We start from the raw sequence: 115,343 nt of genomic DNA on the forward strand, positions 1-115,343 counted from the left end.
GATCTTCAAATAGATCAGCAAATTAAGTGTTTTTCAGTGATGACTATTTAGGTGGCCAAAATCACTATACCACTACACACGGGTAACATAACGAACGGGATAACGAAAATTCGCTACCCCGCAGGCCTACTCGGCTTGACATCGCTGGAGCGTCCATATATGTCTTTAATTTTTTTAGGGGGATGTCCTTAGTGTCATCTCAACTAAAACCAACTACTCCCTGTCCAACGGTTTCAATCGAACAGCAAACCATAAACCCTCACTAAGCCCTATCTTTTCTTGGCTACTCAGCACACTCCACGGTTTACCTATAAATTCTGATTTAAAAGCAATTGGATTCATGCCTATAACTATCGGTTTATCACACCTCATCTTATAGTTCGTAACCAGCTTACAAGTATTGCTAACCAGCTCTGAGCCAGCAAGATTATTCAAAACCACCTTAAACACGTCTTTGTCCTTATGACTAACCACTCCTTTTTTTGTAGTAACTAACGACCTCAGTGAGTCGCTAAGCCGAGCCTGAGTATCTTCTACCAATCCAAGATCCAACTGAATACGATCAACTGAATTACCCAAGGGCTGTGTTTCAATGAACTCAAACAAAAGGTGAAGAAGCTCTTCGTACTCAGTCATACGAAGGCTATTTCTTCCTTCAATCGCCAACTGATAATCACTCCTAACTTGGAGCAACCAACGATCATTAATTTTTTCTCGCTTGAAAATAATATTGTTTATAAATGTACCATTTCCAAGTTGAACATTTAGGGTGAAATAATAATCACCCGATTTACTTACCTGAACAGGTAACTCAGCAAAAGCTTCGCATTCCCATAAAAGCAATACAACGAAGAAACACATTTTCACTATATAATATTTCATATTATTTCAAGCCGCCAAATATCAATTACTCGCGGGTCTTGTAGGTAAAATCCAAGCTGATCCGCCTACACCTAGAACAGAATTGTTGTCACCATTATACCCAGACCGGATAACTGTTGCATGATCCTGAGATACAACTACTGCTACCTGACCAGCAGATAACGAACTACTTAAAGCACTAAACTGATCGTAAGTAATATTAGTATAGTCTGCCGCTCCCCAAGCATCGCCCAAGTAAACTTCTAATTGTCGTGCAGACAATATATACCGAAAACCATTATTGTCGCCTCCGAAATTTAGATTTGCTCCAGGAGCACCACGTGGAATAGCAGCTCCACTATGGTTAATGCCATGACTAACTCTTGTCGCACAAGAATTGGAATGAGGTCCATATCCATCACCTAAACTACCACCGACGGTGTCCCACACCTCTGCCGTGTCATAATCAGAGTAATTCAGATACTCGTCCCAAAAATCCTCTGAATATGGTCTCTTCTGCGCAAACTTCCCACCATCCTCAGCATTAAACCACCATTGCATGGCAGAAGTGACCGCACCATTGGCAAACTTACCACCTGTCAGTTCAGAGACAGTCCCACCAACAGCACCCGCAATCACCGTTCTTCTCACTGCATCAGCAAAAGTACCCGTTTGCGGTTTCATAAACCCTTTCATGCTGGCTGTCACCATAGAGCTGACAAAACCATGGCCAAATTTCCCCCCTTGCAGAACGGATGTGATCCCACCAACCATAGCATGAGAAGCCACATTGGCCACATTGACCAGTGATAACCCGGCCGCCGCATCAAATGGCAATGCACCGCCAATTACTATGGAGAAGCCTATGGTCATAGCCGAAATATTTGCGGACTTTAACGCGGCCCCAAAGTTGCCTGTGACTGCATAGGTTTTTAGCCCCTGATATAACGGCAATGCCCAGGGCGCATAGATCCCCAATGCAATACTAACGGCTGCATCCAGAATTGGGATCTTGGCAATGGCTTTAAACAGTGCACTTAGCCCCGTGATCTTCATTAACTTCTTCAGGAAGTAACCGCTCGGGTCGTTGTAAGTCAAAGGGTTATTCAGCACATAGCTGTAACGGTTATGGCTTTGCGTTAAATCCGGGAACTGAACAAACGGATCCGCCTGTAAGAAACGACCCAAATTAGCATCATAAATACGCCCGTTCATATGTATGATGTCGAGCTGTTCTACCTGCTCGTGCCCGGTAAAGGCGCGCATCTGTGTCAGTGATAACAGGCTGTGGCCCATTTCAGAAGCCGCATATACCTGCTGCTGCTTACCCCAGGGGTCGTAAATATACTGCGCAACCGCATTGCCACGGTTATTGGTCACCAGCACCGTTGAGCCCAGCATATCGCTGTGTGCTACCTGAGTTTTTTGTGCCAGCCCTTCAACCTGGCTGATAACCACACCACCGGCATACCAGCGATGCTCAATTTGCGATGGCAATGCACTACCACTGCTGTCTTTACCCCCTGACTGCTTGATCAGCTCATACACCTTACCGACGTAATACACCTGCTTAGTTTGCAAACTGCCATTCAACAGCTGTACGTCTTTGCGGTAATAGCGGCTGCCGGCTTCGTCGTACCTGAACTCAGTGTAGGTGTTACTGTCTTTGGTTATCTTATAGGGCTTATCAAACTGCGTATAATCGAAACTACGTTGGCCATCGTTAGTGATATTGCCATGGTTATCATAAGCCATACTATAGTTACGCTTACCACTTGCACCTGAGACAGAAGTCAACTGATACGGGTTGCTGGCATTCGTATAATGGTATGTCCCTACATTGGTGTTGGTCTTGATATTGCCGTATGCATCATAGCCAAAGGTTTGGTTTGCCAGCCGTAACGACACACCATACCGGGTGCTGGCATGGCTTACCGTACGAGTTTCCAGTCGTTGCAGGCCGTTATTTTCATAGCCAAACTCTTCTGTAAATTTGAACGAGTTCTTGCCGAAGCCCGGCTCATAATACTGACTGATACGATGGCGCGTTGTACCACGAATATCATGCTTATAGTTCACCCTATACAGCATCTGGGTAGCATTGGAAATAGAAATTGAGTCAATAAAGGCGCTGTCTTTTTCAAATGACTGAGTCCGGGAAACGCCACCAGCAAAGGTTTGCTGCGTCACCCGCCCCTGCGCATCTACGCTTTCTACTTTACTCAATAACTTATTGGTAGCCGCATCGTAGTTGCTACGTACCTGGCCATTGGTGTAATCCGACCTGATAAACATGCCATTAGGCAAAGCGACCTGGCTAACCTGGCCCAGGCTGTTATAGCTGGAAACCGTCTTAAACTCACCACCGGCATTTTTAGTTACGCTGGTTTCAGGGCGCCCAAGGTCATCAAAAGTGTAGTGCTTACTGATACTTGCCGTGTTATTGGCAATTAGGTTTTCACAACTTGCTGTTGAATCTGTCACGCGGAATTGATAGGAGTCAGTCAGCTTACCAATATTGCGGGCTGATTTGCTGTTACCATAGACATTACAACTGATCAAAGAACGGCCAGATTCGGTTTTATCCAGCTGAACGGTGCGTGCCACCTGACCAAGCGATGTATAGTAGGTCTCTTTGATTTCAGAGCGACCATTCTCTTCTTTGACAACGTTTCCAAAACCGTTGTAATACAACTGCCAGGTCCCTCGACTGGGGTCCTCCACTTTGATTTTTCTGCCATAGCGGTCGTAGTGCGTTGTGGTTGCGGTGTTTTTAAATGCCCTGGTCGTGGAGTCGTAAACCGCATTGGTCGTGCTGACGATATCACCAAAAGCGTTATAGTCAAATTTGACACGGTTCACAACACCCGGATTAGAACCCGTATAAGGGTCTGTCTTATACAGCGTTCTGCCCAGCACATCCTGCATTTCATCGCGTTTGTAGCTGGTTGCGCTGTAGCCATCATTACTGCCACCCACATCCGTGGTCCGAGTTAAATGACCCAAATACTGAATGCTTGTCGCTTTACCACTGGGAAGCGTCGTTTCTTCTAACCGGTTGTAACCATCAAAGTCGAAACGCGTCGTGTACTTAATCTCTCCTAGTTTATATGGCAGTGTCTTGGTGACCGGGTTGTTGTGCTTATCGTAGGTGATATCTTCATACGCCACACTGCCATCGACCAGTGCTTTGGTATTGCGCACATTACGGCCATATCTATCAAATACCTGATACTGCGCAGCCACGCCAGACTGAGTTGATTTAGTATAGTAGTGTCCGCTCACCGATGAGCACAGCGAGCTGCTGCCACAGGATAAGGTTTCACGCTTCTGATAAGTCCCATCCGCTAAGCGGGTCTCCACTACTTCTCCCCACTGGTTCAGCAACTGTGTTTTCGATACACCGTTGGGGCTTGTCTCTGTTACAGATACAATGCGCCCATCCGGGTTGCTAACGCCGTTGTATAAATACGTAACAGCCTGATTTAGTGCATTGGCTTTTCTGATAACCAACTCACCCGTACTGTCATACTGAGTGTAGCTGGAACGGGTCTCAGAGCCTGCGGTGATATCGGTTTGTTTGACATTACCAAACGCATCATAGTGCAGAGTTTTGGTGTACTGATTACTGGCATCGCAGTGATTAACATCATTGCGGCTAGCCGAACTGCCCGAGCACTCAGGAGCCACGGTTTCGCTTTTCAGCATTAAATTATCGTAGTAGGTAAACTCGGTTTGACGCGTCAATAAGGAATATGAAAGGCCTTGCTTAGCAAGCTGAGTTTGTCTTACAGAACTTGATTTTAAGCGTCCATATCTGAGGTAATCGGCGCCAGTGAAATAGGTATTGGCTGTATGGGTTGTATGAGCTGGCGTCCAGTTATCTTCACCCTGCTCTGGCATATGTGTTGTTGTAGTGCTGCTAGTCAGATTCCCCCACTTGTCGCTTAGCCCGGCGTCATAACTGTTGGTGGTCAAAACACGCTTGATAGGACGACGGGTACCATCTGAGCCAATTTGCCAACCTTTTTCGTCACTTTGGCGGAGATAGACAAATAACGAGCCAAGCTTATCGGTGTAGTTCCACCAAGTAGAAGTAGCGTGGGTGATCAACTGATCGCCGGCATAAGATTTGGTAAACTGAGGTTTACCCGTTAAAGGCCAGCTCTGATGATAGCGCGTCGTAGTTTTGATATTGGTCTGCGGATCGGTGGTTTCTATTTCATAAAAACCTTGCGGACCACGACCCAGTTTATCAATCTTAAACCCTGAATATTTATAATTAATACCCACTTGCTGAGTCGAAGAACCGCTGCCATTGGAATCTGAAGCAACATTGCTGACCAGCCACATGCCAAATTTCGGCGAGAAGAAATTCGCATTCACTTTACCTAAAGTATTAAACGCCGGTAAATGAGTGTACACCGCACTGTCAGATATTTTCTTGTAATTAATATCCGTTTCTACACCAAAGCCAGTGGTGATTTTAGTCAGCTTATGAGAAGCAACGCTGGCGCTCAGCATGGTATTACGATAGTGCGCAAAAGTTGCATTGGACGTTGCTGCCGTACTACTGCGTAGCACATCAACTAAGCCATCGCCGTCTATATCGCCGATTTTCAGCGTATGTCCAGTTCCCTTAAGACCGTTACCCAGTTTGGTTTCAGTATATGCAATACTGGAGGCGCTGGTTGTTTCTCCAGTCCAGACGGTGGTCTGCACCCCATCAGTATAGGTCGTGTTGACCCAGATATAACCCTCGTCACAGTTACGCCATGAAGAAGTGGTTGCCACTTCCTCTGCTAATGGCGGCACTTCCGGTTCAATACCATGGGGATGGCCATCCCCTACCCAGCGGCAATACCCCTCACGATTTACCACTCGAGTATGGTTAAGCGCAATAATGTCTGAGATGTTATCCTGATTTACATCAGCAAAGTGGACATTGCCTCGGTACTCTTCCGTACCCATCTTTGCTGAGAGTATCGACAAGCTTTTTGCCGCCTGTAATGGCGCAGCTGCATTGCCGGTAACCAGGCGGTATTGCCAGCCAGTGTTTTTGGCAAAAACCAGATCAGACAAGCCATCGCCGTTTAAGTCAGCAAATCGGATATCTTCAACGCCACTGAGGTCGTATTCGAACTTGCTATAATCGCCAGTTCCTTTACTCAGCAGCAATTTGTGCTTATAGGCGCTCGCGGAACACCCCGGTACTCCCTGAGACATTGGACTATAATCGGTCTTCAGTCTAACAATAAAGTCTGATACACCATCGGCGTTAATATCCGCACTTTTAGTGAATTTATGCTCTATTGAATGAGTAGAATGGCACCCCTGGCTACTGTGATCAGGCGAAAAGTCTCCACTGCTAAACTCATAGAGGCTATTGCCACTGCCATAGTCACGACCTAGTGCATTAGTCGACTCAATGTTCTTGCGATAGAACAATTTTCTACCAGAGCTGTACATCCAGTCAGACAATCCATCACCGTCAATATCAACGAGCATGTTGGAGGTTGAATACCCTGGTGAGAGTGCCACAGCTGAACTGAAGGAAAGTTTTTCTACGTACTCATTCGGGTAACAAATGCCTCTGCCGCGTGTTTGTTCGCGACTGACGCTAACAGCTTGTGAAAACGCCTCTGTATCTGCTGACCGTACCTCATTTAGGTTCTCAGTGTGCATCAAGTCTGCACTGTAAGGCTGCACACCATCATCGCAGATCATATCCGAAACGGTTTGAGTTACGGGCTGATAGGCCTTTGCATACCACTTAGTTGTAGAGCCCGACGTTTCCGCATAGATAATATCGGTATAACCGTCACCATTCACATCTGCCAGTTTAAAATCATTGACCGATTTTAAATTTGAGGTGATCACATCTGTATCCTGACCTGTGATCTTGACACTCAGCGTTTTGCCTGTGCTATTTGTATATAAGAAGTCTGAACGGCCATCACCGTTAAAGTCGGTCAGTAAGGTTGTGGTTCTGATCCCTGAACTCTGGTTCGCTGCCACAGCAAAGCCTACCTCACTGATGTCTTTGTTATAGTTAAATGTAATCGGGTACTTACAAGACTTATCCGCACTGAATGAGGTGCATTCCTGAATACTATTAATGTAGTCATGTTTAGTACCATCACCGTTGATATTGTAGTAACGGTATGCATCACCACCGCGCGTAACCTCAATACCTGAAATGCGTTTTACGTTAGCAACCTTGCCACCATAGGCATAACCATATTGACGGGTATTACGGTCGGTATAATCAAAGTTCACTTTCACCTTGCCGTACACAATACTATTGAGCAGATGATAGCCAAGGCTCGTATTGCTGGTGTAATGATAGGTAATTTTGTTGCCAAAAATATCGCTGATCTGCTTCAATGCCCAAGTGTGAGCGCCTTTCGCAGTGCTACCAGCGGGTTTAACAAAAGCATCACTATCGTTACTTAATGATGTATCGCCATAGTATTTTGTATCGCCATCTTTGGATTCGACAATAAAGCCTTTAGGACCGGTGTTGCTGCCATCCGTACCGATTGCTTTTATTGTCATAAAGTTGGACAGCTCAGTACGATAGGTACTATTTGCCGCGCCATAAGTGCCACTGACCAGCATAAGGCGGCTTCCATCTAAACAATAGCCGTCGCTCTTTTGCATTCGGACCGCCTGCTGTTTGCCATCTGTTGCAATATTTTTTATACAGCGTGTAATGGCTGAGCCAGCTGCAACATTCCAACCATAACCGGCGTTTCCAACACCCGCAGCAGAACTATATGAGATAGACACAGCAGGTTTTATGCCGCCCGGGCCAGCAGGTAAAGCAACCGGCACCGTATAAGTTGCCTGGCCGGTTTCATCAACTCTGAATTCACCCGCAGTGGTATCAACTTTGCTCGCCGGTTCAACAGCGCCCTGACCGGTATACAGAAATTGGCCGTTTGCTGATGCCAAGAACACGTCTGAGCCAGACTTAACATCCGGCCGATCGTCTCCATTGACATCCGTAAGCTGATAGTTATTGGCCAGGTTTGTGCCCGATGGCAATTTGAGGGCGCGGATTGCTCCAGTTTTGGTACTAACAGAGATCAGGCTTGCATCGTTATTAGAGGAAGCATCTGTGAAGAGTACATAATCTCTGATACCGTCACCATCTATATCTTGCCAGCGCAGACGCTCCGTTAGCTGTGCACTGGATTGTAGCTGAGATGTGACAGCGTTAAACTGCGCTTCAGATAAGACTTCACGGTGCCATTGCCCGTTGCTATAGCTCAGCTTTACCAGGCCCATCGGAGGGTACACATGTAACGGAATATTAATCTTGCCCGCAATCAAAACAAACTGCTTAGGTGACTGAATATAGATGTTTCCCGAGCTATCCTCATAGACACTCGGCGACTGTGCAACACTCGCCTGTGCTAGTGAGGAAAACAGAAACAATAGACTTATTATTTGTATTATTGTTTTCATATTTTCCAAATATCCCTGACTGGTTTTATTTGCCTTAGCGCAACAAAAGGCAATCTCTCTGAAACAAAATTCAGGGCAAGATTATAACTAAAATGGGAAAATGAACAAATAATTAATATGAGAAACAATATTGATATATTTCATCACTGAGAGACACGGCTCACTTTGACCACAACTGTAAAATCAAAGGAGCCAATTGTATTCAACTATGAACTTAGCACCATGCTCCAGCCTGGAGCGACAACCAGCATCAAACTTCCCTTCCACCTCATAGTGCCTGCCATCTTCCAATATAGCGTTATCCCTATCCGTCAAGTTGTAAAGCAAAATGGTTTCCAATTGCCGACCACTTCTCGCAGCATCTTCGCGATAATACAGGTATACAGGGTTTCTGCGCTGTGATCTCAATAGTAACCCTTTAACCTCAATAAGCTTTCCATCGTAACGTTCAGGGTCAACAATGACTTTAAGCAGTGACACCTGACTGGATTCAGACAATGCTGATAATGACCATGGAGCTGATAAAACCATGACATGAAAACCACTGAGAAAAAACCAGCTATCGATTAAGCCCTTGATAAAATATAAAACCTTCAATACCTGACGATTAATCTACTTTCCCTGAGAACGGGTTTGCATAATCCCATCATGATTGAACCACCCGTTGCTCAGAAGCCATACCACCTGCAACGAAACACACATTGGTATCAGATAGGCAACCGACTTTCCTATTTTCCACCAGCCAAGTCTATAAAAGTACCGGTGGCATAGCTTGCCTGCTCACTGAGCAACCAGGCGATGGCGCTGGCCACTTCTTCGGGTTTACCACCCCTTTGTAATGGCAGAAGTGAAGCGAGCCTGTCGACTCTGCCGGGCTCACCACCATCGGCATGAATATCGGTGTAAATGCAACCCGGGCGAACGCAATTAACCCGGATCCCCTCTGCTGCCAGCTCCAGAGACAAACCACGTGTAAAGCTGTCTATGGCGCCTTTTGCCGCGGCATAATCAACGTATTCATTGGCACCACCCAGATAAGAAGCTGCCGATGAAACATTTACTATGGCGCACCTGTCCATCTGATGATACGCACGGATCTGTTTAAGTACTTCTCTGGCACAGATAAAATAAGGAGTCACATTGGTGCACAACATCTGATTGATACGCTCTGCGGTCATATCCTCCACGCGCATTTGGCTGGCCAGTACTCCGGCATTATTGACCAGGTGTGAAATCGGCCCTAACTGTGCTTTGATGTCGGCGCACAATTTAACCACCTGTGCTTCTTCACTAATGTCAGCAGCAAAACTGTGTGCTATGCCACCTTGTGCGTGGATCTGAGCAACAACCTGCTCTGCTGCCAGGTGATTCGATTTATAATTAACTGCGACCAGATAACCCTGCTCTGCCAGCAAGTTAGCCGTTGCGGCACCTATCCCCCTGCTGGCACCTGTGATTAACACTACTTTCTTCATTGTTATTATTTTTTCCTGAAAAAAGGGGTGCCAAGCACCCCTTTTATATTGTTTATAAGCTTTGAATCTAACAGATTCAGTGCCTTTGTATCAAATACTTACTCAGCACTGATTACCGGCCAAACTCAGTTGGTGCTGGCGGCACCGTGAGCTGCTTCTTCGGATTTGCTTTCATCTCTTTAAGCAGCTCCTCAACAGCACGCTCCACAGATGGGTCTTTACCCGCGTGGATCAGCTCAGGACGATCAATCACCTCGATGTCCGGGCTGACACCCTCATCTTCAATGATCCAGTTACCGTCATTGTCCAGAATACGGAAAGTTGCAGCGATCACCTGACCGCCGTCAACCAGGCGTGGATTGCCCGAAATCCCGATCAAGCCACCCCAGGTACGGGTACCGATCAATTTACCAAGTCCTGCCTGACGGAAGTAGTAAGGTAGTGCGTCACCTCCAGAGCTGGAGTAACCGTTGATCAACATAGCCTTAGGGCCATCATGAGCAAACTGAGGGGTTTTCGTCGGCTCAACACCACGACGCTTCCAATAATTCAGAGGCTTACGTGCCAGCCAGGTGATCATGTGTTCAGGAATAAAGCCACCGCCATTGTATCGATCGTCGATGATCAGGGCATCTTTGGTTGTTTGTGGCATAAAGTGCTTAAACATGGCACGGTTACCTTCAAACAGCGTATTTGGCAAATGAACATAACCAATGCGACCACCCGATAGCTTATCCACATAGTCCATACGGGACTGGACCCACTCCAGATAACGCAGGCCACCTTCACTGGCGCTAGGCTTCACTGTTACCTTCCAGGCGCCGTCCAGGCTTGGTGTATTATTAAGGCGAAGTTCAACCTGAGTGCCCTGAGTATTTTCCAGCAGTTCGTAGAAGTTGCTCACGGTGTTCACTGCACGGCCATTGACCGATACTATATAGTCTCCCTTGCTGGCATTAACACCAGGCTCGCCTAATGGAGAGCGGAACTCTTCATGCCAGTTTTCACCCTGGTAGATTTTTTCGATACGTACAAACCCTGAGCTGTGCGCACTGATCTGGGCGCCGAGCAGGCCATGTTTCTTGCGTTTCGCTTTAGGCTCATCACCGGACTGAACATAGATGTGACCCGCGTTGATCTCACCGGCAATTTCGCTCAGGACATAATCCAGATCGTTGCGGTGTGCTACGGCATCAGCCATAGGCTGATAGCGCTTCAGGATAGCATCCCAGTCCTGACCATGATGGTTTTCATCATAGAACCAGTCTCTGAGCGTCCGCCAGCCTTCAACATACATTTGCTGCCATTCAACTTTGGGGTCGATCTTCAGCATCATGTTACCAAGATCAAGTTGCGTTGCTTTCAGGTCTTGCTTTGCTTTAGGCTTGATCACACTGTACTTGCCGCCTGCGCGAACAATCAGGTGCTCACCGCCAGCTGCCAACTTATAGTCCTGTACACCCTTGGCAACCGTTTGCACTTTGCCATCTTGTTTATTCGGGATCAGCTTCAATGTGCCTTCGGACAGCGCCAGTACGCCGTCTTTGACGCCATTTAAGTCTTCATAGTCACCCGCTTTCGCAGGCAGTGCCACAACCCGCGACATAAAGCCTTCTACCTGCAGCTGATTTTCAGTTGTACTGTCTTTGCTCTTATCGTCTTTCTGTTCGCTGACAATCGCCGCTTCATCGCTGTTAAACTGTGTCAGAGATGAAACCTTGTCATTCACTGCAACGGCGTAAAGACGAGTTGCATTGTTATACAAATAAGCAAACTCAAACGAGCTAAAGGTCAGGTTGAAATCACGCTCCGATGTAAAATACAGATACTGACCATCCGGTGAGAAAGCCGGATTCTGATCATTGGTCATGTCATCGGTCAGGCGGCTCAATGCTTTGCTTTGGGTATTGTAGTGCCATAAAGAGGCAAAGCGATTGGCATTGTTCTTTACAAAGATCAGATCTTCGCTGTTTGGCGACCAGGTGTACTGCGTGATGCCATCATCATCATATTTGCCGGTATCGATCTTATGCAGCTCTCCTGAGCTTACATCCAGCCACCACATAGTGTGGTTCTTATCGGCAAATAGCAGCTTAGAACTGTCGGCCGACCAGATAGGATCAAAGCGCCAGATAGTGCCGTTGCTGGTAAGTTGCTTAACTTCATTGTTATTGGCACGATCTTTAAGATAAATCTCATATTCACCTGTGGCGTCACTCATATACGCAATATAACGGCCGTTCGGTGACCAGCTTGCGGCAATTTCACGGCCCTCTGCCGTCATGCTCAAGTTACGCGTCGGACCCTGCTCAACCGGAACAGAGAACACTTCACCACGCGCCGTGAATAGAGCACGTTTTCCATCGTGAGAAACGTCCATTGAGTCGATGAACTTGCTGACATTTTTTGTATAAGGCATAGCATACTTGCGTACCCCGGGCACATTGATGGTCAGCTTTTCCGTAGCTTTGGTTGCTTCATCAAAGCGATACAAATAGCCGCCATTTTCATACACAATGGCATCTGGCCCGGCAGATGGCCACAGTACGTCGTACTCACTGTGGTTCGTCATCTTAACCGCTGCTTTGCCTTCACGATATTTATACAGATTTAGGGTATAGTCACGGTCAGAAACAAAGTAGATGCTGTCATTCACCCAGGTTGGTTGCTGATCGGTTGCTCTGTGTTCGGTCAGCTGTTTTGAGGTGTTATTTTCTAAATCATACACCCAGACATCCTGCGCACGACCGCCTCGGCTGCGTTTCCAGGTTCTGAATTCACGGTCTATCGGCGTATAAACAAACTGTTTGCCATCTGGCGACAGCATACCACCCCCGCTTTCAGGAATGGCCAGCGGCTGCTCTAGTCCACCATCTGCGGGGATCATATAAGGACGCCCCATACGTTTACCCCAAGGCGTGCGGTTGGCACGAAACACAATATGTTTGCCATCCGGTGTCCAGTCAAACACCCGGTAATCAAACCCACCACGTGGCGGCATCGGGCCCACATCATTGTAGTAAGTAAGCTGCTTCAGATTAGAGCCATCGGCATCGATCACATAAATTTGTCGGCTGCCATTGTACTCGGCCGCAAACGCAATACGTTTTCCATCTGGTGAAAATTTAGGGAAAGTTTCAAAGCCAACATGATCGGTCAGACGGGTGCTGTTACCCGACTTAGTATCCGCAATGTAGATATCACCGCCATATACAAAAGTCACTTTGTCCTGATGAATATCAGGAAAACGCAGTAGGCGCGTGTCCTGAGTTTGATATGCAGCCGCCAATGGCGCAGCTACAGCCGCAATGGCGGCAACTAGATGCTTGAGTTTCATAAGCCTCACAAATTAGTTTTGTTATTTTATCTCATTCATAATAACAAGTCTGTTCCTAATTACAGCTAACTTGCGGTCAAAAGCTTGTTACAAAATATGAAACCCGAATTACCTATCCATAAACTAGTAATCCGACCGGTGATCACTGAAAGTTGAGAACTTCCACACCTCTGTCTTCTTTTATGTGCTCTATCACCATATAAGTATGATTAGTCCCAACTCCCGGTATTTCAACAATCTGCCCCAGTACCTCGCGATACTGACGCATATCCTGCACCCGGATCTTCAACAGGTAATCAAATCCGCCAGCAACCATATCGCAGGCTACGACATTGGGGATCTCCAGTACGTGCTGCCTGAACGTTTCAAATACAGACTCTGTGGAGCTTTTTAGCGTGATTTCAACATGCGCAACCAGATGCTGTCCCAGCTTTGCAGCATTTAATTGGGCAGCATAACCCTCAATATACCCTTCTGCCTCCAGTTTTTTCACGCGGTCGAGGCATGGGCTGGGGCTCAGATTGACGGCTTTGGCCAGGTTTACATTGGAAATACGGGCATTTTTTTGCAGGATATCCAGAATTGCCATATCGATCCTGTCGAGCACCCGCGTTTTAATTGAAGTGGTCATTCAGCATAAAATTCTGTGCAGCTTCGCAATTACCCGCAAATTTACCGTAATCAAAAAAAATAAGACAGCATATTCTGCTGTCTTTTCGATAGAATGTCCCCGAAATTTGACGTAACCGCCACATTAAGATCGTATCCGTGGCAAACCATTTATTAGAACGCGAGACTGGCTAAAAGTTGAACACACTCTGAGGTGTGTTAAGGTTAGCACTATGACCGCATCATATTGTCGTAATTGAGACTTCTTGCAGGTGCCATTCAAATTTTACAGGCACATAAAGGCTAGCAAGCACTTACCAACCTTGTTGGCGTGCAACGCATTAAGTTGTTCAATTTACAATCATTTTTGACTCTTATTTTATGAGGCTGAGTTATGCTTTATAACGGCGATTTGACAACCACCTGTCCTATCAGACAGAAGATCCGCGATTTTTACCGCATCGATGAAAACGAAGTGATCGACCATATTCTGCCACTGGCCGAAGTCGGCGTAACGGCACGTAGCCGCGCCTGGGAAAGAGCCCGTCAGATGGTTTTAAATATTCGTCGCGATCAGGATGGCCAGAATGGTGTAGACGCACTGCTAAACGAATTCTCTCTGTCGTCAGAAGAAGGCGTGGTATTGATGTGCTTGGCAGAAGCACTGCTTCGCGTGCCAGATAAAGAAACTCAGGATGAACTTATCCGTGACAAACTGGCTAAAGGTGACTGGAGCTCGCATTTAGGTAGCAGTGATTCTCTGTTCGTCAACGCGTCTAGCTGGGGCCTGCTGGTTACCGGTAAAATGGTGAACTACAGCGATAAAAATCAGGAAGAGCAGTTTGGTGTTCTAAAGCGTACCATTGGCCGCCTGGGTGAGCCGGTTATCCGTAAGTCTGTCAACTTTGCTATGAAGATCATGGGTAAGCAGTTCGTAATGGGTGAGACCATTCAGGACGCCATTACCCGCGCTGCAGAAAAAGAACAAAAAGGCTATGTATATTCGTATGATATGCTGGGCGAAGGCGCACGTACAATGGCCGACGCTGAGCGCTACTTCCAGAGCTACATGAATGCCATCCATGCCATTGGTAAAGCCGCGGCGGGTCGTGGTCCAATCAAGAGCCCCGGCATTTCTGTTAAGCTTTCTGCTATCCACCCACGTTATGAATTTTCTCACAGCGACCGTGTAATGGATGAGCTGGTGCCAAAGCTGAAAGAACTGGCAGTTGCTGCGAAGCAGTACGATATTGGCTTTACCGTCGATGCCGAAGAAGCGGATAGACTGGATATCTCTCTGGACGTGATTGAAGCGGTATTCTCTGATCCTGAGCTGGACGGCTGGAATGGCTTTGGTCTGGCGGTACAGGCATACCAAAAACGTGCCATTTTCGTTGTTGAATGGGTTGCTGATCTGGCACGACGCGTTGGCCGCAAACTGATGGTCCGTCTGGTAAAAGGTGCCTACTGGGATACTGAAATTAAAACCACGCAGCAAGATGGTTTAGACCATTTCCCGGTATTTACCCGTAAAGCAACCACTGATGTGTCATATAAAGCCTGTGCCATCAAGCTGCTGGAAGCGCGTGATGTATTGTTCCCACAGTTTGCCACACACAACGCTTACACAGCCGCAACCATCCTTGAAGTTGCGAAAGGCGACAATACTGGATTCGAATTCCAGCGCCTGCATGGCATGGGTGAGTCACTGTTTGATCAAATCGTTGAAAGCGAAGGCATTCAGTGCCGTGTTTACGCACCGGTTGGCCACCATGAAGACTTGCTTGCCTACCTGGTACGTCGTCTGCTTGAAAACGGCGCTAACTCGTCGTTTGTAAACGCCATTGTCGACACCACTAAGCCAGTAGAGTCATTACTGCCAGATCCGGTTGAAACCCTGCAAGGCCTGCGCAATAAATACAATAAGCAGATCAGCCTGCCTATCGAGCTGTATGGTGCTGAGCGCCCTAACTCAAAAGGTATGGACCTGACTGATATCAACATACTGACGCCGTTCAAAGAGAACCTGGACAACTGGTTCAATGAACATCGTATCGAAGAAAGTAATGTGCCAGAAGGTCGCATGGCGGTACGTAACCCGGCCAATCATAAAGAAATTGTCGGTCATGTGCCTGTACACGACGATGCGTATATGCAAAGCATTCTAAGTAATGCCGAAAACGCCTTTGTCGACTGGTCACAAACACCAGTACAAGAGCGTGCTGACTTGCTGCGTCGCGTCGGTGACATTCTTGAACGTCATCACGATGAGCTGGTTGCTATCTGTATTAAAGAAGCCGGTAAGATCACTCAGGATGGCATCGATGAAGTCCGTGAAGCCGTCGACTTCTGTCGCTACTATGCTGCCCGTGCTGAAGAACTGGCTAAAGACGAGCGCTTTGAAGCCCGTGGTGTGATTTTATGTATCAGCCCATGGAACTTCCCGCTGGCCATCTTCCTTGGCCAGGTTGCCGCAGCCATAGTCACTGGTAATACAGTTATTGCGAAACCTGCTGAGCAAACCAGTATGATTGCGCTGCGTTGTATCGAATTGATGCGCACTGTAGGCTTGCCAGAGCACGTTGTACAGCCGGTCATTGCCCGTGGTAGCGAAGTGGGTAAACACATTGTACCGGATGAGCGTATTCAGGCTGTGATGTTCACCGGTTCAACTGAAACCGGTACCCTGATTTCACAGATCCTGGCTGAGCGCAACGACATTCAGGTACCTCTGATCGCTGAAACCGGTGGCCAGAACTGTATGGTGGTTGACTCAACCGCACTGCCAGAGCAGGTTGTGGATGATGTGATTTCATCTGGTTTCCAAAGTGCAGGTCAGCGCTGTTCTGCATTGCGTGTATTGTTCCTGCAAGAAGATGTAGCTGACGGCATTATCAAAATGCTTCAGGGTGCATTGCAAGAGCTGCATGTTGGTGACCCGGCAATGTTATCTACGGACGTAGGTCCGGTGATCGACGAAAAAGCATTGAATGCCTTAACCAAGCACGTTGACTTTATGAAGAGCAACGGCAAGCTATTGTTCGAAGCCAAGATCCCGGACAACAGCGAAAACGGCGCATATTTCTTTGCACCGCGTTTGTATGAAATCTCTGACTTGTCAGTACTTAAACGTGAAGTCTTTGGGCCGGTCGTCCATATTATCCGCTTCAAAGGCGAAGAGCTCGACAAGGTGATTGACCAGATCAATGGCACAGGGTACGGCCTGACCATGGGTGTTCACTCACGTATCGAAGCGCGTTGCGAGTACCTGGCTAAAATGTCTCGTGCGGGTAATGTTTACGTTAACCGAAATATGATTGGTGCCATCGTTGGTGTTCAACCGTTTGGTGGTCGTGGCCTGTCTGGTACTGGTCCTAAAGCGGGTGGTCCAAACTATTTGTTGCGCCTGGTCAAAGAGAAAGCTTCTCCGGATAACGTACAGATGACCAACCTGACTCCGGATGAGCTGGAAACTCACCACTTCCCGGGTGCAGTAGAGCAGGTTGAAGCGCTGATGCAGAACTCGCTACGCGACGAGAAGATCTGGCGTGCAACGCCACTGAATGACCGTGTTTCTGCGGTACGTCAGTTACTTGCTAAGGTAGCCACGGTTGAGATCATCGACGAGTTGGCTGATGACTTAGCCCTGACGCTGGCTGATGCCCGCGCCCAGTTGAACCGCCTGGAAAAACGTATGCGTTCACACATCGTATTGCCAGGGCCAACGGGTGAATCTAACACCCTGCACCTTGAGCCTCGCGGCTGTGTAGTATGTTATGCCGATAAGAGTACCTCATTTAACTTCTGGGCGCTGTCGGTCATTACCGCTCTGGCTGCCGGTAACACGGTAATTACGGTTGCATCTGAATTATTCTATGAAGAGGCGCAGGCGTTCCGCGATAAGTTTATCGCGACTGGTGTTGCCGAAGGGGTATTCCAGGTTGCTAAACCAAACCAGTTGCAGGCAATTCTGGCGCACCCTCACCTGTCGGGCGCAGTGGTTGCCGCACGCTCATCACGCCTGGGCTACTTCAGTCAGCAGCTGGCTGCGCGTAAGGGTGCTATTTTGCCAGTGATCAGTGCAGAGTACTACGATACGTTGATCAGCCGTCTGGTGACAGAGAAAACAATTAGTGTTGATACCACGGCATCGGGTGGTAATACCTCTCTGATGACACTGGTAGAAGATGACGAATAATAGCATTCGTTAAACCTTACTCTCACTTAAGCCGGCATTCGCCGGCTTTTTTTATATGTAATTTCAATAGCCTTAACACAGTTGTAATGCACAAATTACAAGCCTGTACCTTGATTTGTAGCAAAACTATTTCATTTTTTAGTTAACCGTTATATTGTGCCTGCTTCTCTCACAAAGTTAGGGGCTATGTGTGCAAAAGAACAAAACCATCGGCAGCATGTTAATTGTCGCCGGCACCACCATTGGAGCTGGCATGCTGGCGTTACCTATCGCTTCAGCAGGTCTGGGCTTCACCACTGCTTTACTCTTAATACTGGCAACCTGGCTACTAATGACTTATACCGCATTACTGATGTTAGAACTGCATCAGTACGCCAGTAAAGAAGCGACCTTAAACACATTGGCCAAGCGCATTCTAGGCAAGAAAGGTCAGTACGTTGCTAATTTCTCCATGGTCTTCCTATTTTATGCGTTGTGTGCGGCCTATATCGCGGGTGGAGGCGCTCAGCTACAAGAAAAACTCTCAGCCTTAACCAACATGGAGATAGCACCTCAGGCAGGCTCAGTATTGCTGGCCTTACTTGTTGCAACAATCGTCACTCTGGGCACCAGCACAGTTGATAAGCTCAACCGTGTTTTGTTTGCAATCAAGATAGTCGTTTTGGCCAGTTTGTTTTTTGTTCTGACCCCCTATGTGCGCGGACAGCACTTATTAGATATGCCGGTAGAACAAGGGCTGATCATCTCTGCACTCCCCGTTATCTTTACGTCATTTGGTTTTCATGGCTCTATTCCGTCCATCGTTAAATACGTTGGGCTGGATATACGTACTTTAAGAAAAGTGATGATAGTCGGGGCCTCATTGCCCTTAGTAATTTATATCGGCTGGCAGTTGCTCAGTCAGGGTGTAATGGCACAGAGCGCCTTACTCAACAGTGAAGGTCTGCCTGGGTTCGTTGCCAGTATTTCTAATATTGCCCATAGCCCGCAAGTGAGTACGTTTGTCACCCTGTTTGCTGATCTGGCGCTGGCAACCTCATTTCTGGGTGTCAGCCTGGGTCTGTTCGACTTTTTTGCAGACGCCTTTAAAAAACGCAATACCGTGTCTGAGCGAGTGATCACTGCATTGATTACCTTTTTGCCTCCTCTTGGCTTTGCACTGTTTTACCCGCAGGGATTTATCATGGCACTGGGCTATGCCGCTATCGCACTCGTTGTGCTCGCTATTTTCCTTCCCGTTACTATGGTGTGGCAACAGCGTAAAACGCATCAGACCGAAGGCAACAACCAGTCAGCTGACGGTTACCAGGTCGTTGGCGGCAATGTTGGACTGATTTGTGCTGGTCTATGTGGTGTGCTGATCATTTCTGCACAATGTCTGCAAATGCTGGGGGTGATCCCGGCGCTTTAACAAATAACCACACTTTTTGCCTCGATTTAACTGTGGCTGGCGATATAATGTCCGCACTAAGACATTCCCAGCCGTAGTTAAGAAGGACCGCATGAAACATCTCATCCCCCTCATTCTTCCAACCGTTTTGCTGATTGCCTGTGGCGGAGAAAACAGTGAGCCGTTAAAAGCCGCCCCAAATTCAACAAGTAACAATGGATCGTCGGATACAGGTTCCGCCGTACAAAGTTGCGGCAACGATTTTAGCGCGCAACGCTCGCTCAACGAATTTGAGCGCACCGCAGTTTTCTGGCAAATTGAAGGAGCAAGGTTGCAGTCAAAGCCGCAGCTACTCATGTATGCAGACAAGTTTTCATTAAATGCTTCTCACCAGCTCAGTTCAGATGAGACACTGTGCTTGCTGGCAGCCAACATATTTGGCTCAAGCAGTGCCCAGACGTGGATAGGTGAAGATAGTGGCTCGGTAAATCAGGGCGAATTATATTATTACAGCCCCGCCATTACATTTACTGGTGCTTTACCGGAGTTGGAATCTCTTGATGACTGGCGCAGTCAGGGCTCTCCTGCACAGACTACATTAACAACCCCCGCCAGCGACATCACTATCTGGTACCGTGATAGAGATGAAAACCGCTTTACGTTAGGCACGCCAGAAAGTAATCAGAACCCGGTAACAATGAACTGCACCCAAGATGGGTTTGCCCTGTCTTATTCCCTCTCACAGGTTGTACAAAGCCAGCTGGATACGTTAAACCCCAGCTTCTGTGAGACCCAGGGAACCGGAGATAATGCAACAACACACTGCTTAAGCGTGGCACTCACAACCACTGATAAACTAGAGTCATGCCAGTTTGGTACAACCAGCGTGGCGTTGCCTGATAGTTCGGGTAACAAAACAGCCGTAAAAGTCTCCGGCACACTCGCAATAGACAACGATGATGCCGAACTAAGCATCACTCAGATCGACATCAAATAGTGTGTTAATCGCTATCTGTATTAAAACATCTATCTAGAGCCTGTACTTTAGGGACAGGCTCTGACGTTATAATCTGGCATGTCTGAGATTAGATGCATCAGCAAACGTGTAATACCAATTTGCTTAATTAAGTGTTCTATTTTGAGGCGAGAAAATGGGGTCGATAGCAAGGCAAAAATTTTGCTATTTAGTTGTTCTAAATGAGAAATTTTTAACGCCGTTAGCGTCATATTTGCTCCTACAAATAGAACAGGTATTAAGTGAAATTGGTATAACTATGAGTCATGTTATCGCCAAGCTTCTTATGCCTTATAGCAGGTTTGTAATTGAGCAAATTGATATCAGAAATGGAATGAGTTACGGCCCAGTTATATTCAAAGGCGCATCAAGTATCAATATGAACTGTGGAGTGCTATGCAACACACAAGGGGCCCGACGAGCTCAGGGTTAGCTGGTTTCTTCGGTGACTTTGTTGGTTTTTCTGTTTTTACCTAACACATAGATAAGCGGCACAAAGCATAAGAATACCGTGGCGTAATTAACCAAAGGCAATATGGTCTTGTAAAGATACCCGGAGTAACTCAGGTCCATGAGTTGGCGGTCTACCAACCTGAACAACTGTAAGATAGGTGCAGGAATAACAATAAGCTGGCAAGCTATACTTTGCCACATGTACATTTTGTCTTTGAGTGCCCAATAAGCAACGATTGCAATAAAGACAATGTCATTCAAAGCCCAAAAGATATACCTGTATATCTTTTCATCATCGATACTGCGGATTGGCTCGGAAGTGAAATAACCTATGACGTAAAAGACCCAGCATAACAGCGCATAGCGAAGTGCATATTCATCTTTCAGAATGTAGAAGATAACAACAGCCAGACTCACCAATGCCGTTTGGGTATCAATGATATTATGCAGTATCGCATTAACACCTAAACTGTTTATAAATGAGTCTGACATAATTTTACACTGTTAGCTTGTTAACTACTTCGGCTTTTCATCTTCATCAGCCCCACCACCGTTACCTCCTGGCATATAAACGAATTTATCTTGCAACATTACGCTCTCCTTTTTAAATGAACTGATTAGATCGTCGGTTAGACTAGCCCAAGAATCGGTACCACGCAATACCTCTAGTTATTTTCTCGCACATTTATAGGGTCAGATTCTTTGGCTTTACCTTGCAAAATCGATATCTCTACACGACGGTTACGTCGCCTGTCTACGTCTGTTTCATTTGGAACCAGTGGCCGGGTGTCAGCATGCCCAACCACCACCATGCGGTTTTTGTCAAACCCGGGAACTGTTTGCATTTCAGTTGCTACCGCAACAGCTCTCGTCGCAGAAAGATCCCAGTTATTGCTGTAGAGTTCATTGGAAAACTGAAAGTCATCCGTATGCCCGGACACGGTTATTTCGCCAGGAACATCTTTCAGCAACTGAGCAATATCCTGGATCACAGGTTTAAATTTTGGTTGCAGGAATGCACTACCCGATGGAAATGAGCCGTTCTCCTGAATACGTATGATGATCTGTTGACCAAGTGATTCCAGTTCAATGGCACCATCCATGATTTGCTTTTCGAGCTGCTGCGCAATTTTTTTCACCAACTCATTTACCTGCTCTTGCTCTGCGGCGGCAATTGCCTGAGTCATGGACTGCTCTTGGGCTGTACTGGAAGATTCACCACCACGTTTATTACCCCTTTGTTCTTGTCGGCCGCCCGCTGAGCTTTCGTCACCCGCCTGAAACTCCAGCATTTGCTGAGTCATTTCAACGGTTTGCTGCTGAATCGTTTCAATGGGGGTGGGCTCAGGTTTACCTGGTGTGAACTCCATCGCAATCACGCTGGTGCCCTTGGGGATGTCTTTTACTTCAATCTTATTTTGCACACCAAATGCAAACTTCATCGAACCTGCTATTTGCTTAAACTTCAGCACGTCCATTTCTGAAAACGCCAGCAGTAGTACGAAAAAGCACATCAGCAGTGACATAAGATCGGCAAAGGTCCCCATCCAGGCAGGCAAGCCCGGGGGGGGACATTTGCATTCGTTCTCGTCTGACATAACTACTCCTCGGCCTCGCCACCTCGTTTAGACTCAGGCAGATAGTTTTTCAGAATACCTTCAATCACTTTCGGGTTTTGGCCATCCTGTATGCCCAAAATAGCATCCAGGATCAATCGTTGATTACGCTCTTCCTCGTCTTTACGCAGTTCCAGTTTTACCTGAATAGGAATGGCGACTACATTCGCCAGAAACGCACCGTATAAAGTGGTCAATAATGCAACGGCCATAGCTGGTCCGATTGCCTTGGGGTCATCCATGTTCGATAACATAGCGACCAGACCAATCAGGGTGCCAATCATACCCATGGCAGGGGCGATATCCGCTAAGGATTTAAACAACCCAGCGCCCATCTCGTGGCGAGTAGAGGTCAATGCAATGTCTTTTTGTAACGTCGCTCTGACAACATCAGCATCGTGGCCATCCACCAGCATATCCACGCCCTTGCGCATAAAAGAGTTGGGGATCTCCGCCTCTTCTAACGCCAGAAATCCACCTTTACGCGCTGAATCAGCCAGTTCAACTGCTTTTTCAATTAACTCTTCAGGTGTTTCCAGCTTGAACATAAAGGCCTTACCGGCCACCTTACCAATGCCAAAAAACTGGCTCATGGTAAAGTTAGACAGCACGATAAATATCGAGCCACCAAACACAATAACCACTGATGGAGTGTTGTAAAACATGGCAATCTGGCCATCACTACTAAGTACCATGGACATCACAATCAAGCCAATGGCCCCTAAGATCCCAATCACGGTTGCTAAATCCACACACCCTCCAAAGGAAATTACCCGTTATCTATCACGCAGTTATTATTATCGACAGAGTTATCGGCCAGTTTTGCAATAACTTAACTCAATTATATTAAATTGCCTTGAAAATGCGAATTCATATGCCATTGGCAATTCCCGAAGACTATATAACGCAAAAAGTCCGAGAGATCTTTGACCTCAATCTGTAATACTCATAAAATTAGGCGTTTTTTAATTTAGCTCAAAGTGAATATTGCACATGGCGACAAAAAAACCGGAAAACATGAGCTTTGAAGAAGCTGTTGGCGAGCTTGAAGGCATAGTACAGGACATGGAACGCGGCGAATTGACCCTCGAACAATCACTCAAACAGTTTGAGCGGGGCATCAAGTTAGCTAATGCTTCCTCACAAAAGCTGCAGCAGGCTGAACAGAAAGTCGCAATTTTACTGGGCAATGATGAACAAAGCCCACTGAACGAGTTTACAGACGAGCTGGAACAATAAACGGTGGATTTACAAGCACAACTTGCCCAAGCCAGAGCCCAGGTAGACAAAACCGTGGCCAGCTACTTTGCACAGGAACTGGACAGTGATGGCACCGCCATAGCAGCTACGCGCTACAGCATTAGTAATGGCGGTAAGCGATTACGCCCGTTTCTGGTTTACACGGCAGGCCAGATTTTTGGGGCTGCGCCTCGTGATCTGGATATTGCAGCTGCTGCGGTTGAATGTATTCATAGCTACTCACTGGTCCACGACGATTTACCTGCAATGGACGATGATGACTTACGTCGCGGCAAACCGACCTGCCACATCGCCTTTGATGAAGCACAGGCTATTTTGGCGGGTGATGCATTGCAGACGCTGGCATTTGAGTTGTTATCCGGACACGCGTTCTCAGTACCGGCAAAGAATCAGATTGCCATGATCCATACACTTGCCAAGGCTTCTGGCTTACAGGGTATGGTGGGAGGCCAGGCGCTGGATTTAGCCGCAACCGACAAATCAGTCAGCCTGGATGAACTTGAGCGTATCCACCGCTTAAAAACGGGTGCGCTACTCACTTGTGCCATTGAGCTCGGCGCGCTGTGTGCACCCGATGTGTCGCCACACACACTTGCCCGATTACGTGAATATGGCAAAAATATTGGTCTGGCATTTCAGGTTCAGGACGACATTCTGGATATAGAAGGCAATACAGAGGTGCTAGGCAAGCCGCAGGGGTCTGATCTGGAACACAATAAATCTACGTATCCTGCACTACTGGGTTTGTCAGGCGCAAAGCAAAAAGCACAAGTACTGGTTGATGAAGCAAAGCGGGCATTACAAGATATTGATGCAGACACACAAGCTCTGGCTTTGCTTGCAGATTATATCATCTCCAGAGACCACTAAAGGTTGGAAACAGACTAGCAATCGACTGATAAGTCGCTAAATTAATAACTAGTTAAGATATACTGTGGTGCATTGCAGCAAGTGCCTTGAAGACAAGGGCCATCAGTGGTCTGCCAGTTTGGCTGAGCACCAGGAACAAAATTTATAAATTTAATGGCAGACAAAGGTGACAGCTAAGTCAGCAAACTCTGCCCAGGATAACATAATCAATATGAGTCTTGATAACAGCAAGTATCCCCTTATGGCATTGATAGAGCAGCCAGAGCAGCTGCGCACTTTGCCACAACACAAACTGACCGAGTTCAGTAATGAACTGCGTGACTATCTGTTAAACTCGGTCTCGCAAAGTAGTGGTCACCTTGCCTCTGGTCTAGGTACAGTAGAGCTTACTGTAGCGCTGCACTATGTCTACAATACCCCCGAAGACCGTTTAGTCTGGGATGTTGGCCATCAGGCTTACCCGCATAAAATACTCACAGGTCGTCGTGACAAGATGCATACCATTCGTCAAAAAGACGGTCTGCACCCTTTCCCATTCCGTGAAGAGAGCGAGTACGACACCTTCAGTGTTGGCCACTCCAGTACCTCCATCTCGGCAGCGCTGGCCATGGCCATTGCCGCTGAAAAAGAGCAACAAGGCCGCAAAGTCGTTGCAGTGATTGGTGATGGTGCCATGACCGCAGGTATGGCATTTGAGGCGATGAACCACGCCGGTGATGTGAAATCAGATATGCTCGTGATCCTCAACGACAACGAGATGTCTATTTCTGAAAACGTGGGGGCATTAAATAATCACTTCGCACGCATTCTGTCAGGTAGTTTCTACACCAATATCCGCGAAGGCGGCAAAAAGCTACTCTCTGGAGTGCCTCCAGTAAAAGAGCTGGCCAGCAAGGTTGAAGAACACCTCAAGGGCATGGTGATACCGGGTACCTTCTTCGAAGAATTGGGCTTTAACTACATTGGCCCTATCGATGGCCATGATGTCAATATGCTGGTCGATACGCTCAGAAACATGCGTAACCTCAAAGGCCCTCAGCTGCTGCACGTAAAAACCCAAAAAGGGAAAGGCTATCAACCTGCGGAAGCCGACCCGATTGGCTACCATGGCGTGCCTAAGTTCGACCCTTCTGTGCACAGCTTACCTAAGTCCAAGCCAAGCGCGCCAACCTTCTCGAAAGTCTTTGGCGACTGGCTATGTGATATGGCAGAGCAAGACAGCAAGCTAATGGCTATTACCCCGGCTATGCGTGAAGGCTCTGGCATGGTGCGTTTTTCAAAAGAGCACCCTAGCCAATACTTTGATGTCGCGATTGCTGAGCAACATGCCGTAACCTTAGGCGCCGGTTTTGCCTGTGAAGGCTTAAACCCGGTGGTGGCCATTTACTCCAGCTTTTTACAACGGGGTTACGATCAGCTGATCCACGATGTCGCATTGCAAAACCTGCCGGTACTGTTTGCCATAGACCGCGCCGGGATTGTGGGTGCCGATGGCGAAACGCACCAGGGCGCTTACGATTTGAGCTTTATGCGCTGTATTCCCAATATGGTGATTATGGCCCCGAGCGACCTGAATGAATGCCGCCAGATGCTTTACACCGGTCACCGTCTGCAGCAACCAGCCGCGGTACGCTACCCAAGAGGTTCAGCTGGTGACGCAGAGATTGAAGCACAGATGACTGAGCTGGAGGTGGGCAAAGCTAACCTGCTGCGCACCGGCAAAAAAGTCGCCATTCTTAACTTTGGTACCTTGCTGCACAATGCAAAACCGGTCGCAGAGGCGCTGGATGCAACTTTAGTTGATATGCGCTTTGTGAAGCCACTTGATAGCGACATGGTTACTAAGCTGGCAGCTGAGCATGACCTGCTGGTGACATTGGAAGACAATGCCATTGCAGGCGGCGCAGGCAGTGCGGTCAGCGAGCATCTGGCCGCTGCGCAGATCCTCAAACCCATTTTGCACCTCGGTATTCCGGATGAATTCATCAAGCATGGTACGCAAGACCAGATGCATACCGAAATGGGCCTGGATGCAGACGGGATCCAAAAACGAATCGAAGCGGTATTGTAAAAAAACGCCGCCACCAAGGATTTTTAAAGCCGCTGTGTTCACAGTGGCTTTTTTATTTCACCCTCACTTGCTGGACAAACCCCGTTTTCAATACAACACTTTAACCAGAAACTTAAAGGCCAACCCGCTCTCATAATTGACAACTTCCAGGTTGGTAAACCGGATGGACCGCGATGTTGATAACTTTTCTAACTTTTTTATTCAGGACCAGTCATGGCTGATAGCTCTGCGCTTTTTGACTGGCAAAGCAGTGCATATATCGGTTTTGAGCAGCTGAAAAATTACTTTTTTAGCCTGCTTCCTCAACTTTTCGTTGCCGCCATTATACTCCTGCTCGGTTGGGCCTGTGCCTGGTTACTCAGCAAGCTGGCACTCACACTACTGCGAGTACTCAACAAGGCACTTACCAGTATCCAGCAAAAGACACAGCAACCCAGGCAGGTGCAGCTTTCTTCCCGACATATAAAGGTCATTTGTCGAAGTGTTTTTTGGCTGACATTGCTGTTTTTCGCCACTGCAGCTACCTCCAGCCTGGGCTTAAGTTTATTTACTGACTCTGCTGCTGCACTCTTTGCTTACTTGCCAAACCTGATCACCGGTATTCTGATCATGGTTGCCGGTTACTTGCTGGCGGGGCTTATCAGTTCAATGATTAAAGCCAGTGCGCATTCTATTGGCTTTGCCCACACAGAAGCAGCCACCCGCATTGCCCATTTTGTAATTCTTTTTACCGCCATAGTAATAGGGGTAGAGCAACTGGGGATCAATGTGCACTTTGTCACCAACCTGGTTATCGTCGTTACAGGCATGCTGTGTTTTGGCGTCGCGCTGGCATTTGGTCTCGGCAGTCAGGAAATAATTGCGAACACGGTTGCGGCCAGACAGGCACAGCGCCATTGCCGAATTAATGATGATATAGACATCGCCGGCGTGCGTGGCAGATTAACTGAAATCACGGCTACTATGCTGGTCATTGAATCCGATCAGGGACGTGTGCTGATCCCCGCCAGCGTGTTTCTCAAACACAATAGCCATATCACAACCACACAGACGACCGAACACAAATAATAAGGCTGAGTATGTCGACTTTACACCTCAAGCTCGCCCAGCATTTTATGCAACAAGAACCCCGCGCAGCAGCCCGGCGACTTGAGTTGCAAGCCCCTGAAGTGGTCACCAGTATTCTGTGCACTCTGAAAGATCACGAAGTGGGCGCAGTACTTAAGGCAATGCACCCAAGTTATACCGCTCAGCTCCTGCCTAACCTGGAGCAAGTGCAACAAGCCCGCTGGCTACAATTACTTAATCTGACAGACATTGCAGCGATCCTGCGCCATGTATCACAGCACTCGACTGACACATACCTGGCACTGCTGCCACTGAAAAAACAAACTATGTGCCGGATGCTGATCAGCTACCCCGACTACACCGTGGGTGCCTGGGTCGAAACCGATGTGCTGACGCTGGACGACAAAATGTCTGTAGAAGATGCCATGCTGCGTCTGAAAAAACGTGCCTATCGAGGCCCGGCGCGACTCTACGTGGTTAACTACCAACGTCAGATTGCCGGTCAGGTTTCTATATATGAACTCCTGTGTCGCTCTGGCGGGCAACCTGTTGCCGACTTTATGGATAAACAGGTGCCCTGCCTGAGCGGCTACACTGAGCTGGGCAGCGCCTTGTCTGCCAGCGTCTGGGAGCGACAAGATCAGGTTGCGGTGGTCAACCGCAAACAAGGGTTTATCGGCACATTACAACACTACCGCGTGCGCCGCGCTCTGAAGCACCATGAGGTGGAGCAAATTGCCCCTCTGGTGAGCAGTGACTTGCTCGATGCCTATGCCAGCTCGTTTGCCAATGTGCTCGACTTATTGGTCCCAGAAAAACCCTGAAGGAAAGTGTTTATGCATGCCAGCAATGAACAATTCGACGCCGCCATTGAGAAACTGGGTACCGCCTTTTTAAATGCCTACCCTCGCAAAGGCGCTCAATTGATAAGCCAGCTGACCCCCGAGGAAGCTGCCCGCCTGTTGCATGAGCAGCCCTTGTATATTGTCGTTAAACTCTGGAAGTATATTCCGCCGGGCAGCGCCAATTCACTTTTCAAGGTCATGGCGCTGCCACTGAGTATAAACCTGCTGCGCCAGCTAGATGCCAATGTTGCAGTCAGCATGCTTGCAACGCTCGATGATAGCAAGCGCTCAGTACTGCTCGGCGAGCTCGAAACGCAACACCCAGACTTGGCCAGCGAACTCAAGGAACTGCTGATCTACCCTCCAAACACCGCCGCCAGAATGATGGACCGTTCAATTCAGGCGTTTTATGCCGATACCAGCGTGCATGAGACCCTGAGCCAGTTGAAAAAGCTCAAAAGCAAGATTGCCGATGTACTTTATGTGCTCGGCCCGGACCAGGCTCTGATCGGTGAGCTCACGCTCAATCAGTTACTTGCCAGCTCTGGAAATCAAACGCTTGGAACGCTGGCAGCCCCAATAAAGGGCAAGCTGGATGTGATGGACCATAAGGACACTGTCGTGGAATTGTTTGAAGGTCTGCGGGCCCGGGCCTTACCAGTATTAGATGCACAAAAGCAGCTGGTTGGTCAGATCCGCTTTTTTGATGTGTACCAGTCTACCAAAGAAGAGCTCGTCAGCGATATGCAAACCATGGTAGGTGCCAGTAAAGATGAAAAGGCCCTCTCCAGCAGCTGGTTTGCAGTCAAAAAACGCCTACCCTGGTTACAAATAAATTTGCTCACTGCCTTTGCTGCGGCGGCGGTAGTTGGTGCGTTTGAAGGGCTTATCGCCCAGGTGACCGCGCTCGCGATTTTGCTGCCAGTTGCCGCCGGACAATCGGGCAATGCCGGTGCCCAGGCGCTGGCTGTCACTATGCGTGGTTTAACGCTTAGAGAAATCTCCACAAGACAGTGGTATCAGGTGATGCTCAAAGAGATGCTGACCGGATTACTCAACGGCCTGGCCATTGCGCTGACCTGCGCCATTGGGGTTTATATCTGGAGTCAGTCGGTTGGGTTAGCCCTGGTGATTGCGCTGGCCTTGATCTGCTCTTTGGTGATCGCAGGCAGTGCCGGTGCCATTGTGCCCATAGCGTTGAAGAAGTTTGGCCTCGACCCTGCACAATCATCTTCCATTGTACTGACAACCATCACCGACATTGCTGGTTTTATGTCATTTTTGGGGATCGCCCTGTTACTCTCGGATATGTTGCCTGTCGGCTAACAACCTTGCGCCATATCAAGTAACCGCATCTTAGGGCTGGAAAATGGCAGCCAACTGTCAGACAATCTCCTGGTGATTAAATGGAATTATCTTGAACACAACGTACAAGTCTTCACGGAACCAAGTCCACTCGAGTCCCCAATTGTCGAGTGAGCTATGCCCACCAGCGCGCCCTCCTCGACCATTTGGGAAGTGGTTCTTTGCTGCCCGACCACATTATATCGGCAGCACAAAAGGAGTCTCCTATGTCAATAACAACACTCAAAGAAGCAGCTCAGCTGGCGCTCAACTGTATGGATTTGACCAGCCTGACTGGTACAGAAAGCGACGAGGATATTATTCGGCTCTGTCAGCAGGCCAGTTCAGAGCTTGGTTCCGTGGCTGCCATCTGTATCTATCCGCAGTTTATTCCGCTGGCCAGACAGCATCTGGATACGAGTATCAAGATTGCCACTGTCAGTAACTTTCCGCACGGCAATAAGGACATTAATGCAGCAGTTGAACAAACTCGTACAGCCATTGCACTCGGCGCCGATGAAGTCGATGTGGTTTTCCCCTACAGAGCACTCATGGCAGGCGATCCGGAAGTTGGATACCAGCTGGTTCAGCAGTGTAAACAGGCATGTCCCGACCATGTCAAACTTAAAGTGATCATTGAGTCCGGTGAGCTCGCTGCACCTGCGCTTATTGCCCGGGCATCGAAAATATCCATAGACGCTGGCGCCGACTTTATCAAAACCAGTACAGGTAAAGTGGCTGTGAATGCCACGCTCGACGCAGCCGAAATTATGCTCACTGCAATTAAACACTGTGGTAAAGAGGTCGGATTTAAGGCGGCCGGTGGTGTGCGCACCGTCGCCGATGCCTGCGACTATCTGGCACAAGCCAGACTTATCATGGGATCTGACTGGATTAGCAAGCAGCACTTCCGATTTGGTGCATCTGCCCTGCTCAGCGATGTGCTTGCCACTTTGAGTGGCTCGGATGTTAAGCCAGAAGGAGCATACTAATGGCCCATGACAACCACCACACCACCGTGCATATCAATGCAGCTGCTGATGCGTTTGCAGATACCGTGCTGCTTCCCGGCGACCCATTGCGGGCAAAGTTTATTGCCGAGCACTTTCTGACAGACGTCAAAATCGTCAATACAGTGCGTAACATGCTAGGTTACACCGGCCACTATCAAGGCCACAGAATATCAGTGATGGGCACGGGCATGGGGATCCCCAGCTGTTCTATCTATGCCAAAGAGCTTATCACGGAATACGGTGTCCAAAACCTGATCCGTGTCGGCAGTTGTGGTGCGGTCTCCGAGCAGGTACAGCTCAGGGATATCATAGTCGCTATGGGTGCCTGCACCGACTCCAAAGTAAATCGCCTGCGCTTTAAAGATCATGATTTTGCTGCCATCGCCGATTTCAACCTGCTCAATGCCTGCGTGAAATCAGCCAGCGAGCTTGCACTAAAAGTACAAGTTGGCAATGTATTTTCATCTGACCTGTTTTATACTCCTCAGCCAGACATGTTTGACCTGATGGATACCATGGGGATCCTGGGTGTAGAAATGGAAGCCGCCGGACTATATGGTGTGGCAGCACAATATGGTGCCAGGGCGCTGACGGTACTCACCGTCGCGGACCATATCACTCAAGATACCCATTTGAGCAGCGATGCCAGACAATCTTCTTTTGAGGAGATGATACAGCTGGCGTTGCTGACAGCCCAGTCAGTGTAACCAGCACTGAGCTTGTGCGTGGCACTGCGCACAAGCTACAACAGGTCAGATAATTTCCATTTTCACAACAAATTACTCAGGACTATGACCAAAACCCGACAGCTTATTTATGCGGTTGTACTCAACCGGGGATTTTTACTGTTTCCTCTTGTATTGATCAGCCTGCTGGTTGGTAGCATCACCGCGGAAGACATTCGCTATTTGCTGGGGCACATGGATCAGCATGGCTATCAGAAAGTCATTGAAAACGAATCGACCATCACCATTTTGTTGATTGGGTTTGGGGCTATCATGGATGGCCGGAAAATCTTCTCCAAACGTATGCTGGAAAGTAAAAATGACCCAACCCTGGAGCAACACAGCGCACTAAATGCCACCTCTGAATACTATGGCTTTATGCTGATCGTGATCGGTATTGCCATCGAAATTGTTGATCAAATTACCAGGTATTTACGCACATTTAATATAGATATCATGGCATTTGAAGCCATTTTTAGCTTGGTATTTAATGTGATTGCGCTCATTGTAATGCTCAAAGCAGCCTACAGAATAGCGGCCATTGATATAGAAGAGCATCAGCTGTAGGGACCCTCCAAATGTCCACACGCCCTGTAATACAAAGTAATATACTTGCGGCATTCGTGAATGTAGGATAAAGATTGGTGTAAGTATCTAATATCAAAGCGCTAGGGATTGTTTTATGTCAACAGAAGCATTTACGGGCGAGCTCATGCCCTTTGTCGGTAATTTTGTCGTAAGAGAGTATCTGGCATGTGACGGCCAGCTTGTCAGCATAGGGCAATATACGTCCCTCTACTCAATAATGAGTACCTTTTATGGTGGCGATGGCCGGGTCTCCTTTGCCATGCCAGATCTGCGCGGCCGCAGCCTCATTGGCCACGGAAAAGCCCCCGACCTAATGTATGATTATCAAATCGGTATGTTTGGGGGTATTGAAGAAAAAACCCTCACTGAATATCACTTACCGACACACAATCATACCGCATCGGCTCAGGTACCGCCCATCACTAGCGCCACGGAGTCGTCAATGTTGGTTGCGAACAATAACGCAAATACACCTGCCCCCAATATCAGCGCTTTCCTTGGCAAACCACAGGATCAAAACTTCTTTGTGTCTAACCCATTTGAATCCGCACAACCAGTTGGGATCAAAGGAATAAATGTAGACGTTCAGTCTTCTGCCTCGACAAACGTTGGATTGAATAATACAGGCCGGAGCGAGTCTATTGATATCCGCAACCCGGTTCAGGCTGTAAACTGGCTCATTTGTGCAGACAACCTCTATCCGCAACGCCCCTAATCAGAACTGAGCTTATTCATCAGCGTATATCGGCTCGCATCCGCCGACACCTGCCGATGATGATGTCGGTTTGTGCTGTAATACAAAGTAATATACTTCTGAAAAGGGATGAGGTATGGTTGATTTTGACTATAACGTTATTAACAACAATGATTTAGGGAGAGCATGTTATGGCTGCCGACGCATTTATCGGTGAAATGATGCCGTTTACAGGTAACTTTGCAGTACGCCAATTCGCGGAGTGTGGTGGGCAACTCATTTCTATCTCACAATACTCAGCAACCTATGCCATCATGGGCACATTCTATGGTGGCGATGGCAGAAGTACCTTTGCTGTGCCAGATTTACGTGGCAGAAGCCCTGTCAGCAAAGGGCAAGCACCAGGCTTATCAAATTACCCGTTAGGTAGCAAAGGCGGCAGTGAATCAGTCCAACTGACAACTGCACAGCTCCCTGCTCACTCTCATACAGCAGCTGCTACTGTCGGCGTATCAAGTGCGGCGACGGCCACCCTATCTGTGGCCTCCAACAATGCCAACAGCCCTGTACCGACATCAACTGCTTACCTTGGCAAACCACAAGATTCGAGCTTCTTTGTACCCAGTGCATTTGAAGCAGAGCAACTGGTAGAGATCAAGGGTCCAGAAGTGCAGGTACAATCAGTAATAGAAAACGCAACAGTCACAGTAGACAACACGGGTTTGGGCCAGGATGTTGAGTTACTAAGCCCGTTTACCACGATTAACTGGCAAGTGTGTTTGAATGGGCTTTTCCCATCCCGCGCATAATGGCTAATTAGACCACCAGGCATCAGGAGTCGACCCTCCTGATGCGAATTATTTAGGTTACAAAGCGACACCCGATAGCCTGCCTTGGTAGGTGGGCCAGACAATGAGTTTATTGTGAGTAACAGGCAACACATAGGATTGAATCGACTGGTGCCTGCCATACCCCTTCGGGCACTGCCATGCGTTGCATCCATCTGATGTGCTTATTGTAGCAATTTTAACAACATCTAACTGTGAGGTAGAAATATGACTGTTGAAGCATACCTGGGTGACATGATGCCGTATGGCGGCGACTTTACTGTAGAAGGTTATGGCCCATGCGACGGTAGTTTGGTGTCAGTCAACCAGAATCAGGCACTATTCACGATACTAGGCACCAAATATGGCGGTGACGGACGCACCACTTTTGAGCTCCCTGACCTGCGTGGCAGAAGCCCGATACGCTATGGTAAAGGGCGTGGGCAGATTGAATACCCACTAGGCGCTTTCGCCGGACGAGAAAGAGTCAAACTCCATCCACGTCATTTACCCCCTCACACACATAAGGCCAAAGCAGTCGCCCGGTTTACTATGGTATCGAACAATGGTAACGCGCTCTTTCCTGATTTTGAAGGCAAAAGTTTTATGGCGCCCATACAACCAACAGGCCCCTTACAGCAATCGCCAGCTCAACTATTCTTCACACCTTCTGACTTTGAGAAAGCAGATTTCATGAGTCCCATTAAAGGGGTTGAAGTAGAGGCCGAAGTTTATTCAGATTATAATGATAATGTGGATTTTGATATTCGCAGCCCAGTGTTAGCCATTGGCTGGCAAATCTGTACTTTCGGTGACTACCCAAGGCGCGCTTAATCAATATCAACCAGGTGCAATGCACCTGGATTGACCTGCCAGTCTTATTACTCACCCGCTCTTAGTCACTTTCAACAAACTCATCGATTCGCAGACCCACGCTGTTGCTTCTCTCGCACACGACCATGACTCCAGCCCCACCATAAAAACCATACCAAAGAATGATAAGAAATATTTATAGCAATCATTAAGCCGTAATCCTGTACAATATTCATCGTACATTAATCCAACTCTACTCATACACAGGAAAAAACAAGTAATTCAGGTCAATATATGCCATGCAGGCTGTCAGTACCGCTTCGTCCAGTAATGCCTGTGACTTGAATCTCCCTTCCCAAAACCGACCCGTACAACCCTCTTCTTTATTAGCTCTGCGAGCTATGTCTTCTTTCAGTACCCGCATAAACCAGCTGATATTCGCAAGGCGTATTCTGAATTCACTGATGTCTGTATCCAGCATACTGCGCTCTGACTCACTCAGCTTATCACTATTAACGAATTTTTGTGTCAGCCAGTTACCTTTAAACAACTTATGCCAGCGAATCACTATCGCTTTATCTGATAACCTTTGTGCCTTCTTATCATCCACATACAACACAAGATGTGTGTGATTGCTCATCACAGCATAACCACACACCTCAATGCAGAACACCCTGGCCAGAGCCAGTCGTTTTTCGTTTACCCAACCCCTTCTATGTTCATACGACTTACCCGTTAAACGGTCTTCACCGCACAAGAATGCTCGACGAACACACCGGGAAATACAGTGATAATATTTGGTATCCGATAAACTGACCTGTTTCTTCCTTGCCATTGGCATAGTCCATTGTCCTCAATCCATTGAGTATTACCCAAAGGTAGACGGCGCACATCCTGTGCGCCAGTTTAGGGTGAGTAACTTTGAAATTTTGGGATAACCAGTCAAACCCGGATATATGTCAGAGCAACACATTTATAGCGAACTGGACCAAACATCAGGTATGGCAACACGGGTAACATAACGAACGGGATAGCGAAAATTCGCTATCCCGCAGGCCTACTCGGCTTGACATCGCGGGAGCGTCCATATATGTCTTAGAAACTTAGCATGTAACTATACGGGCAACACAACAAACGGGACAACGAAAATTAGCTATCCCGCAGGCCTACTCGCTTGACACCGCTGGAACGTCCATATGCCTCTTTGTAACTTTCCTTCTTGATTAGGTCCTCTTTCCATGCACAAGCTCAAACTTCGCTTCACCATTTATATAAATTGGAAATATATAAAATTCGTCTTGATATAATGCCAGTTCAAATTTTCTTGTTTTTTCTTGTTGTGAAAATAGATCTATATCACTCAAATAACCACTAAAAAGCTCGTTAGCTCTTAGCACTTCTTCATCAAAGCTCCTTTTTGTCAAAAACACAAAGCAATCAGCAATACCACCTATATTTCTCAACACATCAATTAAGGATTCAGCTTTCAGCTCAAGTAGTCCATATGTCTTTATCTGCCCACTTTCATTTTCAGCTTGAGTTTCAATCAAGTTCAGGGCGAAATCAATTAGCTCAATATCTGTGCTTTTATCAAGCTTTTTCCATATACCCTTGTACCTATTAACCTTGGAATCGGCGGCCCATTCCACACTTTGTCCATAAGCATAACAATTGTATTCATTTCGAGCCAATAGCTCATTAATGTCCGTAATGTCCACCATCATTAATTTGCCTCCCGTTTACTAGCTGTCCAGTGTTAAAGTGAGGACCCTGATTCTGAATATTTCCAGGCCCGTGAAAGTGACCGGCTGAGTCATATCGTATAAACAGGTCTCTGAACCCTCCTTGACCATTTGGCATCCGGAAGATTTCTACAAAACCAGGTTGCGTTCTTCCACTTCTATCTATATTTGGCAATGTGCTTGTAGGCCTCATATTCATCGGTATATTTAGTGATCTTCTAGCCGCGCGATATGCCGCCAAAGGGCCCCCACCAAGAGGTGTCAAGTTCAAAGGTGGTGCCCCTTTAAGACCAGTTAGGTGCTGCTCTAATAGCCTTATGTTTTGCATCGTTAAGGGGCCTCTACCTCTTGCCATTGTAAAATGTGGATCAAGTTGCTTTATCTGATTCGTTAATTGATTCACTCGAGCATTTATGAACCTTTGAAATTGATTGTACTCTCTCCTTGCTCTTCTGTTACCATTAAACGCTTGACCAAAAGCGGCGGTGGTTGCACCATTAGAAAACTTACCACCTGTAATTTCAGATATTGTTCCACCTACGATAGCTGCCACTGCAATACGAGCAGCATCCCACTCAACTCCCTGATCGATACCAACTATTCCATTAATATCAAGCCCTTTCGTAAACCCGGCACTCCAAAAACCATGACCAAACTTTCCGCCTTGCAGTTCGGATATTATCCCGCCGGTGACTGCATGCGTAGCAACATGGCCCACACCACCAGTTTTCCAGAAAGCACCACCTGTGCCATCAAATGCGTCTCCTATCTGCTTGAATGCTTCCGCCGAAACAGCTGCAATCGCCCCAGCTTTGAATGCCTGTGATGAAGAGCCGCCCATAGCGCGAGTAAAGTTGTAGCTCCAGTAAGCAGAGCCGGCTGGGCCTGCAAACTTGTAGAAAACAATATTACCTACAATGTTGGTCAAAGTAGCTCCAAAAATCTTTGTAGAAGCTCTGATGACATTTCGTAGCACCTTTTTGAATGGCTTTGAGAATTCGATCAAATACCCACTCGGATCCGTATATGACAGCGGATTATTCAACACATAACTAAACGCATTGTAATTTTGAAGGTTTGTAGGCGCCTGCACCACAGGATCCGCCTGCATAAAGCGGCCTGTGCTTGAGTCATAGATCCGACCATTCATATGAATGATGCGGTTGTCATTGCCTATCTTGACGGGTTCATGGCCGGTATAACCACGGAAGTTATCAGATACCATATCGAAGATACGCTGCGCCGTTGAAAAGTTCTGCGCATCAACCAGGTTTTGAGGTCCCTCATACTTTTGGGCACCAAATACATCATAGGAATAACGGGCCAGTAACTCGTAGTTACGATTTGCGATTGCAATAACCGAGCCCTGATGGTCGGTAAACATCCACTGTATGGCGCCATTGCCATTCATAAAGTACTTTTGTTGCGCATCGTTGCCGATATAGCGCTTAATGAATGGCGTATTGTCGCCGCTTTCCTTGGAGCTTACGGTCAGCTCCAGCGCACCAACGTAATAGACGGTCTGGTTTTCATCTACGCGCTTATAACGGCGATTATTCGCATCGTAATTAAAGCGTACAACTTTACCATCAACGGTGATGTTAGCCGCTTTGTTTCGTGCTGTGTACTCAATGCTACGATAATCAGCACCGTCTATATACAGCTTGGTTTGATTACCATTTTTGTCATAGGCAAACCGTTCTGTCACCGTTCTGTCTGTGTCCGCCGAAGCAGATTGCAGGCCAATATCAGCGCTAAACAGTTGATCTCCCGGAGGAAGGATGGGATCAATAGGAGGCGGAAAAATAACTGGCGTTGAACTGCAGCTGCTATCAACATCCCCGCTATTGTAAGAGCGACTTGTTATGGCATGTCTGGGCGCTTCACCCTGGCCATAATACTGAGACCACTTCTCATTAATCACTGTACAGCTACCATTTAAGTCGGAACTGCGAAAGTTCGCTTTAGACCTTAAGTTGCCACTGGCATCGTATCTGAACAATTCCTTATTCTCGATATGTGTCACCCTGTTCAGCAAATCATACTCATAATTTTGCTCGGGTAACGCAATCTGTGCGCGACTCAGTAAATTGCCCAGGCCATCAAAGCTGTAAGAATCAGCCTGAATATGACGATAGTTTGTACTTTCAATGGTTTTAACCATACCGGCATCGTCATACGACACCGCCATGATTGCGTTACCTTTCTTATACTGGGTAACTTGCCCACGAGCATTCAGCGACTGTACCTCATAGTATTGCTGAGCGTACTGCCCTTCTCGCGCTTCATGTTTTTGTGCAATCAGGCCGTGCTGGTAAGTATTTTTCACTCCCCGGGCATCGATGTATTCGCCGTTTTCCATCCTGCGATAGTCGTCAAACTGATAGCTGACCCTGCCAAATTCATCATAGGCTATTTGTTGGATCACACATTTGGAAGAAAGCGGATTAGAGAGGTCCGGACTCGGAGTGTCCGGATCATTGTAACCTTGTTTAATCCGTAAATCGTTCAGACGCATGTTGAATGCTACCCCTTCAGTACAGTGCTGTGTTTCCAGCGCCGTCAATGTTGCGGCTGCACGCCCAAAGGTATCGTAGTAGTAGTATTGTGCCCAGTTATCACCCTGAGTTGCAGACTGTAACTGGTGCACATTCTCAGCCAGGGTACCAAAGTGCCATTGACTCTCGCCTTCATACACAATGTCGGTCTGTTCAATGTGGGTTGAGTTGGCACTCGTGCTGTCCGGCTGCGTATGCCACTGACGAACTTTGCGTCCTAACAGATCATACTCAATATGCGTTGCAACGCCACGCGCATCGGTTTGCTTGATTAGCTCTCCAAACGCATTGTACTCATAGCTCCAATCGCCACGGTCGACATCTTTTGTGGATCCCTTACGGCCCAGCAAGTCGTAGCTATTGTCGACCAGAATCATATTGTCTGCGGACGAATCGACCGTCAGTTGGTTACCGCGACTGTCATAGGTGTATTGCAGAACATTGCCTTTGGCATCGGTGACTAACTCAATCTGCCCAAGCGCATTCTTGGTGGTCGTGGTTGTTTGCTTACCAGTAGAGACACCAGCACCAGTCAGCTCAACCGTGCTAACCAGATCATTCTGAATATAGGTTGTTGTCACCTTACTATTGTTATCTGTAGTAGACGTTACACGGTCAAAGACATCATAGTTGTACGTCACTTCAGAACTCCCCGGCGCCTGTTGCATCAGAGCACGGCCGTACTGATCATGCTCTACTTTCGCATTAAGCCAGGTCCCCAGAACAGTGATAGTGCTGGTTTTATAAACCCTCCCCACTCTGTCCATGAATTGTTTCTCAACCAATTCACCATTGACAACTTTATTGACCTGAGCAACACACTTGTCACTGTCCTGACAGGCAGTTAGATACTGATAGCTTTGCGTACCCGATGCACTATAGGTACCAATTTTTGAACCAAATACATCGTATAGAGTGGTGATCTTTGTGCCGTTAACAGACAACACTTCAGTTGCCTGTCCGAAGACATTGCGCGCCTTAACTTCAGTGCCCTTTGCCCAAACTATATCATCTTCATCAGCTTCCGTATCTGCCTCTGACAGTTCCTCTTTACTGGCTTTTTGTCTTGAGTACCGTGCGTATCTGCCCTCTGAATCATAAATGGTTTCAGTGATCCGGGTTTGTTTTTCTTCGTCGCCACACCCACTGTTTGAGGTGCTCTTTTGCAACAGATTACCCAAGGCATCATATTGATAGCTGGTTGTCAGTTCATACTCACACCCTTTGCCTTTTGCAATCGTCTCGCTTTCAAGCATATACGCATTAGCGTGGCTGGCACCATAATAAGTAAAGTCTGACGTCAGCGTATGAGTCGCCGTATCATCGGCTGAATGCGTAACCGTTGATGAAACCAGACGACCACGCTTCTTATAGGCGTCAGTTGCGCCATAATTGTTGCTGGTCGTCACACTTGATAACGGGCTGGTCACGCTTAAGCTGTCAATCTCGTGCCAGGCTGCATCATTGTATAAATCAACAATGGGCGTGTCGCGATTATCCACTAGCTGTTGAGAAACGGTTTTAGTGACATTACCAAACTCGTCCTGCTCGGTTTCGGTGCTCGAACACTGACTTGAACCAATTGTCGAATCAGTATTCATATTGATCCGACTGCTACACTCTTTCGACAGTCGATTATAAACCCGATACGTTCGCCCTGAATTATGCTGGTTGGGTTTTAAGTAATAGTCGTTCACCGCACTACTGATCACCGTGCCATTGAACGCTTTAATGGTTCTGGCTGGCATACCTGTTAGTGGAAATGCCTGATGATAACGCGTAGTTGTACTAAACTGCTGACCGTCTTTGATATTGACAGTAGTCAGGGCTTTAAAGCCAAGCATGCCTCGACCACCAAACTGTACTTGTGCTCCTTCATAACTGTATTCAACAGCGCTTGTCAAAGTATCATCAGTATAACTTGGGCTATCTGTCTCAACCCGCGATACCAGCACCATAGACCCACCGTTGATAGGCGTTACTTTCAAGCCCTGGGATTTAAATGTGTTGTTATCTTCCTTATCCTCTGCAAAACGAGGTACTCCATGTGCTGATGAAGAAGGTTTATAGACAGCCTTATCAGACATTAGTGCATAGTCTATTTGAGTCTTGTTACCATAACCTTGGGTGATACCTGACAAATACCCTTCATAAGGTGATTGATCCAGGTTGAATTTCACCAGCACCTTGTCACCGGTTCTAAACATCAGATCAGGTACACCATCGCGATTGTAGTCGCTGAAAAACGCGGTATCCCCTTTGTCCAATTGCATATAAGGCGTCAAAAATGGCGTGTAACTTGGTGTTTTAACGAACTGTTCTTGCGCAACTTGCCACACAAATTGCACCCAGCTATGGGAATTTGACTGGCTATGCTCAACCGGGAAGTACAGCTCTGTTTGGCCGTCTTTATTGACATCCATCACCATTGGCGCAATTTTTTCGCTTATTAGACCCTCACGATGTGGAACCGTTTTAGACCAGTCAATATGTGAGAAGTCGAACGAAACACGCTCACTCGACTTGTTCAATAGAACACGCCAGCCCTTTACTTCATTGGGATAACGTATCGTGTTGAGATAAATAAAATCAATTAGCCCATCACCATTGACATCCGCGGGCGTGAGATGCTCGATATGATTTGCTCCAGTATTAGTCACTGGGTCCGAATCAAACATCTTCAAGCTGCCATTCCCGGTCACCCCCTGATTCACATTGACATAGATATGGCTTGCTTCACCTTCATCACAATTATTACCAGGACACTTAAGCGACACAATATCCGCCAATCCATCGAAGTTTACGTCCATTGCATACCAGGGCGTATTCTTCTGGGTCATCTGCGAGTAGTCACCCGGTCTATTTGAATTGGCAACGCGAGGCTCTAAGAATTCGTTTGTCACAGGGTCGTAAAACGCGACAAAAATCTCATTTTTATCATTGAACTTAGCATGCCACTTACTCTCACCAGGCAAACGCACTTCTTTTTGCTGGAATACCAGATCGGCATAACCATCGCCATTAAAATCAGCAAACCTGCTGTTCTTGATAAATGGCCCATAGCTGTCAGATAGAGGTAAAGGCGACCACTCAATCGACCCTAAGTTTAAAGACGCGCGTGTCCAGTAGTAAGCATTGGTTTTGTGATTGCCATTGTGGTTATCTTGCAGGCTGATCCACAACGACTGCTTGCCATCACCATTGGCATCAACTGCCTGCATATCCACCACGTCTGAATTGTCATAACGGGATATTTTACTACATGCAACTTGGCTTGCTGGTTCAAAGGTATTGCCTTCCCAGAGACATAGTTCGTATTGTTTATCTCCGATTTTTTCCAGAGTAGCGACTTCTGCAGTACCATCGCCCTGAGCGTCGATCAGCGTCATGGCTGCCAGTTTGTTATCCCCTGATGGCGCGAAGACCTCGGCATACGATTTGTACTTTATGTCACTGGCAAACGGTGTGTAGTCAAATTCTACCGGGAGTTTACATATCTGGTTACGACACTGCATGATACTCCTCAGTGTACGCAGGCCATTATTCTCAGTATTAAATGCCAGTGAATAGTCACTTAACTCAAAGCCGTTGTGATTAGTTACTCTGATCCCCTCCAGATGTGCGGCCTGGGTCAGCTTGGCACCGTCAATGTAGCTTGTGCGGTAACTATCTGTTGCAGAGTAAGAAAACTGCACAGTATTGCCGCTATACTCAATCGTACTCAGTACTTTCTCGTTGCTACCAAGCTTCTGTCCATCTGACGCTTCCTTTGCATAGGTGTAATTGATGGAAGTTTCATCGTTTTGCAGGTTATCTGTTACCTTTCGGATCATCCAGGTCAGTACATGCTCTTGTTCTTCGCTATCAACAATACGTACTTCACTGTTTTCAGTACCTCCGTAGTACTTGTATGAACCGTCTTTGCCCATGACGACAAACATATTTAACCCGGTCTCTGGGTTGTTGGTCAAAATAATCGTCTGGTGACTCTCAATCTCAGTTTCATAGGTAGCGATCGTCGCAAGGCCGTCAATAGATTCATCCACATCCAGCTTGATCAGGCGCTGACCGTCTAAACAAAAGCGATCTTCATCACTCAGGGTTAACCCTTTGAACTGACCATCCTGAGCCAAAGTCTGGCGACAGCGTGCGACACTGGATGAGGCATTTAAACTCCAGCCCAGTGCTATGCTTGTACGGGGCGTTTGAGAGTTGTAATCAAGACTGACTGACGGTTTAACGCCCGTAATACCGACTGGTAACTCTATCGGTACATTGTAGGCCGCCGACCCTGACTCAGTTACACGGAAGCTACCCATAGTTGGGGTGAAGCGGGCGTGCGTTGACAGCACATCCATTGACGGCGCATTATTCTGCGCCTGTACAAATGGCAATGAAATACTGGTTGGTGCAGTCTGAGTGCTGTCATTGATCAACACTCGCTCCTCATTGGAGAAGTTATTACTACAATGCAATACTCTTGGATTTCCTTCCAGGGCCACACGGACACAGGCTTTAACCTTAAAGCGATATTCGCCATTGTCATAGGCATTTACCCAAGAGGTACTATCACCTGTTACTGGCCCTTCTGTCGCACTTTGTGCTGGAATAACCTCGGCCCGGTAGTAATCCTGATTGTGCTGTGACACATAGAGCTCATATTCCTCAACAAGCGAATCCGAGGACATGGTCAGTTCAACCGTACCACCTCCGTTGTTGTTCAGGGTAAGCGACGGTGCACTAATCCCATCAGCCGCATCAACCGGGTTAGTCCCTAGCTCAATCTCAACCTGATCGCTTAACCCATCTTTGTCTGAGTCATAGTCATAGTGGCAGTCATTCACCACACGACAATAGTCATAGAAGTAGTCGAGTAAATTGAATGTGGCATTATCATACTGGCTTCTGGCCGCGCCTGCTTCCAGCAGTGTAATAAACACTTCAGCGCGGGTAACACCTGATCTGAGCTGGGCAACCCAGTATGCCTGATCGCCTCCTCCCAAAATTTCGTCGCCAGTCAGTGTACCCAGGAAATACTTGAACAGAGTGTTGATAAACACGACATCATCGGCATTCGCCAAGTCAGGATTGGCGTTTATTAGAGCACTGATAATTTCATTAAACGAATATCCGTTGTCATACAGATATGCCAGCAGGCTTAATTGATCTTTACTCGGTGCGCGCTGCAGCAGCACCAGCATGGCTTTGGTCAGGGCGACTAGCTGGGTATGTTCCTGATTGGGCTGCCAGCGGCTACTTTCCCATTGTGCAATCTGCTCTTTGAAGGCGTCATGTAATACCCCCAGATCGCGCCACTTAATCGCATTCGCAGAAATCATTTCTCTGTCAATAACGTGCAGTTCACCGTCTGCCGTTTTAACATAGATCTGTCCTGATGCAGCAACATCTACCTGATGATTGATACCAGCGGGGAACGCATATTGCCACTGTACATGGCCCGTTTGCTTATCCAGTGAATACAGATTGCTATCCATGGAACCCACGTACAAATTGCCGTCCTGATCCAATTGTGCAGTGGCGATAATTGGACCTTTTGTGGTAAACAGCCAGTCCTGCACTTTTCTCAGAGAGTCAGTGCGCTGTTTTGGCCTGTGCCGGAACTTGTAAAACTGATGGTTCTCTGAGCCAAAATAAACATGATCATCGTCAGCAATACTTTCAACCAAAGGACTCGCAGTCACTCTGGCAGGAATATCATCGCGTCCACTGTTGTTGGTTTGTGGTTCAAGCTTAACGCCCTTTTGCCACTGGTCGTTAAATGCGCTGTAAACTTGTACCCCATTATCTATGCCTTCATACATGTATCCGTTGTCACTTATGGTGATCGGATTAGCGAGCAGATCAGGCTGACCGCTGCTACCTGTGGCGTCCGCGATCAGCATGCTCTGCAGATATGTCCCACCTTTTGATACACCATTGGTAGCAGACACATGTAAGCCACCCTGTGCCAGCCCCGTCAGAACTTTACTGTCAAACCAGGCCGTCACCGTATTGTTTTGAACACTGTATCTGGTTGCTTGCGCCTGTTCGCCCGTGGTACGGATCCTGACCTTTATGCGGCTGTCTGTCCCACCCAGGAACAAGCCGGTCACATGCAAGGCACATTCTGTTTGCGGACATTCAGCGCCAGTCACAGACTGTAATATGGGTGCCATATGAGTCACAGTGATCTGTTGACCAGCTGTACAGGCATCCATGTTGTTACACGCGATCAGCTCATAGGTAAACTGACCCTGTTGCGGCTGACTTACGGTGTACTGCCGCGCGGTTAACTTTCCGGACACCTGATTCGGTTTACGGCTTTTATCACTTGGCAAGCCAGCCCAGGTATTTACTTTGTAGTATTCAGTCACCCCGTCTGCATTGTCAGGCCAGCGTAATGTATAGCTGCCGCCTACTTGCCGTTGATAATCATAAAAACGCGGAGGGATCGGCTCGTCAGTTGGATGCGCAATCGGGACAGGGCCTTCTATTACCTCATCACCGAAGACTCTATTCGGGTTATTCGGGAGGTAATTGACCGGTGTCACTTTAAACGTCACCTCCTGACCATGTAGAGCGGGCGTTGTATTAAGGACATAGGTTAATTTAAACACATTAGGACCGACGACTAGGGTCTCGCTATCGTACTCAACACGACTATCATTTAGATACGCTTTTATTTCTAGTTCTTTGGTATTCGTAAAACCTTCCAGTGTGAGCTTTACACCGCCTTCCACTCTGCCAGACTTAAGTATGAGGCCAGAAGGTGTTGGCGGCACAATATGTTCAACCGCAATATTGCCCAGCTTATTAGTAATGGACGCACCGGTGTTGTCTGTCAGCGTCAGCTGAATTTCTTGTTCACCTATCCGATTTGCAGACCAGGTAAGGGTCACTTCCTCGGCTTCGTTTTGTGAGTCTGTGTGTGGCAGTGTAATCGGCAACTGCGGCTGCACATCCACGGATTGAGTAACATTATTACTAGCGAGCCTGAGGCTGGTGATGCTATCGGAGCTGGCAGAAAAAGCAGCCACTATAATTTTTGCCGTTACCGTCTCGCCTACCCGAATTGGGTTTGAAGACCCAGCTGGCGGCTCGGATACCGCAAAAGAGAAACGATCTTTAAATACCAGCAGGTGGTTGACCGGGGTATTTAACCCTAAACCCAGTGCATCTTTGGCCTGAACCGACACATACCACTGATTGGAGTTAGCCAGGCCATTCACGCCATTGTAAGAAAAGTCAACGGCACAGTCGCCGGTCGCTGGTGCATTTGAAAAATTGCATTGTTCTAGCTGTTTTGCACAGGCACTGACTGATGGTTCGCTGCTGCCTTTTGAATTCAGGCAGATCGTTATTTGTGCCAAACCACTGGCATCACTGGCGGATGCCGTGACACTCACGGTTTCATCTTTAAAAACGGCCGCTGGCAAAGCATTCAAACTGGCACTGGGGGCAAAATTAAAGCTGACCGAATCGGTTTTTTCCACCGCTTCGTCTTTGTTGTCACTGACACTGACAGTTACAGCAAATTGATCGCTGCCCTGGTCGGGAGTTGCTGTGATTGGCACCTCGTCGCAGCTTATGCTGCTCGCCGAGACCTCGCAATAATCGCTGTCCTTGTAGCTAACCCCGTTGATTTTAAAGGTGTCGAGGTTCAGCTGATTGTAAGACAGAGTATTGGGATCCGTGATGCTAAACGACACTAAGGCATCGTCACCAGGCATCAGCTCATTATTATTTTTTATAGTGATATCAGAAATAGTCGGCGCGGAATTGAGCTCTAAAACCCGTAAACGTACGCTTTTAACTGCGAGAACGCCGTATTTGTCTGTCGCCCACGCTACCCATTCGTGATCACCAAAAGAAAGCGTATTCGCTTTGTAACTTTTGTTGCAACTGAGGCTAGATGTGCCTGAATTAGTACATTTGTTAACTTCCTTATTACCTTTTTTGATAACTATCTTCTTCAAATCTCCGCCCCCATCACTGGCGGCAAAGCGTACCGTCAAGGCCTGATTTCTGTAGATGTTACTATGGTCTATACTAGTAAAAACAGGGGCGGTCTTTTCCTTATAGGTGACCTCCATGGTGCAAGTATGTTCCTGTTCACTGTCATAATCATCTTGAGGCGATTCCGATGACGACATTGCTTTTATATGAAGAGTGTGTTTGCCAAATTCAGGCAGGCTTTTTAAATAAAGGTGAGGTAAAACATCACGATTTCCCCCTCCATAGTCTTTTACGGTGCTATCGCCCCAAGCCCAGTTTTCTCGTGACAGTGTCGTGGTACCAATTTTTACTTCTGTAATACCATCAAATGTAACTTCATAACCGCTTGTATCATAAGACTCTCTGATTACCATATTAGTGAGGTCGATTTTGTAGTCCCCAACGCCAGATACAAATGACAGGTCGGTTGCATTGGTACATTTACCCGCCATAGCGGATGCTGACATCCCGCTTATTAAAGCAAGCGCTAACACCATACTGGCTTTCGTTTTCATTGTTTTTTTCATGTTATAGCGCTCCCTTCCATAGTATGGTCATGGGCTTTGACTCACTCAGTGCGTTGACTGACAGCACACCCACACTGCGTGACTGGAGTTGCACAGACTCCGTAGAGGGGATAGCCACTCCCAACACCTGATCCTGATCCTTCACCAGGATCATTTCGGATAGACCCTGAATATTCTTTCTGTTCAGAAATAACGTTGGGGTGGTGATAACCGGGTGATCAAGATGACCAGCCAATGTAAAGCTCTGTGGTTTTGGCAATAAAGTTTTCTGGTCTAAAATCTTTACTTTACCGCTGCGGTAAAACGCATAGATACCGGCAGCCTTCTTGTTGCTGCCAGCCAGTGAGTCAGTGAACTTTGCGGAATAATTGCCGTCATTGTTAACGATGACCGGGCTGGAGAGTAAGGCATCCTGCTCATACGGTGAACAGGTTACATTTGCTTTATCCGCTAAACGTACCATACAGGTTCGTCCCTGACCTTGTGCGTTCGTCTCGTTGTAATGCAGGTAATGCTCCGTGATGACAGGCGCACTATTGACGACACCATCCAGTGTTAACACCCACTCCTGTTGCCATGAAACAGGTTTATTCTGTTCTTTGTGAGCCCGGAAAAAATACAACTTCCCATCGTGCGTCGAGAAAATAAGATGGTGCTTATCCTGAAAGACTGTGCGCTCAATAATGTCCAGGTTTAAGCCAAACAGGGGCTGTTTATAGTCGCTCTGGATCCCCTTGTTTAAGAATGGATTTTCCCTGACCGTCGCAAGATTAATCGAGGTAGACTTGCTTGCGCCATCGAATCCATAAGCCGTCAACGTAAATGTCGAGTCGCCATGTACATTAAAAGCGTGCGTACCACTGTTAAGCGCTGAAAGCTGTGCCACGCTGCGACCGCCATTTTGCGCGTGTGAAATCGTCACACTGGTTGCGCCAGTCAATTCCCAGCCAACTCGAACTGGGCTACCAACCTCTACTGCGCTGTAGTTCTGGGTGTAAAACGCTTTGATGTCTAAATTATCGCTGACATTGCTATTTTCAGGGTTGCTTGATGAACAGCCGTATTTATGGCAGGCAAGAACCCGATAACGGCCCGTCCCTTTATGCCGGTAAAAACGACCCGTTATCTGAGTGGCTACAACCTGCCAGGCTCCTCCTTCAAATTTGTGTATTTGGTAGTATTCGGCCTGTGGTGACGGTGTCCAGGCAAGACTTGTATATCCATCAAGTTCCTGGCTTGAGAGTTTAACTATCGCGTCCGGACGCAATTCTATCGGAATAAATGTCGTTATTTCACCGACATTAATAGGTACATACGCTTGCTCAAACCCTTCGGTGGCTTTTGAACCAAGTGGATAGAGTAAACACATATTGAACAGTGCATACAAAAGAGAGAACCTCCTCCCTCCTTGAGTGAAACCTTGCATAATAAACATCCCGTGACAGAAAAATCCAAGACCCCCTTGCCAGATATACTCATTAACGCATAAAACCTAAGCCACACATTTTCTTATTCTGATTTAGGTAACGTATTAATAAATAAAACGAAATACTGGCCCCTCGCCCGATTTATAATCCATCAGAGGCAAGATGGTCAAAAAACAGCTGATATTGTATTGTTCACCTACTATTCAGGTCAACCAAAAAAGGAACAGTGATTCTTCCACAACACAGTGGCTTCAAGCTCCTTCATTTTGATCATGCAGGGTCTTCTTTACCTGTGTATTGCAAAGGTACATTCCCCCTCTGATGAATCAATTCATAACATGCAAAATAGGTGCATATTATTATTTATTTCATCGCAATCTGAGTTACAAATTACCCATTGCAGGAAATAGCAATAGGCGCCCGGTGATCCGTCTTTTAAGTAATGCGGTAAGTGCATTAATCGGAACCGGCTTTACCTTTAAAAAAAATAAACAAAGGAATAAACAGCATGGATTTCTTTTCCCGTTATATTACCGGTGATGATCTTAGGAAGTTAAGAAAGAACAAAGGGGTAACAACGCAGGCGATGGCAACTCAGCTGGGGGTTTGTCGTAAGACTTATGAAAACTGGGAGCGAGATGTGGGCCAGCCAAAGCTCAATCAGTTCTTTGCCATGGTGACTTTTTGCTCTGTAGATGTATCTGACTTTTTGACCAAGATACGCCAGCACGGCCAGGCATAATTAAAATCCCTCAGAGCATGTTTAAACCTTACTCTGAGGGTGAATTCTCAACCGTATCTAAGCTTCTGCAAGCTGCTGCGGCAATTCTGTTACCCAGCGTATTTCTCTCATCCAATTCGTCATCTTGGGAAACCCCTTATCCGGGCAGGTCATATCCCATGCTGTGAGCAGCGGATCGCCAAATACCCCACCGTTTTGGAAGCTTTCCTTCAGAGCCTGATTCATACCCTGATAGCTATTTTCCGGGAACACCAGATCAATAGGTAAGCCTAGGTGCCAAATCGCAGCAACAGACCAGGCGGTTGCCGCCATCTCTTCACCGTCCATCGCTTGTTTCTCACGTCCGTTTTTAAGCCCGTTTTTGTAAACATCTTTGTGCAGCTGTGATCTGAATATCGGCTCACACACCGCAATATGGCCCGCCTCATGGAGTATGTCTCCCGCGCAAACCAGCTTATCAACATCTATATGTAGTACGCCATACACGATTTGTAGTCCCGGCAGAAACATCTCGCCCTCAACAGGGCACAGCCTATGAGGCAAATTAATATCGCTCAGAAAGTCACAGATGATTTGGGTATCTCGATCCATTGTCGGCTCCTTGCACTGGGCATGCATTGACCCAGTTTAGTCTTATTTGGCTAGTTGCGAGTGTAGCGCTTTTAAAACACCTTAGGTATTACATAAGATTACTGCATGAGTGCCCATTACGCCGCCCTTCTGAGTCACATTTTTAGATAGAAATCACGACACAGATCAATAAACGCCTCGCTATACTCCCCCATTTTGTTTCTCACACACAGACTGTGCAGCTCTTGCGTGGTTTGGTTGCGGTGGAATTCCAGCATCAGCCTGCTGACAGGCTTATCCGGTGTCATGGACACATCGCAGCGACGCGCAAGATGCAAACCGTGCTGCTGTGCCAGCGCGATAAATGCAAGACCTTCCTGAGCTGGCAAAATCACCGCCAGCCGACCTTGCTCGTGACTGTGGCACATAAATGCGTCTATAAGCTGGACAAAACTCAAACTGTCTGTGTGCCGTGCGGTGTTACGGGCAGCATCAGGCCCTTTTAAGCTGTGATTAAAGTACGGTGGATTGCTGATCACCAAATCATAAGGCTGATCTGAGATGAATGTCTGGATGGGTGTCTGGTGTATAGAAATATCCGGCCAGGGGCTGGCGTGAATATTGTCAGTGGCGTCCAGACAAGCCTGCGCATCAATTTCAACCGCATCGATTACAAGCCTTGGGGCGCGCTGTTTGCACATCAAACTCAGTAATCCCGTGCCAGCGCCAATGTCGAGCATGCGCTGCGCGCGCGCCACATCTACCCAGGCGCCGAATAACACGCCATCGGTCGACACCTTCATTGCACTGCGTGATTGTGCCACCGTAAATTGCTTAAATGCAAAGCCAGCCATTTTGCTCCTTTGAGAAACCCGGATTGCCAAGTATAATTCCGCTATTGTCCTTTATTTGTGATGCACTATGCAATTTACTGAATTCGATCTCGACGGCACGCTACTGACTGCCATAAAAAAAATGGGCTTTGAGCAAGCCACCAGCATTCAACAGCTGGCCATTCCGGAGGCCCTGATGGGCCGCGATATCCTTGCTTCGGCGCCAACTGGCACAGGTAAAACAGCCGCCTTCCTGATCCCGGCAATTCAGTATTTGATGGATTTCCCGCGTCGCGATCCCGGCTTTGCCCGTGTGCTGATCATGACACCGACCCGCGAGCTGGCCTACCAGGTGTTTGAGCAATGCGAAGCGCTGGCTGCAGGCACGCACCTGAAAATCGGGGTGGTGACCGGGGGAATAAACTACGGCAGTCACAAAGAGATCTTCGAAAAGAACAACGACATTCTGATAGCCACACCGGGGCGTTTGATGGAATACCTCGAAACCGAGAACTTCCATGCCGATAACGTTGAGCTGTTGATCCTCGACGAAGCTGACCGCATGCTCGACCTGGGCTTTAAAAAAGAAATGCTCAAGATCTGCAACGAAGCAAAAAATCGCCGTCAGTGTTTCCTGTTTTCAGCGACTCTGGAAGGCGACAGTGTAGAGCTATTTGCCGAGCGTATCTTAAAAGATCCGGCGCTGCTTGAAGCCGAATCAACGCGCAAAGAAAAAGGCAAAATTCATCAGTGGATCCACCTGGCTGATGATTACGAGCATAAACTGGCGATGCTGGCCAGCCTGCTACAAAGCGAAGAAGTGACCAAGGCCATCGTGTTTGTCAAAACCCGTGAGCGTCTCGAAAAACTGGTTGGCGAGTTATACACCCAGGACATCAAAACCACCTGGCTGCGTGGTGAAATGCCGCAGGACAAGCGCATGGCCGCCATGGCCAGCTTCCACAGTGGTCGCACCCGCATTCTGATCGCCACCGATGTGGCGGCACGTGGTATCGACGTTGCGGATATCAGCCATGTCATTAACTTTGATATGCCGCGGACCGCCGACATTTATGTCCACCGTATTGGCCGTACCGGTCGTGCCGGTAAAAAAGGCACCGCTATTTCACTGGTTGAGGCCCATGATGCTGAGATCCTCGGTAAGGTTGAGCGCTATACAGAGCAGAAACTAAAACGCCGCGTGATTGAAGGGCTGGAGCCAAAACACAAAGAAGCTAAGCTGCCGAAAAAGAAAAAAGATCCGGCAAAAATCAAAGCCAAGAAAAAGGCCGCCAAAGTCAAAGCGAAAAAGAAAAAGTAGCCTGACCTGAGCCATATCAGGACGCCGCCCGGCGTCCTGCATTTTCCTTCCTCTCCTTATTACTCCCTTTATTTTTTATCCTGACGATAAAAATAACTCGCGAGCTAAGCACTGCTTTTGTCGTTATAGTCGCCAAAAATAAGCCTGATTAAGTGATCTATTCCGACAGTGAAAATTTGTTTTATTATGTACCCGTGGGAGCGGGTTGACGCCGAGAACGACAGTACCCTGCGCCTGATCCACGAAGCAGTGTCGCGCAATCACATTGTTGCCATTACCACAGTCAATGCCCTGACCATACGCGACAGCGTCGCCAGCGCGTTTTGCGACGTATTCGTTAAGCAGGACAAGGTCTCCGACAACTTCGTCAGTTTTTACAACAAAGCCCAGTTTAAACGTACTCAGTTACCGCTGGCCGGGTTTGATGTGATTTTTATGCGCGCCAATCCGCCGCTCGATACCCTGGCCATGAACTTTCTAGATTCTGTGCGCGACGATACCTTCATCGTGAACGACATCGATGGGCTGCGAATTGCTAACAATAAGCTGTATACCGCGTCCTTTCAGGGCACCGCGAGTGAGTTTATACCGGCCACCCATGTATCCAAAAACAAAGAGTACCTGGAGCGGATCTTCGCCGAGTCCAGCTGCGACAAAATGATCCTCAAGCCACTCGATGGCTACGGTGGCCGCGGTGTCATTGTGCTGGAGAAAAGCGCCAAGCAAAGTTTCAGCTCCCTGCTGGAGTTTTATATTGGTGGCGATGAGTCTGGCAAAGGCAGCAATTATGTGATTTTGCAGGAGTATGTGCCCGGCGCTGCAGAGGGCGATGTACGGATCCTGATGCTCAATGGCGAGCCCATTGGAGCGATGAAACGCATTCCGGCCAGCAATGAAGTACGCGCCAATGTGCATGCCGGTGGCAAAGTGGTTAAACACAAACTGACCGCGCAGGAGCAGGCGCTGTGCAAGCACATTGGCCCTAAACTGGTACGCGATGGCCTGTACTTTGTTGGCATTGATGTGATTGGCGGCAAGCTGATTGAAGTGAATGTGCTCAGTCCGGGCGGGATCTCTCGCATCAATCGTCTGAACCGCACCCGTTTGCAGGTACAGGTGATCGACTTTGTTGAAAGTGTGGTGCATGCCAAAGAGCTGGTAAACCATCGTAAAAATGCATTTCGTCAGGTAATTGAAGATGCCCATGCAGTCTGAACAAGCGCTGGTCGCGGCCCTTGCCGCCCAGCAACCCTTTGAAGGGGAAGTGGCCGGCGGTGCCGTGTATTTGCACATCCGCGAATATGTGCCTTATGTGGCAACAGCCGTCCATGCCGGGAGCCGCTTGCGGACCTCCTTGCACGGCAATATGGCGCTGAGCGAACAGGCCCGTTTTGAAGAGGAAGATCCCCACACCGGCGAGCTGATTGATGCCATGCCGATTGTGTTGATAGCCCGTGACTCCCGTTACGAGTACGATCTCAATCGTGCCCCGCAGCAGGCCATTTATACCCAGGCGTGGGGCAAAGAAGTCTGGCAACAGCAGCCCGACGGCACCGAGCGCGATCTCAGTCTGTCTAAACATGCGGCCTACTATCAGGTGCTTAAGCTGGTACTGGATACACTGGAGAAAAAATTCGCTGCCTGTCTGGTGTTCGACATTCACAGCTATAACTGGCAGGTTCGCCAGTATGACTTTGCGCCCGACTTTAACTTGGGGACCGCTCAGCTTGATGCACTGCGCTGGCGTCCGGTGTTTAATACCCTCAGGCAACAGCTGTGCCGCAAGAAGTTTCAGGGCGCGCCGCTGAGCTTTGCGGAGAACAGCGTATTTCAGGGTGACGGCTATCAGGCCACGTTTATCACTAAAACATATAAAAACACCCTGATCCTGCCGCTGGAAGTGCGTAAGTTCTTTATGGACGAGCTGACCGGGGAGCTCTACCCGCTGGTGTTCGAAAAGCTCAAGCGCAATTTGCATATTGCCCTGACCCAGACCGCGCGGTTTTTTATTAAACGCTATTGCTCCAAAGCAATGGTGCAGTTTAACCATGTTCAGCAACATATAGACCCGGCCATCAAGGTAGTCGATCTGGCGCTGTATAAACTGGCCCGCAACCTGGACACTCTGCATTATGTCAACCCAACGAACATTGCTCAGGAAAAACGCCGTTTCTTTAACAAAAGCCATTACCGGCCCCAGTTTAAGTATCGTCCGCTGCGCATGGATCCCTATGAATTTAAAGAGCAACTCTATCGCTTGCCCGTGGCGGACATCGGCGATCCGCTGATCAAAGACATTTATCGCAAGCTGATTGATAACTTTGCCACTAAAATTGACGTGATCACTCAGGTCGGCAAAGAGCAGTTTTTATATAACTCGCTGCGTTACTATGGTGAACCCAGTGTTGATGACATCGCCAATGCGCGCTTTATCATTCATGCCACAGAGCCACAGCCGGCGGCCCCAAAAACCATTAATGCCGAGCAGGCGCTGGGCCGGTTTGAGCAGGCCATTGCACAAATGCAGCTGCCCTGTAAGGTGAGCCTGTCCACTAAGCTGGTGGCAAAAGCCATGGTGGATAATGGCAAGAAAACCCTGCTGGTTAACAGCACGGCGATGTTCTCTGAGCTGGATGTTCGGGCGCTGATAGAGCATGAAATTGGTGTACACCTGCTCACCACGCTCAATGCCGAGCAACAGCCGCTGCACCTGCTGCGTCTGGGGCTGCCGGGTAATACCTATACCCAGGAAGGCCTGGCGATTTTCCGTGAGTTCCAGTCGGGGAATATCAACCTGATGCGCCTGAAAACCCTGGCGCTGCGGGTGCTGGCGGTAGATAAAATGGTCAAAGGTGAGCAGTTTTATCAGGTGTATGAGTTTTTGCGTGATACCAGTTATCTGGGCAGCGCCGAGGCGTTTGGCCTGACGACGCGAGTGTTCCGCGGTGGCGGATTTACTAAAGACCATTTATATCTGAAAGGCTTCAGAGACGTGGTGAAGCTGTCGCAGCAGCGCTCGCTGGATAATCTTTATCTGGGCAAAACCGGGCTGGCACAACTGGATGCCATTGATATGCTGGTTGAACGTCAGTTACTGGATAAACCGGCCTACCTGCCGGATTATAGCCGTGACCCAGAACACCCGGATGCGATCCTCAGCTATCTGATCAGCTGTATAAAATAAGCCAACGGCTTTTATCTTGTCAGACACGGGGTTACACTGCATACAGTACTCACTGATGCAGGAACCCCGATGCTCACAGCACAACAAGTCACCGATCTGGAAGTGTATCTGGCCCATTTACGCCTGAAGATTGACCCCGCACTGGCACAAAAGTACCCTACTTTTGCTGGCAAGCGTTATCCGCTCGGGCGCTGCAAAGAAGTCCGCAATGCCATCCAGGATCTGCTCAAAGCCGAGCTGGCAAAAGAACCCGTTGCGGCACCACTACAACCGCTCAAAGCCCTGCTAGACAGCGGCCTGACGCTCGAGCCGGTATGGGGCTCGCTGCGCGATGAGTATTTTCAGAATGCGCTGGTGGCCGGACCCTGGTACCTGGATGCAGCCAACGATACCGTCAACCCCAATAAACCCCGGGTCGAGATCCGCTTACTCGCAGAATCTGGGTTTGGTGCCATTACCAGCTTTGAACAGTTCGTTAAAATCGCTCGCAGCTACTGGGAGGTCGACGTCTATCGTAATGAGATTTTCCCTGCACTGGCGCCATTTATGCCTTTGGTGTGTGTGAGCCATACCGGTGTCAGCTGGTTTGCCGCCGCCAACGACGACATGCTGCTGCTGGCACGCGACAGTGCCTTTGAGTTGGTCGAGCGGGTGCTGCCCACTTTGCCTGCACCGCCACCGGCACTCATCGACAAATGGCACAGCGCCGCGGCCAGTGTTGATATGCCCAGCCAGCTGTTAAAAGCACAAACACACAGTGCTCAGGCCATGTGCCAGCACTACCGCAGCGAGGGCAAACATCAGGATATCCTGTTTCGCGATGAAGTGGTGCTGGCCTACCTCAGCCTGCCGGTAAACGTGTAGGCGTGACACTGCCTCTGGACAGCACAAGGGTGGCTATTAAAGCGGCCACCACCACAGGTATGCTCCACAGATTAAGCGTCTGCCAGCCCATCGTCGCTTCCAAAAATCCAGCACTCAGTGAGGATGCCACCACCATGCTGAAAACCAGAAACTCATTGCAGGCTTGTGCCTTGGCACGCTCCTGCGGCGCATACGTCTGACTGACCAATTGCGTGGCGCTGATGAACATAAAGTTCCAGCCTACACCAAGGGCAAATAAGGCCAGTAAAAAATGCCAGTGACTCACGCCCAGCAGGTTAATACCAGCACTGGCCAGATACAACACACAGCCCAACAGGATCATGACTCTGGCACCATAACGTTCAATGAGTTTGCCAGTAAAGAATGACGGCAGAAACATGCCCAGTACATGCCACTCAATCACCAGCGCAGAATCCGCCAGATCAAATCCATGACGATGCATAGCCAGCGGCGTCGCCGTCATCAAAAAGTTCATCACGGAATAACTGATCATGGCCACCAGCACCGCCAGCTGAAACTGCTTCTGTGCCACGATTTCTTTCAGGGTCCGGGCGGGTGCTTCAGTGGTATGTGGATCCACCTCCGTAAAGCGTACACACTGCAACAGCAATAAGGCGAGCACATACAAGCCACTGAGTGCCACAAAGGAATTGGCATAATTCAATGCCGGGTACACCTCGTTCACCCAAACGGCCAGGTTCGGCCCCAAAACTGCTGCGACGACACCACTGGCCATAATGATCGAAATGGCCGTGGCGGGCTTATCACTCGCTTCTATGGCAGCAAATCGATACAAGGTGGCAAACCCAATACCGATTCCAATCAAAGTGGTCGCCACACAAAACAGGGCAAAATGGCTTTCTCTGAGCGCCCAGACACCCAGCAAGGTGCCGCTGATCCCGACCAGATTACCCAGTGAGAAGCCCAGTCTACGACCGGTTTTAGCCATGATCAGCGAGGCCGGAATCGTCGCCATCAATAACCCAGCCATCTGCATAGCTACAGGCAAAGTGGTCAGGGCGGCCGACGGGCTGAGCAGCTGCCCCACCAGCGCAGAGATGGTCACCAGCAGAATATTTCCTGTGGTGATCAGGCCCTGACAGCAGGCCAGCAGCAGGACATTTTTATTCATCGCTTACTCTGAGGCACCTTCGTTGTCTGCTGCTGTGCTCTCGGCCTTCTTTAAACGCTCAAGATAACTGGCAATAAATTCTTCGTACTGTTTTTGCATTTGTGCGATGTTGATATCCACTTCACTGTGCCAGCTTTGGCCCAGATCTGACGTACTCACTATCTGCCCCTGATCACACAAAAAGTAAAGGGTGTTTTGCGACGTTAGCTCAGGTAATAAAGTGTGGCAGTTTGCTTTAAGCGGGCCCTGCTGTTGCCAGCCACTGGCCTGGTCAGTACCTGGTTTCAGCGTGATAATTTTGTGGGTACGTTTGGTCTGAGTGGCCGACTTCTGCAAACTGGTACTCACCAAAGTACCATCAGATAACACCGCCGCCAGACTCATGTCATGTTTATTGTAACTCAACAAAGTACTGCCACGTTGAATTTTCTGCCAGCTCTGGCCATGATCAAAGCTCACCAAGGGATCGCCATAACCATCCCATTGACTTACCTCTACGCCCAACAAAACGCCACTCTTCAGTTGAGTAAAGCGCTTAAATGACTTGTATTTTTTAGCTTGCCATTGTTGTAATGCCACATCATACCAATACAGTTTATTGTCGTTGATAATCTTCAAGTTGCCGGCTTGGTCAAAAAACGCGAATAGGCCACCGTTTTGTACCCAAAATGTTTGACCTTGCTTCTTTTTGAATTGCCCAATTTGCTGCCACTGTTCAGCAGCGCTGCCAAACTTGTAGATGGTATGTAGCTTGTCTGAGCTTGTTAAAGCATATCCAACCTGCGAATGAGTCCCCATCCAAACAATCGCCTCTTTGGCACTGACGGGCGCATGATTCGTCCAGCCTTCTGGTGTTTTTTCAAATAATTGACCACGTTCACTTCCCACCAATAACTGACCGTTTAGTTCCATCGCTGACAGAAGTTCGCTGTCTGTCGGTAAATTATACTGCTGCCACCTTCGATCAGAAACGAGCCTGAGCTGACCAAACTTTGCAAGTACTGCGTTATAATCGGCCCCCTTGATCGAGACCGCTTTATTTCCGTATGCATTATCTCGCGACAGCGCCCCCAATGAATCTCTGATGGGATCGAGGATATCTTGCTGCCACCCTAGCGGATTAGAGAAATCAACCGACATACTCAGATTAGCATAATGCTCGCGAACAAACGTTCCCAGCTCCGTCGAGGTTTTAAGCCGCGTGACATAGGCTTTTTGTTTTGAAGATTGACTCCAGAAGCTGTCATTTTTAATGTTCAGTAGTGGCTGAAATACCACAGAGCCCAGATCAGTAAAGCGACCTTTTGCCACCTTAAATTCCCCAGCAGAGGAAAGAACTGGCATACTGACCCATGACACCACATTACCGTCGTTATGGTAGCTATACAGCTGCACGATGGCATAGTCACCCTCTGGAACCGCACCGACAAAAACCTGACTGGATTCAGTACCATGTGACCTTGCACTCAGTGTATAAACATCGGGATCCCAGTCAACCTTGTCTTCATCGATTGGCTTGCCCTTTGCCTTAGTTTTTGCCTTTGCAATGGCTGCCTGCTTGAGTGCTTGTTGGTTATCCAGACGGACAACTATCACTTCCCCCCACTCTCGGTGCCATGGTGCCAAGCGCTCAGTGTTATTGATCACTTGCACTGCAATGACGCCCTGACCCGCAGCAAGAGGTTGATCTGCACTGATACGCGTTTGCTTTATCGACGTTGTATTACAGGCACTCAGTAATAAAACGCTTAGGATGGTTAAAAGAAGGGATAGATGCTTCATCGCTATTCCTGTTTATTATATTTGAGACATTCAATTGTCGTTGATTTTTAGCAGTCTATTATGCCATAGCAATTGAACAAGGTAATGGTAAGTTGTATAAATTTTGGTTACGTGCAGGTTAAAGTCCAGCGCTTCGGTAGGTGAAGGTGTTAAAGGCATATTTTGCGATATGCCCCAGAAAACCTGAGCGTTTGCTCAGCTTGCGCTAACCAGATCAATGTTCGGGTAACCAAGTCACTCAGCAGGCGCACTCACACGACACTGATTCGCCTGTTCATAACAACGCTGAATGCACCGTGCCTGAAGCGGATCGGCGCTGACATAGTCATCCTGACAGCGCTGCACACAGGCACGCTCATTATGCTCACATGTAAGGACGATGCCACCCCCATGGGTACTGAGCTGACCCTGACAGCCAGTCAACAGCCCAAGGAATGCAATCAAAACTAATCCTTTAGCCACCATGGTTAAAACTTCCACTTAGTTTTGCTCAGCGCGCAAAAACACCGGCTCACTGGCTTTTTGAGTGGCTTCTTCACTGTAGTAGTAGCCCGCCACATCAAACGCTTTTAATGCCTCCGGCGACTCGACCTGGTTGTCCAGAATGTAGCGCGCCATCATGCCGCGGGCTTTTTTGGCATAGAAACTGATGACCTTGAACTGACCATTTTTGCAGTCTTTGAACACCGGCGAGATGATCTCGGCGTTCAGTGCCTTTTTGTCTACCGCTTTAAAGTATTCATTTGATGCCAGGTTGATCAACACCTGACTATTAGTCGCTTCCAGCGCTTCGTTGAGTTTGTCGGCAATGATACGGCCCCAGAATTCATAGAGGTTTTTACCGCGCGGATTATCCAGCTTAGTGCCCATTTCAAGGCGATACGCTTGCATCAGATCAAGCGGTTTCAGTACACCATAAAGGCCAGACAAAATACGCAAATGCTGCTGTGCATAGTCCAGTGTTGCGTCATCCATACTTGCCGCATCCAGGCCGGTGTACACATCGCCATTAAATGCCAGCACAGCCTGCTTGGCATTATCCGGGGTAAAAGGCTGCGCCCAGTCGGCAAAGCGCGCCGCATTCAGACCTGCCAGCTTGTCGCTGATCTTCATCAACGTGCCTATCTGTTGCGGTGATAAGTCACGACACACGTGGATCAATTCTTCACTGTGTGTGAGCAGTTCGGGCTGGGTAAAACGCGCGGTGTGCGCCGGAGTATCATAATCGAGATTTTTTGCCGGGGAAACGAGAGTGATCATGGCCTGCCTATTGACTTAACTATTGATAAATGTCAATTTCAACACTATCCCCCGGTGAGCGCAAGCGCAATATTCTGCGGGGGTTCGACACTGCTTGCCCAGTTGCTGGCAGACCAGCCTGTTTGCAGTTCGTCACACAGTTCTCCGACTGACGAAGTGCACCCGCATCCAGCATTCGGATTTTCTCGTGAAGCGACCTCGCAAATACGGACATATGACCTATTCACACAGGTCACGGTAATGCAACATAGGAAAAGTAGACTTTTTGACACGCTGCTATGAATTGGAATGAGGACAGCATGACTTCAGCATTAGATAGGCTAAAACAGCATTCATCTATCGTCGCCGACACCGGAGATATCGAGGCAATCCGTAAACACCAACCGGAAGATGCCACCACTAACCCGTCTCTGCTTTTAAAAGCAGCCGAGATGCCTGCTTATCAGGATTATCTGAAAGCGGCCTGGGATTACGCCAAAAGTCAGCATGACGACGCGGCACAACAACTGGAACTGGCTTGTGATTACTTTGCCGTGCTGATTGGTAAAGAGATCGCCAATATTGTACCTGGCTATATCTCAACCGAAGTCGATGCACGTTTATCGTTTGATACCGAAGCGACCATTGCCAAAGCACAGCAGTTACTGGCGCTGTATGAGCAGCTGGGTGTCAGCAAAGACAAGATTTTAATTAAAATCGCATCTACGTGGGAAGGCATTAAAGCCGCAGAAGCGCTGGAAAAGCAAGGCGTGAAGTGTAATCTGACTTTGCTATTCAGTCAGGCGCAGGCCCGTGCATGTGCCGATGCTAACGTGTTCCTGATCTCGCCATTTGTTGGCCGTATTCTGGACTGGCACGTCGCCAATGGCCTGGAAAAGCCGACCGATCCACTACAAGATCCAGGCGTACAGTCTGTACGCAGTATTTTTGAATTCTACAAACGTCATGGCTACAACACAGTTGTGATGGGTGCCAGCTTCCGTAACACCGGCGAGATTATCGCACTAACAGGCTGTGACAAGCTGACTATCAGCCCGGCACTGTTAGAAGAGCTAGGTGAGTTGCCTGCCACAGAGGACTACTTACTGGATAGCGATTATGAGGTTACAGCGAAGCCTGCACCATTAAGTGAAAGCGAATTCCGCTGGTTGCATAACCAGGATGCCATGGCCACTGAAAAGCTGGCTGAAGGTATTCGTTCATTTGCGGCAGCTCAGGAAACTCTGGAAGCGCGCTTTAAAGCCTTGTAAGCATATCGCTTCCAGCGCTCATCAACTATGCGAAAAACGCCACCTTATGTGGCGTTTTTTATTCCCTACGATTTATTTGTCTGGCTCATCGGCCCTCTACCCGCCAGCGCTTTGTTTTCCTGACTTGCGCATAACTTGAAGCAAATTTGAGCTTCATCAAACTGTCACCTGCTTTTAACCTGACGGACACATTTTTATTTTACTTTTCTCTTGTCTGTGGTATACCAGCATTACTTGAAGTGTGTTTTTCATTCAAATTGGGTAATGCGTAAACACAAATCTTTGAGGTTAGTACATCAATAGGAGAAATTCATGGATAGCCTAGACGATTTTATTTCAACACTAGAAAGTCCTGCACCAAAGAGAAGAACCTCATCTAAAGGCAAAAAAAGAAAGTGGCGTGAAATTGAAGCGCTGAAAGACAAACAACGCCTGCGTAAGGAATTGGAAGAACTGGACATATTCGCAGACAGCATCGATCTGGACGAGCTTGACTTTATTTAACGAAAAAGGCGCATTGAGCGCCTTTTTTTGTTTTTGAATCCGGCTCAGACTTGCCAGTTGATGGGCGTTTTGCCCATGTTTTGCAATAGCGTATTGGTTTGCGAGAAGTGCTGACAGCCAAAAAAACCACGATGCGCTGACAACGGAGACGGGTGAGGTGCGTGCAGCACGTGATGACGTTGCTGGTCAATCGCTTTGCCTTTCTTTTGCGCATGCGCGCCCCACAGCAAGAAGATAACCCCTTCGCTGTGTTGGTTAAGCTGTGCAATCACGGCGTCAGTAAAGCGCTCCCAGCCGAGATGTTTGTGGGAGTGTGCCTGTCCCTGCTCCACCGTCAGTACGGTATTGAGCAGCAGTACGCCTTGCTCAGCCCAGGGCAGCAAATAGCCGTGGTCAGGGATCTGAAAGCCCGCGATGTCTTGCGCCAGTTCTTTGTACATGTTGGCCAGCGACGGTGGTGCCTTAACGCCTGGCAACACAGAGAAACACAGTCCGTGAGCCTGATTAGGTCCGTGGTAAGGGTCCTGTCCCAGGATCACGACTTTGACCTGATCAAAAGGGGTCGCCTTGAACGCCTCAAACACCTGCTCCTGAGGTGGGTAGACGGTCACGCCCTGTGCCCGACGCTCAGCAACATAGGTTAGGGTGTCCTGAAAATACGCTTGTTGTTTTTCGTGCCCAAGCACGTCACTCCAGGTTGTCATGTTTGTTTTCCAGCGGTTGTGAGTTTCTGATAGTAAGTTCGCGAAGCGTCAAGTCTATCACATAATCCGCTCAGCCCTTCAAGCACCCGACTGGTATATCGGTGTAATAGATCAGCATTCACTTCAATGTATTGCTGATGCTTGGCCGCCGGGATTTCTGGCCAGTTGTGCCAGTCAATTTTTGGCTGTGCTTTTTTGGATTTTTCCTGCGGGATCACTATCACCTGTGGCTTAGTATGTAGCACGTTTTCGATACTGATCTGCGGATATGCCGTGGTAGCATCGGCAAACACATTACTGGCACCGCACACCTCCAGGGTTTGATGGATCCAGGTGGTGCCATTGACTGTCATCATAGGCGCAGGCCATAACTGATAGAATACAGATACAGGCGTGGCTGAGCGATAACGTTTCTGTAATTTTGCCAGACCTTGCTCAAAGCGCCGAGCAACCTGCTCAGCGTTTTCTTCCAGTGCGGTTAACTGACCCAGCCAGCGCAGCGAATCAGGGATCTGTTGTAAGTCTTTGGTTTTGCTGTACACTACTTTGATGCCAAGCTGTTCAAGCTTCTCCAGGTCGGCTTGTTGATTGCCCCCCTGCCAGGCAATCACCAGATCGGGCGACAAAGCCAGCAACTTCTCCAGTGCAATACCATGAAAGCCGCCAATACGGGGGATCTGATTGGCCTCTGCCGGATAATCCGCATACTCCACGGTGCCGACGATGCGCTCTCCTGCCCCAATGGCATATAAGTTCTCGACAATATGTGGTGCCAAAGCCACAATCCGTTTGGCAGGCGGCGCGGAGCTATCATCTGCGCTCGCTGATATCGCAGTCAACAAGAACACCAGGCTCAGCCAGATGATAAGAACCTTGTTCATCAAAAGTCGAATCCTTTTTGTGCTTTGATCCCCGCTTCAAACGCGTGTTTCACATTGCGCACCTCACTGACGGTATCGGCCAGCTCAGTCAGACGACGATGTGCACCACGGCCGGTGATGATCACCGACTGCATCGCCGGACGATTTTCCAGCGCCTCAATCACTTCATCCAAATCAAGATAGTCGTAGCTGACCATATAGGTGAGCTCATCCAGCAGCACCAGGTCGATATCCTCATCCCGGAGCCACTGCTTTGCCTGTTGCCAGGTGGCCTGCGCCGCCTGGGTATCTGTTTCACGGTTTTGCGTCTCCCAGGTAAAACCTGTCTTCATAACGGCAAACGGCACACCAGCACGCTCCAGCAAGTTACGCTCGCCGCATTCCCACATGCCTTTAATAAACTGCACAACCGCAGCATTCATGCCATGACCCACGCACCGGGCCACGGTACCAAACCCTGAAGTGGACTTACCTTTGCCATTGCCGGTGATCACCTGCAATATGCCTTTTTCTTCCTGTGCCTGCTCGATTTTGGCATCGACCTGCTCTTTCACTTTTTGCTGTCTTGCCTTGTGTTTGTCCTGATTGTGTTCGCTCATGCTGTCCTCTGTTCACTGATTGCCAGAATTTTATCTATCTCTAAATGGGTTTCGCACATATCTGCCAGCCGCTCAAGTTGCAGCTCCCGGTGCTCAGCCAGATTGAATCCGCCGCCACTGTAGCGACCTTCGCTTGCCCACTGCAGTACACAGGTTAGCCCCTCGGGACTGTCAAACAGTCCGTGCAAGTAGGTGCCTGCCAGCTGATTGTCCTCACTGATAAAACCGTCGGTTTGCCACCCCGATGGATGTGCAACAAACTGTAAAAATGGCCGCGCCAGTGCCGGGCCCTGACTGATCCCGCAGTGGATCTCATAGCCATTCAATGGCGTTTGCTGTGCGTTTAACAGGCAGTTTGCCTGCAACTGAGTTAGGGTTTTACTGCTCGTCAGTTTAGTATCAAACTCCGCCAGACCCAGGCCTTGAATAGTGCCGAGCGTCGACTCAACCTGTTCCGGATCGCAAATGCTCTTGCCCAGCATTTGAAATCCGCCACAGATCCCAAGCACCTTACCGCCATAACGCACATGACGTTGCAGTTCAAGGTCCCACCCTTCTGCACGCAAAAAGGCCAGGTCATTGAGGACATTTTTACTGCCGGGAATGATCACCAAGTCGGCAGCGCCTATGGTCTCGGTGTGACGCACATAACGCAGGTCCACTTTAGGGTCTAGTCGCAGGGTATCAAAATCGGTGTGGTTGCTGATATGTGGCAGTAGCAGAACCGCCACTTTGACCTCGGGACTGTCGATGCGATTGGCAATGGTCACGGCATCTTCGGCATCCAGCGCCAGGTCATGCAGGTAAGGCAGCACACCCAATACGGGTTTACCGGTATACTGCTCCAGCCAGTCCAGGCCACTTTGCAGTAAGGCAATATCGCCGCGAAAGCGGTTGATCACAAATCCCTTAACCAGGGATTGCTCATATTCGCTCAGCAGCGCCAGGGTGCCTACCAGATGGGCAAACACGCCACCCTTGTCGATATCTGCAATGATGATCACCGGGCAATCGACCTCACAGGCAAACCCCATATTGGCGATGTCATTTTCCCGCAGGTTGATTTCCGCCGGGCTCCCGGCCCCCTCTACCACACACAGCGCATACTGTTCGCTGAGCCTCTGATGTGAGGTCAGTACTGCCTGCATGGCGACTTTTTTGTAGTCATGATAGCCCGCCGCTTCCATGTTGCTCAGCGCTCGGCCATGTACGATTACCTGCGCGCCGGTATCTGAATTCGGTTTGAGTAAGATGGGGTTGAGGTCGGTGCTGAGCGGTACCTTGGCGGCCATAGCCTGTAGCGCCTGAGCCCGGCCAATTTCGCCACCATCCGGCGTGACCGCACTGTTAAGTGCCATATTTTGTGGTTTAAACGGAACGACCTCAATGCCGCGGCGCTGTAATGCCCGGCACAAGCCCGCTACCAGCGTGCTTTTACCCGCATCGGAGGTGGTGCCCTGTACCATTAACGTATTCATATCTCGCCTCCTTTAAGTGTCAACGGCAGACCCGCCATCACAAAATCGACTTTATCCGCCAGTGCGGCAATGTCCTGATGTAACCAGCCTGCTTCATCAACAAAACGGCGACTTAACTCACCAAGTGGTACGATGCCGTGGCCCACTTCATTGCTGATCAGAATAACCTGTGCATGGCTGGATTTCAGGGCACTCAGCAGCGCTGCGCGCTTGCTTTGAAATGCCGAGCTGCTGTAGTCGCACAGCGCTGTGGTTAGCCATAACGTCAGGCAGTCAATCAATACGCCATCATCGGGGCCAAGCGTGCTCAAAACCTGATCTAATGCCCAGGGCTCCTCAACTAGCTGCCAGTGCTTGGTGCGCGTTGCCTGATGATGTGCGATCCGCGCGGCCATTTCCTCATCCCCGGGGCGCGCCGTGGCCACATAAATTAGCCGGGCCACTTTGCCATCACTAAGCCAGCACTCGGCCCTTTGCTCACCTAATCTGCTTTTTCCTGAGCGAGCCCCGCCGAGGATCAATTCTACCCGTCCTGTCATAACCAGACGCCCAGACAAAATAGATACACGACCACCTCACCCAGTTGCTGCGCCGCGCCCAGGCAGTCTCCGGTATACCCACCGAGCTGACGCTTAAACCAGTAAATACAAATCGCGCGGCATAGCCAAAGTACACCAAGCAGCGCAATGCTTTGCCATAACGTAAACAGCCCGGCTATCCAGCTCACTATCAGCAAAATAAGACCACAAACATAGAGTAACTGCTTACTTTCATGGGCAAGAGACTGGGCAACCGGCTTCACTTTACTTTGCGCATCTGCCTGCACATAGTCCAGTTTACCGATCAGGCTGGTCGCCATGGCCCGGCTCAGGCTATGGGCTAGAATGAGCGCACCGCAGACATAAAGGGCGCGATCGCTCAGTGCCAGCAAAGCCTGATATTTGGTGAGCAGCAAGATAGTCAATGCGGCAGCACCATAAGTGCCAAGGCGGCTGTCTTTCATAATGGTCAGCTTGTCGGCTACGCTCCAGCCGCCTCCAAAGCCGTCCCAGACATCGGCAAAGCCATCTTCATGAAATGCGCCGGTGATCAGCAGTCCGCCACCAAGCGTGAGCAATACCGCAATGCCTTCGGGCAAGAAGCTGCTCAGCACTAAGTAGATCAGGGCCAGCAGAACACCCAATAACACGCCCACCCAGGCAAAGAAGCCACTGGCCTGATTAATATCCTGATCGCTGACCTCGCCCGACACTTTAACGGGAATGCGGGTCAGAAAAATTACCGCCAGCTTAAATTGTCTAAGTTCACTCATGAGGTTTCGACCACCTGAGTGACGGCCGCCGCCTCAAAGCTGGTCATCTGATAATAAAACGCCAGCGCACTTTGACACAGGGGTAAGGCCAGTGCGGCACCGGTGCCCTCGCCGAGTCGCATGTTCAGGTTCAGCAGTGGCTCAACATTAAGCCAGTTCAGCATCGCCTGATGCCCCTGCTCACCCGAGCAATGTGCAAAAACCATATAGTCTTTACAAGCAGGGTCAATCCGATAAGCCAGCATGGCCGCGGCTGTCGCAATAAAGCCATCCACCAGAATGACCTTCTGAACTCGGGCAATCTCCAGTATGGCACCGACCATCTGACAGATTTCAAACCCGCCTAAACGGCGCAATACTTCACACGGGTCATGCAATACCTCACGATGTAATAGCAAAGCCTGCTCGATAAGTTGTTGCTTTTTCTCTACCACCTCTTCGCTGACGCCGGTGCCTCGCCCGACCGTTTCAGCACTTGTTAGCCCGCTCAGGGCAGAAAAAATGGCCGCAGCGGCGGTGGTGTTGCCGATCCCCATTTCGCCCAATGCAAATAAGTTCGTGCCTGAGCTCAGCGCTGGCTTTACCGCTTCTTGACCCAATGCCAGGCCTTGCTCCAGCTGCGCTTCACTCAGTGCTGGTTCAAGGTGCAAAGGCCGGGTGATATTACCAAGGCGCTGCGACACCACATTCAGCTCAGGCGCCGGTGGCGTCAAAATACCGCAGTCAATCACACTCAATTGCCAACCAAGCTGAGCACACAAAACATTGATGGCCGCGCCACCGGTGGCAAAGTTAGCTACCATCTGGGCTGTCACCTCGCTGGGTGCAATAGAAACGCCTTCGCCTGCAATACCGTGATCGCCGGCAAAAATCAGCATCTGAGGACGCACGATATCTGGTTTTTCGCTTTCAAGCTGACTGCGCTCCATGCCCTGACTCAAAATTGTGACCAGCTGATGCGCCAGCGTTTCGAGCTTGCCCAATGCGCCCTGAGGCTTAGTCTTCATATCTATAGTGTGCTGAATATGCGCGTCATGCTGGCGGTTGAGTTGTGGGATCATAAAGTCTCCGGTTAGATCAGATGCTGGCGGCGCGCTTTTTGGCGATTAACAGCGATAAGAAAAACACGCTGCCAATCGCTGAGGTGATCACCCCAATCGGCAGCTCCTGGTTGTCTATCAGGGTACGGGCGAGTACATCGACCCAAAGCATCATGAGTCCGCCAGATAAGGCCGTCGCTAACATACCCACAGTGCGAACCTGAGAGATAAAAAAGCGCACGATATGGGGGATCATCAGACCAACAAAGCCGACGCCACCACAGGCAGCGACAATCACCGCCGTTAGCATCGACGCCAAAATCAGCATGCCCAGCCTGAGTCGGTGGACATTCACCCCCAGTGTGACCGCGCTCTCGTCGCCAACCAGCAAGGCATTCAGGCTGCGGCGCATTAACAGCATCAAAACACAACCGGCTGAAACAACCAATGCAGGCAACCACAGCCATTGCCAGTCTGCACGGCTGAAACTGCCCAAGCTCCAGAATATAATCGCGCTGATGGCCTGCGGATCGCTCCAGTACAACAGCAAACTGGTAAAGGCAGAGAATAAAAAGGTCAAAGCGACACCCGACAACAGCATGTTTTCAACCAGTGCAGTGCCTTTGTGAAAGGCAATCAGCAGTAACAGACTCATTGCCACGGCGCTGCCAGCAAAAGCCGCACCAGACAATGCCAGCGCACTCTGCACACCAAACAGCGCAACCAGTAACACGACGCCGAAGGAAGCACCGGAGGAAATACCAAACAAGTAGGGATCGGCCAATGGGTTTCGGGTGACCGTTTGCAGAATAAGCCCGGCAATGGCGAGCCCGGCACCGGCGAAAAAAGCCAGTAAGGTGCGGGGTAATCGCAGCTCTACCACAATTTTCTGGCTCAGTATGCTGCTGTCATAACTACTTAACGCCTGCCAGACTTCACCCCAGCTCAGAGAAACAGCCCCGACAGACAGCGCACTGAGCAGACTGAACATGCAGGCAAAAATGAGGCCCGGTATCAGTAATGCCTTCATAGCTGATACCCATAATGATAACGAATGTGTGGCACGCCCGGTGCACTGCTGTGGAGTCCGGGTACTGTTTCTACTTCTGCACACACCCCAAAAATGTCGCTGAGTAAATCGGGGGTTATGATATCCAGAGGTGTGCCCTGAGCCATCAGCTTACCTTGTGCCAGCACCAGCAACTCATCGCTGAGCGCCGCCGCCAGGTTTAGGTCGTGAAAAGAGGCAATCACAGTCACCCCCATGGCTTTAGCCAGCTCCATAATTTGGATCTGATACTTCACATCCAGGTGGCTGGTTGGCTCGTCCATAATTAATAAATCTGGCTGCTGTACCATGGCCCGGGCGATCATCGCCCGTTGCTTTTCGCCCCCGGACAGGGAATCAAAAGCCTGCTGCGCCTTGTGGCTCAGGCCCACTCGCTCAATGGCTTCAAGAATACCTTGTTTATCGTCAACATTGACAGCGCTAAAGAGGGTTTTATGAGGTGTCACGCCCATCGCAACAACCTCGGACAGCACCAGATTAAACTGGCTGGGGATCTCCTGCAAGACAACGGCTACCTGACGTGCATAATCGCGACGGGAATAGTCCGAAATAAGTTTACCTGCGTAACGGATCTCCCCCTGTGAGGGCTGCCAATAGCGATATAAACAGCGCAACAAGCTAGACTTACCAGCGCCATTTGGCCCAATCAGACCAATAAACTGCCCACGCGCAATGGTAAAGTTTAACGCTGACAGAATCGGCTTGTCACCCAGGGTCAGGCTCAGGTTGTGTACGGAGATTTGTGGTGAACTCATACCGCCTCAAATACGGACGGCAGCAGAGCGGGCCACTCGCATTGCTACGACTGGCCTTCTGTACTGACTTAAGTGCGCCCGCTTAAGTGTAGGTATTGGCCTTGGTATCTGGCTTCAGACTCTCAGTCCGTTACAGTTGCGGGGACAGCTGAGGGTTTACACCTCATTCCCAATGACTGCCAATACAATACGATTCTAGATTTAGCGCCTATTATGAAGTCCAGACGTCTAAAACACAACTTTCGGCCAGACATGACCTGTCTCGTCGCAGAACACAGATACTTTAATCATTTTGGCATAACCTATCTCCAGACGAGATAAATGCGTATCAAAGCCCTCAGGCAAGCCTAACCAGATGGCCAGCAACTGCTTAATAACGCCCGCATGAGTGACAATTGCCACAGACTCAGATGAGGGGCGTGCTGTGAACTGTTGCCACCAGTCAACTAAGCGCTGATGGAATACCGACATCGGCTCGCCATTTGGTGGCGTATACTGCCAGGGGCTTTGCCAGAAATCTCCAATACCGGGCGACTGTGTTGACTGCCAGAGCGCTTCATAGCTTTGTCCGTCCCAGTCACCAAAGTCCATTTCATTGAGCCTGGGATCAACCTGTATTGGCAAACCGGCTGTTTCACAAAACGCGTGCGCCACTGTCTGACACCGCAACAATGGAGAGCTAATCACCTGTGTAATGGCACCACAAGCCTGCAGTTGGGCATACACCTGCTCATTGCCCCGCTCGCTTGCCGGCATATCTGTGCTTCCGAGCAAACGGCCAGTTTCAAGCGGCTCACCATGGCGAATAAAATACAGGATTTGTTGCATTGGGTTAGGGCTCTGTTATTCGGGCCTGAAACGCAAAAACGCAAGCCTGGGCTTGCGTTTTCGATAGTATCAGCGGATTAAAGAATTTGATTCTCTTTCCACATTTGTTCTTTCGCGAGACGCTTTTTGCGCTTATCACACGGATCGTCACAATCACAGATCTTGTCGATACCCATGGAGCCCAGACCACCACAACTGCTGGCCATTGATTTCTTCTGTACGATAACGCCTACCGCCATCGCAACGGCGATCAATAACAGCAATCCGAAGGTAAGTAAAAATAGTGACATCTCAGGCCCCTTTTGCATATTCATCCACAAGTGTGGATGTGTGACGGTGAATTGTGCTCATTATATAACTAAACGCGCTTAAGTTAAAACGTTCGCGACGCAGATCTCATTATAAATAAGGCTTGAATGCACTGCTGGCATACACCTTCAGACCTTCATCACTTTTGCTGATCAAATAGACCGCTAAGTCGTGTAGCTCGGCGTACGCTCTGGCGCGTTCTGTACCCATCACGGTTAGCGCGGTGGCTAGCCCATCGGCCGTCATCGCAGAAGGGTGCAATACCGTGACAGACACCAGGTCGTGTTTTACTGGCTTACCTGTACCCGGGTCAATCAGGTGGGTAAAGGTCTCACCATCCATTTCATAGAAAATACGATAGTCGCCTGACGTCGCCACACTGTTCTTACCCGGCTCAATCACTTTGTGAATTTGTCTTTGTCCAACCGGTGCATCCGGCTTCTCTATGGCAATGCGCCAGGGCTCATCACCCGGCTTAGTACCCGCCAACCTCAGCTCACCACCAATTTCCACCATATAGTTGGTGATACCATGAGACTCGATGAGTTCTGCCACTTTATCAATGCCATAGCCTTTTGCCGTGGCAGAGAAAGACAGCTCCAGATGGTCCAGTGATTTTGCCAGGCCAGCGTCTGTCAGCGTGAGCTTGTCGAGACCAATTTCGTCACGCATCTGCGCCAGCTGCTGCTCAGAAGGTCGCTTGGTCGGACGCTTGTCAGGGCCAAACCCCCACAAATCAATTAGAGGTCCCATAGTCACATCCAGTGTCTGAGTAGACAAACCCAAACGGATGGACTCAGCAATCACCTTCCTGAAATCATCGCTTATCGGCATGACCTGGTTGGCAGCCAGACGATTAAACTGGTTGATCTCTGAATCCGGAATATAGGTCGACATAGACTGATTCACCGCTTTAAGCGCGGCCTCAACCTCAGTATGTAGCTGCTCTTTAGTCAGTGTGTTTTGCTGTGGAAAAGCCTTAATGTTATAGGTTGTGCCCATCGTACTGCCCTGTAGCACAATAGGCTCAGCTGATTTGTTTGCCTGGCCACATGCCACAAGCAGCATACTTAATAAGAAAATGAAACAGAACTGGCTCTGTCTTAGCATCAGTGTCATCCCTTGTAATTCGTTTGCCAGTAACCCCCGCTTTGTACGGAGCATTACCCATAAAAAAAGCCCCTCAGCATGACTGCTAAGGGGCTTCCATTTTATCTTAAAAACCACTTTAAGATCATATGTATTTCAGCTTAACCACCGAAGTCATCAAGCAGGATGTTTTCATCTTCAACACCCAGGTCTTTCAGCATGTTGATAACCGCCGCGTTCATCATCGGTGGTCCACACATGTAGAATTCACAGTCTTCTGGTGCTTCATGATCTTTCAGGTAGTTTTCATAAAGTACGTTGTGGATGAAGCCTGTGTAACCTTCCCAGTTGTCCTCAGGCTGAGGATCAGAAAGTGCAACATGCCACTGGAAGTTATCATTTTCAGCCTGCAGGCCGTCAAAGTCTTCCACGTAGAACATTTCACGCTTAGAACGTGCACCGTACCAGAAAGACATCTTACGATCAGAGTTAAGACGCTTAAGCTGGTCGAAAATGTGTGAACGCATTGGCGCCATACCTGCACCACCACCAACGAAGACCATTTCTGCATCAGTGTCTTTCGCGAAGAATTCACCGAATGGGCCAGAAATCGTGACTTTGTCGCCTTCTTTCAGTGACCAGATGTACGATGACATCTTACCACAAGGCAGGCTCAGGTTATTAGGCGGCGGCGTTGCGATACGTACGTTCAGCATGATGATGCCGTACTCTTCCGGGTAGTTCGCCATTGAGTATGCACGGATCGTTTCGTCGTCAACTTTAGACTCCAGGTTAAAGAAGCCAAAACGCTCCCAATCCGGACGATATTCATCAGGAATATCAAAGTCTGCGTATTTAACATGGTGTGCAGGCGCTTCAATCTGGATATAACCACCCGCGCGGAAAGGTACAACCTCACCGTCAGGAATAGCCAGCTTAAGCTCTTTGATGAAGGTTGCTTTGTTATCGTTAGAGATAACTGTACATTCCCACTTCTTCACACCGAAGATTGAGTCTTCAACTTCAATCTCCATGTCTGTTTTAACAGCAACCTGACACGCCAGACGACAGCCTTCACGGGCTTCACCTTTGGTGATGTGATCAAGTTCAGTTGGCAAAATGTCACCACCACCAGAGTGTACGTGGACGCGACACTGACCGCATGAACCACCACCACCACAGGCAGATGAAATGAAGATGCCAGCATCAGCCAGTGAGCTCAACAGCTTACCGCCTGGTGCAGATTTAATTGCTTTTTCAGGATCGCCATTAATGCCGATCATGATGTCACCGCTAGGTACCAGCTTAGATTTCGCTGCAATGATGATAAGTACCAACACCACAACGATAGCGATGAACATACTTACACCTAATACAATAGTTTCCATCGTATAGTTTCCTCGCTACCTTAAAGTGAAATACCAGAGAATGACAGGAAGCCAAAGCCCATCAGACCTACCGTGATAAAGGTAATACCCAGACCACGCAGACCATCAGGAATATCAGCATACTTCATTTTCTCGCGAAGACCTGCTAGCAATACGATAGCAAGCGCCCAGCCCACACCAGAACCTAAGCCAAAGATCACTGACTCACCAAAGTTCAGGTTACGCTCAACCATGAAGGATACCGCACCAAAGATTGCACAGTTAACTGTGATCAGAGGCAGGAAGATACCCAAAGCGTTGTAAAGTGCCGGGAAGAACTTGTCCAGAGTCATCTCAAGGATCTGTACAAGTGCCGCGATTACACCGATAAATGTCAGGAACTTCAGGAAGCTTAAGTCAGCTTCTGGGAAACCTAACCACTCAAGTGCGCCTGGTGCCAAAATAGCGTGATAAACCACGTTGTTTACTGGTACAGCAACGCCCAGTACGAAGATTACCGCAACACCCAGACCGAATGAGGTAGTGACTTTCTTAGATACCGCCAGGAAAGTACACATCCCCAGGAAGAAAGATAGCGCTAAGTTTTCAACGAAAACCGCTTTTACAAATAAACTCAGATAATGTTCCATCTCTCTCCCCTTATGCCTTAGCTTCTACTTGGTCTTTCTTCCAGGTACGCAGTACCCAGATAAAGATACCTACTAAGAAGAACGAGCTAAATGGCATAACCAACAGACCCATAGGCTGGTACCAACCACCGTTAGAGATTAGCGGCAGAATTTCAACACCGAACAGTGCACCGGCACCGAACAGTTCACGTACGAAGCCAATTGCGATCAGTACAACTGAGTAGCCCAGACCGTTACCGATACCATCCAGGAATGACATCAGAGGTGGCGACTTCATTGCGTATGCTTCGGCACGACCCATTACGATACAGTTGGTAATGATCAGACCAACGAATACCGTCAGCTCTTTTGCCGTGGCATACACAAATGCCTGAAGTACCTGGTCAACAACGATAACCAGAGACGCGATGATGGTCATCTGAACGATGATCCGCACACTTGACGGAATGTGGTTACGGATCATAGAGATGAACAAGCTTGAGAACGCAGTTACCACAGTCAATGCAATTGACATGATCAGTGCGTTTTTCAGGCTTGAAGTTACTGCCAGCGCAGAACAGATACCCAGTACTTGCAGTGCAATTGGGTTATTTGCGAAGACAGGTCCAAACAGGACTTGCTTCATTTCTTTTGAGTTTGCCATTAGTTCAATGCCCCTTCACGTACTTTCGCAAGGAATGGACCAAACGCATCGTCGCCTGTCCAGAACGTAAATGTATTTTCAACACCGTTAGACGTTAACGTTGCACCAGACAGACCATCTACTTTATGCACGTCGTTACCTGCTGTGCCTTTCACTACGTCGATTGGTAGCTTTTTGCCTTCCCAGGTTGCAGTCCATCTTGGGTTTTGGATTTCGCCACCCAGACCTGCAGTTTCAGTGTGCTGGTAGAATTTGATTGCCTGAATGGTTTCACCATCCAAATCCAATGCTACGAAGCCGTACATGATACCCCAAAGACCGTAACCCTGAATTGGCAGGATCACAGACTCATATTTACCGTTGCTGTTCTTTGCAAGGTAAACCGGAGACTCAGTCGTCATACGCTGAATGCCTGCAACGTCTTTTGCTTTTGGCAAAGCAACACTGCGCGCCGCATCGAACTTAGTCATAGTGAAATCAAATGAGTTAGGATCTGTGTCTACAAACTCACCGGTGTTCATGTCTACAACGCGTGCGTCAATCACTTGGTTGTAGGTTTCTGACACGTTCTCAACGTTCTCAACGCCAGCAGCTGCCAAAATGTTGCGCTGCACGTCTTCGATTTTGTTTGCCTGTTGCAGTGGGCGAAGCTGTACTGCCGCAAAAGATACGACAACCGCACACACTAAACATAGGCCAACAACAACGCCTAGCGTTTTGCCGATAGATTCATTGTTACTAGACACGTGCTAATCTCCTCTTCACATTTGACTGCACAACCATGTGGTCGAAAAGTGGTGCGAACAGGTTTGCGAATAGAATTGCCAACATCATACCTTCTGGGTATGCCGGGTTAACAACACGGATAAGCACAACCATTACACCAATCAATGCACCATATGCCCACTTACCTTTGTCTGTGAAAGACGCTGATACCGGGTCGGTTGCCATGAAGAACATACCGAATGCAAAACCACCCAGTACTAAGTGCCAGTGCCAAGGCATAGCGAATACTGTGTTAGTGTCTGAGCCGATCATGTTCAGCAGCATAGACATCACAACCATACCCAGGAAAGTACCCAGGACAATGCGCCACGATGCAATACGAACATAAATCAGGAACAAACCACCAATCATGATAGCCAGTGTAGAAGTTTCACCTACTGAACCTTGAATAAAGCCGTAGAATGCGTTCCACCACAGTACCATGTTGTCATAATCAAGCGCGCCTGTTGCTGCCTGACCCAGGTAAGTTGCACCTGAGAAAGAGTCTACCGCTGTCCACACCGTGTCACCTGAGATGTCGCCTGGGTATGCAAAGAACAGGAATGCACGACCAGCCAGTGCCGGGTTCAGGAAGTTACGGCCTGTACCACCGAATACTTCTTTTGCCACTACCACACCGAAGGTGATACCCAGCGCAACTTGCCATAGCGGGATCGTTGCAGGCAGGATCAGGGCAAACAGTACTGATGTTACAAAGAAACCTTCATTCACTTCGTGCTTACGCACTGAGGCAAATAATACTTCCCAGAAACCACCGACAATGAATACAGTCGCGTAAATCGGCAGGAAGAAACAGGCACCGTAGAACATCTTCGCGCCCCAGCCAGAATCAGCCGTAAGCTCACCGCCAAACAGCTGGAATAGTGCCGCCTGCCAAGTGTTTGCAATTTCAAAACCATTGCCCAGCGCGATAGCTGCTTGGTGACCAATGTTGAACATACCGAAGAACATAGCAGGGAATGTCGCCATCCATACTAAGATCATGATACGTTTCAGGTCGATATTATCACGTACGTGAGTGCCGCCTTTGTTGACATAACCTGGCGTGTAGAAAACAGTTGCAACTGCTTCGTACAGGGCATACCACTTCTCGTGTTTACCACCAGGTTCAAAGTGAGGTTCAATGTCTTCTAAAAATTTCTTTAAGGCCATTTTAACCTTCCTTCTCGATTGTAGTCAGGCAATCACGTAAGATTGATCCATAGTCGTATTTGCCCGGACAAACGAAGGTACACAACGCCAGATCTTCTTCATCCAGCTCTAGCGCACCCAGTGAAATCGCGCTGTCCAGATCACCAGAGATCAGATCACGCAACAACAGAGTTGGCAGGATATCAAGCGGCATTACACGCTCATAGTTACCAATTGGCACCATCGCACGCTTTGAGCCACCGGTAGAGGTAGTCATCTTGAACAGACGGCTTGGCGCAAAGTGAGAAATGAAGGTACGAGTTACAGAGAACTTAGTGCTACCTGGTGCGATCCAGCCAAACAGCTCTTTTTCGCGACCTTCAGACAACACAGAAACCTGTACATGGTAACGACCCAGGTAAGCATGAGGACCAGCGGCTGTTTTACCAGCTAACACAGAGCCAGAAATGACCCGGTTTTCACCGTCTTCAGTTTCACCTGCAACTAAATCGGTTAACGACGCACCAACTTGAGTTTTAACAAGACGTGGGTTCTTCACACTCGGACCGGCCAAAGCAACAACACGGTCTGTGTAGATTTCACCACTTAGGAATAACTTACCGAAAGCAATCACATCCTGGTAACCCAGGTGCCATACTTGCTTGTTTGGACCAACAGCATCGAGATTGTGGATGTGTGTACCAACCAGACCAGCAGGGTGAACACCCGCAAACTCATGTACTTCTACCTGAGAAAGCGAAGAGCTCGGCACCTTACTGCCAGATTGCTTACAAACAAACACTTTGCCGTCAGTCAGACGCGAAACCACAGCCAGACCAGCTTCAAACGCTTCCACGTTTTCAGCGATCACAACAGCAGGATCCGCAGCTAGAGGGTTAGTGTCAATTGCGGTAACAAAGATCGAGCTTGGCGACGCGCTAGGTACTGCTACACGACTGAAAGGACGTGCACGCAACGCTGGCCATTGACCCGATTCGATCAGCACTTCTTTCACCTTTTCACGATCCAGGTTGCCGAGTTCAGCAGCCGGGAACTTTTCAAAAGTGATTTGCTCATCGCCCTGTACTTCAATCACAACGGACTGAAGAACACGCTTGGCTCCACGGTTAATTTCTTTAACTACACCAGAGGCTGGCGCAGTAAACTTGACGCCAGGATTCTTTTTGTCTTCAAAAAGAACTTGGCCTTTCTTGACTTGGTCATCCACACGGACTCGCATGGTTGGACGCATACCAATAAACTCTTCACCCAACACAGCTACTCGTTTGACAGCAGAACCATCATGAATAACTTGCTGTGGTGCGCCCTCTATGGGTAAGTCCAGACCTTTTTTTATGTTGATCATACGCACTTGCATTACATTAACGGAAAGAAATTGATAAATCTTTACTTACCACGGCACTATTCTCTGAGTTGTATTGGAGTCAAAGAGCTGGCACAACATACACAAAGTCGGGCCAACCTGTCCGCAACGGGAAACGAGCACCGTGGTATATAGTCCTTACATATTTCCGCAATTTTAACATTAATCGTACTGACTATGCGAGTGGAAATATGAAAATAATACGACTTAACAATGGATTTAGTTCATTGGGCGTCACTGCAAGAATTTAAATATAGACCAAAGTGGTATTGATGAAAAATGAAAGGCAAATTGGGAAGGGGTTTTCTCTACTGTGGGCACATGTTAAAACGGGCGAACTACACGAATTCGCCCGCTTGTCGGCTAGATCAGATGATTAATCTCAACCACAGAATTGACGTCTGCATCATAGTCAACTGACTCAATGCCGAAGCCAAACAGCTTCAGAAATTCATTGTGATAACCAGCGTAATCTGTCAGCTCATCAATACTGTCGGTATCTACTTTATCCCAGATCACCTTGATGCGTGCCTGTACACCGTCTTCCAGTTCTTTATAGTTCTGGAACAGGTGGCCACCTTCGTCAAAACGTGGCGTCTCACCGTACAGGTTTTCGCTAAACAACCCCTGGATCTGCTCGATAGTTCCCTCGTAAGTACCATCTTCTTTGGTGACCCGGAACAGCGTAGAGATGTACAAAGGCATAATCGGAATAGCCGAGCTCGCCTGAGTTACTACAGCGTTTAATGACGCCACATAAGCTTCACCATTTAACGCTTTTGTAGAGGCTTTGATAGCGTCAGCGGCACGGTCTAGGTCTTCTTTGGCTTTACCAATAGTCGCATGACCGTAAATAGGCCAGGTCAGTTCTTTGCCAATATAGGTGTATGCCGATGTTTTGAATCCCTCGGCCAGTACATCCGCCTCTTTTAGCGCTTCCAGCCACAGCTCCCAGTCTTCACCACCCATCACTTTCACTGTGTTGGCGATCTCTTCCTCATTAGCCGCCTCAACGGTCACTTCGTCGATGATCCGCTTAGAGGTATTAAGGTTTTTGGTGGTAACTGTCTGACCAATAGGCTTAAGAACCGATGAAAAAGTCTCACCCGACTTAGGATCGGTACGGCGCGGTGATGCCAGGCTGTAGATGATCAAGTCCACTTTGCCCATTTCGGCTTTGATGGTTTCAACCGCTTTGGCTTTTAATTCGTCGGAGAAGGCATCGCCGTTAATGTTCTTGGACCACAGGCCTGCTTCATCAGCAGCTTGCTGAAATGCCGCGGTGTTATACCAGCCAGCTGAGCCCGTTTTTTTCTCTGTGCCTTCCTTTTCAAAGAAGATACCCAGCGTTTTTGCGCCAGCACCAAATGCAGCGGTGATACGAGAAGCCAGGCCGTAACCGGTTGACGCACCGATCACCAGGACATTTTTAGGACCATTGTTGATTGGGCCCTGAGCCTTAACATAAGCAATTTGTTCTTTTACGTGCTCAGCACAGCCCACCGGATGGGCGTTAGTACAGATAAAACCACGGATCTTAGGTTTGATGACCATGTCTATTCCTACATATTCTGTATTATGAAAACCGCGTTAGTTTAAATGCAGATCCTGAAAACACAGGTCTGATCACTCGCTGTCGAATTTTGAACCGCCCAGGCAGCTCGGTGAATCAGGGACTTCGCCATGCTGATCAGCATATTCGTCCGGTGTATAAGTATGGATGGCCAGCGCATGAATGTGATTGGCCAGCTCCTCCTTTAATACCTCATTGATCAGACGATGGCGCTGTAACAGGCGTTGCCCGGCAAACTTGTCGCTGACGACAATCACTTTAAAATGCGACTCGTGACCCCGGCTGTGCATATGACTTTCGTTGATAACGTTGAGATGTTTGCACGCGATGGCGTCGGCAAGTTTGCTGTAGATTTGTTGTTGCATTGACATAACTCACTCCCAATACGGAGAAAATTTAGCGCATACTATACGCACTTATGCACCATTAACCAACTGTTCTGAAGGTCAGGTTAATTCGCCCTTGGGTGACGCGGGCTTGTTTGGGCAATGCATGCTGATAGTCATGCTGGCTGCGACCCGTCATTAATAGCCCAGAACCGGTTGGCAGGGGCAGCGTCACTGTCTCATGTGTCTGTTTGTGGCGAATTTTAAAAGCGCGTGTTGCTCCCAATGATAAGGAAAAAATCGTCGGGTTAAGGCCCAGCTCAGCTTCATCATCGCTATGCCAGCCCATGCTATCTTGGCCATCTCGGTACCAATTAACCAGCAGTGCATTGAAATCCTGCCCATACTCACGTTTCAGGCGGGAACGCATTGCTCTGAGTACATCTGGCCAGGGGGTGTTGTTGAGTTGAGTGCCCGAATATCCGTATGATACCAACGGGTCTGCGATAAAACACTGGAGCCTGGGAATTGGCGAGGTTCGGCCAAAAAGTGTGATACTGGGCTGCTGCCAGCTCAGCGTCGTCACCAAATGTTCATACAGCGACAAGCTTTTCTCAAACCCGATACAGGTGGGCAAAAACTTAAAGCCAGGCGGCAATTGCGGTGTTTGCCCGGGCAAACATTCTTTGTTCAGTCTCGACATGCTATATTACGCGTTCTGTTAGTTTTGCTGTTCTTTGCTTCTGTGCAAAATAATGGCACCAACCATGAGTGAGATTCACCCCATCATGATCACCGACGCTGTACTGGCCGGCACGGCTCTGACCCTGCATCGTTTTCCCCTTGAGCAAAAAAACCGCAGCCTGCAAGCCTGGGATGCGGCCGACGAATACTTGCTGGATCATATTACCACAGCCTACCCGGATGCACGCGACATCCTGATCCTCAATGATGCCTTTGGAGCATTAAGCTGTGCGCTGGCAGCGCAACTGAAAGATCACCCGCAGTGGCAGATCACACAGGTAAGTGACTCATTCGTGGCCCGGCAGGCAACGCGCCATAACCTGGCTGAAAATCAGTTGGACTGGATGCTGGACGACGCTAAATTTACCCAGCTGAATAGTTTGGCGGACCTGCCTCAACAGTGCGACCTGGTTTTGATTAAAGTGCCTAAGAATGCCGGACTACTGCAACATCAGCTATCCCAGCTTAGCCACCTTGCTCCGGGGATACCCGTTGTAGCAGCAGGTAAAGCCAAAGAAATTCATACTTCTACACTGAAAAGTTTTAGCCACTTTTTGCAAGAGCCGACCACCAGCCTGGCAGTTAAGAAATCTCGCCTGATCTTCTGTGCCACTACAGGCAAGCCCGTGGCTGACAAGTTCCCGGTCAGCTGGCCTCTGGAAAACTCGCCCTTCACAATTCACAACCATGCCAATGTGTTTTCCCGGGACTCACTGGATATCGGCGCACGCTTTTTTATGAATTATCTGCCGGCGGGTAAAAAGCCATTGCGGGTAATCGATTTGGGCTGTGGTAACGGCGTGATTGGGTTACAAACGCTGTCACGGATGCCGAGTGCTCAGGTAACCTTTGTGGATGAATCTGCCATGGCTGTGGCCAGCGCCAAAGAGAATGTCAGCAGTAACTTGCCAGACAGACTGGGCGACTGCCAGTTTGTACAAAATGATTGCCTCAGCGACTTTGCACCAAACTCTGCTGATCTGGTGTTGTGCAACCCGCCGTTTCATCAGGCACAGGCAATCACCGATCACATCGCCTGGCAAATGTTCCTGCAAGCAAAGGATACCCTGAGAAATGGCGGAGAGCTCAGGATCATTGGCAACCGTCACCTTGATTACCTTGATAAGTTGCAGCGCCTGTTCGGGAATTGTAAGGTGATAGGCAATAATAAAAAGTTTACGGTACTCAGTTCTATTAAAAGGAGCTAATCATGCGTTTAGCATTTTCTGCAACTCTCTTCGGTGCAGCAATCACACTACTGGCCGGATGTAGTAGTGCCCCAAAATCTGTGATCCTCAATCCCAGTTATCAGGGCGGTAATATAAGCCAGCTATCCAATACAATGGCAATTAAGGTTGTCGACAACCGTACCACTAAATTTACCATTAAAGTGCTGGAACAAGAGCCCGCTGTTTACCTGCCAAACGCGGATTTGCCAGTCACTTTAACCAAGCTGCTTTCTCAGGCTCTGGAAGCCAACGGCGTAACGCTGGCACAACACAGTGACACTCAGCTGACACTGCGTATTCGTTCCTTTGTCGCCAAGGTCGATGAATCTCTCAGTCGTCACGAAAGCACGGCAAATGCTGATTTCGTTGTCGAAGTAGTCAAAGGGCAACGAACCTTTTCAAAACCCTTTAACGGCGAAGCGCAATTCAGCAAACCGCTGAAACATGATCAGTCTCAAGTTGAGGGACAGCTAAACCGACTCGCCGAACAGGTGATCACGCGTATGTTGTCAGACAAAGAACTAATCAACTTTTTGCAACAATAAAAAGGTCTAGCTATGCTTCGTACCCTTATTCTATCCATATTAGCATTGGTGAGCTGTTTCTCATTTGCAAACAATAAAGAAGGACGTTTCGTCCAAAAAGACAACCTTTTTCCTAAAGTTCAGATCAATACCTCTTTGGGTAAAGTGATCGTCGAACTGGACCGCTCCCGTGCCCCAATCACGGTTAATAACTTTCTGACCTATGTGATCAACGGAGATTACAAAGGCTCTGTTTTTCACCGCGTTGAACGGGATGACGCGAACGAGCGGGATTTTGTTATCCAGGGTGGTGGCTACGACAAAGACTATGATGGCATGTTTGAGCGTCCAGCTATTTTTAACGAAAGTGGCAATGGCCTGAAAAACAATATGTACACCATTGCAATGGCCTATCAGGACAATAAACCACACTCAGGTACACGGCAGTTTTTCTTCAACATGGATGACAATGACCACCTTAACCCAGGACGCGGATGGGGCTTTGCGGTGTTTGGCAGCGTATCAGATGGCTTTGACACGCTGGACAAAATTATGCAGGTCGAAACTGACTACAATAAAAAGCTGGGTTACACCTTTATCCCCAAAGTACCCGTGATCATCCATAGCATTGAAATGCTGCCGGAAGAGACCTTCGAATAACCAATTACATAGTATCGCTCGGTGCATAACCGGCGATACTATGTTGGAAAACACTATGATCATTTCATCCAGCCTGCGTGACTATGCCAGTTACTATCGGGATAAGCGCCTGCTCACCGTATTTGCATTTGGGGTTAGCCAGGGTTTTCCCTGGGTGCTCATTGGCTCCGTAATGTCTGCCTGGCTCAAAGATGAGGGCCTGAGCCGCAGTATGATAGGCTTGTTTGGTATCGTTTTCAGTGCCTACACCATCAACTTTTTATGGTCCCCTTTGTTGGACCGGGTTCGCCTGCCCTTACTGACCCAGTGGCTGGGGCAAAGGCGCAGCTGGATAGCCGCCGGGCAACTGATTGTTGCGCTGTCAGCACTGGCGTTAAGTCAGGTCGACCTGAAAGCGGATCTTTATCAGGCTGCATTATTGTGTTTCATTATTGCTCTGAGTGCGGCTACCCATGATATTGCAATAGACGCCTATCGGATAGACATCCTGCCCCCGGAGGAAAGCGAAAAATCTACCGCCGCGGCCGCCATGGCAACATCCGGGTGGTGGAGTGGATACGCTCTGCTTGGTGCTATTCCGTTTTTTGCGGCGGATCTGCCCGGCATCAGTTGGGCCGACATCTACGCATTACTGGCCATGATCATGGTGGCATTGCTTCTCATCACGCTGATGGCGCGAGAACCTCAGTCTCATCGAGAGCACACTCAACAACAGCTGCAAGCACAATATCAGTCAAGGCTGGCCGGGCTGGATCACAGCAGGCTGCAACGCATTCTCGCGTGGCTTGCCGTCACTCTGGTAGAGCCGTTTCGCAGTTTCTTCAACCGCAATGGCGTAAAAGCCGCTTTGGCACTGCTGGCATTTATCTTTTTATTCAAGATCGGTGAAGCCTTTTTGGCCCGTATGTCTATCGTTTTCTACAAAGAAATTGGCTTTAGTAACAGCCAGATAGCTCAATATTCAAAGCTAGGAACCGGCCTTATCACAATTATTTTTGCGTTTCTGGGCAGTATCTTTAACCACAAATATGGCATCGTTAAAGGGCTGTTTATCAGTGGTGTCGCGATGGCTGCCTCCAACCTGATGTTCTCCTGGATAGCCATTGCAGGGCCAAAAGAGCATTTATATGCCCTCGCAATCGTGATCGATGGCTTTACGCAGGCCTGGTCACTGGTGGCCATGGTGGCATTCATTTCAATGCTCTGCGATCGTGCTTTCAGCGCAACCCATTACGCCCTGTTGGCATCACTGGGTAGCCTGGGAAGAACGGTGCTATCCAGTTACAGTGGTGTCGTTATTGATGATTGGTTAGGTGGCAATTGGGCAGTGTTTTTCGCGCTGACGGCTTTGATGGTTGTACCGTCTCTGATCTTCTTATATGCCATTCGTCATAAGCTCTACGAGATAGAGCGAAACTATCATAGTCAGGGTAAGTAACGGCGGAATAAATGACTGGTGTGTCAGGTCCATTTTAAGAGGATAGAGGTGCAGCTCCTTGCACCTGCACACGTACTGGCAATGCCAGTCGTTTACATCTGCTCTTCTTTGATAAGAGCCAGACCTTCATATGGGTCGACTTCCAGCGCTTCACAGTAACGCAGAAACTCAATCACGTCTAAACGACGTTCCTGATTTTCAATTTTGCCAATGAAAGAATGCGGTGTACCTAACACCTGGGCCAGACTGCGCATTGTATGACCTTTCTCGTGACGTTTTGATTTAAGCCACTTAGTCAACTTACTGTTTTCTTCAGAAGAAACCGTTTTCCCCATCATAATAAAACATCTCCTACTCGATGATTAAATAATACCGCCATACGAAATTTGCCCGTCTCGACTGGCGGCTTGTTATATAGCAAGCCAGGTAAACAAATCATGAATTACCGATTTACGCTGGCTTGTTCCTATGTACCAAATTAGGTATAGACGATCTTTTCTCTAACACCTAATTAAATTTTCAACTTTCTTACCTAAAATAGAGAGGTAAGATTACTGTGACACTTTAACAAAAATTTTATAACTTGTACCAGTATACGAAATAATTTATTTTTTCTTTAAAAAATAGTGGTTTAGAGCTAGTCTGTAACAAAATAACAAATTTTAGGAGAATTTTTGATGATCCGACTCATATTTTTGCTACCCATTTTGCTGTGTGTGGGTTGGTTTTACTTTTTGCGCGTCAACGGCGTTCCGCTCAAACAAGGCAAACGCGGATTCATCTATATTCTCGCCTTTTCCACTTTGGTGTTGGGATTCTTTGTACTTATGATGCATCTTACCAACCCGGGTTAGAAAGACTGCTCTGACTTCCCACAGACGACCAACACAGTACCTTATACTGTACCAGAACTCAGGGACAAGTCATGGTAGCTGTTTGTCTAATAGAGCAACAAAAAAGCCATGCGAGTGCATGGCCAGGGTGTTTAAAAACGCCAGATTAGAGTCGCTTTATACGCTGAAGCTCGCGCCGCAACCACAAGTCGTCGTTGCATTGGGATTACTGACAAAGAAACGCGCGCCTTCCAGGCCCTCGGTGTAATCAACTTCACCATCAACCAAGTATTGAATACTCATAGGGTCCACAACCATAGACACCCCATTTTTCTCGATTTCTAAATCACCTGGATTGGTTTTTTCATCAAAAGTAAAACCATACTGGAACCCAGAACATCCACCACCAGTCACATACACTCGCAGCTTGAGGTTAGGGTTTTCTTCCTCTGAGATAAGTTCTTTCACGCGATTTGCCGCCGCGTCGGAAAATTTAATCGGTATCTGATCAGACATGTGTATTCGACCCCTGTACATTTAATAGCGGAATTATCTAATACCTGACTATTTTAATCAAGTATAGAGTCACCTTCGCTATGAGCCGGTTTAAGCGCTAAACTCCTACTCAAGTACGCCATTGCCTGATTTACTTAATTACAAGGACTTAGAATATTTGGTACACTTATCAGATGCACTAAAGGTACTCAATGCAGCACTAAGGCACTAGGCTGCTCACAACCAAGACTCTCTACAGGCCAATATTGTATGTCGCTCGATAATTTACGCCGTCGCTTAGCGAAACCAAAAACCTCCATCCAGCTGTGCTTGCTGGGAATTGGTGCTGGCTTGATTGCTGCCGTCTTGATCATCTTATTTCGTCTGACCATCTTACTAGTGCAAAGCGTATTTTTAGATAGTCCTGATGATTTCACTACATTGCCGGAACACCAGCGCGTTTTATTGCCTGTTGGTGCTGCCCTGCTGATCGCCTTGTTTGCCAGTCTGACGGGGTTTAAGCACTATCGCCTGGGTATCCCATTTGTGATTTATCGCATCAAACAGCACTACGGACAAATGCCAATCTGGAATTCGGTCAACCAATTTTTTGGTGGTGCTGTCGCACTCATCAGTGGCTTTTCCGTTGGCCGTGAGGGCCCGTCCGTGCACATGGGTGCCACCGGTGCCAGCATTCTGGCCGAGCGTCTGCACCTCCCCATGAACGCAGCCCGTACACTCGCCGGATGTGGTGTTGCAGCCGGCATCGCTGCGTCATTTAATACACCTCTGGCTGCGGTGATTTTTGTTATGGAAGTGGTATTAAGGGAATATAAGATCCATATCTTTGTGCCTATTATGCTTGCCGCGGTCACCGGGGCACTAGCCACACAGTATGTGTTTGGCCATGATCTGGAACTGTCATTGATCAGCGTCTCAACACTCTCGTTCTGGCACTATCCATTTCTCATTTTGTGTGGTTTTGTGCTTGGGGCCATCGCTTTTGCATTTAACCAAAACCTGATGCTCATCATAAAAACGTTTAAGCCTATCAGCATGTTTCCCCGTCTGATGCTTGCGGGACTGCTGGCTGGCCTGATCGGCTACTTGGTACCAGAAGCCATGGGCTCAGGCATGAGCGCTATTAAGATTGCAGTCGAAACCCCCGGCGAACTTCAATTACTCACCACAATTTTGATTGCTAAGCTACTCGCCACTATCTTTGCCATTGGATTGGGGATCCCAGGTGGGATCATTGGTCCTGTGATTGGTTTAGGCGTATTAATTGGCACTCTGATGGCGTATTTCGCTCAGTATATTTCACCGGATGTCAGTGTTGCGGGCACATATGGCGTACTGGGTATGGCTGGCCTGCTGGCGGCCACTTTGCATGCGCCTTTGGCTGCCTTAACGGCGGTCATGGAGCTGACTTCCAGTCCTCAGATTGTGGTGCCAGCCATGATAGTGATTTCCTGTGCCTATGTCACCGCACTGCAGGTATTTGGTAACCGCTCAATATTCTTGCAACAGCTTGATTTCCAGGGATTGCCCTATCAGGTTTCTCCCGCCAAAGAGGCCCTGCAAAAGGTAGGGATCATGGAAGAGATGGATGAAGGCTTCAAGCTCCTCTATTCAGATGATAAGGATCAGATAAGAGAAACTCTGTCAGCCATCGACAGTCAGACGCCTCTGATAGTGCACGACGCGGAGCATGGTTATCGACTCGCGGAATATGACCTCAGTTTAATTTCAGAGCAGAGCATGACTATCACCTATATTGAGCTTCAAGGTCTGAGTACACAAGCCACACTCGCCGACGCATTCGACATTCTTAAAGACAAGCGCTCCGGCGCAGTATACGTGTATAATCAAAAGAATAACGAACAAATTATGGGCTTGCTCAGGTGGGATCAGATCCGCCATATTCTCACTACGAGAAACAGCTTGCTGTAATTGCATATAAAGACAACCAAGGGGTTTTATGACGACAATACTTGTGTACAAAGCGCTGCATATCTTTTTTATGGTTGCCTGGTTTGCCGGGATTTTCTACCTGCCCAGGCTATTTGTTTACCATGCTATGACTGACGAAAAGCCCTGCTCGGCAATGCTTAAAATCATGGAACGTCGCCTGCTCTATTTTGTCACCCCGTTTGCCATTCTCACCGCAGTCTTTGGCATTTTGCTGATCGCCAGTTACGGGCGCGAATGGTTTCGCGCTAACCTTTGGCTGCATTATAAATTGGTACCGGTGATCATGCTGTATCTCTATCATGCCTATTGCTTCAAACTCCTGGCAGACTTTAAGCACGATCGAAATCAGCGTAGCGATCGCTTCTATCGTATTTTTAACGAATTCCCGGTTATTTTGCTGCTGATCATTGTGATGCTCGCTATCTTGAAACCAGTTTTCTGATATCACAGTATGGCGGCGAGTCAGCCGTCATTTTCCACGCCCAAAAAACCACAATTGTGCTATTATGTCGCTCCAGTTACCCAACGCAGCGTGTGCTTTATGCCCCTGCTTTGCGAGCTCGGTTAGGAGTGCTCCCCGCCTCCTGTTGTCAATCTGTGATTAGGAATCGCCGCATGTTAAGTTTCCAAGGTGAAAACATCCTCTCCGTCAACGAACTCGACAGAGATGCCATTGAGCTGATTTTCAGTGTTGCTAAGAAAATGGAACCCTACGCTAAGAAGCACAAACGCACCAACGTATTAGAAGGTGCGGTATTAGCAAACCTGTTTTTTGAACCCAGTACCCGAACGCGTGTCAGTTTCGGAACCGCCTTTAATTTGCTAGGTGGTACGGTCCGCGAGACCACAGGTATGCAAAGTTCCGCTTTAGCCAAAGGCGAATCCCTGTATGACACAGCCCGAGTCATTTCGGCCTATGCGGATGCAGTGGCGATGCGCCATCCGGATGCAGGCTCCGTGGCTGAGTTTGCCACAGGTTCTGATGTACCAGTGATCAATGGTGGTGATGGTCCGAACGAGCACCCCACTCAGGCCTTACTGGACCTGCTGACGATTGAACGTGAACTGGGACGCTTTGAGCGCGGTATTGACGGCATGCACATCGCTTTGGTTGGCGACCTTAAATATGGCCGAACAGTCCACTCCCTTTCTAAATTACTGTGTCACTACAAAAACGTGCGCTTTTCCATGGTTGCCCCGGACGGGTTGCAGATGCCAGACTACATTCTTGATGCGGTCAGTAATGCGGGTCATCAAATTGAGCTGGTATCTCAGATGGAAGGTAATCTGGCTGCTGATATCGTCTATCAGACACGTATTCAGGAAGAGCGTTTCCCGTCACAGGAAGAAGCCAATAAATACCGTGGTGGCTTTCGCATCAGTCAGGCCATTTATGACGCACATTGTAAGCCGGAGTCGGTACTGATGCACCCGCTGCCGCGCGACAGCCGCGGGGATGCCAACGAGCTGGATAATGATTTAAACAATAACGATAACCTGGCTATCTTCCGTCAGGTTCAAAACGGCGTGTTGATCCGCATGGCGCTGTTTGCACTGACACTGGGCGTTGCCGACAAGGTTGAGCAATATGAAGTGGATGTGCCCTGGTTCAGCCGCAAGCGCGACAGCTAAGTTGTTACACTCGTTTTCATGATTTGAGGTATTTGGTAAAAGCACCAGATACCTTATGCACATAACAAAGGACACATTATGACAATCAGTCAAGATCTCTTCTCTCGTGCCCAGGAATCTATCCCGGGTGGTGTTAACTCACCCGTTCGTGCGTTTAACGGCGTAGGTGGCACGCCGCTATTTATCAATAAGGCTGAAGGTCCGCACACCTTTGATGCCGATGGCAAACGTTATATCGATTATGTTGGCTCCTGGGGACCTATGATCCTGGGCCACAACCACCCTCAAATTAAGCAAGCGGTGCTGGATGCCGTTGAAAATGGCCTAAGCTATGGCGCACCGACTGAGAGCGAAATTCTAATGGCTGAAAAAGTCAAAGCGCTTGTTCCGTCAATTGACAAGGTACGTATGGTCAGCTCAGGCACCGAAGCGACTATGAGCGCTATCCGTCTGGCTCGTGGTTATACCGGCAGAGATAAAATTTTAAAGTTCGAAGGTTGCTATCATGGCCATGCGGATTCTCTGTTGGTTAAGGCAGGCTCAGGCGCGCTGACAATGGGCGTACCTAACTCTCCGGGGATCCCAGCTGATTTTGCCAAACATACACTCACGGTATCGTTCAACAATATCGATGAAGTGAAAGCCATCTTTGCACAATACCCGGATCAAATCGCCTGTATCATTGTTGAACCTGTGGCGGGCAATATGAATTGTATTCCTCCGGTCGAAGGGTTTCTGGAAGGTCTGCGCGAGATCTGTGATAGCCATCAATCTGTCCTGATCTTCGATGAGGTCATGACGGGCTTTAGGGTTGCACTGGGCGGTGCTCAGGCCTATTACAATATCGAGCCAGATCTGACTTGTCTGGGTAAAGTGATCGGCGGTGGTATGCCAGTAGGTGCCTTTGGTGGTAAGCGTGAAATCATGGATTACATTGCCCCTGTGGGCCCAGTCTATCAGGCAGGCACGCTATCCGGTAACCCGATTGCCATGGCCGCAGGCCTGAAAGCCCTTGAGCTGCTGTCTGAGCCCGGGCTACACGATACCCTTGAGACCAAAAGCAAGCAACTTTGTGACGGTTTCCAGCGTGCTGCAGATGCAGCGGGTATTGCACTAACCACCAACTATGCCGGCGGTATGTTTGGCTTCTTCTTTACAGAGGCTGCACGTGTTGATACCTACCAGCAGGCGACTGAATGCGACCTAGAGCGTTTCAAGCGCTTTTTCCACCTGATGTTGGAAGAAGGTGTCTATCTGGCACCCTCCGCGTTCGAAGCCGGTTTTGTCAGCACCATGCACAGCGACGAAGATATTGCTGAAACTATCAGGGCAGCAGAACGCGCTTTCGCTAAGCTTGCCGCCTAATCAATCCGCATTGCACAGCTATCTAAAAAGCCCCTTTTGGGGCTTTTTTTATGGCTGACAGTAAAAACTTTCGATGCTTTGAACTATTCTTTGCTTATTCTCGGTCTCCTAACAATGACTTATAAGCAAAGATAACATTATGACAGGACTCAGATCTGCAGCCAGCCCAGCCATCGCTTTTATGGCACAGCTAAAATACAAAACTAAAATCAGCCTGGTATTTGGTATTCTCTTGGTACCACTCAGTCTGAGCTTGTTTTTTCTAAACTCCACCCTGACCCAGTCGATTCAAGTCAGTCAGCAACAGCGTGCAGGGTTACAATTTTACCCTCCTATTTTGGAAAACCTACTCAACCAGCAAGCCCAGCGCAATGCCCAGGTATTGGCGCGCAGCCCATTTTCCGCTGGTTTAAAACCAGGCAATGAACTGGAACATCTGTCAATCGCATCTAAGCTCGCCATAGACAATGATCTCAGCCGCTCTTATCTCAACCGCTCCCTGGTTGAATCCCTGCCAAACGTGATAGCCCAGGTGAACAATATTGCCCAGCAAGCCACTGATATCATTGGCCGAGGCAGTTTTACGCCGGATTCTTTTATCGCACTGTCTAATCTCAACAAAGTGCTGCCACTGGTTAAAGCACAGATGAACGACAAACTGGGCGTGGCAACAGCGCATAACAAACAAGTAAATAAACGTCTTAAAGACAAAATGTCAGCACTGAATCGTTCACTTGATAACTATCATAGAGCCATCAAAGATAAACTGCTTGAGCCCGATGACATTGAGCTGACCAACAGTGCATTTAACAGCGCGCATCGTGATGTACTGACTCAGCTCAGTGGCTTGATCAACGAAGCAACGCCGACACTGAAAACACTCCTCGATAACAAACTGACGAGCGAACGCAGGATCCGTAATCTGGTGGCGCTGGCCTCTGTGCTCAGCCTGCTATTAGCACTTTATCTTATGCTCGGTTTCTATTTTGCTGTGGTGGATACCATTGCGGAGTTTTCAGCGTCAGCACAACACGCTTCCGGGGGCAATCTAACCGTCAGAGCGGTCCCTCGGGGCAAAGATGAGCTTAGCGAAATCTTGCGCCAGTACAATGCCGTGCTAGATGCCTTTGTCCACTTGCTGGGGAATGTCAGAACCACATCAACCGACTTATACGGCGCAACAGATAAGCTCAGTCAGATAAGCCAGGACACCAGAGAAGACGTGGCACAACAGCAAGCTAAAATCCAGACCGTTCACCAGGCGCTCAGTGAAATGGCCAATGCTGCGGATGCCGTTGAAAACTCAGCTCATCATGCCACAGAGCTGGCCGCCACTGCCGCACAGCAGGTCAAACAGGGCAGTGAAAATACCACTCGGCTGGCAGAGCACATGACAGTATTGCAACAAGAATTCGAAGAAAGTCGTATTGCGCTGGATAAACTGGCCCAGGATAGTCAGGACATTAGTAAGGTCAGTCTGGGGATCAGTGAAATTGCGGAGCAAACCAACCTGCTCGCACTCAACGCTGCCATAGAAGCTGCACGGGCTGGCGAGCAAGGCCGCGGATTCGCCGTTGTGGCAGACGAAGTGCGTACTCTGGCGCAAAGGACTCAGCAACAGACTGAAGAAATCCACTCTATCATTCATTCATTACAGCAGGCCTCGAATGATACGCAAAAGAAAATGCTCAGCAGTGTGGAAAAAATGGAACAAGGTGTCAGCGCAGCGAATGAGACAAACCAGGTACTCAGCGCCGCTGAACAAAGTATGGCCGATATTGACCAGCAAGGTCATGTGATCAGCGATCAGGTAAAACGCCAGGCTGTTGCTACACAACAGGCACTGGCAGAGTCAAGTGAAATAAGCCACCTTGCTGACCACACCCTGAGTTCGGCTGAGGCCACAAAAAGTGATGCTCAGAAACTCAGTAATATGGCGGCCACGTTAAAACAGCTGATCGCTAAGTTCAAAACCGAGTAACTGATTGAAACCAGCCTTCGGGTTAACCACACCCGGGGCGTGGGTTAAATTCCTCAATACGTATGGGTAACTGGATAGTTGGGCCACAATGTGGTGCCGCTTGCTCTCCGGTTTGTTCATTGATGAACGCCCAGCGTATTCCCTGAGGACGCTGATCCGCTATCGCCTGCGGGTTCAGGGGTTTTAAATAACGAATGTAGAGTTCCAGCGCCCCTCGGCCCCCAGTCAGTTTTGCAGGTTTATTGTCGTCACGGCCGACCCAGGTCACCGTCACGGTATTATGATCGAACCCCGCAAACCAGCTGTCTCTCAACTCATTGCTTGTTCCCGTTTTACCGGCCAGCTGAACAGACGGAAAGTGCTGATTAAGGCGCTTTGCAGTACCGCTTTTTGTTACTCTTTTGAGTCCATAGCGTGTCATGTACATGGCTTCCTGAGAAAAGCGAGATTGCCGGGCAACCCGATGCTGATACAAACGCTTTCCGGTGGTGTTGGTAATGGCTGAGATACTCGTGAGTGAGGCATACTGACCATTGGCGGCCAGTGTCGTGTACATCTGTGCGACGTCAAAGCTCGACAATTCGACAGCGCCCAGCAACATAGAAGGGTACAGAGGAATATCACTATCTATTCCCAACTGTTGCATAGTCTGGGCAACCGAATCAACGCCCACATCCAGACCCAGGTTCACAGCTGGGATATTAATACTTTCACTAAATGCACGATACAGCGGCACGGCTCCCCGGAATTTGTGGTCAAAGTTTTCCGGTTGCCAGGTCTTGCCAGCTGCATTGGTGACTTGCAGCGGAGCGTCTTCAAGCAAAGTGCCCAAATTATACTGGGGTTGTTCCAGCGCTGACAGATAAATAGCAGGCTTTACCAGAGATCCCACATTACGGCGGGTATCCAGTACCCGGTTAAACCCGGAGTATCGTAGCTGACGCCCGGCGACCAGCGCAGAAACACCACTTTTTTCAATGTTCACCGAAACCATGCCCACTTCCAGTTGCGCCGTCGAAAAACGGCGCTCAAGATAGGGTAACCCCTCGCTGATAGCATCTTCCATTGCCGTCTGTTTCTGTAGATCGAAGTAAGTAAATACCCGGATCCCGGCGTTCACCACGTTTTCGTCCGGTAACAAGCGTTGTAACTCACGATTGACCAACTCCAGATAACCCGGGTAGGTTTGCATCAGGCTCTCTTTTAAAGGCTGTATACTGATGGGCCGCTCCAGCGCCTGGCGGTATTCATTCGTGGTGATCAGGCCATTCTCCGCCATCAACCTGAGGACCAGATCGCGTCGCTCCATCGTGCGCTCCGGATAACGGCGAGGATTGTAATACGAAGGGCCTTTCACCATAGCAACCAGCATGGCAATCTGATCAAACTCAAGTTCATCGACCGGCTTTGCAAAATAGAATTCTGCTGCCAGACCCATTCCATGCACTCCCTGATTGTATGCCTGACCCAGGTAGACCTCGTTAAGATAAGCTTCCAGGATCTCATCTTTGCTGTAACGGAAATCCAGAATGAGGGCGATAAAGGCTTCATTGACTTTGCGCAGCAAAGAACGCTCTCGGGTCAGATAAAAGTTCTTTGCCAGTTGCTGGGTCAGGGTACTGCCCCCCTGCACAGTGCGTCCGGCTCGAATATTATGATAAAGGGCACGCATAATTGACCATACCGATACCCCATGGTGTTCATAGAATGCCCTATCTTCAACTACCAGCAAGGTATCTTTGAGAATATCCGGTATTTTTGCCAGTGGCACAAACTCCCTGTCCTGTCGGCTTTCATTACCTATCCGGGCAATTTGCACAGGCTCCAGCCTTGCCGCCTGAATTCGTCTGCCCTGCTCATTAACTATGCTGGCAAGCTTTTTCCCGGCAAAGTTCAGCGTGAATATACGGGCCTGTTCAACCCCGTCATGGAACTCAAAAGTACGGCGATAAACGGTGATGGTGCGCCCCTGAACCACGAACTGCCCCGTGTGTCTAATACGATTAACACGCGAATAATTCAGCCGCTCCAGCTCCCAAATCACCTCCTGCTCAGCCAGGTACTGATCTGGATAAAACGACATCGCCCTGGCGTATACCTGGACTGGCAGTTGCCATTTGTTGCCTTCAAATTGGCGACTGACTTTGGCATCGAGATAAACCACATAACCGGCAACAGCAAACGCCATGGCCAGACTCAGCTTCCAGCACAACGACCACAGCGTACTCAAGACCCGGCGACGAAATGCACTCAAACGGTGCTTTATTGTCATTGCTGACTTAGCTGTCTTTTTTTTGCCTGATTTGGCAGGAGTTTTTCGCGGGGACTTGCGGGGTTTGCTTGGTGCTTTTTTATTGTCTGCCATTGCCCATGGAATGCTTGCTGAGAGTTAATGGATGCTAGATTATCTCAGATTAACTTCCGCTTAAACCAAAAAGCGCGATGAGCCGCACTTTTTGGTTATTTCTTCCCTACTTATTACGTATGGTCACAAATTCCGGATAAGCATCAATCCCACAGTCATGCTGGTCCATGCCACTGAGCTCTTCTTCTTCTCCGACTCGGATCCCCATCAGCGTTTTGATCATACCCCAGACGATATATGACGCAATGAATACAAAACCCAGAATGGTAACCAGGCCAATGGCTTGGGTCGCAAAGCTGGCGTCACTGTTGGAGAATGGCACCATCATAATACCCAACGCACCACAGACACCATGAACAGAAATAGCACCAACAGGGTCATCAATGCGTAGTTTATCCAATGCAACGATGCTGAATACCACTAACGATCCACCCAACATACCTAGGATACAGGCCAATATGGGGGTCGGTGACGCAGGCTCTGCCGTAATGGTGACCAAGCCCGCCAGCGCACCATTTAGGATCATAGTCAGGTCCGCTTTTTTCCACATCAGTTTGCACACCACCAACGCGGCAATGGCACCGGCAGCCGCCGCCGCATTGGTATTGACCATGATCTGACTGACAGCGATAGCGTTACTTTTATCAGCCAAAAACAACTGAGAGCCGCCATTAAAACCAAACCAGCCCATCCATAAAATAAAGGTTCCTAATGTTGCCAGTGGCAGGTTTGAACCTGGAATTGGATAGATTTCTCCATTCTTACCATATTTACCTTTTCGTGCTCCCAACAGCAATACCCCCGCCAATGCGGCAGCTGCACCGGCGCCATGCACAATAGCAGACCCCGCAAAGTCAACAAAACCCAGCTCAGATAAAAAACCTGCTCCCCAGGTCCAGTATCCCTCAATTGGATAGATAAGGCCTGTCAGGACAACCGTAAACAATAAAAATGCCCAGAGTTTCATACGCTCAGCAACCGCACCTGAGACAATCGACATCGCCGTGGCAACAAACACGACCTGAAAGAAAAAGTCAGATTCCAGTGCGTGATCCGCATCCGCCGCAGCACTACCAATCAAGGCCCCAAAGTTAGGCACCACTCCGCCCTCCACATTATCCACATACATAATGTTATAGCCGACCAGTAAAAACATGGTGCAGGCAATGGCATACAGGGCAATATTTTTGGTTAGAATTTCAGTGGTGTTTTTAGAGCGAACCAGCCCAGCTTCGAGCATAGCGAATCCCGCGGCCATCCACATTACCAGAATACCGGAGACCAGAAAGTAAAAAGTGTTCAGAGAGAATTGTAATTCGATTACCGTATTTTCCATCGTCTTGCCCCTTAAATCGCTTCTTCGTCGAGTTCACCGGTGCGGATCCGGACTATCTGTTCAAGGTCATAAACAAAGATTTTGCCGTCACCAATTTTGCCTGTGCTGGCGATCTCAGTGATAGCGTCAACAACACGCTGGGTATTTTCACTACGCGTGGCAATTTCCAGCTTAATTTTAGGAATAAAGTCGACCTGATATTCGGCTCCACGATACAGCTCGGTGTGACCACGCTGGCGGCCAAAGCCTTTTACATCAACCACGGTCATGCCCTCAATGCCAAGTTCGGCCAGGGCTTCGCGGACTTCATCCAGCTTAAATGGTTTAATTATTGCGCTTATCATTTTCATTATTTGCCCCCCCAGGGCAGCTGATCCTGTCACAGGGGGTAATCCAACCTTTGTGCCAAAAATAAAAGTCTCTATTTTTTATTCGGTTAGGATATTTTTATCGCGTTTTAGAAAGGACAAACGCACCGTGCTGGTGCGCTTGTTTGTTGTCTGACTTGAAATGGTGCAAAATCGAGTGCGCCGTGGTCCGTTTTAACTTTCACTGACCATGACGCAGTTACGCTGGGCTTCTTTCGCTCGGTACAGTGCATTATCTGCCGCACGCATAACATCACTGAGTGTCGCTTTATCGCAACGGGCAATCCCTACGCTGAGCGTACAGTGCAGCGACTCATCCTGGATCATAAACTGAGTATTAGCAAAGCGTTCTCTAAAATCCTGACAACTGTCTTTGGCCACCTCCAGATCATTGCCAGGCATCAGCACCGCAAATTCTTCCCCTCCTACACGGGCCACCAAACAGTGGTTGAATGAGCTATTAAGCAACTCAGCGGCCTGAGACAAAACCTTGTCACCGCCAAGGTGACCATACTGATCATTGATGGCCTTAAAGTGGTCCAGGTCAAGTAAGGCAAGCGTAAACTGGTTCGGCTTATTTTTAAGTACCTTATCCATGTGCTGGCAAAAATAGCGACGGTTATAAAGACCTGTCAGAAAATCCCGGTGAGCATATTCTTTAATGTCTGCGATCAGATTTAGCTGGTCCATCGTTTGCATCACACGACAGTGGAACTCTTCGTTCATAAACGGCTTAGTCAAAAAGTCATTGGCGCCATATTTAATGAACTTAGCCGATAAGCCATGACTGCCCGCTCCAGACAAACCTATGATAGCCAGATCATCGCGTCCACGGCTGTTGCGCACGGCTTTGACCAACTCAAAGCCGTCCATAGTCGGCATCGCGTAGTCCGTCAAAAGGAGTTTTATCTCTGGCTTGGCATTGAGCATATTAAGTGCTTGCTCACCATCTTGAGCCTCAAATACAGTGAACAGCTGCTTTTCCAACATCTGCCGCATAACTGCACGGCTGATCATGGAGTCGTCCGCAATCAGCGCCTGACATCCCTCATTGCGTAACAAACGCGATACCAATTTGATGGCGTACAGATAGGAATCCCGGTTGTCTTTAATCACATAGTCTACAACCCCCATCTCAAGCATGTGCTGACGACTGTATTCATCAATTTTAGAGGTCAGTACCACCGTAGGGACATTGCGACTCAGCGTTAACTGAACCACTTCGCCGTCTGGCGCATCAGGCAAGGTCAGATCAACCAGTGCCAGGGTGTAATGTTGGTTCTCGAGTAATGCCTGGGTTTCTTTCAGTGACCAGGCATAATCGATTTCCACATCCAGGTGTTGTGACGCAAGGTGGCGTAGGATCTGCTGTACAACCTTACTGTCTTCGACGACTAATACTCTTTGCATTACTATGCTCTACTAAAACTACGAGAAAAGGGAAGAGATACAAGAATTTAACAGTGCTAAATACTTTCATACTACGGACATAAGGATTAAATATACGCGATTTCTGTGACAAAAAAAACTCACAGCTCAATTAAATTGTAAACAGACAGCAACAGAGCTACGCCGAACCTTCGCGTGTTCCAGTGAATAAGAACACAAAAAAGAAACCTGACAAACCATAAAAATTAACACCGAGCACACGTAGCCTATTTTTTGGCTGTTAGTCTCAAGTTCTTTGAACTCTTCTCAATAACCGTCTTAAATAAGTCGATTCATTTCATCAAAAAATTAAAAGAACATGTTGTTGAAACCATTACTTTTCGCACTTTCTACAACCCTGCTCACCACGTTGCCGCAAACAGGGCTGGCTCAAGCCGATACCCAAGGTCAGTTAACCCAGCAAATCGATGCGCAGGTTATCACCGAGCACAAAGGCACCTTTAACGGAGAGCGCTTTGCCTACACGGCCACCACGGGCACTCAACCAGTATGGGATAAAGAAGGCCACCCCATTGCGACACTGCACTACACTTACTACAAAAAGAGTAAAGTCAAAGATCCCGCCACCCGCCCGTTACTGATCTCATTTAATGGCGGACCAGGTTCAGCCTCGGTATGGATGCACATCGCTTATACTGGCCCCCGGGTACTGAAAATAGACGATGAAGGCTATCCAATGCAGCCATATGGTTTGAAAGACAACCCGGATTCCGTGTTGGATGCAGCCGATATCCTGTTTGTGAATCCAGTTAATACGGGCTATTCGCGTGTATTACCCGAACAAGATGGCTCAATGGCCGACAAAAAAACCCTTCAGGCGCGCTTTTTTGGTGTCAATGCCGATGTAGAATATCTCGCAGGCTGGCTGAATACGTTTATTAACCGCCACGGCCGCGCGCTGTCTCCGAAGTTTCTTATCGGAGAAAGCTATGGGACAACCCGTGTATCAGGCTTAGCACATGAGCTACAAAACAAGCAGTGGCTATTTCTCAACGGGGTCGTACTGGTTTCTCCGACCGATATTGGCATTAAACGTCAGGGGCCTGTAAAAAGCGCCAATCGACTACCGTATTTCGCTGCGACGGCCTGGTATCACAATGCGCTCTCTGAAGAACTGCAAAACCAGGACCTGCTGAGCGTACTTAAGCAGGTGGAAGCTTATACGCTAGATCACTACCTGCCCGCTTTGGCCAAAGGGGCGATGTTGAGTGAGCAGGCACGCCAGCAAGTAGCTAAAAAAGTTGCGCACTTCAGTGGCCTGTCGGAGCAGTTCGTGCTGCAAAATAACCTCGACATCCCCAACCGCGCTTTCTGGAAAGAATTGCTACGCGAGCGGGGTTATACCGTCGGTCGTCTGGACTCTCGTTACCTGGGGATCGATAAACGAGAGGCAGGTGAAGGTCCAGATTATTGGCCGGAATTAGATGCCTGGTTGCACGCATTTACGCCGGCAATCAACCATTATTTCCGTTTTGAGCTGAACTATAAAACCGACATCAAATACAATATGTTTGGCGACGTGCGCCCCTGGGACCGCAGCAATAACAACGTGGGTGAACAACTGCGATTATCTATGGCAAAAAACCCTTACCTGAACGTGATGGTACAGTCAGGTTACTATGATGGTGCCACCAACTACTTTGATGGCAAGTACAATCTCTGGCACCTGGATCCCAGCGGGAAAATGCAGGACAGATTACGCTTTAAGGGTTATCGCTCAGGCCATATGATGTATCTGCGTCGCCCAGACCTGACTCAAGCCAATCAGGACCTGCGAGAATTCATCACCGACTCGCTCAAATACAACCAATCAGCGAAATATTGAACCCGGCTAAATGACGACAATACGGCGCCTAACTGAGGCGCCGTTTTTCTTTCCCTTGCGACCCGCCCAGATAACTTCATACACAGATTGGAAAAGTTAGGTATACTCAAAACAACAATTGACGATGCCCATGTTTTTATTCTGCTTACTCAGCAATAAGTTAACAACAATCCGCAGGGTTCAGAGTGAGCCGTGGGCCTGAAGTACAGATAGTGAGGAAACCTCATGAGCGAGCATTTTCGCGTTGTGTTTTCTGGCTTTAAGCCCGGTACCGACAACCAGGCAGCCATAGAGCAACTCGCAGCCAAGTTAAAAGTATCGGAACAAAAGGTCACCGACTTTACCTCAGGTAAACCCTTGTTTGGCCCCGCAGACAAACAAAAGTGTCTGAAGCAGGCAAAATTACTTGCAATTTATGGGATCCAGAGCAAGCTACAATCACAAGCCTCAGCGGGAACAGGAGTCGCTCAGGACGCTGCGAATGAACGCGTATTTGATGCCCTGGACTACATCACCAGCAGCCTGATCCGCATTGAAGAAAAACTGGATGAACTTGAACAACGTATCGACGGCAAGCAAGTACAGAACGAGCAAAGTGAAGACGATGAGTGGGAAGACGAATCCCTGTTTAGTGAACTTGAGCTGGACAGCGAGCCTCCCAAACGCTCTAAAAAGCTCTTGTATATTCTGTTATCACTATTAGTGTTATTGTTAGTCGTTCTGGGCATCAGCCTCGCTTTTCCAGAGTTGGTACCCATGTAATGAAAATAAATTCACCTTTAGATGAAAATACTGCAACTACTAGGAAGAAAATTAGAAAGGACATTAGAAAAATTCGTAATAGCCTTTCGATAGAACAACAGAAAGATGCAGAAGAAAAGCTAAATATTAATTTTATTCAACATGTAAACTTACCCAAAGAGGCCCGGATCGGGATCTACTTAGAGAACGATGGAGAACTTAGAACTAACCTTTTAATTCAATCACTTTGGTCCAAAGGCGTGAAGCTTTACCTGCCTGTGATCCACCCCTTTAGCGGGGTCACTTTGCTGTTTCAGAAGTATGAAAAAAACTCACCCATGAGGCAGAATCGCTATGCTATCTTAGAGCCAGAATTAAATTGTAGCCAAATTTGCCCACTGGCGCAGTTAGACTATTTACTGCTTCCTCTGGTGGCGTTTGACGACGCTGGCAATCGCCTCGGTATGGGGGGTGGCTACTATGATCGCACGCTGGCGCGTTATTATCGTGAAAACTGGCAACAACCAAAGCTAATTGGCCTGGCACATGACTGTCAGAAAGTCCCTGCACTGCCCACGGAGGCCTGGGACGTGCCTTTACCAACCATAATCACGCCGCAAAAATGCTATCAGTGGTAAACGCATTGATAATGTATTTTTCCCACCACTGATTCATCACATTAGTGCCAGATCATAAATTCTTCTATTAGAGGCATCTGGCATACTTTTCTGCGCTTTGGGCGTATAATTGCGAACCAATAATTAACTAAAACAGTGATCGCGTTATGACTCAAGATGAAATGAAAAAAGCAGCTGCCTGGGCGGCATTACAATATGTCGAAGCTGGTACAGTTGTTGGTGTGGGTACAGGTTCTACCGTAAACCACTTTATCGATGCATTAGGCAGTGTCAAAGATACTATTAAAGGGGCGGTTTCAAGCTCAGAAGCTTCCACAGAAAAGCTGAAGGCGCTGGGGATCGAGGTGTTTGAGCTCAATGACGTCTCTGAGCTGGACATCTATGTGGATGGTGCGGATGAAATCAATGCGCACAACCAGATGATCAAAGGTGGTGGTGCAGCACTGACTCGCGAGAAGATTGTTGCAGCGGTTGCCAGACAGTTTATCTGTATCGTCGACAACACTAAGCATGTTGACGTACTGGGCCAGTTCCCTTTACCGGTTGAAGTGATCCCAATGGCACGCAGCTATGTGGCGCGTGAGTTACTCAAGCTGGGAGGCGACCCTGTCTATCGCCAGGGCGTCGTGACGGACAATGGCAACGTGATTTTAGACGTGCATGGACTGTCCATCACTCAGGCAGCTGAACTGGAAGAAAAAATTAATCAAATCGTCGGTGTTGTCACCAATGGCTTGTTCGCTCAGCGCGGCGCCAACATCGTCATTACAGGTACCCCAGAGGGGCCACAAATTAAGTAACAGGAATAAGTCATGAGTAAGGTATCGTTGTCAAAGGACAAAATTCGCATTTTATTGTTGGAAGGCGTACACCAGAGCGCAGTTGAAACACTCAAACGCAACGGTTATAGCAATATCGAGTACGTAAAGACATCGCTACCTGAAAGTGAACTGATTGAGCGGATCAAGAATGTCCACTTTGTTGGGATCCGCTCACGTACTCACCTGAGTGAAGCCGTACTGGAAGCTGCAGAAAAGCTGGTTGCTGTTGGCTGCTTCTGTATTGGCACCAATCAGGTTGACCTGGATGCGGCTAAAAAACGCGGTATTGCCGTATTTAATGCGCCATTTTCTAATACGCGCTCGGTGGCTGAGCTGGTACTCGGTGAGATCCTGCTACTATTGCGGGGCATTCCAAAACGCAACGCCATGGCACACCGTGGTGAATGGTTCAAATCAGCTATCGGCTCCTTTGAAGCGCGCGGTAAAACACTGGGGATCATAGGGTATGGTCACATAGGGACGCAGCTGGGGATCATGGCCGAAAACATCGGTATGAAGGTCGAATTTTACGACATCGAAGATAAACTCACCTTAGGTAACGCACAGCAGGTTCAGAGCTTAACTCAGCTCCTGCAGCGGGCTGATGTGGTGAGTTTACATGTGCCTGAAACGTCACAAACCAAAAACCTGATCGGTATGGCTGAGCTGGAAGTAATGAAGCAAGGTGCCATTCTGATCAATGCATCACGTGGTACTGTCGTGGATATTGATGCACTGGCAGAAGCACTCAGTGCAGGAAAGCTGTCAGGTGCTGCCATTGACGTATTCCCTGTCGAGCCTAAGTCTAACGATGAAGAATTTGTCTCGCCGCTGCGCCAATTCGACAATGTGATTCTGACACCACACGTGGGAGGCTCCACTCAGGAAGCTCAGGAAAACATTGGTATCGAAGTTGCCGGTAAACTGACCAAATACTCAGACAATGGCTCAACGGTTACGGCGGTGAACTTCCCTGAAGTATCTCTTCCTGAACTCTCTAATCGCAGTCGTCTGTTGCACGTGCATGAGAACCGCCCTGGCGTGCTGACGCAAATTAACCAAGCGTTTGCACAACATGGTATCAACATCGCAGCCCAATACCTGCAAACCGACGACAGCATCGGTTACGTGGTGATTGATGTAGACAGCGATCACTCTGAAGTTGCTTTAAAAGAGCTAAGCGCGGTTGAAGGCACCATTCGTGCCCGTATCCTGCACTAACCACCCAGTTAACGAACACAAAAAAGCCTGTCTAATGACAGGCTTTTTTAATTTCATACACTGAGTAATATTGCTCAGCAAGCTGGCAATTATGCCATGAAATCAACACCTTCTTTAATGTCTTTTTCAAGAGTCGCCAGCATGTCGTCTTTTGCTTGTTGCTCAAACGCGCTCAGCTCGCCGTATGGCAGTAGCTCTTCTACGCCGTTTTTACCAAGACGTACTGGTTGTGCGAAGAAAGTTGCATCGCCAGTGTTGCCTTCAACGTACGCATACTCAACAACGTTTTCGCCTTGCAGGCCTTTAACCAGTGAGAAGCAGAAACGTGCTGCAGCTGCGCCCATAGACAGAGTTGCAGAGCCGCCACCCGCCTTAGCTTCAACAACTTCAGTACCGGCGTTCTGAATACGCTTGGTCAGTGCAGCGACTTCTTCATCAGAGAACTCAGCACCTTCAACCTGTGAAAGCAGAGGCAGAATAGTAGTACCTGAGTGACCACCAATCACTGGCACTTTCACGTCGCTTACGTTCAGGCCTTTCAGCTCAGCGATGAAAGTCTCTGCACGGATAACATCCAGTGTAGTCACACCGAATACGCGAGCCGGATCGTAAGTACCTGCTTTTTTGAATACTTCAGCAACGATTGGCACAGTGCCGTTAACTGGGTTAGTGATCACACCAACCAGGGCTTTAGGACAGTTCTTAACAATGCCTTCAGCCAGAGTCTTGATGATGCCAGCATTCACATTGAACAGATCAGCACGGTCCATGCCCGGCTTACGTGGCATACCCGCAGGGATCAGAACGATGTCTGCATCAACCAGCGCTGCATCCAGGTCATCTTTACCAAAACCAGCAACTTTTACCGCTGTAGGGATGTGAGACAGATCAACCGCTACGCCAGGTACTACTGGCGCTACATCGTATAGCGCAAGCTCAGAACCAGCAGGCAAACCGTTTTTAAGCAAAAGAGACAATGCTTGACCGATACCGCCAGCGGCACCTAATACAGCAACTTTCATTGGAATTCTCCATAATTTGAAGGTGGAATTAAATGTGCTGTAAAGATAATGAAAAGCGCCGCCAAAAACAAATTTATCCGCGCAATTTTCGTCTTTTTTTCGACTATAGTTGTAAAGTTCGCGACAAATACTGCTACTAATGGTTTACGCCTCACTGCAGGTTTCACATACAGGAAATCCTCCCCGCTTGAAGAAACTTCTTGTGCATAAATTTGGGTAACAGAGTGGTTTTGTGTAAAATCCTAGCAATTGAGTCACAAAGAAGTACAGAGTATGCAGCCGCAGGAAAAACAAGAAGCCCTCGTCAAAGCCTTTAAGGCCCTGTTAAAAGAAGAAAATTTTGGTTCTCAAGGTGAAATAGTCGATGCCCTAAAAGAGCAGGGGTTCGATAACATCAGCCAGAGCAAAGTCTCTCGTATGCTGAGCAAGTTCGGAGCCGTCCGGACCCGCAATGCCAAACAGGAAATGGTGTATTGTTTACCGGCAGAAATGGGCGTGCCCACAGCCAAAAGCCCACTGCGTCAGCTGGTGATTGACATAGTGCACAACGAAATGATGATCATTATTCGTACCAGCCCGGGTGCCGCTCAGTTAATTGCCCGACTACTGGACTCTTTAGGCTCTGCGGATGGCGTGCTCGGGACTATTGCAGGTGACGATACCATCTTTATTGCCCCCGCCAAGGTCTCTGAGATTGATGAGACTCTGGAGCGAGTGAAAACCCTGTTTGATAATGTCTGATAGCGGTGACTACTGCGCCATTTGCTTTAGAAAATTTAGCGATGGCGCAAAAAACGCCGCCCCCATATCCCCTTGAGAGTAGTCCAGCAGAGGATCGTAATCACCGTCACCACACAACCCAAACCGGCTATGCAGCAGTTGTTCAAATGCATTGCCTTTCGCTGCACAACTGAGCCACAGGCTGCCTTGTTCATAAACATCCCCATACGGCATGCTCTGATTGAGCAACAAAGGCTTGCCTTCGCTGTCTTTTATCTCGTTGAGCCGGGCATGATTGTAGGGGGGCGCGTCTTCAATTAACTCATTGTCCAGCCGGGTACGCCCCATTAACTGTTCCTGATCCGCTAAGGGCAATGCCTGCCAGCGTGCCAAATCAAACTGAGTACGCTGTACGTGGATGTAACTCCCCTGATCATCCAGGCCATCCGGATTACTCACCAGCGCAACCTGGCGTTTGAAGCGCCCATGAGGGATATCGGCACCATAGACAAAGCCATTAAAGTCGCGGCCATCAAGAAATCGAAACGCGCGTACCTGGGCAACCAGTTCAACACTGCCCGCCAGCATGTGCAGTACACTTTGCGCAAACAGGTGATTAACGTCTTCTCTGTCTGAGCGGATCACATAGAGCAGATCGAACGGCTGGCTGTGGCACAAGTGCTCACTGCTTTTAATCAGGGGAAAACTCTTTAGCTGGGGAGGGATAAACTCGGGATAGATGTGGGGCCAGTATTGTGCGCCAATGGCCACAAAACTGCTCAGCATGGCCTCAGAAAAACGATCGCTGAGTTCATCCTGTAACCTGCCAGCCTGACTGAGCGCCGAGCGCACAGCTTCGTCCTGGCCATCCAGTACGTTAAAAAATAAGTGCAAACCATGCAGATTTGCCTCGGCACATACCCCTGATTGTGCTTGCGCCATCACCCCTTCCTATCATCAAATCAACGCGCCATACTAAACCTGGATGGTGCGGTTGTACCCGTCTCTTTTGGGCATCACCACGCGCGCCCGGTCATCGCCCTTCCCTAATTTGCTATTAGGTAATGTAACGAATTGTTATGCCTTAAGAAAAGAAGTTTATCGCATGGGGCTTAATTTTCAAACTCACAGGCCGAGAGAGATCCAGTGGTTTATCTGACGGCATCGCTACTTCTAACTTCTGACCTTCCAGCTCAATGGCATACAAATACTCAGTCCCGACAAAGCGATGTTGCGTCACTTCAACCTGGCCCTGCTCTGCATTAAACAGTTCTATATGGCTGGGTCTGAGATATATTTTACCCTCTCGTAGCGGGCTTTGAATATCAATCAAAGATTCCACAGATCCAAATGCCGTTTCAACCTGAGCACCGTTGTGGCGCTGTGCCGTCACGTAGGCACCTTGCCCCAAAAATTCCGCCACCTGGCGACTGCTTGGATGCTGAAACAGCTCTTTGGGTGTACCTAGTTGGGCAATTTGCCCCTGATGCATAATGGCGAGCCGATCTGCAAAAGCAAAGGCCTCATCTTTGGAGTGACTGACAAAAATCGCCGATACCTGCTGATCTTTAATAATATCACGAATATCTTTGATCAGCTGAAAGCGCACCTGCGCATCGATGTTTGAAAACGGCTCGTCCAGCAACAACAAGTTGGGATGGTATGCAAGGGCTCTGGCAATGGCTACCCGCTGCTGCTGGCCACCAGATAACTCGTGGGGGAAGCGTTTCGCATAGCCTTCCAGATGCACCAGTTCCAACATTTGTGCCACACGACTGTGCTTTTCGGACTTGCTCAGTTTATTGAGACCAAAGGCGATATTCTGCTCAACAGTCAGGTGCGGAAACAGTGCATAATCCTGAAACATCATACCGATGTTGCGATGCTGAGGCGCCACAAAATGTCGCTCGCTGCTGACGCTTTTGCCATTGATGCGGATCTCACCTTGCTGGGGATGCAATAACCCGGCAATGGCCTTTAAGGTTGTCGTTTTACCACAGCCACTGGCACCGAGCAGGCAAACTATTTCATTTTCAGCCACCGTTAAATCGAGCTGCTGGATCACTGGGTGACCATCATAATGATAGTGTAACGATTGGATTTCTAAGCTTGGCATTAGTTGTGTTGTTCCATTGAGCGATTAACCCAGTATAAGGGGATCAGTCCAACCAGGACGATAAACAAAGCAGAGATAGAGGCCAGTTCAAGTTGCTCATCACTGACATACTGATAAACATGGGTGGCCAGGGTTTCAAAATTAAAGGGTCTTAACAGCAGTGCCGCTGGCAGCTCTTTCATACATTCAATGAACACCAATAAACCGGCGGTCAGCAACCCGCGTTTAAGCAAGGGCATATGAACCCGGGTCAGGGTCTGAAAGCGCCCTTTTCCGAGTGATAAGCTGGCCATATCAATACTCGGGCTGATACGCACAAAACTCGATTCCACAGCACCGTGGGCAATCGCATAAAACCGCACCACATAGGCAAAAACCATGGCGAACAAAGTACCACTCAGTAACAGACCTGGCTCAACACCTGTGCCATCGAGCCACTCGTTTAGTTTGGTATCCATTAAAGTGAGCGGCAACAACACCGCAATTGCCAAAACTGTCCCAGGTAATGCATATCCGGTACTGGCAAAGCGGCCAGGCAACGGGGACAGTTTACCCGGTTCAATACGCTGATAATACACCACCAATAAGCTGATCATCATAGCGATAACACTCACGTATAAACTGATCTTCAGACTCTGCAGCGCATAGTTAAAAAACTCCGCATTCCAGGCCTGATCAAAATAATGCCACGCGTAATTGAGGAGTATTCCAACCGGTACAAAAAATGCCACACCGAGGATCAGCATACAGAAGCCCCAGGCCAGCCACCCCTGATAACCCGTTAACTCGTAGAGATAGGTGTCATTAACCCCGGACTGGCGTTCATGTACCACTTGTGTTTTGCGACTCATTCGCTCAAGTAACAGCGCAACAAATAAAAACAGCAGCATGATACCCGAGATCTTGGCTGCGGCAGTCAGCGAGTAATATCCCAGCCAGGTGTCGTACACAGCCGTCGTCAGGGTGCTTACCGCAAAATAATGCACAGTGGCAAAATCGGCCATGGTTTCCATGCTGATCAGCGCCAATGCGGCAACAATTGCACCGCGAGACAAAGGCAAACTGACTTTAAAGAAACTCTGCGCCGGGCTCATGCCCATCAACTGACTGGCCTGCACCAGCTTGAAAGACTGCTCTCGCAAAGCAGTTTTGAAGATCAAATATAAATAAGGATAGAGCACCAGGGCTATCATGACTATGGCGCCCGGCAAAGTACGCAGGTCAAAAAACCAGTAATCATCTGGCCCCTGCCAGTCAAATTGCTGTCGTAACCAGATCTGTACCGGCCCGGCATAATCGAGTAAATCAGTATAAACGTAAGCGATGATATAGGCAGGCAGAGCAAGGGGTAACATCAATGCCCATTCAAATATCCGCTTGCCGGGAAACTGACAATAGGCTGTTAACCACCCCAGCGGCAGGGCAATGAGTGAGCTGAGCGTCACTACACCAGCAATCAGCACTATGGTGTTACGGGTATAGTCCCATAACACGCTTTGCCATAAATGGCTGAATACTTCCGATTCACCTTGCAGTGCTTCGAAAATCAGAAATGCCAGCGGGATTGACAGGGCTATGCCTATCAACCACGCCACGCACTGCCACGAGGACAGACTTTGTTTTAATTGCATTTACAGGTCAAATTTTACCTCATCGATGAGCTTAAGCGCCATCGGACGGTATTTACTGATCTCGGACAAAGGTAAGCTGTCTTCCTTAAAGGTGCCCCAGGATGCCACTAGTTTCGACAATTCGACGCCCGGTTTAACCGGATATTCCATATTCATCGAGGCGTACATGTTCTGGGCTTTATTGTCGGTCATAAACTCGATCAGTTTCAAGGCATTTTCTTTGTTTTTCGAGTACTTGGTCATTACTACACCCGAAACATTCAGGTGCGAGCCACGGTCGGCCTGATTTGGGAAATTAATATAAACCGCATCGGCCCAGGCTTTTTGCTTACTGTCTTCCAGCATTTTACCAAAGTAGTAGCTGTTACCCAGCGCCAGGTCACACAGGCCTTCTTTGACGGCTTTCACTTGCGCACGGTCGTTACCCTGTGGTTTACGTGCCAGATTCGCCTTCACCCCTTGCAGCCAGGTTTTGGTTTCAGCCTCACCATGGTGTGCGATCATAGACGCAACCAGCCCCAGATTGTAGGGGTGTTTACCTGAACGCGTACAAATTTTGCCTTTATATTTAGGGTTTGCAAGCTCCTCATAGCTCAGGCTGGTTAGCTTGCCTGATCTGTCTTTTGAGGAATAAACATTACGTACACGCTTGGTCAGTGCGACCCAGTGACCATCCGGATCCCGAAAGCTAGCTGGAATATTTTTGTCGACCGTTTCACTTTCTATCGGGTTCGTCAGTCCAAGCTCCTCAAGCTGGATCATCGCACTGAAGTTCGATGTCAGGACAAGATCGGCACGACCATGCTTTCCTTCTCGTTTGACTCGCTCAATCAGGCCTTTTTTCGCAAACACCACATTGGTTTTAATACCAGTCTGCTTAGTAAAATCATCCAGAATCGGCTGGATCAGGAAAGGTTGGCGATAGGAATAGATATTTACCTCATCTGCAGCGACAGCAGATAAACTAGTAACAGCAGCAAGCAGAGTTACGATTGCACTTTTCATAGGAGCTCCAAATAAAAACAATTACTATTCTCAGGATATGGTAACCCGAAACCAGGCAAAATACAGCCGATAGTTCGGCATATTGCAATTTTATTAAATAGCGACATACGGACGTTTATGTGTAAGACATCTCTCACTAAGCTTGTCGCTATCTATGAAGATAACGCTGACTTTATCAACAAAATACAAAAAGGTCTTTGTTAGATAACAAGTTTTTTTGTAACCAAGTTAATTACCCGAATTTCAAAGCGTTTTTTTGTGGTGTTATCTCACCCAGAGTCTCATATACTTTAGTCATCTCAAGGGGAGAGCACAAAGCAACAGGGAAAAGGATGGAGTTGCTGGTCAGGGAGTTTGTGCGGTAGGAATGTCAGGAACTAGGATTAGGCTTCGGACAACAGGATATGCCGTTTAAGTAAGGACGTTGATGCACAGGTGGATGGTGCACAGGAATACAGGGAAACAGGAACAAGTCAGGATGACGACACAAAGGATGGTAAGCACGGATTATGTCAGCATATGGGAGCGCTGATTGCTTTAAGGACAGTACAGGATGTACATCTCGCAGAATGACAACGCAAGGCGAGACATGGACGAGCATGTAAGGAGTTGATCTCATCAACATAGCAGGACGCTATTTAGAAGATTCCGTCAAGCGCGGCCCGCAAGGGTCGCGCTCTTCTTATTTTTATCCCTTTTAAATTTATACCAATTTCACTTCATACCTGTTCAATTTGACGGGGCAAATATGACGCTAACTGTGTTAAAAATTTCTCATTTAGAACAACTAAATAGCAAAATTTTTGCCTAGTTATCGAACATATTTTCTCGCCTCAAAATAGAACACTTAATTAAGCAAATTGGTATTACGCGTTTAACTGATCACGCCAATTTGCTTTTCTTCCCTTTCAGATACGCATCACGAAAATCGACAAAATGCTGGGTCAGATATTCCGCAGCCTGTGTTTCACCGTTTTCAGCCAACACCACACAAGCAACCTCCGCCGTTCCCAGCTGGTGAGCATGCGGAGCTACCCTCAACTTATAATCCGACAAGCTTTCCGGTGTCACGGACAAGACAGGGAACTTATCCAGGTAAGGGCTTTTTCGGAACATTTTTTTCGCTTCTCGCCAGGTTCCGTCGAGAAAAATGTAGAGCGGCGTTTTGCCACTTTGCTGCGTCACCTGATGTATCACCCGCTCAGGTTCAACATTCTCAGCAGGAAAAACCACCACCGGCTGGTACGCAGGATCATTCAGTAAAGCCAGTAAATCAGGGTCAGGATCGGTGCGGTCCCAGCGAAACGCATGATTGTCTGGCACAATATCCGCAATCAGACGGCCCGTGTTGGAAGGTTTGAAACTCTCATTGTGATACATCAGCAAGCATACTGCACTGTTGCAATCAGCTACCTGAATACCGGCACAGATGCATAAAGATTCGGCCAGTAAACACCGCTCGCAACGGGGTAATTTTGATCCCCGGGCCTTGAATTCCCGCCGCGCGGATGCTATTTGTTGGGCTCGTAATGCCAGTACCGAGTTTTCCACACTTCTCTCCTCAAACTTGGGCCGGCTATCTTAGACAATTCTGATGATAAAAGCAGTATAACAATGATGATAATTGCGCCTTCAACACGCTTAAAATACCGCCTTATGACACAGCAGGACGCTGCTCTGCTTATTGAGCTCGACAGTGATCCTGCTGTTATGCGCTACATTACCAATGGCCAGCCCACCACCCAAGCGCAAATTGAGCAATTCTATCTGCCTCGCCTGGCAAAATTTACCAACCCACAACAAGGCTGGGGCCTGTGGCATTGTAGTTTGATTGACGACGATGCTTTTCTGGGTTGGGTATTGATCCGCCCTATGAATTTCTTCGAGGGTGACATGGATGAACGAGACCTGGAGATTGGCTGGCGTTTCAAACAAGCGGCCTGGGGAAAGGGCTATGCCACTGAAGCCGCTAAGCATATTGCAGAGCATCTGGCTGAGCAGAATAAGATGGATTATTTGAGCGCCATTGCGCTGAAAGATAACCTGGGCTCAATTAATATCATGAAGAAACTCTCAATGCGCTTTTTAAAAGAGGGCGTTCATGAGGGTCCAGACGGGCCCGTGGATGCGGTGTATTACCGTAAAGCTCTATAGCAATAGCGGGCGCTCACACCCGCCATCAAAGCCATTACACCATCAGGAAAATCACCAGGAACAGACCCAGCAATAATCGGTAGATAACAAACGGTAACATACCCATGCGCTCAATCACCTTAAGGAAAAAGTGAATACATGCATAAGCGGAAATAAAAGATAAAATGGTGCCAGTCACAATGGCTGCCCAATCAATCACTTCATCTCCGGTGGCCAGCTTAAGCGTGTAATAGCCTCCTGCAGCGGCAATGATCGGGATCGACATTAAAAATGAAAAACGGGCCGCACTTTGCTTATTTAGCCCGAGCATCATACCGGCCGTCATGGTAATACCAGAGCGTGATGTACCGGGCAGTAAAGCTGCAACCACCTGCGCAAAGCCAATGATCAGGGCACTGCGCCAGTTGAGTTGATAAATGGTCTTAGTTTGCTTTGCTGTGGCATCGGCATACCAGAGTAAGAGACCAAAAATAATGGTAGTCGCCGCAATGACCCAGGCACTTCGGGCATATTCTTCAACCAGATCTTTGGCCAAAAAAGCAATTACCAGCCCCGGGATCGTCGCGATAATAATCCACCAGCCCAGGCGACTGTCTTCCGTTACACCTTGTGTGCCAAACGATTTAAACCAGGCACCCAGTATATCTGAAACCTCTTTGCGGAAGTAAATCAGTACGGCAGCTAACGAGCCAACGTGGACAGCCACATCAAACGCCTGTCCCTGATCCTGCCAGCCTAATATCTGCGAAGGCAAAATCAGATGCGCCGAACTGGAAATAGGCAAAAATTCAGTCAACCCCTGGATCAGAGCCAGTACAATGATTTCAATGATACTCATGATAAGGAAAACTCCACCTTCCATAGTTTTTGTTTTTGGTTGTCATACGCTTGCCAGATTTCAGCCATGCTGCAGCCCTGTACAGGGTGCACAAACTCAGGCGCAATTTCCGCCAGCGGCCTTAAGACAAATGCATTTTTGGTGATCTCATCTCGTGGCAATTGTGCAGGGGTATCGCAGATCATATCGTCGTAAAACAGGATATCCAGATCCAGTGTTCTGGGGCTGAACTTCTTATCCTGAGGCGTCCTGCCATTGTCACGCTCTATCTGCTTGAGCAAAGCGCATAAGTCTGGCAATGGCATATCCGTGTGCGTCGCAAACACGGAATTGTAGAAATTTTTACCGCTAAAGCCTACAGGCTCACTTTCATAGACATCTGAATGAATATAATCAGGAAAATACTCAATAAGGGCGCTCAGCCCCTGACGAAAATGACGATCACGCTCCACATTGGAGCCAATACTGATAAAAACGTGCGCCATGTTATCTTGTCCGCGTGATTTCCAGGCCAACAGTTTGTGCCTGAGGAACGGCTGCCGGCTTGCTGACCCTAATGGTGATTGCCTGAATAGCAAATTCTTGCAAAATAATGGCAGCGAGTTGCTCGACCAGTGTCTCCAGCAGTTCAACCCGGCTTGCCTCGGTATGTGCAATTACACGCTCACTCACTCTGGCATAATCCACGGCCAGAGTGATGTCATCCTGTTGCGCAGCAGCCGAGATATCGGTCTTCATCTCTATATCAAAGAAAAGGCTTTGTTTACTTTCTTTTTCAAAGTCGTAAACTCCTATTATGGTCTCGACGTGTAATTGCGAGATATAGACCGTGTCCATGTAAACTCCTGACATGACTGATTCGGATCGGCTTTTTCACGTACCCAGCCGCCTTGAAATAAAGCGACGATGATAGCCCAAATAACGGCAAGAAAAAATAAGGAAGCTTGTGATAGTCAGTTTAATATGTATTTGTGCTTATTTATTTGGTTCAATCTCTTCCGCGATTTTGATTTCGAGACTCTTTTCTTTGCCCGATCCCCGCTTTGCTGGTTCAAATAACCCAGGCGCAACCAATGTACTGCGTCTTGGCGGTAAATTCCCCGCCGTACTGGTATTAGTATTTGATATTCTCAAGGGCACCATTCCCGTTTGGGGTGCCTATTTTCTTGGTATTGAACCCATCTGGCTGGGCATAGTCGCAGTGTGTGCCTGCCTGGGTCACATTTACCCGGTGTTTTTTCATTTCAATGGTGGAAAAGCCGTTGCAACGGCCTTTGGTGCCCTACTGCCTATCGGGCTGTCACTGGGGGGAATGTTGATTGGTACATGGCTATTGATTGTCGCACTCACGCGCTACTCATCACTGGCCGCCATTGTCACAGTATTAGCTGCGCCAGCCTATACCTGGATGATCAAGCCTTTGTATACCCTGCCGGTGTGCTTTCTGACGCTCCTGATAATATTCCGTCACAGGGCCAACATACGTCGGCTCCTGAACGGTACCGAGCCAAAGCTCGGTAAGAAGAACGTAGACTAACTCTTCCCTCTTATAATGGTGGCAGGCTGTCTAGCGGCCAACGAGGTTGGGTTTTCATGCTCAACTCAGCGGTTTGGCCAGCTTTAAGGCGCTGCATACCCGCGTAAGCGATCATTGCCCCGTTGTCGGTACAGAATTCCGTTCTTGGATAGTACACTTTCCCTTTCATGCCCTGCATCATACGTTCAAGCTTGGTGCGTAGTTCCGTATTAGCACTGACCCCCCCAGCAATGATCAGGCGCTTTATGCCTGTTTCTTTCAACGCCCGTTTGCATTTTATAGCAAGTGTATCCACTACCGCCGTCTGAAAGGCATGGGCAATATCTGCTTTGGTTTGTTCATCATCGCCGGCCGATTTAATGGTATTGGCTGCCGCTGTTTTCAGGCCACTAAAGCTGAAATCCAGCCCGGGTCTATCAGTCATCGGGCGTGGGAACACAAACCGACCTGCCACACCTTTTGTCGCGAGTCTGGCCAACATTGGGCCTCCGGGATAGTCT

Annotated in this window: 95 protein-coding genes, 1 pseudogene and 1 riboswitch (1 of these 97 running past the window's edge); of the genes and pseudogenes, 40 read left to right on the forward strand and 56 right to left on the reverse strand. The window is 48.5% G+C overall.

The window, feature by feature from the left end; all coding sequences use genetic code 11:
* Nucleotides 1-213: 213 nt before the first annotated feature.
* The 6 genes from CWB99_RS07795 to CWB99_RS07820 form a co-directional block, all read right to left on the reverse strand.
* Nucleotides 214-882 (reverse strand): hypothetical protein, encoded by a 669-nt coding sequence (locus CWB99_RS07795; protein WP_138550355.1) that lies wholly within the window; start codon nucleotides 880-882, stop codon nucleotides 214-216.
* Between the two features lie 21 nt (nucleotides 883-903).
* Nucleotides 904-8,334 (reverse strand): RHS repeat-associated core domain-containing protein, encoded by a 7,431-nt coding sequence (locus tag CWB99_RS07800; RefSeq protein WP_138550356.1) that lies wholly within the window; start codon nucleotides 8,332-8,334, stop codon nucleotides 904-906.
* A 183-nt stretch (nucleotides 8,335-8,517) separates the two neighbouring features.
* Nucleotides 8,518-8,865, reverse strand: coding sequence for a hypothetical protein (locus CWB99_RS07805; RefSeq protein ID WP_138550357.1), 348 nt, complete (start codon nucleotides 8,863-8,865; stop codon nucleotides 8,518-8,520).
* 197 nt (nucleotides 8,866-9,062) lie between these two features.
* Nucleotides 9,063-9,809: an SDR family oxidoreductase gene (locus CWB99_RS07810; RefSeq protein ID WP_138550358.1), complete on the reverse strand. Its 747-nt coding sequence runs from the start codon at nucleotides 9,807-9,809 to the stop codon at nucleotides 9,063-9,065.
* 112 nt (nucleotides 9,810-9,921) lie between these two features.
* A complete protein-coding gene (locus CWB99_RS07815; RefSeq protein WP_138550359.1) occupies nucleotides 9,922-13,146 on the reverse strand; it encodes a S41 family peptidase in 3,225 nt (1,074 codons plus the stop codon).
* Between the two features lie 142 nt (nucleotides 13,147-13,288).
* Nucleotides 13,289-13,777, reverse strand: coding sequence for a winged helix-turn-helix transcriptional regulator (locus CWB99_RS07820; protein WP_138543900.1), 489 nt, complete (start codon nucleotides 13,775-13,777; stop codon nucleotides 13,289-13,291).
* A 372-nt stretch (nucleotides 13,778-14,149) separates the two neighbouring features.
* Here CWB99_RS07820 and putA point away from each other — a divergent pair, with 372 nt between their 5' ends.
* From putA to CWB99_RS07835, 3 genes are all read left to right on the forward strand, one after another.
* Entirely contained in the window at nucleotides 14,150-17,953 is a 3,804-nt protein-coding gene (putA, locus tag CWB99_RS07825) for a bifunctional proline dehydrogenase/L-glutamate gamma-semialdehyde dehydrogenase PutA (RefSeq protein WP_138550360.1), read from the forward strand.
* 190 nt (nucleotides 17,954-18,143) lie between these two features.
* Nucleotides 18,144-19,364 (forward strand): aromatic amino acid transport family protein, encoded by a 1,221-nt coding sequence (locus tag CWB99_RS07830; protein ID WP_138550361.1) that lies wholly within the window; start codon nucleotides 18,144-18,146, stop codon nucleotides 19,362-19,364.
* Between the two features lie 91 nt (nucleotides 19,365-19,455).
* A complete protein-coding gene (locus CWB99_RS07835) occupies nucleotides 19,456-20,340 on the forward strand; it encodes a hypothetical protein (RefSeq protein ID WP_138550362.1) in 885 nt (294 codons plus the stop codon).
* A gap of 447 nt (nucleotides 20,341-20,787) precedes the next feature.
* On the opposite strand, the gene CWB99_RS07850 is transcribed toward CWB99_RS07835, so the two are convergent.
* The 3 genes from CWB99_RS07850 to pomA all read right to left on the reverse strand — a co-directional run bounded on the left by CWB99_RS07850 (nucleotide 20,788) and on the right by pomA (nucleotide 23,179).
* Nucleotides 20,788-21,303, reverse strand: a complete 516-nt coding sequence (locus CWB99_RS07850) for a hypothetical protein (RefSeq protein WP_138550365.1) — start codon at nucleotides 21,301-21,303, stop codon at nucleotides 20,788-20,790.
* Nucleotides 21,304-21,476: 173 nt separating this feature from the next.
* Nucleotides 21,477-22,409, reverse strand: coding sequence for a flagellar motor protein MotB (locus tag CWB99_RS07855; RefSeq protein ID WP_138550366.1), 933 nt, complete (start codon nucleotides 22,407-22,409; stop codon nucleotides 21,477-21,479).
* 2 nt (nucleotides 22,410-22,411) lie between these two features.
* Nucleotides 22,412-23,179, reverse strand: a complete 768-nt coding sequence (gene pomA, locus CWB99_RS07860; protein ID WP_138543906.1) for a flagellar motor protein PomA — start codon at nucleotides 23,177-23,179, stop codon at nucleotides 22,412-22,414.
* Nucleotides 23,180-23,420: 241 nt separating this feature from the next.
* Between pomA and xseB the strand changes: the two genes are divergently transcribed.
* The 12 genes from xseB to CWB99_RS07920 all read left to right on the forward strand — a co-directional run bounded on the left by xseB (nucleotide 23,421) and on the right by CWB99_RS07920 (nucleotide 34,566).
* Entirely contained in the window at nucleotides 23,421-23,666 is a 246-nt protein-coding gene (gene xseB / locus CWB99_RS07865) for an exodeoxyribonuclease VII small subunit (protein ID WP_138550367.1), read from the forward strand.
* Nucleotides 23,667-23,669: 3 nt separating this feature from the next.
* Nucleotides 23,670-24,557 (forward strand): (2E,6E)-farnesyl diphosphate synthase, encoded by an 888-nt coding sequence (gene ispA, locus CWB99_RS07870; protein ID WP_138550368.1) that lies wholly within the window; start codon nucleotides 23,670-23,672, stop codon nucleotides 24,555-24,557.
* 211 nt (nucleotides 24,558-24,768) lie between these two features.
* On the forward strand, nucleotides 24,769-26,628 hold the full coding sequence (gene dxs / locus CWB99_RS07875) for a 1-deoxy-D-xylulose-5-phosphate synthase (protein ID WP_138550369.1): 1,860 nt from the start codon (nucleotides 24,769-24,771) through the stop codon (nucleotides 26,626-26,628).
* A 213-nt stretch (nucleotides 26,629-26,841) separates the two neighbouring features.
* The gene (locus CWB99_RS07880) at nucleotides 26,842-27,696 is read left to right on the forward strand and encodes a mechanosensitive ion channel family protein (RefSeq protein WP_138550370.1); all 855 of its coding nucleotides are present in this window, start codon (nucleotides 26,842-26,844) and stop codon (nucleotides 27,694-27,696) included.
* A gap of 11 nt (nucleotides 27,697-27,707) precedes the next feature.
* The gene (locus tag CWB99_RS07885) at nucleotides 27,708-28,520 is read left to right on the forward strand and encodes a magnesium transporter MgtE N-terminal domain-containing protein (protein ID WP_138550371.1); all 813 of its coding nucleotides are present in this window, start codon (nucleotides 27,708-27,710) and stop codon (nucleotides 28,518-28,520) included.
* 12 nt (nucleotides 28,521-28,532) lie between these two features.
* On the forward strand, nucleotides 28,533-29,867 hold the full coding sequence (locus CWB99_RS07890) for a magnesium transporter (protein ID WP_138550372.1): 1,335 nt from the start codon (nucleotides 28,533-28,535) through the stop codon (nucleotides 29,865-29,867).
* A 251-nt stretch (nucleotides 29,868-30,118) separates the two neighbouring features.
* Complete coding sequence (deoC, locus tag CWB99_RS07895) at nucleotides 30,119-30,877, forward strand: deoxyribose-phosphate aldolase (RefSeq protein ID WP_138550500.1); 759 nt, start codon at nucleotides 30,119-30,121, stop codon at nucleotides 30,875-30,877.
* On the forward strand, nucleotides 30,877-31,605 hold the full coding sequence (gene deoD, locus CWB99_RS07900; protein WP_138550373.1) for a purine-nucleoside phosphorylase: 729 nt from the start codon (nucleotides 30,877-30,879) through the stop codon (nucleotides 31,603-31,605). Before deoC ends, deoD begins: the two co-directional genes overlap by 1 nt.
* Before the next feature lie 84 nt (nucleotides 31,606-31,689).
* Entirely contained in the window at nucleotides 31,690-32,190 is a 501-nt protein-coding gene (locus tag CWB99_RS07905) for a hypothetical protein (RefSeq protein ID WP_138550374.1), read from the forward strand.
* 115 nt (nucleotides 32,191-32,305) lie between these two features.
* Nucleotides 32,306-32,926: a phage tail protein gene (locus tag CWB99_RS07910; protein WP_138550375.1), complete on the forward strand. Its 621-nt coding sequence runs from the start codon at nucleotides 32,306-32,308 to the stop codon at nucleotides 32,924-32,926.
* A gap of 170 nt (nucleotides 32,927-33,096) precedes the next feature.
* The gene (locus tag CWB99_RS07915; RefSeq protein WP_138550376.1) at nucleotides 33,097-33,714 is read left to right on the forward strand and encodes a phage tail protein; all 618 of its coding nucleotides are present in this window, start codon (nucleotides 33,097-33,099) and stop codon (nucleotides 33,712-33,714) included.
* Nucleotides 33,715-33,960: 246 nt separating this feature from the next.
* Entirely contained in the window at nucleotides 33,961-34,566 is a 606-nt protein-coding gene (locus tag CWB99_RS07920) for a phage tail protein (RefSeq protein WP_138550377.1), read from the forward strand.
* Between the two features lie 259 nt (nucleotides 34,567-34,825).
* Here the strand turns inward: CWB99_RS07920 and CWB99_RS07925 are convergent.
* The 4 genes and pseudogenes from CWB99_RS07925 to CWB99_RS07940 all read right to left on the reverse strand — a co-directional run.
* Nucleotides 34,826-35,386, reverse strand: a pseudogene (locus CWB99_RS07925) (transposase); the annotation flags it as partial.
* A 382-nt stretch (nucleotides 35,387-35,768) separates the two neighbouring features.
* A complete protein-coding gene (locus tag CWB99_RS07930) occupies nucleotides 35,769-36,269 on the reverse strand; it encodes a hypothetical protein (RefSeq protein WP_138550378.1) in 501 nt (166 codons plus the stop codon).
* Nucleotides 36,244-47,367, reverse strand: coding sequence for a SpvB/TcaC N-terminal domain-containing protein (locus CWB99_RS07935; RefSeq protein ID WP_138550379.1), 11,124 nt, complete (start codon nucleotides 47,365-47,367; stop codon nucleotides 36,244-36,246). The genes CWB99_RS07930 and CWB99_RS07935 overlap by 26 nt, the downstream gene beginning before the upstream one ends.
* 1 nt (nucleotide 47,368) lies before the next feature.
* Nucleotides 47,369-48,736 (reverse strand): hypothetical protein, encoded by a 1,368-nt coding sequence (locus tag CWB99_RS07940; protein WP_138550380.1) that lies wholly within the window; start codon nucleotides 48,734-48,736, stop codon nucleotides 47,369-47,371.
* A 566-nt stretch (nucleotides 48,737-49,302) separates the two neighbouring features.
* On the opposite strand from CWB99_RS07940, the gene CWB99_RS07945 reads away from it, so the two are divergent.
* Nucleotides 49,303-49,536 (forward strand): helix-turn-helix domain-containing protein, encoded by a 234-nt coding sequence (locus tag CWB99_RS07945; protein ID WP_054014624.1) that lies wholly within the window; start codon nucleotides 49,303-49,305, stop codon nucleotides 49,534-49,536.
* 57 nt (nucleotides 49,537-49,593) lie between these two features.
* On the opposite strand, the gene CWB99_RS07950 is transcribed toward CWB99_RS07945, so the two are convergent.
* A complete protein-coding gene (locus tag CWB99_RS07950; RefSeq protein ID WP_138550381.1) occupies nucleotides 49,594-50,127 on the reverse strand; it encodes a hypothetical protein in 534 nt (177 codons plus the stop codon).
* A 134-nt stretch (nucleotides 50,128-50,261) separates the two neighbouring features.
* Nucleotides 50,262-50,960, reverse strand: coding sequence for a tRNA1(Val) (adenine(37)-N6)-methyltransferase (locus CWB99_RS07955; RefSeq protein WP_138550382.1), 699 nt, complete (start codon nucleotides 50,958-50,960; stop codon nucleotides 50,262-50,264).
* 67 nt (nucleotides 50,961-51,027) lie between these two features.
* Here CWB99_RS07955 and srmB point away from each other — a divergent pair, with 67 nt between their 5' ends.
* From srmB to CWB99_RS07975, 4 genes are all read left to right on the forward strand, one after another.
* Nucleotides 51,028-52,260: an ATP-dependent RNA helicase SrmB gene (srmB, locus tag CWB99_RS07960; RefSeq protein ID WP_138550383.1), complete on the forward strand. Its 1,233-nt coding sequence runs from the start codon at nucleotides 51,028-51,030 to the stop codon at nucleotides 52,258-52,260.
* 168 nt (nucleotides 52,261-52,428) lie between these two features.
* Complete coding sequence (gshB, locus tag CWB99_RS07965) at nucleotides 52,429-53,475, forward strand: glutathione synthase (RefSeq protein ID WP_125778864.1); 1,047 nt, start codon at nucleotides 52,429-52,431, stop codon at nucleotides 53,473-53,475.
* Entirely contained in the window at nucleotides 53,465-55,444 is a 1,980-nt protein-coding gene (locus tag CWB99_RS07970) for a flavohemoglobin expression-modulating QEGLA motif protein (RefSeq protein WP_138550384.1), read from the forward strand. Before gshB ends, CWB99_RS07970 begins: the two co-directional genes overlap by 11 nt.
* A 69-nt stretch (nucleotides 55,445-55,513) precedes the next feature.
* Nucleotides 55,514-56,308, forward strand: coding sequence for a hypothetical protein (locus CWB99_RS07975; protein WP_138550385.1), 795 nt, complete (start codon nucleotides 55,514-55,516; stop codon nucleotides 56,306-56,308).
* On the opposite strand, the gene CWB99_RS07980 is transcribed toward CWB99_RS07975, so the two are convergent.
* From CWB99_RS07980 to yaaA, 4 genes are all read right to left on the reverse strand, one after another.
* Entirely contained in the window at nucleotides 56,286-57,461 is a 1,176-nt protein-coding gene (locus CWB99_RS07980) for an MFS transporter (protein ID WP_138550386.1), read from the reverse strand. The two genes, CWB99_RS07975 and CWB99_RS07980, sit on opposite strands and share 23 nt — an antisense overlap.
* 3 nt (nucleotides 57,462-57,464) lie before the next feature.
* The gene (locus CWB99_RS07985; protein WP_138550387.1) at nucleotides 57,465-59,243 is read right to left on the reverse strand and encodes a hypothetical protein; all 1,779 of its coding nucleotides are present in this window, start codon (nucleotides 59,241-59,243) and stop codon (nucleotides 57,465-57,467) included.
* Between the two features lie 234 nt (nucleotides 59,244-59,477).
* Nucleotides 59,478-59,723: a hypothetical protein gene (locus CWB99_RS07990; RefSeq protein WP_138550388.1), complete on the reverse strand. Its 246-nt coding sequence runs from the start codon at nucleotides 59,721-59,723 to the stop codon at nucleotides 59,478-59,480.
* Nucleotides 59,724-60,503 carry a peroxide stress protein YaaA gene (gene yaaA / locus CWB99_RS07995; protein ID WP_138550389.1) on the reverse strand — a complete coding sequence of 260 codons (780 nt, stop codon included), beginning with the start codon at nucleotides 60,501-60,503 and terminating at the stop codon, nucleotides 59,724-59,726. It lies immediately after the preceding gene.
* A 299-nt stretch (nucleotides 60,504-60,802) separates the two neighbouring features.
* On the opposite strand from yaaA, the gene tal reads away from it, so the two are divergent.
* Complete coding sequence (tal, locus tag CWB99_RS08000) at nucleotides 60,803-61,753, forward strand: transaldolase (protein ID WP_138550390.1); 951 nt, start codon at nucleotides 60,803-60,805, stop codon at nucleotides 61,751-61,753.
* A 312-nt stretch (nucleotides 61,754-62,065) separates the two neighbouring features.
* Complete coding sequence (locus tag CWB99_RS08005; protein ID WP_125557981.1) at nucleotides 62,066-62,257, forward strand: DUF3545 family protein; 192 nt, start codon at nucleotides 62,066-62,068, stop codon at nucleotides 62,255-62,257.
* Nucleotides 62,258-62,301: 44 nt separating this feature from the next.
* Here CWB99_RS08005 and ung read toward each other — a convergent pair whose 3' ends face one another.
* From ung to CWB99_RS08110, 21 genes are all read right to left on the reverse strand, one after another.
* Nucleotides 62,302-62,961, reverse strand: coding sequence for a uracil-DNA glycosylase (gene ung, locus CWB99_RS08010; RefSeq protein ID WP_138550391.1), 660 nt, complete (start codon nucleotides 62,959-62,961; stop codon nucleotides 62,302-62,304).
* Nucleotides 62,958-63,842 carry a cobalamin-binding protein gene (locus CWB99_RS08015; protein ID WP_138550392.1) on the reverse strand — a complete coding sequence of 295 codons (885 nt, stop codon included), beginning with the start codon at nucleotides 63,840-63,842 and terminating at the stop codon, nucleotides 62,958-62,960. The genes ung and CWB99_RS08015 overlap by 4 nt, the downstream gene beginning before the upstream one ends.
* Nucleotides 63,842-64,441 (reverse strand): cob(I)yrinic acid a,c-diamide adenosyltransferase, encoded by a 600-nt coding sequence (gene cobO, locus CWB99_RS08020; protein WP_138550393.1) that lies wholly within the window; start codon nucleotides 64,439-64,441, stop codon nucleotides 63,842-63,844. The genes CWB99_RS08015 and cobO overlap by 1 nt, the downstream gene beginning before the upstream one ends.
* Nucleotides 64,438-65,919: a cobyric acid synthase gene (locus CWB99_RS08025; protein WP_138550394.1), complete on the reverse strand. Its 1,482-nt coding sequence runs from the start codon at nucleotides 65,917-65,919 to the stop codon at nucleotides 64,438-64,440. Before CWB99_RS08025 ends, cobO begins: the two co-directional genes overlap by 4 nt.
* A complete protein-coding gene (gene cobU / locus CWB99_RS08030; protein WP_138550395.1) occupies nucleotides 65,916-66,458 on the reverse strand; it encodes a bifunctional adenosylcobinamide kinase/adenosylcobinamide-phosphate guanylyltransferase in 543 nt (180 codons plus the stop codon). The genes CWB99_RS08025 and cobU overlap by 4 nt, the downstream gene beginning before the upstream one ends.
* Nucleotides 66,455-67,231: an adenosylcobinamide-GDP ribazoletransferase gene (locus CWB99_RS08035; RefSeq protein WP_138550396.1), complete on the reverse strand. Its 777-nt coding sequence runs from the start codon at nucleotides 67,229-67,231 to the stop codon at nucleotides 66,455-66,457. The genes cobU and CWB99_RS08035 overlap by 4 nt, the downstream gene beginning before the upstream one ends.
* Nucleotides 67,228-68,292, reverse strand: a complete 1,065-nt coding sequence (gene cobT, locus CWB99_RS08040) for a nicotinate-nucleotide--dimethylbenzimidazole phosphoribosyltransferase (RefSeq protein WP_138550397.1) — start codon at nucleotides 68,290-68,292, stop codon at nucleotides 67,228-67,230. Before cobT ends, CWB99_RS08035 begins: the two co-directional genes overlap by 4 nt.
* Before the next feature lie 16 nt (nucleotides 68,293-68,308).
* Nucleotides 68,309-69,301 (reverse strand): FecCD family ABC transporter permease, encoded by a 993-nt coding sequence (locus CWB99_RS08045; protein WP_138550398.1) that lies wholly within the window; start codon nucleotides 69,299-69,301, stop codon nucleotides 68,309-68,311.
* Nucleotides 69,298-70,095, reverse strand: a complete 798-nt coding sequence (locus tag CWB99_RS08050; protein WP_138550399.1) for an ABC transporter ATP-binding protein — start codon at nucleotides 70,093-70,095, stop codon at nucleotides 69,298-69,300. Before CWB99_RS08050 ends, CWB99_RS08045 begins: the two co-directional genes overlap by 4 nt.
* Before the next feature lie 80 nt (nucleotides 70,096-70,175).
* Nucleotides 70,176-70,294, reverse strand: a riboswitch (cobalamin riboswitch).
* Nucleotides 70,295-70,323: 29 nt separating this feature from the next.
* A complete protein-coding gene (locus tag CWB99_RS08055; RefSeq protein ID WP_138550400.1) occupies nucleotides 70,324-70,923 on the reverse strand; it encodes a histidine phosphatase family protein in 600 nt (199 codons plus the stop codon).
* A 77-nt stretch (nucleotides 70,924-71,000) separates the two neighbouring features.
* Nucleotides 71,001-71,213 (reverse strand): (Na+)-NQR maturation NqrM, encoded by a 213-nt coding sequence (gene nqrM, locus CWB99_RS08060; protein WP_010382924.1) that lies wholly within the window; start codon nucleotides 71,211-71,213, stop codon nucleotides 71,001-71,003.
* A 109-nt stretch (nucleotides 71,214-71,322) separates the two neighbouring features.
* Nucleotides 71,323-72,351 (reverse strand): FAD:protein FMN transferase, encoded by a 1,029-nt coding sequence (locus tag CWB99_RS08065; RefSeq protein WP_138550501.1) that lies wholly within the window; start codon nucleotides 72,349-72,351, stop codon nucleotides 71,323-71,325.
* Nucleotides 72,352-72,482: 131 nt separating this feature from the next.
* Nucleotides 72,483-73,709: an NADH:ubiquinone reductase (Na(+)-transporting) subunit F gene (nqrF, locus tag CWB99_RS08070; RefSeq protein ID WP_138550401.1), complete on the reverse strand. Its 1,227-nt coding sequence runs from the start codon at nucleotides 73,707-73,709 to the stop codon at nucleotides 72,483-72,485.
* Nucleotides 73,710-73,729: 20 nt separating this feature from the next.
* Nucleotides 73,730-74,338, reverse strand: a complete 609-nt coding sequence (gene nqrE, locus CWB99_RS08075) for an NADH:ubiquinone reductase (Na(+)-transporting) subunit E (protein WP_010382927.1) — start codon at nucleotides 74,336-74,338, stop codon at nucleotides 73,730-73,732.
* 10 nt (nucleotides 74,339-74,348) lie between these two features.
* Nucleotides 74,349-74,981, reverse strand: coding sequence for an NADH:ubiquinone reductase (Na(+)-transporting) subunit D (locus CWB99_RS08080; RefSeq protein WP_010382928.1), 633 nt, complete (start codon nucleotides 74,979-74,981; stop codon nucleotides 74,349-74,351).
* Complete coding sequence (locus CWB99_RS08085; protein WP_138550402.1) at nucleotides 74,981-75,727, reverse strand: Na(+)-translocating NADH-quinone reductase subunit C; 747 nt, start codon at nucleotides 75,725-75,727, stop codon at nucleotides 74,981-74,983. Before CWB99_RS08085 ends, CWB99_RS08080 begins: the two co-directional genes overlap by 1 nt.
* Nucleotides 75,720-76,919, reverse strand: a complete 1,200-nt coding sequence (locus CWB99_RS08090) for an NADH:ubiquinone reductase (Na(+)-transporting) subunit B (protein ID WP_046002970.1) — start codon at nucleotides 76,917-76,919, stop codon at nucleotides 75,720-75,722. The genes CWB99_RS08085 and CWB99_RS08090 overlap by 8 nt, the downstream gene beginning before the upstream one ends.
* Nucleotide 76,920: 1 nt before the next feature.
* The gene (locus CWB99_RS08095; protein ID WP_138550403.1) at nucleotides 76,921-78,264 is read right to left on the reverse strand and encodes a Na(+)-translocating NADH-quinone reductase subunit A; all 1,344 of its coding nucleotides are present in this window, start codon (nucleotides 78,262-78,264) and stop codon (nucleotides 76,921-76,923) included.
* Between the two features lie 381 nt (nucleotides 78,265-78,645).
* Nucleotides 78,646-79,836, reverse strand: a complete 1,191-nt coding sequence (fabV, locus tag CWB99_RS08100; protein ID WP_138550404.1) for an enoyl-ACP reductase FabV — start codon at nucleotides 79,834-79,836, stop codon at nucleotides 78,646-78,648.
* A gap of 72 nt (nucleotides 79,837-79,908) precedes the next feature.
* Complete coding sequence (locus CWB99_RS08105) at nucleotides 79,909-80,226, reverse strand: BolA family protein (RefSeq protein ID WP_138550405.1); 318 nt, start codon at nucleotides 80,224-80,226, stop codon at nucleotides 79,909-79,911.
* A 55-nt stretch (nucleotides 80,227-80,281) separates the two neighbouring features.
* Complete coding sequence (locus CWB99_RS08110) at nucleotides 80,282-80,884, reverse strand: alpha-ketoglutarate-dependent dioxygenase AlkB family protein (protein ID WP_138550406.1); 603 nt, start codon at nucleotides 80,882-80,884, stop codon at nucleotides 80,282-80,284.
* A gap of 85 nt (nucleotides 80,885-80,969) precedes the next feature.
* Between CWB99_RS08110 and CWB99_RS08115 the strand changes: the two genes are divergently transcribed.
* Genes CWB99_RS08115 through CWB99_RS08130 form a run of 4 tightly spaced genes read left to right on the forward strand, consistent with a single transcriptional unit; the run spans nucleotide 80,970 to nucleotide 84,776 of the window.
* Nucleotides 80,970-82,133 carry a methyltransferase gene (locus CWB99_RS08115; protein ID WP_138550502.1) on the forward strand — a complete coding sequence of 388 codons (1,164 nt, stop codon included), beginning with the start codon at nucleotides 80,970-80,972 and terminating at the stop codon, nucleotides 82,131-82,133.
* Between the two features lie 2 nt (nucleotides 82,134-82,135).
* Complete coding sequence (locus CWB99_RS08120) at nucleotides 82,136-82,699, forward strand: YajG family lipoprotein (RefSeq protein ID WP_138550407.1); 564 nt, start codon at nucleotides 82,136-82,138, stop codon at nucleotides 82,697-82,699.
* Between the two features lie 12 nt (nucleotides 82,700-82,711).
* Nucleotides 82,712-83,338, forward strand: a complete 627-nt coding sequence (locus CWB99_RS08125) for a peptidylprolyl isomerase (protein WP_249331783.1) — start codon at nucleotides 82,712-82,714, stop codon at nucleotides 83,336-83,338.
* 55 nt (nucleotides 83,339-83,393) lie between these two features.
* Nucleotides 83,394-84,776 carry an AmpG family muropeptide MFS transporter gene (locus CWB99_RS08130; protein WP_138550504.1) on the forward strand — a complete coding sequence of 461 codons (1,383 nt, stop codon included), beginning with the start codon at nucleotides 83,394-83,396 and terminating at the stop codon, nucleotides 84,774-84,776.
* Between the two features lie 92 nt (nucleotides 84,777-84,868).
* Here the strand turns inward: CWB99_RS08130 and CWB99_RS08135 are convergent, their stop codons facing one another.
* Complete coding sequence (locus CWB99_RS08135; RefSeq protein WP_010382949.1) at nucleotides 84,869-85,114, reverse strand: helix-turn-helix domain-containing protein; 246 nt, start codon at nucleotides 85,112-85,114, stop codon at nucleotides 84,869-84,871.
* Nucleotides 85,115-85,453: 339 nt separating this feature from the next.
* On the opposite strand from CWB99_RS08135, the gene CWB99_RS24010 reads away from it, so the two are divergent.
* Nucleotides 85,454-85,630 carry a hypothetical protein gene (locus tag CWB99_RS24010; protein ID WP_171045290.1) on the forward strand — a complete coding sequence of 59 codons (177 nt, stop codon included), beginning with the start codon at nucleotides 85,454-85,456 and terminating at the stop codon, nucleotides 85,628-85,630.
* Nucleotides 85,631-85,786: 156 nt separating this feature from the next.
* Here CWB99_RS24010 and erpA read toward each other — a convergent pair whose 3' ends face one another.
* Nucleotides 85,787-86,125, reverse strand: a complete 339-nt coding sequence (gene erpA, locus CWB99_RS08140) for an iron-sulfur cluster insertion protein ErpA (RefSeq protein WP_054014597.1) — start codon at nucleotides 86,123-86,125, stop codon at nucleotides 85,787-85,789.
* Between the two features lie 249 nt (nucleotides 86,126-86,374).
* On the opposite strand from erpA, the gene CWB99_RS08145 reads away from it, so the two are divergent.
* The 5 genes from CWB99_RS08145 (at nucleotide 86,375) to CWB99_RS08165 (ending at nucleotide 93,056) form a co-directional block, all read left to right on the forward strand.
* Nucleotides 86,375-88,057 (forward strand): chloride channel protein, encoded by a 1,683-nt coding sequence (locus tag CWB99_RS08145; protein WP_138543941.1) that lies wholly within the window; start codon nucleotides 86,375-86,377, stop codon nucleotides 88,055-88,057.
* 28 nt (nucleotides 88,058-88,085) lie between these two features.
* Entirely contained in the window at nucleotides 88,086-88,520 is a 435-nt protein-coding gene (locus tag CWB99_RS08150; RefSeq protein WP_138550408.1) for a CopD family protein, read from the forward strand.
* Between the two features lie 173 nt (nucleotides 88,521-88,693).
* Nucleotides 88,694-89,710: an aspartate carbamoyltransferase gene (locus CWB99_RS08155; RefSeq protein ID WP_054014594.1), complete on the forward strand. Its 1,017-nt coding sequence runs from the start codon at nucleotides 88,694-88,696 to the stop codon at nucleotides 89,708-89,710.
* A gap of 78 nt (nucleotides 89,711-89,788) precedes the next feature.
* Entirely contained in the window at nucleotides 89,789-91,075 is a 1,287-nt protein-coding gene (gene hemL / locus CWB99_RS08160) for a glutamate-1-semialdehyde 2,1-aminomutase (RefSeq protein ID WP_138550409.1), read from the forward strand.
* A gap of 139 nt (nucleotides 91,076-91,214) precedes the next feature.
* Nucleotides 91,215-93,056 (forward strand): methyl-accepting chemotaxis protein, encoded by a 1,842-nt coding sequence (locus CWB99_RS08165; RefSeq protein ID WP_138550410.1) that lies wholly within the window; start codon nucleotides 91,215-91,217, stop codon nucleotides 93,054-93,056.
* A gap of 22 nt (nucleotides 93,057-93,078) precedes the next feature.
* On the opposite strand, the gene mrcB is transcribed toward CWB99_RS08165, so the two are convergent.
* The 4 genes from mrcB to CWB99_RS08185 form a co-directional block, all read right to left on the reverse strand.
* Nucleotides 93,079-95,421 (reverse strand): penicillin-binding protein 1B, encoded by a 2,343-nt coding sequence (gene mrcB, locus CWB99_RS08170; RefSeq protein WP_138550411.1) that lies wholly within the window; start codon nucleotides 95,419-95,421, stop codon nucleotides 93,079-93,081.
* Nucleotides 95,422-95,527: 106 nt separating this feature from the next.
* On the reverse strand, nucleotides 95,528-96,757 hold the full coding sequence (locus CWB99_RS08175) for an ammonium transporter (protein ID WP_138550412.1): 1,230 nt from the start codon (nucleotides 96,755-96,757) through the stop codon (nucleotides 95,528-95,530).
* A gap of 11 nt (nucleotides 96,758-96,768) precedes the next feature.
* Nucleotides 96,769-97,107 carry a P-II family nitrogen regulator gene (locus CWB99_RS08180; protein ID WP_138543947.1) on the reverse strand — a complete coding sequence of 113 codons (339 nt, stop codon included), beginning with the start codon at nucleotides 97,105-97,107 and terminating at the stop codon, nucleotides 96,769-96,771.
* A 192-nt stretch (nucleotides 97,108-97,299) separates the two neighbouring features.
* A complete protein-coding gene (locus CWB99_RS08185) occupies nucleotides 97,300-98,535 on the reverse strand; it encodes a GGDEF domain-containing response regulator (RefSeq protein ID WP_138550413.1) in 1,236 nt (411 codons plus the stop codon).
* A gap of 337 nt (nucleotides 98,536-98,872) precedes the next feature.
* Here CWB99_RS08185 and CWB99_RS08190 point away from each other — a divergent pair, with 337 nt between their 5' ends.
* From CWB99_RS08190 to serA, 5 genes are all read left to right on the forward strand, one after another.
* Nucleotides 98,873-100,399: a S10 family peptidase gene (locus CWB99_RS08190; protein WP_138550414.1), complete on the forward strand. Its 1,527-nt coding sequence runs from the start codon at nucleotides 98,873-98,875 to the stop codon at nucleotides 100,397-100,399.
* Nucleotides 100,400-100,624: 225 nt separating this feature from the next.
* Nucleotides 100,625-101,161 (forward strand): hypothetical protein, encoded by a 537-nt coding sequence (locus CWB99_RS08195; RefSeq protein WP_138550415.1) that lies wholly within the window; start codon nucleotides 100,625-100,627, stop codon nucleotides 101,159-101,161.
* Entirely contained in the window at nucleotides 101,161-101,778 is a 618-nt protein-coding gene (locus tag CWB99_RS08200) for a 5-formyltetrahydrofolate cyclo-ligase (protein WP_138550416.1), read from the forward strand. The genes CWB99_RS08195 and CWB99_RS08200 overlap by 1 nt, the downstream gene beginning before the upstream one ends.
* A 146-nt stretch (nucleotides 101,779-101,924) precedes the next feature.
* Entirely contained in the window at nucleotides 101,925-102,578 is a 654-nt protein-coding gene (rpiA, locus tag CWB99_RS08205) for a ribose-5-phosphate isomerase RpiA (protein WP_125716588.1), read from the forward strand.
* A 12-nt stretch (nucleotides 102,579-102,590) separates the two neighbouring features.
* Nucleotides 102,591-103,820: a phosphoglycerate dehydrogenase gene (gene serA / locus CWB99_RS08210; RefSeq protein ID WP_138550417.1), complete on the forward strand. Its 1,230-nt coding sequence runs from the start codon at nucleotides 102,591-102,593 to the stop codon at nucleotides 103,818-103,820.
* Between the two features lie 89 nt (nucleotides 103,821-103,909).
* On the opposite strand, the gene mdh is transcribed toward serA, so the two are convergent.
* Nucleotides 103,910-104,842, reverse strand: coding sequence for a malate dehydrogenase (gene mdh / locus CWB99_RS08215; RefSeq protein WP_125716590.1), 933 nt, complete (start codon nucleotides 104,840-104,842; stop codon nucleotides 103,910-103,912).
* A 273-nt stretch (nucleotides 104,843-105,115) separates the two neighbouring features.
* Between mdh and argR the strand changes: the two genes are divergently transcribed.
* A complete protein-coding gene (gene argR / locus CWB99_RS08220) occupies nucleotides 105,116-105,583 on the forward strand; it encodes a transcriptional regulator ArgR (RefSeq protein WP_054014583.1) in 468 nt (155 codons plus the stop codon).
* Between the two features lie 9 nt (nucleotides 105,584-105,592).
* Here argR and CWB99_RS08225 read toward each other — a convergent pair whose 3' ends face one another.
* The 5 genes from CWB99_RS08225 to CWB99_RS08245 all read right to left on the reverse strand — a co-directional run bounded on the left by CWB99_RS08225 (nucleotide 105,593) and on the right by CWB99_RS08245 (nucleotide 111,865).
* On the reverse strand, nucleotides 105,593-106,504 hold the full coding sequence (locus CWB99_RS08225) for a Dyp-type peroxidase (protein ID WP_138550418.1): 912 nt from the start codon (nucleotides 106,502-106,504) through the stop codon (nucleotides 105,593-105,595).
* Nucleotides 106,505-106,646: 142 nt separating this feature from the next.
* The gene (locus CWB99_RS08230; protein ID WP_138550419.1) at nucleotides 106,647-107,678 is read right to left on the reverse strand and encodes an ABC transporter ATP-binding protein; all 1,032 of its coding nucleotides are present in this window, start codon (nucleotides 107,676-107,678) and stop codon (nucleotides 106,647-106,649) included.
* Nucleotides 107,678-109,309, reverse strand: a complete 1,632-nt coding sequence (locus tag CWB99_RS08235) for an ABC transporter permease (RefSeq protein WP_138550420.1) — start codon at nucleotides 109,307-109,309, stop codon at nucleotides 107,678-107,680. Before CWB99_RS08235 ends, CWB99_RS08230 begins: the two co-directional genes overlap by 1 nt.
* Complete coding sequence (locus CWB99_RS08240; RefSeq protein ID WP_138550421.1) at nucleotides 109,310-110,314, reverse strand: Fe(3+) ABC transporter substrate-binding protein; 1,005 nt, start codon at nucleotides 110,312-110,314, stop codon at nucleotides 109,310-109,312. It lies immediately after the preceding gene.
* 882 nt (nucleotides 110,315-111,196) lie between these two features.
* On the reverse strand, nucleotides 111,197-111,865 hold the full coding sequence (locus tag CWB99_RS08245; protein WP_138550422.1) for a tRNA-uridine aminocarboxypropyltransferase: 669 nt from the start codon (nucleotides 111,863-111,865) through the stop codon (nucleotides 111,197-111,199).
* Nucleotides 111,866-111,928: 63 nt separating this feature from the next.
* Here CWB99_RS08245 and CWB99_RS08250 point away from each other — a divergent pair, with 63 nt between their 5' ends.
* On the forward strand, nucleotides 111,929-112,468 hold the full coding sequence (locus CWB99_RS08250; RefSeq protein ID WP_138550423.1) for a GNAT family N-acetyltransferase: 540 nt from the start codon (nucleotides 111,929-111,931) through the stop codon (nucleotides 112,466-112,468).
* A gap of 34 nt (nucleotides 112,469-112,502) precedes the next feature.
* Here CWB99_RS08250 and CWB99_RS08255 read toward each other — a convergent pair whose 3' ends face one another.
* Genes CWB99_RS08255 through folB form a run of 3 tightly spaced genes read right to left on the reverse strand, consistent with a single transcriptional unit; the run spans nucleotide 112,503 to nucleotide 114,143 of the window.
* Nucleotides 112,503-113,306 carry an undecaprenyl-diphosphate phosphatase gene (locus tag CWB99_RS08255; RefSeq protein ID WP_138550424.1) on the reverse strand — a complete coding sequence of 268 codons (804 nt, stop codon included), beginning with the start codon at nucleotides 113,304-113,306 and terminating at the stop codon, nucleotides 112,503-112,505.
* Nucleotides 113,303-113,791 carry a 2-amino-4-hydroxy-6-hydroxymethyldihydropteridine diphosphokinase gene (gene folK, locus CWB99_RS08260; RefSeq protein ID WP_138550425.1) on the reverse strand — a complete coding sequence of 163 codons (489 nt, stop codon included), beginning with the start codon at nucleotides 113,789-113,791 and terminating at the stop codon, nucleotides 113,303-113,305. Before folK ends, CWB99_RS08255 begins: the two co-directional genes overlap by 4 nt.
* A 1-nt stretch (nucleotide 113,792) precedes the next feature.
* Nucleotides 113,793-114,143 (reverse strand): dihydroneopterin aldolase, encoded by a 351-nt coding sequence (gene folB, locus CWB99_RS08265; RefSeq protein ID WP_138550426.1) that lies wholly within the window; start codon nucleotides 114,141-114,143, stop codon nucleotides 113,793-113,795.
* A gap of 109 nt (nucleotides 114,144-114,252) precedes the next feature.
* On the opposite strand from folB, the gene plsY reads away from it, so the two are divergent.
* On the forward strand, nucleotides 114,253-114,843 hold the full coding sequence (gene plsY, locus CWB99_RS08270; RefSeq protein WP_138550427.1) for a glycerol-3-phosphate 1-O-acyltransferase PlsY: 591 nt from the start codon (nucleotides 114,253-114,255) through the stop codon (nucleotides 114,841-114,843).
* Between the two features lie 10 nt (nucleotides 114,844-114,853).
* On the opposite strand, the gene tsaD is transcribed toward plsY, so the two are convergent.
* On the reverse strand, nucleotides 114,854-115,343 hold the final stretch of the coding sequence (gene tsaD / locus CWB99_RS08275; RefSeq protein WP_138550428.1) for a tRNA (adenosine(37)-N6)-threonylcarbamoyltransferase complex transferase subunit TsaD. It continues 524 nt past the right edge of the window; the window shows 490 of its 1,014 coding nt (coding positions 525-1,014); its start codon lies off the right edge, out of view; the stop codon is at nucleotides 114,854-114,856.

This window comes from Pseudoalteromonas rubra, assembly GCF_005887095.1.
In the GTDB taxonomy this organism is placed as follows: domain Bacteria; phylum Pseudomonadota; class Gammaproteobacteria; order Enterobacterales; family Alteromonadaceae; genus Pseudoalteromonas; species Pseudoalteromonas rubra_E.

Bases quoted from the DNA above. Each gene is read 5' to 3' on its own strand.
- srmB (WP_138550383.1), top strand. From the start codon at position 51,028: ATGCAATTTACTGAATTCGATCTCGACGGCACGCTACTGACTGCCATA.
- CWB99_RS24010 (WP_171045290.1), top strand. From the start codon at position 85,454: ATGATCCGACTCATATTTTTGCTACCCATTTTGCTGTGTGTGGGTTGG.
- fabV (WP_138550404.1), bottom strand. From the start codon at position 79,836: ATGGTCATCAAACCTAAGATCCGTGGTTTTATCTGTACTAACGCCCAT.
- CWB99_RS08235 (WP_138550420.1), bottom strand. From the start codon at position 109,309: ATGCAATTAAAACAAAGTCTGTCCTCGTGGCAGTGCGTGGCGTGGTTG.
- CWB99_RS08025 (WP_138550394.1), bottom strand. From the start codon at position 65,919: ATGAATACGTTAATGGTACAGGGCACCACCTCCGATGCGGGTAAAAGC.
- folK (WP_138550425.1), bottom strand. From the start codon at position 113,791: ATGGCGCACGTTTTTATCAGTATTGGCTCCAATGTGGAGCGTGATCGT.
- cobT (WP_138550397.1), bottom strand. From the start codon at position 68,292: ATGATCCCACAACTCAACCGCCAGCATGACGCGCATATTCAGCACACT.
- CWB99_RS08175 (WP_138550412.1), bottom strand. From the start codon at position 96,757: ATGGAAAATACGGTAATCGAATTACAATTCTCTCTGAACACTTTTTAC.
- CWB99_RS08015 (WP_138550392.1), bottom strand. From the start codon at position 63,842: ATGAACAAGGTTCTTATCATCTGGCTGAGCCTGGTGTTCTTGTTGACT.
- CWB99_RS07945 (WP_054014624.1), top strand. From the start codon at position 49,303: ATGGATTTCTTTTCCCGTTATATTACCGGTGATGATCTTAGGAAGTTA.
- CWB99_RS08145 (WP_138543941.1), top strand. From the start codon at position 86,375: ATGTCGCTCGATAATTTACGCCGTCGCTTAGCGAAACCAAAAACCTCC.
- CWB99_RS07855 (WP_138550366.1), bottom strand. From the start codon at position 22,409: ATGTCAGACGAGAACGAATGCAAATGTCCCCCCCCGGGCTTGCCTGCC.
- CWB99_RS07890 (WP_138550372.1), top strand. From the start codon at position 28,533: ATGCATGCCAGCAATGAACAATTCGACGCCGCCATTGAGAAACTGGGT.
- CWB99_RS08050 (WP_138550399.1), bottom strand. From the start codon at position 70,095: ATGAGTTCACCACAAATCTCCGTACACAACCTGAGCCTGACCCTGGGT.
- deoD (WP_138550373.1), top strand. From the start codon at position 30,877: ATGGCCCATGACAACCACCACACCACCGTGCATATCAATGCAGCTGCT.
- CWB99_RS08105 (WP_138550405.1), bottom strand. From the start codon at position 80,226: ATGTCAATGCAACAACAAATCTACAGCAAACTTGCCGACGCCATCGCG.
- CWB99_RS08090 (WP_046002970.1), bottom strand. From the start codon at position 76,919: ATGGCCTTAAAGAAATTTTTAGAAGACATTGAACCTCACTTTGAACCT.
- CWB99_RS07950 (WP_138550381.1), bottom strand. From the start codon at position 50,127: ATGGATCGAGATACCCAAATCATCTGTGACTTTCTGAGCGATATTAAT.
- CWB99_RS07955 (WP_138550382.1), bottom strand. From the start codon at position 50,960: ATGGCTGGCTTTGCATTTAAGCAATTTACGGTGGCACAATCACGCAGT.
- CWB99_RS07850 (WP_138550365.1), bottom strand. From the start codon at position 21,303: ATGTCAGACTCATTTATAAACAGTTTAGGTGTTAATGCGATACTGCAT.
- CWB99_RS08155 (WP_054014594.1), top strand. From the start codon at position 88,694: ATGTTAAGTTTCCAAGGTGAAAACATCCTCTCCGTCAACGAACTCGAC.
- CWB99_RS08180 (WP_138543947.1), bottom strand. From the start codon at position 97,107: ATGAAAATGATAAGCGCAATAATTAAACCATTTAAGCTGGATGAAGTC.
- CWB99_RS08035 (WP_138550396.1), bottom strand. From the start codon at position 67,231: ATGAGTGAACTTAGACAATTTAAGCTGGCGGTAATTTTTCTGACCCGC.
- CWB99_RS07810 (WP_138550358.1), bottom strand. From the start codon at position 9,809: ATGAAGAAAGTAGTGTTAATCACAGGTGCCAGCAGGGGGATAGGTGCC.
- CWB99_RS08130 (WP_138550504.1), top strand. From the start codon at position 83,394: ATGATCATTTCATCCAGCCTGCGTGACTATGCCAGTTACTATCGGGAT.
- CWB99_RS08250 (WP_138550423.1), top strand. From the start codon at position 111,929: ATGATGATAATTGCGCCTTCAACACGCTTAAAATACCGCCTTATGACA.
- CWB99_RS07815 (WP_138550359.1), bottom strand. From the start codon at position 13,146: ATGAAACTCAAGCATCTAGTTGCCGCCATTGCGGCTGTAGCTGCGCCA.
- cobU (WP_138550395.1), bottom strand. From the start codon at position 66,458: ATGACAGGACGGGTAGAATTGATCCTCGGCGGGGCTCGCTCAGGAAAA.
- xseB (WP_138550367.1), top strand. From the start codon at position 23,421: ATGGCGACAAAAAAACCGGAAAACATGAGCTTTGAAGAAGCTGTTGGC.
- nqrM (WP_010382924.1), bottom strand. From the start codon at position 71,213: ATGTCACTATTTTTACTTACCTTCGGATTGCTGTTATTGATCGCCGTT.
- CWB99_RS08165 (WP_138550410.1), top strand. From the start codon at position 91,215: ATGACAGGACTCAGATCTGCAGCCAGCCCAGCCATCGCTTTTATGGCA.
- CWB99_RS07800 (WP_138550356.1), bottom strand. From the start codon at position 8,334: ATGAAAACAATAATACAAATAATAAGTCTATTGTTTCTGTTTTCCTCA.
- CWB99_RS08240 (WP_138550421.1), bottom strand. From the start codon at position 110,314: ATGAAAAGTGCAATCGTAACTCTGCTTGCTGCTGTTACTAGTTTATCT.
- argR (WP_054014583.1), top strand. From the start codon at position 105,116: ATGCAGCCGCAGGAAAAACAAGAAGCCCTCGTCAAAGCCTTTAAGGCC.
- CWB99_RS07885 (WP_138550371.1), top strand. From the start codon at position 27,708: ATGTCGACTTTACACCTCAAGCTCGCCCAGCATTTTATGCAACAAGAA.
- CWB99_RS07795 (WP_138550355.1), bottom strand. From the start codon at position 882: ATGAAATATTATATAGTGAAAATGTGTTTCTTCGTTGTATTGCTTTTA.
- CWB99_RS08125 (WP_249331783.1), top strand. From the start codon at position 82,712: ATGCTTCGTACCCTTATTCTATCCATATTAGCATTGGTGAGCTGTTTC.
- CWB99_RS08255 (WP_138550424.1), bottom strand. From the start codon at position 113,306: ATGAGTATCATTGAAATCATTGTACTGGCTCTGATCCAGGGGTTGACT.
- CWB99_RS08225 (WP_138550418.1), bottom strand. From the start codon at position 106,504: ATGGCGCAAGCACAATCAGGGGTATGTGCCGAGGCAAATCTGCATGGT.
- nqrF (WP_138550401.1), bottom strand. From the start codon at position 73,709: ATGGAAACTATTGTATTAGGTGTAAGTATGTTCATCGCTATCGTTGTG.
- mdh (WP_125716590.1), bottom strand. From the start codon at position 104,842: ATGAAAGTTGCTGTATTAGGTGCCGCTGGCGGTATCGGTCAAGCATTG.
- CWB99_RS08080 (WP_010382928.1), bottom strand. From the start codon at position 74,981: ATGGCAAACTCAAAAGAAATGAAGCAAGTCCTGTTTGGACCTGTCTTC.
- CWB99_RS07820 (WP_138543900.1), bottom strand. From the start codon at position 13,777: ATGACCACTTCAATTAAAACGCGGGTGCTCGACAGGATCGATATGGCA.
- CWB99_RS07915 (WP_138550376.1), top strand. From the start codon at position 33,097: ATGGCTGCCGACGCATTTATCGGTGAAATGATGCCGTTTACAGGTAAC.
- CWB99_RS08005 (WP_125557981.1), top strand. From the start codon at position 62,066: ATGGATAGCCTAGACGATTTTATTTCAACACTAGAAAGTCCTGCACCA.
- CWB99_RS08115 (WP_138550502.1), top strand. From the start codon at position 80,970: ATGATCACCGACGCTGTACTGGCCGGCACGGCTCTGACCCTGCATCGT.
- CWB99_RS07880 (WP_138550370.1), top strand. From the start codon at position 26,842: ATGGCTGATAGCTCTGCGCTTTTTGACTGGCAAAGCAGTGCATATATC.
- dxs (WP_138550369.1), top strand. From the start codon at position 24,769: ATGAGTCTTGATAACAGCAAGTATCCCCTTATGGCATTGATAGAGCAG.
- CWB99_RS07930 (WP_138550378.1), bottom strand. From the start codon at position 36,269: ATGATGGTGGACATTACGGACATTAATGAGCTATTGGCTCGAAATGAA.
- CWB99_RS07985 (WP_138550387.1), bottom strand. From the start codon at position 59,243: ATGAAGCATCTATCCCTTCTTTTAACCATCCTAAGCGTTTTATTACTG.
- CWB99_RS08200 (WP_138550416.1), top strand. From the start codon at position 101,161: ATGAAAATAAATTCACCTTTAGATGAAAATACTGCAACTACTAGGAAG.
- CWB99_RS07975 (WP_138550385.1), top strand. From the start codon at position 55,514: ATGCTCACAGCACAACAAGTCACCGATCTGGAAGTGTATCTGGCCCAT.
- rpiA (WP_125716588.1), top strand. From the start codon at position 101,925: ATGACTCAAGATGAAATGAAAAAAGCAGCTGCCTGGGCGGCATTACAA.
- CWB99_RS08055 (WP_138550400.1), bottom strand. From the start codon at position 70,923: ATGCAACAAATCCTGTATTTTATTCGCCATGGTGAGCCGCTTGAAACT.
- CWB99_RS08195 (WP_138550415.1), top strand. From the start codon at position 100,625: ATGAGCGAGCATTTTCGCGTTGTGTTTTCTGGCTTTAAGCCCGGTACC.
- CWB99_RS08230 (WP_138550419.1), bottom strand. From the start codon at position 107,678: ATGCCAAGCTTAGAAATCCAATCGTTACACTATCATTATGATGGTCAC.
- CWB99_RS08185 (WP_138550413.1), bottom strand. From the start codon at position 98,535: ATGCAAAGAGTATTAGTCGTCGAAGACAGTAAGGTTGTACAGCAGATC.
- CWB99_RS08150 (WP_138550408.1), top strand. From the start codon at position 88,086: ATGACGACAATACTTGTGTACAAAGCGCTGCATATCTTTTTTATGGTT.
- hemL (WP_138550409.1), top strand. From the start codon at position 89,789: ATGACAATCAGTCAAGATCTCTTCTCTCGTGCCCAGGAATCTATCCCG.
- folB (WP_138550426.1), bottom strand. From the start codon at position 114,143: ATGGACACGGTCTATATCTCGCAATTACACGTCGAGACCATAATAGGA.
- tal (WP_138550390.1), top strand. From the start codon at position 60,803: ATGACTTCAGCATTAGATAGGCTAAAACAGCATTCATCTATCGTCGCC.
- cobO (WP_138550393.1), bottom strand. From the start codon at position 64,441: ATGAGCGAACACAATCAGGACAAACACAAGGCAAGACAGCAAAAAGTG.
- CWB99_RS07980 (WP_138550386.1), bottom strand. From the start codon at position 57,461: ATGAATAAAAATGTCCTGCTGCTGGCCTGCTGTCAGGGCCTGATCACC.
- CWB99_RS08065 (WP_138550501.1), bottom strand. From the start codon at position 72,351: ATGACACTGATGCTAAGACAGAGCCAGTTCTGTTTCATTTTCTTATTA.
- nqrE (WP_010382927.1), bottom strand. From the start codon at position 74,338: ATGGAACATTATCTGAGTTTATTTGTAAAAGCGGTTTTCGTTGAAAAC.
- CWB99_RS07935 (WP_138550379.1), bottom strand. From the start codon at position 47,367: ATGAAAAAAACAATGAAAACGAAAGCCAGTATGGTGTTAGCGCTTGCT.
- CWB99_RS07940 (WP_138550380.1), bottom strand. From the start codon at position 48,736: ATGTGTTTACTCTATCCACTTGGTTCAAAAGCCACCGAAGGGTTTGAG.
- erpA (WP_054014597.1), bottom strand. From the start codon at position 86,125: ATGTCTGATCAGATACCGATTAAATTTTCCGACGCGGCGGCAAATCGC.
- mrcB (WP_138550411.1), bottom strand. From the start codon at position 95,421: ATGGCAGACAATAAAAAAGCACCAAGCAAACCCCGCAAGTCCCCGCGA.
- CWB99_RS08095 (WP_138550403.1), bottom strand. From the start codon at position 78,264: ATGATCAACATAAAAAAAGGTCTGGACTTACCCATAGAGGGCGCACCA.
- CWB99_RS08110 (WP_138550406.1), bottom strand. From the start codon at position 80,884: ATGTCGAGACTGAACAAAGAATGTTTGCCCGGGCAAACACCGCAATTG.
- CWB99_RS08045 (WP_138550398.1), bottom strand. From the start codon at position 69,301: ATGAAGGCATTACTGATACCGGGCCTCATTTTTGCCTGCATGTTCAGT.
- CWB99_RS07905 (WP_138550374.1), top strand. From the start codon at position 31,690: ATGACCAAAACCCGACAGCTTATTTATGCGGTTGTACTCAACCGGGGA.
- CWB99_RS07970 (WP_138550384.1), top strand. From the start codon at position 53,465: ATGCAGTCTGAACAAGCGCTGGTCGCGGCCCTTGCCGCCCAGCAACCC.
- CWB99_RS08120 (WP_138550407.1), top strand. From the start codon at position 82,136: ATGCGTTTAGCATTTTCTGCAACTCTCTTCGGTGCAGCAATCACACTA.
- CWB99_RS07835 (WP_138550362.1), top strand. From the start codon at position 19,456: ATGAAACATCTCATCCCCCTCATTCTTCCAACCGTTTTGCTGATTGCC.
- yaaA (WP_138550389.1), bottom strand. From the start codon at position 60,503: ATGATCACTCTCGTTTCCCCGGCAAAAAATCTCGATTATGATACTCCG.
- serA (WP_138550417.1), top strand. From the start codon at position 102,591: ATGAGTAAGGTATCGTTGTCAAAGGACAAAATTCGCATTTTATTGTTG.
- CWB99_RS07910 (WP_138550375.1), top strand. From the start codon at position 32,306: ATGTCAACAGAAGCATTTACGGGCGAGCTCATGCCCTTTGTCGGTAAT.
- CWB99_RS07920 (WP_138550377.1), top strand. From the start codon at position 33,961: ATGACTGTTGAAGCATACCTGGGTGACATGATGCCGTATGGCGGCGAC.
- putA (WP_138550360.1), top strand. From the start codon at position 14,150: ATGCTTTATAACGGCGATTTGACAACCACCTGTCCTATCAGACAGAAG.
- ung (WP_138550391.1), bottom strand. From the start codon at position 62,961: ATGACAACCTGGAGTGACGTGCTTGGGCACGAAAAACAACAAGCGTAT.
- CWB99_RS07805 (WP_138550357.1), bottom strand. From the start codon at position 8,865: ATGGTTTTATCAGCTCCATGGTCATTATCAGCATTGTCTGAATCCAGT.
- CWB99_RS08190 (WP_138550414.1), top strand. From the start codon at position 98,873: ATGTTGTTGAAACCATTACTTTTCGCACTTTCTACAACCCTGCTCACC.
- CWB99_RS08135 (WP_010382949.1), bottom strand. From the start codon at position 85,114: ATGATGGGGAAAACGGTTTCTTCTGAAGAAAACAGTAAGTTGACTAAG.